The sequence below is a fragment of the Azospirillum cavernae genome, assembly GCF_003590795.1.
Classification (GTDB): Bacteria; Pseudomonadota; Alphaproteobacteria; order Azospirillales; family Azospirillaceae; genus Azospirillum; species Azospirillum cavernae.
In genome coordinates, this window is record NZ_QYUL01000005.1 from 485,001 (window position 1) to 579,288 (window position 94,288).

Annotated in this window: 86 protein-coding genes (1 of these 86 running past the window's edge); 31 read left to right on the top strand and 55 right to left on the bottom strand. The window is 66.3% G+C overall.

Going from position 1 to position 94,288, the window contains the following annotated elements:
• From zwf to D3877_RS27470, 6 genes are all read right to left on the bottom strand, one after another.
• Positions 1-77, bottom strand: the 5' end (the start) of a protein-coding gene (zwf, locus tag D3877_RS27445; protein ID WP_119833953.1) for a glucose-6-phosphate dehydrogenase. It extends 1,435 nt beyond the left edge of the window; 77 of the gene's 1,512 nt are visible here — the first part of the coding sequence; its start codon is at positions 75-77; its stop codon lies off the left edge, out of view.
• Positions 78-85: 8 nt separating this feature from the next.
• The gene (locus D3877_RS27450; protein ID WP_119833954.1) at positions 86-1,087 is read right to left on the bottom strand and encodes a PfkB family carbohydrate kinase; all 1,002 of its coding nucleotides are present in this window, start codon (positions 1,085-1,087) and stop codon (positions 86-88) included.
• Positions 1,088-1,205: 118 nt separating this feature from the next.
• On the bottom strand, positions 1,206-2,141 hold the full coding sequence (locus tag D3877_RS27455; protein ID WP_199721014.1) for an ABC transporter substrate-binding protein: 936 nt from the start codon (positions 2,139-2,141) through the stop codon (positions 1,206-1,208).
• Positions 2,142-2,282: 141 nt separating this feature from the next.
• A complete protein-coding gene (locus D3877_RS27460; RefSeq protein ID WP_119833955.1) occupies positions 2,283-3,317 on the bottom strand; it encodes an ABC transporter permease subunit in 1,035 nt (344 codons plus the stop codon).
• A gap of 126 nt (positions 3,318-3,443) precedes the next feature.
• On the bottom strand, positions 3,444-4,997 hold the full coding sequence (locus D3877_RS27465; RefSeq protein WP_238475124.1) for a sugar ABC transporter ATP-binding protein: 1,554 nt from the start codon (positions 4,995-4,997) through the stop codon (positions 3,444-3,446).
• 44 nt (positions 4,998-5,041) lie between these two features.
• On the bottom strand, positions 5,042-6,298 hold the full coding sequence (locus tag D3877_RS27470) for an ROK family transcriptional regulator (protein WP_199721015.1): 1,257 nt from the start codon (positions 6,296-6,298) through the stop codon (positions 5,042-5,044).
• Between the two features lie 261 nt (positions 6,299-6,559).
• Between D3877_RS27470 and D3877_RS27475 the strand changes: the two genes are divergently transcribed.
• Together D3877_RS27475 and D3877_RS27480 are read left to right on the top strand one after the other, a co-directional pair.
• Positions 6,560-6,991 carry an RbsD/FucU family protein gene (locus D3877_RS27475; RefSeq protein WP_119833956.1) on the top strand — a complete coding sequence of 144 codons (432 nt, stop codon included), beginning with the start codon at positions 6,560-6,562 and terminating at the stop codon, positions 6,989-6,991.
• Positions 6,992-7,158: 167 nt separating this feature from the next.
• On the top strand, positions 7,159-9,201 hold the full coding sequence (locus tag D3877_RS27480; RefSeq protein WP_119833957.1) for a hypothetical protein: 2,043 nt from the start codon (positions 7,159-7,161) through the stop codon (positions 9,199-9,201).
• A 60-nt stretch (positions 9,202-9,261) separates the two neighbouring features.
• On the opposite strand, the gene edd is transcribed toward D3877_RS27480, so the two are convergent.
• Positions 9,262-11,112, bottom strand: coding sequence for a phosphogluconate dehydratase (gene edd / locus D3877_RS27485; protein WP_119833958.1), 1,851 nt, complete (start codon positions 11,110-11,112; stop codon positions 9,262-9,264).
• 146 nt (positions 11,113-11,258) lie between these two features.
• Here edd and D3877_RS27490 point away from each other — a divergent pair, with 146 nt between their 5' ends.
• Positions 11,259-12,224, top strand: coding sequence for an SIS domain-containing protein (locus tag D3877_RS27490; protein ID WP_238475125.1), 966 nt, complete (start codon positions 11,259-11,261; stop codon positions 12,222-12,224).
• 81 nt (positions 12,225-12,305) lie between these two features.
• Positions 12,306-12,959, top strand: coding sequence for a response regulator (locus tag D3877_RS27495; RefSeq protein WP_119833960.1), 654 nt, complete (start codon positions 12,306-12,308; stop codon positions 12,957-12,959).
• On the opposite strand, the gene D3877_RS27500 is transcribed toward D3877_RS27495, so the two are convergent.
• Positions 12,956-13,816, bottom strand: a complete 861-nt coding sequence (locus D3877_RS27500) for a DMT family transporter (protein ID WP_119833961.1) — start codon at positions 13,814-13,816, stop codon at positions 12,956-12,958. The genes D3877_RS27495 and D3877_RS27500 overlap by 4 nt on opposite strands.
• Positions 13,817-13,953: 137 nt before the next feature.
• Between D3877_RS27500 and D3877_RS27505 the strand changes: the two genes are divergently transcribed.
• Positions 13,954-15,420 (top strand): aminotransferase-like domain-containing protein, encoded by a 1,467-nt coding sequence (locus D3877_RS27505; RefSeq protein ID WP_119834075.1) that lies wholly within the window; start codon positions 13,954-13,956, stop codon positions 15,418-15,420.
• Here D3877_RS27505 and D3877_RS27510 read toward each other — a convergent pair.
• Entirely contained in the window at positions 15,378-16,601 is a 1,224-nt protein-coding gene (locus D3877_RS27510) for a hypothetical protein (protein ID WP_119833962.1), read from the bottom strand. The two genes, D3877_RS27505 and D3877_RS27510, sit on opposite strands and share 43 nt — an antisense overlap.
• 315 nt (positions 16,602-16,916) lie before the next feature.
• Between D3877_RS27510 and D3877_RS27515 the strand changes: the two genes are divergently transcribed.
• The 10 genes from D3877_RS27515 (at position 16,917) to D3877_RS27560 (ending at position 25,306) form a co-directional block, all read left to right on the top strand.
• Positions 16,917-17,393, top strand: coding sequence for an SUF system Fe-S cluster assembly regulator (locus D3877_RS27515; protein ID WP_119833963.1), 477 nt, complete (start codon positions 16,917-16,919; stop codon positions 17,391-17,393).
• A 17-nt stretch (positions 17,394-17,410) separates the two neighbouring features.
• On the top strand, positions 17,411-18,895 hold the full coding sequence (gene sufB / locus D3877_RS27520) for a Fe-S cluster assembly protein SufB (RefSeq protein WP_119833964.1): 1,485 nt from the start codon (positions 17,411-17,413) through the stop codon (positions 18,893-18,895).
• An 81-nt stretch (positions 18,896-18,976) separates the two neighbouring features.
• On the top strand, positions 18,977-19,729 hold the full coding sequence (sufC, locus tag D3877_RS27525) for a Fe-S cluster assembly ATPase SufC (RefSeq protein ID WP_119833965.1): 753 nt from the start codon (positions 18,977-18,979) through the stop codon (positions 19,727-19,729).
• Positions 19,729-21,060, top strand: coding sequence for a Fe-S cluster assembly protein SufD (gene sufD / locus D3877_RS27530; RefSeq protein WP_119833966.1), 1,332 nt, complete (start codon positions 19,729-19,731; stop codon positions 21,058-21,060). Before sufC ends, sufD begins: the two co-directional genes overlap by 1 nt.
• Positions 21,060-22,328, top strand: coding sequence for a cysteine desulfurase (locus D3877_RS27535; RefSeq protein ID WP_119833967.1), 1,269 nt, complete (start codon positions 21,060-21,062; stop codon positions 22,326-22,328). Before sufD ends, D3877_RS27535 begins: the two co-directional genes overlap by 1 nt.
• Positions 22,325-22,798: a Fe-S cluster assembly sulfur transfer protein SufU gene (gene sufU / locus D3877_RS27540; protein WP_119833968.1), complete on the top strand. Its 474-nt coding sequence runs from the start codon at positions 22,325-22,327 to the stop codon at positions 22,796-22,798. The genes D3877_RS27535 and sufU overlap by 4 nt, the downstream gene beginning before the upstream one ends.
• Before the next feature lie 20 nt (positions 22,799-22,818).
• The gene (locus tag D3877_RS27545; RefSeq protein ID WP_119833969.1) at positions 22,819-23,199 is read left to right on the top strand and encodes an iron-sulfur cluster assembly protein; all 381 of its coding nucleotides are present in this window, start codon (positions 22,819-22,821) and stop codon (positions 23,197-23,199) included.
• A gap of 25 nt (positions 23,200-23,224) precedes the next feature.
• Positions 23,225-23,569 carry a HesB/IscA family protein gene (locus tag D3877_RS27550; RefSeq protein WP_119833970.1) on the top strand — a complete coding sequence of 115 codons (345 nt, stop codon included), beginning with the start codon at positions 23,225-23,227 and terminating at the stop codon, positions 23,567-23,569.
• A gap of 358 nt (positions 23,570-23,927) precedes the next feature.
• On the top strand, positions 23,928-24,278 hold the full coding sequence (locus tag D3877_RS27555) for a NifB/NifX family molybdenum-iron cluster-binding protein (protein WP_119833971.1): 351 nt from the start codon (positions 23,928-23,930) through the stop codon (positions 24,276-24,278).
• A gap of 26 nt (positions 24,279-24,304) precedes the next feature.
• Positions 24,305-25,306, top strand: coding sequence for an SLAC1 anion channel family protein (locus tag D3877_RS27560; RefSeq protein ID WP_238475126.1), 1,002 nt, complete (start codon positions 24,305-24,307; stop codon positions 25,304-25,306).
• A 54-nt stretch (positions 25,307-25,360) separates the two neighbouring features.
• On the opposite strand, the gene D3877_RS27565 is transcribed toward D3877_RS27560, so the two are convergent.
• Positions 25,361-26,524 carry an aminotransferase gene (locus D3877_RS27565; protein WP_119833973.1) on the bottom strand — a complete coding sequence of 388 codons (1,164 nt, stop codon included), beginning with the start codon at positions 26,522-26,524 and terminating at the stop codon, positions 25,361-25,363.
• Positions 26,525-26,603: 79 nt separating this feature from the next.
• Entirely contained in the window at positions 26,604-26,915 is a 312-nt protein-coding gene (locus D3877_RS27570; protein ID WP_238475127.1) for a hypothetical protein, read from the bottom strand.
• Positions 26,916-27,133: 218 nt separating this feature from the next.
• Between D3877_RS27570 and D3877_RS27575 the strand changes: the two genes are divergently transcribed.
• From D3877_RS27575 to D3877_RS27585, 3 genes are read left to right on the top strand one after another with little or no spacing between them, the layout of a single operon-like run.
• A complete protein-coding gene (locus D3877_RS27575) occupies positions 27,134-28,237 on the top strand; it encodes a hypothetical protein (protein ID WP_119833974.1) in 1,104 nt (367 codons plus the stop codon).
• Positions 28,238-28,241: 4 nt separating this feature from the next.
• Positions 28,242-29,555: a hypothetical protein gene (locus tag D3877_RS27580; RefSeq protein WP_119833975.1), complete on the top strand. Its 1,314-nt coding sequence runs from the start codon at positions 28,242-28,244 to the stop codon at positions 29,553-29,555.
• Positions 29,556-29,568: 13 nt separating this feature from the next.
• Positions 29,569-29,940 carry a hypothetical protein gene (locus tag D3877_RS27585; RefSeq protein ID WP_119833976.1) on the top strand — a complete coding sequence of 124 codons (372 nt, stop codon included), beginning with the start codon at positions 29,569-29,571 and terminating at the stop codon, positions 29,938-29,940.
• A 31-nt stretch (positions 29,941-29,971) separates the two neighbouring features.
• Here D3877_RS27585 and D3877_RS27590 read toward each other — a convergent pair whose 3' ends face one another.
• The 4 genes from D3877_RS27590 to D3877_RS27605 all read right to left on the bottom strand — a co-directional run bounded on the left by D3877_RS27590 (position 29,972) and on the right by D3877_RS27605 (position 33,571).
• Complete coding sequence (locus D3877_RS27590) at positions 29,972-30,850, bottom strand: LysR substrate-binding domain-containing protein (RefSeq protein ID WP_119833977.1); 879 nt, start codon at positions 30,848-30,850, stop codon at positions 29,972-29,974.
• Between the two features lie 22 nt (positions 30,851-30,872).
• Complete coding sequence (locus D3877_RS27595; RefSeq protein WP_119833978.1) at positions 30,873-31,886, bottom strand: sodium-dependent bicarbonate transport family permease; 1,014 nt, start codon at positions 31,884-31,886, stop codon at positions 30,873-30,875.
• Between the two features lie 137 nt (positions 31,887-32,023).
• A complete protein-coding gene (locus D3877_RS27600; RefSeq protein WP_119833979.1) occupies positions 32,024-32,929 on the bottom strand; it encodes a DMT family transporter in 906 nt (301 codons plus the stop codon).
• A gap of 153 nt (positions 32,930-33,082) precedes the next feature.
• Positions 33,083-33,571 carry an Lrp/AsnC family transcriptional regulator gene (locus tag D3877_RS27605; RefSeq protein ID WP_119833980.1) on the bottom strand — a complete coding sequence of 163 codons (489 nt, stop codon included), beginning with the start codon at positions 33,569-33,571 and terminating at the stop codon, positions 33,083-33,085.
• A gap of 134 nt (positions 33,572-33,705) precedes the next feature.
• Between D3877_RS27605 and D3877_RS27610 the strand changes: the two genes are divergently transcribed.
• Complete coding sequence (locus D3877_RS27610; protein ID WP_119833981.1) at positions 33,706-34,746, top strand: zinc-dependent alcohol dehydrogenase family protein; 1,041 nt, start codon at positions 33,706-33,708, stop codon at positions 34,744-34,746.
• A 91-nt stretch (positions 34,747-34,837) separates the two neighbouring features.
• Here D3877_RS27610 and D3877_RS27615 read toward each other — a convergent pair whose 3' ends face one another.
• From D3877_RS27615 to D3877_RS27625, 3 genes are all read right to left on the bottom strand, one after another.
• A complete protein-coding gene (locus tag D3877_RS27615) occupies positions 34,838-36,040 on the bottom strand; it encodes a CaiB/BaiF CoA transferase family protein (protein WP_119833982.1) in 1,203 nt (400 codons plus the stop codon).
• Positions 36,041-36,109: 69 nt separating this feature from the next.
• Entirely contained in the window at positions 36,110-37,396 is a 1,287-nt protein-coding gene (gene gabT, locus D3877_RS27620; RefSeq protein WP_119833983.1) for a 4-aminobutyrate--2-oxoglutarate transaminase, read from the bottom strand.
• Positions 37,397-37,422: 26 nt separating this feature from the next.
• A complete protein-coding gene (locus D3877_RS27625) occupies positions 37,423-38,883 on the bottom strand; it encodes an NAD-dependent succinate-semialdehyde dehydrogenase (RefSeq protein ID WP_199721017.1) in 1,461 nt (486 codons plus the stop codon).
• A gap of 191 nt (positions 38,884-39,074) precedes the next feature.
• Here D3877_RS27625 and D3877_RS27630 point away from each other — a divergent pair, with 191 nt between their 5' ends.
• Positions 39,075-39,641 (top strand): cupin domain-containing protein, encoded by a 567-nt coding sequence (locus tag D3877_RS27630; protein WP_119833984.1) that lies wholly within the window; start codon positions 39,075-39,077, stop codon positions 39,639-39,641.
• A 65-nt stretch (positions 39,642-39,706) separates the two neighbouring features.
• Here the strand turns inward: D3877_RS27630 and D3877_RS27635 are convergent, their stop codons facing one another.
• The 6 genes from D3877_RS27635 to D3877_RS27660 form a co-directional block, all read right to left on the bottom strand.
• Positions 39,707-40,537: an ABC transporter permease gene (locus D3877_RS27635; protein WP_199721019.1), complete on the bottom strand. Its 831-nt coding sequence runs from the start codon at positions 40,535-40,537 to the stop codon at positions 39,707-39,709.
• Positions 40,534-41,784 carry an ABC transporter permease gene (locus D3877_RS27640; protein ID WP_119833985.1) on the bottom strand — a complete coding sequence of 417 codons (1,251 nt, stop codon included), beginning with the start codon at positions 41,782-41,784 and terminating at the stop codon, positions 40,534-40,536. Before D3877_RS27640 ends, D3877_RS27635 begins: the two co-directional genes overlap by 4 nt.
• A gap of 243 nt (positions 41,785-42,027) precedes the next feature.
• Positions 42,028-43,074 (bottom strand): ABC transporter substrate-binding protein, encoded by a 1,047-nt coding sequence (locus D3877_RS27645; protein ID WP_119833986.1) that lies wholly within the window; start codon positions 43,072-43,074, stop codon positions 42,028-42,030.
• Positions 43,075-43,138: 64 nt separating this feature from the next.
• Positions 43,139-44,233 carry an ABC transporter ATP-binding protein gene (locus D3877_RS27650; protein WP_238475140.1) on the bottom strand — a complete coding sequence of 365 codons (1,095 nt, stop codon included), beginning with the start codon at positions 44,231-44,233 and terminating at the stop codon, positions 43,139-43,141.
• A 310-nt stretch (positions 44,234-44,543) separates the two neighbouring features.
• Positions 44,544-45,635 carry a TRAP transporter substrate-binding protein gene (locus D3877_RS27655; protein WP_119833987.1) on the bottom strand — a complete coding sequence of 364 codons (1,092 nt, stop codon included), beginning with the start codon at positions 45,633-45,635 and terminating at the stop codon, positions 44,544-44,546.
• Positions 45,636-46,019: 384 nt separating this feature from the next.
• Complete coding sequence (locus tag D3877_RS27660) at positions 46,020-46,949, bottom strand: LysR substrate-binding domain-containing protein (RefSeq protein ID WP_338014636.1); 930 nt, start codon at positions 46,947-46,949, stop codon at positions 46,020-46,022.
• 109 nt (positions 46,950-47,058) lie between these two features.
• Here D3877_RS27660 and D3877_RS27665 point away from each other — a divergent pair, with 109 nt between their 5' ends.
• Positions 47,059-48,501 (top strand): catalase, encoded by a 1,443-nt coding sequence (locus tag D3877_RS27665; protein ID WP_119833989.1) that lies wholly within the window; start codon positions 47,059-47,061, stop codon positions 48,499-48,501.
• Positions 48,502-48,553: 52 nt separating this feature from the next.
• Here the strand turns inward: D3877_RS27665 and D3877_RS27670 are convergent, their stop codons facing one another.
• From D3877_RS27670 to D3877_RS27690, 5 genes are all read right to left on the bottom strand, one after another.
• Positions 48,554-49,252: a pirin family protein gene (locus D3877_RS27670; RefSeq protein ID WP_119833990.1), complete on the bottom strand. Its 699-nt coding sequence runs from the start codon at positions 49,250-49,252 to the stop codon at positions 48,554-48,556.
• A gap of 121 nt (positions 49,253-49,373) precedes the next feature.
• The gene (locus D3877_RS27675; RefSeq protein WP_119833991.1) at positions 49,374-50,144 is read right to left on the bottom strand and encodes an amino acid ABC transporter ATP-binding protein; all 771 of its coding nucleotides are present in this window, start codon (positions 50,142-50,144) and stop codon (positions 49,374-49,376) included.
• A complete protein-coding gene (locus D3877_RS27680; RefSeq protein ID WP_119833992.1) occupies positions 50,131-50,781 on the bottom strand; it encodes an amino acid ABC transporter permease in 651 nt (216 codons plus the stop codon). Before D3877_RS27680 ends, D3877_RS27675 begins: the two co-directional genes overlap by 14 nt.
• On the bottom strand, positions 50,774-51,445 hold the full coding sequence (locus D3877_RS27685) for an amino acid ABC transporter permease (RefSeq protein ID WP_119833993.1): 672 nt from the start codon (positions 51,443-51,445) through the stop codon (positions 50,774-50,776). Before D3877_RS27685 ends, D3877_RS27680 begins: the two co-directional genes overlap by 8 nt.
• A gap of 33 nt (positions 51,446-51,478) precedes the next feature.
• Positions 51,479-52,210, bottom strand: coding sequence for a transporter substrate-binding domain-containing protein (locus D3877_RS27690; RefSeq protein WP_338014637.1), 732 nt, complete (start codon positions 52,208-52,210; stop codon positions 51,479-51,481).
• 238 nt (positions 52,211-52,448) lie between these two features.
• Here D3877_RS27690 and D3877_RS27695 point away from each other — a divergent pair, with 238 nt between their 5' ends.
• On the top strand, positions 52,449-53,321 hold the full coding sequence (locus tag D3877_RS27695; RefSeq protein WP_119833995.1) for a MurR/RpiR family transcriptional regulator: 873 nt from the start codon (positions 52,449-52,451) through the stop codon (positions 53,319-53,321).
• Positions 53,322-53,536: 215 nt separating this feature from the next.
• Here D3877_RS27695 and D3877_RS27700 read toward each other — a convergent pair whose 3' ends face one another.
• The 4 genes from D3877_RS27700 to D3877_RS27715 form a co-directional block, all read right to left on the bottom strand.
• Positions 53,537-55,744, bottom strand: a complete 2,208-nt coding sequence (locus D3877_RS27700) for a tetratricopeptide repeat protein (RefSeq protein WP_119833996.1) — start codon at positions 55,742-55,744, stop codon at positions 53,537-53,539.
• Positions 55,744-58,143, bottom strand: a complete 2,400-nt coding sequence (locus D3877_RS27705; RefSeq protein ID WP_119833997.1) for an O-linked N-acetylglucosamine transferase, SPINDLY family protein — start codon at positions 58,141-58,143, stop codon at positions 55,744-55,746. Before D3877_RS27705 ends, D3877_RS27700 begins: the two co-directional genes overlap by 1 nt.
• A gap of 112 nt (positions 58,144-58,255) precedes the next feature.
• On the bottom strand, positions 58,256-60,313 hold the full coding sequence (locus D3877_RS27710) for a sensor domain-containing protein (RefSeq protein ID WP_119833998.1): 2,058 nt from the start codon (positions 60,311-60,313) through the stop codon (positions 58,256-58,258).
• Positions 60,314-60,716: 403 nt separating this feature from the next.
• Entirely contained in the window at positions 60,717-60,896 is a 180-nt protein-coding gene (locus D3877_RS27715) for a zinc-finger domain-containing protein (protein WP_238475128.1), read from the bottom strand.
• 176 nt (positions 60,897-61,072) lie between these two features.
• Between D3877_RS27715 and D3877_RS27720 the strand changes: the two genes are divergently transcribed.
• Together D3877_RS27720 and D3877_RS27725 are read left to right on the top strand one after the other, a co-directional pair.
• Complete coding sequence (locus D3877_RS27720) at positions 61,073-62,080, top strand: ABC transporter ATP-binding protein (RefSeq protein ID WP_119834000.1); 1,008 nt, start codon at positions 61,073-61,075, stop codon at positions 62,078-62,080.
• Positions 62,058-63,095, top strand: a complete 1,038-nt coding sequence (locus tag D3877_RS27725) for an alpha/beta hydrolase (protein WP_238475129.1) — start codon at positions 62,058-62,060, stop codon at positions 63,093-63,095. The genes D3877_RS27720 and D3877_RS27725 overlap by 23 nt, the downstream gene beginning before the upstream one ends.
• 13 nt (positions 63,096-63,108) lie before the next feature.
• Here D3877_RS27725 and D3877_RS27730 read toward each other — a convergent pair whose 3' ends face one another.
• The 4 genes from D3877_RS27730 to D3877_RS27745 form a co-directional block, all read right to left on the bottom strand.
• A complete protein-coding gene (locus tag D3877_RS27730) occupies positions 63,109-63,570 on the bottom strand; it encodes a hypothetical protein (RefSeq protein WP_238475130.1) in 462 nt (153 codons plus the stop codon).
• A 43-nt stretch (positions 63,571-63,613) separates the two neighbouring features.
• A complete protein-coding gene (locus D3877_RS27735; protein WP_238475131.1) occupies positions 63,614-65,647 on the bottom strand; it encodes a protein kinase family protein in 2,034 nt (677 codons plus the stop codon).
• 172 nt (positions 65,648-65,819) lie between these two features.
• Entirely contained in the window at positions 65,820-67,112 is a 1,293-nt protein-coding gene (locus D3877_RS27740; protein ID WP_119834002.1) for an adenylosuccinate synthase, read from the bottom strand.
• A 68-nt stretch (positions 67,113-67,180) separates the two neighbouring features.
• Positions 67,181-68,323 (bottom strand): ATP phosphoribosyltransferase regulatory subunit, encoded by a 1,143-nt coding sequence (locus tag D3877_RS27745; RefSeq protein WP_119834003.1) that lies wholly within the window; start codon positions 68,321-68,323, stop codon positions 67,181-67,183.
• A 236-nt stretch (positions 68,324-68,559) separates the two neighbouring features.
• Here D3877_RS27745 and D3877_RS27750 point away from each other — a divergent pair, with 236 nt between their 5' ends.
• Together D3877_RS27750 and D3877_RS27755 are read left to right on the top strand one after the other, a co-directional pair.
• A complete protein-coding gene (locus tag D3877_RS27750; RefSeq protein ID WP_119834004.1) occupies positions 68,560-70,278 on the top strand; it encodes a hypothetical protein in 1,719 nt (572 codons plus the stop codon).
• Positions 70,279-70,389: 111 nt separating this feature from the next.
• A complete protein-coding gene (locus D3877_RS27755; protein ID WP_119834005.1) occupies positions 70,390-70,908 on the top strand; it encodes an HPP family protein in 519 nt (172 codons plus the stop codon).
• Between the two features lie 42 nt (positions 70,909-70,950).
• On the opposite strand, the gene D3877_RS27760 is transcribed toward D3877_RS27755, so the two are convergent.
• From D3877_RS27760 to puuE, 5 genes are all read right to left on the bottom strand, one after another.
• The gene (locus D3877_RS27760) at positions 70,951-72,114 is read right to left on the bottom strand and encodes a phosphoserine transaminase (RefSeq protein ID WP_119834006.1); all 1,164 of its coding nucleotides are present in this window, start codon (positions 72,112-72,114) and stop codon (positions 70,951-70,953) included.
• A 109-nt stretch (positions 72,115-72,223) separates the two neighbouring features.
• Complete coding sequence (locus D3877_RS27765) at positions 72,224-72,688, bottom strand: hypothetical protein (protein ID WP_238475132.1); 465 nt, start codon at positions 72,686-72,688, stop codon at positions 72,224-72,226.
• 115 nt (positions 72,689-72,803) lie between these two features.
• Positions 72,804-73,139: a hypothetical protein gene (locus D3877_RS27770; protein WP_199721021.1), complete on the bottom strand. Its 336-nt coding sequence runs from the start codon at positions 73,137-73,139 to the stop codon at positions 72,804-72,806.
• A 105-nt stretch (positions 73,140-73,244) separates the two neighbouring features.
• A complete protein-coding gene (gene uraD / locus D3877_RS27775) occupies positions 73,245-73,757 on the bottom strand; it encodes a 2-oxo-4-hydroxy-4-carboxy-5-ureidoimidazoline decarboxylase (protein ID WP_119834007.1) in 513 nt (170 codons plus the stop codon).
• A 27-nt stretch (positions 73,758-73,784) separates the two neighbouring features.
• The gene (gene puuE / locus D3877_RS27780; RefSeq protein ID WP_119834008.1) at positions 73,785-74,696 is read right to left on the bottom strand and encodes an allantoinase PuuE; all 912 of its coding nucleotides are present in this window, start codon (positions 74,694-74,696) and stop codon (positions 73,785-73,787) included.
• 195 nt (positions 74,697-74,891) lie between these two features.
• Between puuE and uraH the strand changes: the two genes are divergently transcribed.
• Positions 74,892-75,239, top strand: a complete 348-nt coding sequence (uraH, locus tag D3877_RS27785; protein ID WP_119834009.1) for a hydroxyisourate hydrolase — start codon at positions 74,892-74,894, stop codon at positions 75,237-75,239.
• Between the two features lie 91 nt (positions 75,240-75,330).
• A complete protein-coding gene (locus D3877_RS27790; RefSeq protein WP_119834010.1) occupies positions 75,331-76,251 on the top strand; it encodes a LysR family transcriptional regulator in 921 nt (306 codons plus the stop codon).
• Here D3877_RS27790 and D3877_RS27795 read toward each other — a convergent pair whose 3' ends face one another.
• A complete protein-coding gene (locus D3877_RS27795; RefSeq protein ID WP_119834011.1) occupies positions 76,252-77,082 on the bottom strand; it encodes an IclR family transcriptional regulator in 831 nt (276 codons plus the stop codon).
• A 177-nt stretch (positions 77,083-77,259) separates the two neighbouring features.
• Between D3877_RS27795 and D3877_RS27800 the strand changes: the two genes are divergently transcribed.
• A complete protein-coding gene (locus tag D3877_RS27800; protein WP_238475133.1) occupies positions 77,260-78,036 on the top strand; it encodes an IclR family transcriptional regulator in 777 nt (258 codons plus the stop codon).
• Between the two features lie 24 nt (positions 78,037-78,060).
• Here D3877_RS27800 and D3877_RS27805 read toward each other — a convergent pair whose 3' ends face one another.
• Both D3877_RS27805 and D3877_RS27810 read right to left on the bottom strand, forming a co-directional pair.
• The gene (locus tag D3877_RS27805) at positions 78,061-79,479 is read right to left on the bottom strand and encodes a hypothetical protein (RefSeq protein ID WP_119834013.1); all 1,419 of its coding nucleotides are present in this window, start codon (positions 79,477-79,479) and stop codon (positions 78,061-78,063) included.
• Positions 79,476-80,582 carry a cysteine peptidase family C39 domain-containing protein gene (locus tag D3877_RS27810; RefSeq protein WP_119834014.1) on the bottom strand — a complete coding sequence of 369 codons (1,107 nt, stop codon included), beginning with the start codon at positions 80,580-80,582 and terminating at the stop codon, positions 79,476-79,478. Before D3877_RS27810 ends, D3877_RS27805 begins: the two co-directional genes overlap by 4 nt.
• 350 nt (positions 80,583-80,932) lie before the next feature.
• Here D3877_RS27810 and D3877_RS27815 point away from each other — a divergent pair, with 350 nt between their 5' ends.
• Positions 80,933-81,337, top strand: a complete 405-nt coding sequence (locus D3877_RS27815) for a 6,7-dimethyl-8-ribityllumazine synthase (protein ID WP_119834015.1) — start codon at positions 80,933-80,935, stop codon at positions 81,335-81,337.
• Here the strand turns inward: D3877_RS27815 and D3877_RS27820 are convergent.
• A complete protein-coding gene (locus D3877_RS27820; RefSeq protein WP_119834016.1) occupies positions 81,334-82,557 on the bottom strand; it encodes a benzoate/H(+) symporter BenE family transporter in 1,224 nt (407 codons plus the stop codon). The genes D3877_RS27815 and D3877_RS27820 overlap by 4 nt on opposite strands.
• 114 nt (positions 82,558-82,671) lie before the next feature.
• Here D3877_RS27820 and D3877_RS27825 point away from each other — a divergent pair, with 114 nt between their 5' ends.
• Positions 82,672-83,373, top strand: a complete 702-nt coding sequence (locus D3877_RS27825) for a GntR family transcriptional regulator (protein ID WP_119834017.1) — start codon at positions 82,672-82,674, stop codon at positions 83,371-83,373.
• A gap of 13 nt (positions 83,374-83,386) precedes the next feature.
• Here D3877_RS27825 and D3877_RS27830 read toward each other — a convergent pair whose 3' ends face one another.
• The 9 genes from D3877_RS27830 to D3877_RS27870 form a co-directional block, all read right to left on the bottom strand.
• Complete coding sequence (locus D3877_RS27830) at positions 83,387-83,623, bottom strand: formate dehydrogenase subunit delta (protein ID WP_119834018.1); 237 nt, start codon at positions 83,621-83,623, stop codon at positions 83,387-83,389.
• A gap of 35 nt (positions 83,624-83,658) precedes the next feature.
• Positions 83,659-84,432 (bottom strand): formate dehydrogenase accessory sulfurtransferase FdhD, encoded by a 774-nt coding sequence (gene fdhD, locus D3877_RS27835; protein WP_238475134.1) that lies wholly within the window; start codon positions 84,430-84,432, stop codon positions 83,659-83,661.
• A 17-nt stretch (positions 84,433-84,449) separates the two neighbouring features.
• Positions 84,450-87,299 (bottom strand): formate dehydrogenase subunit alpha, encoded by a 2,850-nt coding sequence (fdhF, locus tag D3877_RS27840; RefSeq protein ID WP_119834083.1) that lies wholly within the window; start codon positions 87,297-87,299, stop codon positions 84,450-84,452.
• Positions 87,300-87,307: 8 nt separating this feature from the next.
• Positions 87,308-88,897, bottom strand: a complete 1,590-nt coding sequence (locus D3877_RS27845) for a formate dehydrogenase beta subunit (protein ID WP_119834020.1) — start codon at positions 88,895-88,897, stop codon at positions 87,308-87,310.
• Positions 88,894-89,391, bottom strand: a complete 498-nt coding sequence (locus D3877_RS27850) for a formate dehydrogenase subunit gamma (protein ID WP_119834021.1) — start codon at positions 89,389-89,391, stop codon at positions 88,894-88,896. The genes D3877_RS27845 and D3877_RS27850 overlap by 4 nt, the downstream gene beginning before the upstream one ends.
• Positions 89,392-89,486: 95 nt before the next feature.
• Positions 89,487-90,437 carry a LysR family transcriptional regulator gene (locus D3877_RS27855; RefSeq protein WP_119834022.1) on the bottom strand — a complete coding sequence of 317 codons (951 nt, stop codon included), beginning with the start codon at positions 90,435-90,437 and terminating at the stop codon, positions 89,487-89,489.
• A gap of 85 nt (positions 90,438-90,522) precedes the next feature.
• Positions 90,523-92,322 carry a pyruvate, phosphate dikinase gene (locus tag D3877_RS27860; protein WP_119834023.1) on the bottom strand — a complete coding sequence of 600 codons (1,800 nt, stop codon included), beginning with the start codon at positions 92,320-92,322 and terminating at the stop codon, positions 90,523-90,525.
• Positions 92,323-92,584: 262 nt separating this feature from the next.
• Entirely contained in the window at positions 92,585-93,202 is a 618-nt protein-coding gene (locus tag D3877_RS27865) for a thiamine phosphate synthase (protein ID WP_119834024.1), read from the bottom strand.
• Positions 93,203-93,235: 33 nt separating this feature from the next.
• The gene (locus D3877_RS27870) at positions 93,236-94,135 is read right to left on the bottom strand and encodes a LysR family transcriptional regulator (protein ID WP_119834025.1); all 900 of its coding nucleotides are present in this window, start codon (positions 94,133-94,135) and stop codon (positions 93,236-93,238) included.
• Positions 94,136-94,288: the final 153 nt, after the last annotated feature.

Consider the following 94,288-nt stretch of genomic DNA (forward strand, 5'->3'; position numbering starts at 1 on the left):
AGATCGCCGGTGCCGCCAAACACCGTGTAGTCGAAGGCGGGCAACGGCGGCGCGGCGACAATGCGGGGATGCGACATCGGTCTTCTCAGCTTTCGGTGTTTTCGGTTGCGGCGGGTTGGGCGGCCAGCAGGCTCAGCACGGCGTCGCGGGTCGGCATGGCCGGAATGGCCCCACGCTGGGTGGTGGCCAACGCCCCCGCCCCATTGGCGAAGCGGCAGAGATCGGCCAACGGCGCGTCCGGCCTAGTCAGCAAGCCCGACAGGAACCCGGCGACGAAGGCGTCCCCCGCCCCGGTGGTGTCCACCGGGCGCACGGAAAAGCCTGAAACGCGCACATGATCGGTTCTGGTCAAGCAGGTGCAGCCTTTCGCCCCGTGCGTCACCACCAACGCCTGTGCGGCATCGTGCCACAGCGTCCGCCCAGCAACAACGGCGTCGGTGGATCCGGTCAGAAATTCAAGCTCTTCGTCGCTCAGTTTGATGACAGTCGCGCGCGCGATTCCCTCGCGGATCGCGGCGCGGGCGGCGTCGGCGCTGGGCCACAGGTCAAGCCGCAGGTTGGCGTCGAACGACACCATGCGGCCTTGCGCCCGCGCGGCGTCCACCGCCGCCCAGGTCGCCGCGCGCGGCCCGTCGCCAATCAGCGCCAGAGAGCCGAAATGCAGCAAATCCGCCGCGCCGATGGCGGCCAGATCGAGATCCGCCGGAACCAGATTGCCCCACGGCTCGCCGTAAAACAGAAACTCGCGGTCGCCATCCTCGGCCAGGGAGACGAAGGCCAGCGGCGTGCGGTTCGCCGGATCCTGGCGGACCAGCGCGGCGTCAACCCCGGCGTCGATCAGCGATTGAATGAGGAAGCGGCCAAAACCGTCCGCGCCGACCTTGGCGATCATGGCGCTGGGAACCCCCAGCCGCGCCAGACCAACGGCCACATTGGCCGGAGCGCCGCCCGGCGCCTTCTGGAAGGCCGGGGCCGTGGCCAGATCGGTGCCGGTCACGGTGGGCACGAAATCGATCAACACCTCGCCCATGCAGATCGCGCGGATCTGGCGAGCCGTCACCGTCTCCGGCAGCGTGGCGATGGACATGGCGATGCGGTCCTTGCAAAGAGGGTGTCGGAGAAAAAATTGCCTCCGCTCCGCCGTTGCCGACGGCGCGGAGGCAGTTCAGGAGAGAGAACGAACAGACGGCGCTACGCAGACAAACTTACTTCGACGTCCAGCCCTTGTACTGGCCGACGTTGTCGCGGGTGATGAGATCGGACGGGATCAGGGTGACGGGCTGGGCCGGGGCCTTGCCCTGCATCAACTGATAGCCGACATCGACGGCCTTCTGAGCCATGGCGAAGGGATCCTGAGCCGAGGAGGCCTCGACCAGATTGCCCGGCTGCTTCAACGCCCCTTCGATGTCGGGCGCGCCGTCCACCGAGGTGATGATGATGCCCGTCCGCTTGAGCTGCTTGGCGGCGAGGTCGGCGCCGATGGCCTGCGGGTCGTTGATGGTGAACACGGCGTCGACCTTGTCGAAGGCGGTCAGGTAGCCGATCATGACCTCAAGACCGCCTTCGCGCGACCCCTTGGCGTTCTGGTTGTCCGACAGGATCTTGATCCCGGCGCTCTTGCCCAGAACCGCCTTGCAGCCGTTGACGCGGTCAACCACCGCCGACACCGGCGGGCCGTTCATGATGATGACGTTGCCCTTGCCGCCCAGCTTGTCGGAAATGTACTTGCACGCCTTCTCGCCCGCTTCCACGTTGTTGGTGGTGACGGTGGCGGCGGCGCCCTTGGCGGCCACGTCCACGGCCACGGCGATGATGCCGGCGGCCTTCAGGCGGGCCATCGCCGGGGCGATCGCCTCGGGATCGGCGGCGTTGACCAGAACCATGTCGACGCCCGAGGCGATGAAATTGTCGATCTGGGTCGATTGCTTGTTCAGGTCGTAATCGGCGGACACCGCCGTGACCTTCACGTTCGCGCCGCCCAATTCCTTGGCCTTGGCCTCGGCGCCCTTGACGATCTGCACGAAGAACGGGTTGCCGAGGTTGCCGACGGTGACGCCGATGGACTTCAGATCCTTGGCCATGGTCGGGGCGGCGGTGGCGAGCAGGGCGGCGGTGGCCAGCAGCAGGGATTTCTTCAACACGAGAGATTCCTCCAGTTATTGAGCGCTTGGACGCGCGTTTTGACAGTGGTGTGCGGAAGCGTTCGGGCGTCTGACCCACCCCGCAGACCGGACGCCTTAGGCGGTCATGCGGGTGTTCGGTGACGGGGGAGCGCCGTTCTTTTAAGTCCGGGCGCTGCCCTTGTTGCGGTAGCGGTCCAGCGCCACGGCGCCGACGATGACCAGCCCCTTGATGATGAGCTGCCAGATTTCGGTGACGTTCATCAGGATCAGGCCGTTCGACAGGACCGCGATGATGAGCGCGCCGATCAGCGTGCCGAAGATGGTGCCGATGCCGCCGACGAAGCTGGTGCCGCCCAGGATGACCGCCGCGATGGCGTCCAACTCATAGCCGGTGCCAAGCTGGGCGCCGTTGGCCGAATAGGTGCGGGCCGCCGACATCACCCCGCCCAGCGCCGCCAGGACGCCCGAGGCGCAATAGGCGAACATCAGCACCGCCCAGACCTTGATGCCCGACAGACGGGCCGCGTCCGGATTGCCGCCGACGCCGTAGATGCGCACGCCCAGAACCGTCCGGCGCAGGATGAACCAGCTCAGCGCGATCACCGCCAAGGCGATCACCACCAACCAGGGAACCCCGAACAGATACTCGTTGCCGATCCAGGCGAAGGGCAGGTCGGCGTTGAACACCGTGGTGTCGCCGCCCAGCAACCGGGCCAGACCGCGCACCGCCGTCATCGCCCCCAGCGTGACGATGAAGGGCGGCAGTCGGAAGAAGGCGATCAGGCTGCCGTTCAGCGCGCCCAGAATCAGGCCGCTCAGCAGGGCCAGCGGGATCGCCGCCCAAGCGAGGCCCGTGGTGGACAAGGCCACCGCCGTGACCGCCGACACCGCCAAAACCGCGCCCACCGCCAGATCAATGCCGCCGGTCAGGATGACGAAGGTCATGCCCGCGCCCAGCACGATGTTGATGGAGGCCTGTTGCGCCACAATGGCGATGTTGCGGGCGGTCAGAAACTTTCCGGTCGCCAGATCAAAGGCGACGCAGATCAAAATCAGGACCGGCAGCATGCCGACCACTTGCACGATGGCGCGGATTTTCTGGCGCCGGGCGGCGGCGGCGGCCTGGGCCGCGTCGTCGTTGGCGGCGTCCGCCGTCTTCAATTCGGTAGTTTTGATGGCCGACTTGGCGATCATGGTGGTGCCCTCCTTCCAGCGCCGGCTTGTTGATGACCGCCGGCCTTCCGTCAGCCCTGTGGGCTGCGGTGTTCGTCGCAATGCGATGGTGTCTCGACGCCCGCCGGGCTTTCCCGGCGGCGTGGGTCAGAGCGTGACGCCGGTGGCCAGCGCCATGAGGTTTTCCTGGTTGATGGCCGTGCCGCTGTCGCCGCCGACCTCGCCCATGATGTGGCCCTCGCGCATCACCAGGATGCGGTCGCAGATGCCGATCAGTTCGGGCAATTCGCTGGAGATCACCAGAACGCCGACGCCGTTGCGGGCGAGCTGATCGATGGTCCGGTAAATCTCGGCCTTGGCCCCGATGTCGATGCCGCGCGTCGGCTCGTCCAGGATCAACACGCGGGGGCCGACCTCCAGCCAACGCGACAGCAGCACCTTTTGCTGGTTGCCGCCCGACAGCGAGCCGACGTTGGTCGTCGGGCGGTCCACCCGGATGCCCAGCCCCTTGATGGCGTCCAGGGCGCGCTGCTTGCCCCGGCTGCGGTCGAGAACGCCCGCGCCACGGGCGTCGCCGCCACACACGTAGAAATTGATGTTGTCCTGCACCGACATGTCGAGGAACAGGCCCTGCGCCTTGCGATCCTCGGTGAGATAGGCGAGACCGGCGGCGAGGGCGCCCGCCGGGGTGGGCCGCGTCAAGGCCACCCCGTCGATGCGCACCGCGCCGCCGATCAACGGGTCGGCGCCGTAAATCAGACGCGCCAACTCCGTGCGACCGGAGCCGACCAGACCGGCCAATCCCAAAACCTCGCCCGACCGCAGCGTCAGGCTGGCGGGATGGACGCGGCGGCCGCCGTCGGTCACACCCTCGACCTCCAGCACCGGACGGCCCGGCGCCCGGCTGGTCTGGTGGTCATGCTTGTAAAAACCGGCCAGATCGCGGCCAACCATCATGCGGACCAGCCGTTCGGCGCTGATCTCGTGCTTTTCCAGCGTGCCGACGTAAGACCCGTCGCGCAGCACCGCCACCCGGTCGGACAGGGCGTAAATCTCGTCCATCCGATGGCTGATGTAGATGATCGCCAGCCCTTCGCCGCGCAATTGGCGCATCAGGGCGAACAGACGGTCGGTTTCCCGCGCCGACAGGGTCGTCGTCGGCTCGTCCATCACCAGAAGCTTGGATTTGGTGTGCAGGGCGCGGGCGATCTCCACCATCTGCCGTTCGGCGATGGAGAGGTCGCGCACCAGCGTCGACGGGCCGAAGGTGGCCCCCAGCCGCTGCAAGACGCCCCGGCAATCCTCGCGCATTCCGGCCCGGTCGATCACCCCATGGCGGGAGCGTTCGCGGCCAAAGAAGATGTTTTCCGCCACCGTCAGGTTGGGCAGCAGCGACAGCTCTTGATAGATGATGGCGATGCCGTGGTCGCGGGCGACCTGCGGATCCGTGACCCGCACCGGCACGCCGTCAATCAGGATTTCACCGCCAGGATCGGCCTGATAGGCCCCCGACAGCACCTTCATCAGGGTGCTTTTCCCCGCCCCATTCTCCCCCATCAGCGCCAGGATTTCACCCGACCGCGCGTCAAGACGGACGTCGCGCAGCGCCTTGGCGCCGGGAAACGTCTTGGAGATTCCGCGCATTTCGAGGATCGGCGGGCGCACGTCCATCGTTGGCGCGCGCAAGGCGGTCGCACCCATGATTCTCTCCCGATGACTGTCGTGGTGACGGGTTCGACGCCGGTCTATTGGTTGACCAGAATCTCCCGGCTTGGGCTGTAGTTGAGATGAAGGGGCAGGATCGCCGCCCCCAACGCCGCCGCTTGCCGCCCGACCTGGCCGAGCCGCAGCGGCGGGGGTCGTCGGGCTTCCGGCACGGCGTCGTCCAGGCATTTGTTCAAACGCGCTTCCAGATCGCGCCGGACCTCCATCGGAAGATCGGCGTCGATGACGATGGCCTCGACGTCCAGCAGGCAGGCCGCCGACAGCAGAGGCATCACCAGAGCGTCGGCGGCGTCGTCCAGCCATTCCCCGACCAGAGCCGGGTGCAGCGGAATGGCGCGCTCCAGCTCGCTGCGCATCGTGATGTCCACGCCGTTGCCGCGCAGATGGCGGATCAGCGAGTTGATGGAGGCGCGGGTCAGCAGAATGTCGCAACTGTGCGTCGGGCGCGGCGCGGTGGACAGGCGCGACGGACCGACCGGCATCAAGCCGATGTCGCCCGCGTTGCCGGTCACGCCGCGATAGTAATCGCCGTTCATCACCAGACCGCCGCCAATGGCCGAGCCGATGAAGAGATAGACGAAGGTCTGAAGCTCCCGACCGCAGCCACGAAACATTTCGGCGACGGCGGCGGCGGTGCCGTCATTCTCGCGGAACACCGGCAGGCCGGTCGCCTCGCCCAATTGGGCGGCGATGTCCACGTCGTTCCACACCTTGTAATCCTCGACCCGGATGTCGAGTTCACGCCGCCAGCTTCCCATGTTGTACGGGGTGGCGACGCCGATTCCGGCCATCCGCCCCTGCCCGTCCATCGGCAGCGCGGCGCGCATCGCCTTGATGTCGTTCAGCGCCAGCGCCAGCGATTCTTCGGGCATCGGGAAATCGCGCTCGTGATGGCGGCGCTCCACGACATGGCCGCGAAAATCGACCAGCAGCGTGTCCACCGACCGGCGTCCGACCTTCACCCCGATGGAGTAGGCCCCCTCCGGGTTCAGCGACAGCAGGGTGGCGGGCTGCCCACGGGCGCCGGACCGTTTGCCTTCGCTGCGGATCAAGCCCCGCTCTTCCAATTCCTTGACGATCACGCCGGCGGTGTTGCTGGTCAGGTTGACCGACCGGGAGAGATCGGCCTTCGACGCCTGCCCCAGACGGCGCAAAGCGTTGAGGATCACACGCTCGTTGAACAGGCGCAGATTGACGGAGTTGCTGCCCTGGCCGTTGCCGGTCCCAGTGCTGAGCACGCTTCCCGCCGCGCTGTTCGTGTAAGAGACGTAGGACACCCCGGCACCCTCCCTGATCGTTCATCCGTGATGCGGCCACTGTAGCGGACCTTGCGGCCCCTGTGACCGGGTGAACGTCTTGACGACAATCTCCCACACGAACCATCGCCGGTCAATAAGTAATTCACGGTGATTTAATTTTCTGGAACTGAGCGGAGGCGCGCGCTAACGTCGCACTCATTGCTGAACACCCCGGTCAATCGACTCAAAGGTTGCTGACGCAGGGGGTGGCGAACAACTTGTGCCTAGGGAGATGACACCATGTTGAAAGGGATCAACCCCTTGCTTGGCCCGGATCTGCTGAAAATTCTGCGCGCCATGGGCCATGGCGACGAAATCGCCGTGGTGGACGCCAATTACCCGGCGGACACCGACGCCAAGCGGTTGGTGCGGCTGGAGGGAATCGACGCCCCGGCCATCGTGGACGCCATCCTGTCCGTCATGCCGCTGGATGATTTCGTCGAGCACAGCGCCTTCCGCCCCGGCATCAAGGACCAGCCGGACCGGGTTGAGCCGGTGATGACCGAACTGGCCGCCATGGTCGCCCGGCACGAGCCGTCCGTCGCGCTGATTCCCTTGCAGGGCGACGCCTTTTACGCCCGCGTCAAAACGGCCTACGCCCTGGTCGCCTCGGGCGAGCGTCGGCTTTACGGCAACATCGTGCTGCGCAAGGGGGTGGTTCGCCCGGATTGAGGCGCGCCCAACGTCGCCAACCGCCCATCACGCGAGGGAAATCAGGCGCAGAAGTTTTTTGCGCCTATTTCTTGCGGACCTCGATTTCATTGGTAGCATATCGCCATCATCATTCAATTTGATGATCGGCCGTCCCACGCAGCCGCAATGTCTGGAACAGGGGATCCATGATGGTGGTTGACGGCGGACGCGACGCGTTTCTCGATTCGAAAACCTACCAGGACGAACAGGACTCCATCCGACGGCATCGCGTCGAGTCCGACGCGGGGGCTGAAACGGAACGCCCCCTGGTCGGGTTGGCCCTGTCGGGCGGCGGCATCCGCTCCGCCTCCTTCTGTCTCGGGGTCATCAAGGCGTTGCAGCGCAACGGGCGGATTGGCGCGTTTGATTATCTCTCCACCGTGTCGGGCGGCGGCTACGCCGGGTCGGCGCTGACCTGGCTCATCAATCTGGGCAAGCTGGACCAGTTCGATGATTACCTCGCCCGTCTGCGCTCCCACGGCCACTACCTCGACCCCGGGCGGCGTCTGACCGCCACGGCGATGACGGCGGTGGTTCTGCGCACCGTGCTCGTCAATCTGCTGGTCTATGGCGGCCTCATCACCGTCGGGCTGTATGTCCTGGAACAGCTTGCCAATTGTCTGCCCGGCGGCGTCGGGTTGACCGGCGCGCTGTGGGGGGCGGTCGCCATAGCCGTTTTCTTCGCGCTCGCCGCCCTGATCTACGCCTTGGCCACCGGCGTCACCGCCGACGTCGTCGCCAAACGCCGCTACCTCTGGCGGCTGAGTTGGCAGCGCTGGGGCGGGTTGGCGCTGGGCGGCGCGGTCGGCTTGATCGTCATCGGCCTGCTGCCCTATTTGCGCGCCGCCGTGGACGTCCTGCTGGCCGACTACATCCGTCAGGATTTCGCCGGGGCCGGGTTGGGCGGCGTTTCGGTCGCCGTCAGTTGGCTGGTGTCGGTCGCCGCCAAACTCAGCGGTTCGACGAAAAGCGACACCCGCCCCTCGACCAACACGCCGACGTCGCCCCTGGTCGGCGCGCTGGCCCCCGTCGCCGCCGCGCTGGCCGTGGTCGGGGTTCTGCTCGTCGCCTATGATTTCTCGTTCAAGCTGCCGCTGTGGGGGGCCTTGCTGCTGCTCGCCGTCGCGCTGCTGACCGGCTGGGTCGCCGATCTCAACATGATGTCGCTGCACCGCATGTACCGCGACCGGCTGATGGAAGCCTTCCTGCCCAACGCCGACGCCGTCGCGACCCAGGAATGGACCGCCGCGACCGAGGCGAACGGCGCGCCGTTGACCGGCTTTGACCAACGCCCCTTCCACCTGCTCAACACCAACGTCATCCTGATCGACTCACCCAACACGCAGGTGCGCGGGCGCGGCGGCGACAATTACGTGCTGACGCCGATCCATTCCGGTTCGTCCTCCACCGGCTGGTTTCCCACCAGCGACATCATGGGCCGGGGCAGCCGCGACGGGCTGACGCTGGCCACCGCCGTGGCGATTTCCGGGGCGGCGGTCAACGCCCATGTCGGGCCGGGGGCGCAGCCCAGCATCCTGCGCAACGGCGCGGTGTCGTTCCTGCTGTCGCTGTTCGGCCTGCAACTGGGTTACTGGGTCAGCAACCCGGAAAAGCCCATGTCGAACGGCAATTATCTGGTTCCCGGCTTCCGGTCGCTGACCGGCGGCGGCTTCCACCGTTCGGCCTGGTTTCACATGCTGAGCGACGGCGGGCATTTCGACAACACCGGCCTGTATGAGTTGATTCGCCGACGGGTCCGCACCATCGTCGCCGTCGATGGCGCCGCCGACCCAACCTACCGATTCGCCGATTTGACGGCCCTGATCGAAAAGGCGCGGGCGGATTTCGCCACCGACATCAGCTTTCCGGGCGGGCCGGGCGGCAATCTGGCCGATCTGCGGCCTGAACGGCCATCGGTCAATTTCCCCGGCGTGAGCGTCGCGGAACGCGGCTGGATCGAGGGGCTGATCGCCTATCCCGACGGGTCCAAAGGGCGGCTTGTCTACATCAAGCTGACCATGGTGGACGCCCTGCCCGCCGATGTTTACGGCTACGCGGCGGGGAACCCGCCCTTCCCGAACCAAAGCACCGCCGACCAGTTCTTTGACGAGTTCCAGTTGGAAAGCTACGTCACGCTGGGCGACGCGATCGCCCAAACCATCAACTGGCCGGATTTCCCCACGTCTTGAACCAAAGACCGTGAGCCAACGAAAAAGGGCGGCTCCAACCGGAACCGCCCTTTTGCCTTTTCAACGGCCCAGCAAGCCGAACACCGACGCCCCGGACTCCGCGCCGCTCACCGCGTTGCGGAACAGGCCGAACAGCTCGCGGCCACAGCCATGCCCGGCGTCCTCGCTGGCGGGCGGCGGCGCGCCCCGGCTGTCCCACTCCGCCGCGTCGACCAGCGCGTCGAGCGTCCCGGCCTCGGCGTCCAAGCGCAGAACATCGCCGTCGCGCACCCGGCCCAGCGGGCCGCCGCCCTTGACTTCCGGCGTCACATGGATGGCCGCCGGAACCTTGCCCGACGCGCCCGACATGCGCCCGTCCGTCACCAACGCGACCTTGAACCCCTTGTCCTGAAGCACGCCCAAGGGCGGGGTCAGCTTGTGGAGTTCCGGCATCCCGTTGGCCCCCGGCCCCTGATAACGGACCACCACGATCACGTCGCGGTCCAACTCCCCGGCGCGGAAGGCCGCCTGCACGCCCTCCTGGCTGTCGAAGACTCGGGCCGGAGCCTCGACCACGCGGTGTTCGGCCTTGACCGCCGACACCTTGATGACGCCGCGCCCAAGATTGCCGGTCAGCACCCGCAAACCGCCCTCCGCCGCAAAGGGGGCGGCGACGGTGGCGACCACGCTCGGGTCGCCGCTCTGCTCGGTGGGCTGGGCGCGCCAGGACAGCGCGCCGCCGTCGCTCACCTCCGGCATGGCGCGATAGGCCTCCAGGCCGCCATCGCCCCACACCGTCGCCACGTCGGCGTGCAGCAGCCCGGCGTCGAGCAGTTGCCCGATGACAAAGGGCATGCCGCCCGCCGCGTGGAAGCGGTTCACGTCCGCCGAGCCGTTCGGATAGACCCGCGCCAGCAGTGGGACCGCCGCCGACAGGTCGGAGAAATCCTCCCAATTCAACTGAATCCCCGCCGCCGCCGCGATGGCGGGGATGTGCAGGGTGTGGTTGGTCGAGCCGCCGGTGGCCAGCAGACCGACGATGCCGTTGACCATCGCGCGCTCGTCAACGATCCGCCCAATCGGCGCGCCGCCGCCGGGCTGGGTCATCGCCACGATCCGGCGAGCGGCCTCCTCGGTCAACGCCTCGCGCAGCGGGGTGTTGGGGTTGACGAAGCTGGCGCCGGGCAGATGCAGGCCCATGATCTCCATCAGCATCTGGTTGGTGTTGGCGGTGCCGTAAAAGGTGCAGGTGCCGGGCGCGTGATAGGATTGCGATTCCGCTTCCAACAGCTCCTCGCGCCCGACCTTGCCCTGGGCGTAGAGCTGGCGAGCCTTGGCCTTGTCGGCGTTGGACAGGCCGGACGGCATCGGCCCGGCGGGCACGAAGATCGTCGGCAGATGGCCGAAGGACAGCGCGCCGATCATCAGGCCGGGCACGATCTTGTCGCAAATCCCCAAACACAGCGCGCCGTCGAAAGTGGCGTGCGACAGGGCGACGCCGGTGGCCAGCGCGATCACGTCGCGGCTGAACAGCGACAGCTCCATCCCCTCATAGCCCTGCGTCACACCGTCGCACATGGCCGGAACGCCGCCCGCCACCTGAGCGACGCCGCCCGCTTGGCGCACCACCTCCTTGATGACCGCCGGATAGCGTTCATAGGGTTGGTGGGCGGACAGCATGTCGTTGAAGGCGGTGACGATGCCGATGGACGGCTTGACGCCGCCGCGCAGCCCCTCCTTGTCGGTGGCCGAGCAGGCGGCGAAGGCGTGGGCCAGATTGGCGCAGCCCAGCTTTTCGCGGCGCGGCGTGGCGCTCGCCGCCTCCAGACGGGCCAGATAGGCGCTGCGGCTGTCGCGGCTGCGCGCGGCGATCCGGTCGGTGACGCGGGCGACGATGGAATTCAGGGTGGCGGAATTCAGGGGCTTGCTCATGCTGACGACTCAACCGCTGGAGGCGCCGCTGGAGGGGCGCGATGGTTCACAGGGCCAACCATACGCCCAGTCCACGCCTCTGTTAAGAAAAAAAATTTCATGAACTGGCGTGTTTTGCCGGATTTTCCGATGAGTCCTCGCCTTTGATGAAAATCATCGCCATACTGCTGGTCCATCCACCCATAGCCCGCTCGCCTCGCACCGTCGGCCCCATGCCCCACCCGATCAACATTCTGGAAGACATCCGCCGTCTGCGGCCCACGCTGAAACGCTCCGAGGCGCAGGTGGCCGATCTGGTGCTGGACAACCCGCGCGCGGTGCTGGAGTTGAACGTCACCTCGCTGGCCCACCGCGCCGAGGTCAGCGAGGCGACCGTCGTCCGCTTTTGCCGCAGCGTCGGCTGCGGCGGCTTCCCCGATTTCAAGCTGCGGCTGGCCGAATGCCAGGCGCGCGGCGGCACCCCTTATGTCAGCCAGGACGTGGCGCCGGACGACAGCGTCAGCGCGCTGGCGCGAAAAATTTTTTCATCGAGCGCCGCCGCCCTGACCGCCGCCGCCAACGCGCTGGACGACGCGGCGCTGGGCGACGCCATCGCCCGGCTGGCCGACGCCCCGCGCATCCTGTGCGTCGGGATCGGCGCGTCGGGGGCGCTGGCGCAGGACGCCGCCCACAAGCTGTTGCGCTTTGGCGCGAACGCCCAACCCTGCTCCGATCCGGTGCTGGCCCGCATGCTGCTGCTGAATCTGGGAACGGACGGCCTGCTGCTGGCCCTGTCCAACAGCGGGCGCAGCGGCGCCGTCAATGATCTGGCCGCCGCCGCCCGCGCGCAGGGCCTCGCTGTGGTCGCCATCACCGCGCCCGACTCGCCGTTGTCCCGATTGGCGACGGTCACAATCGCCAGCCTGCCGGTGGAAGACACCGAAATGTACACGCCGATGGCCTCCCGGCTGGTGCATCTGACCCTGATCGACGTGCTGTCCACCGGGGTGGCCCTGCGGTTGGGCGACCCGGCCCGCCAGCATCTGGCCAAGGTCAAGGCCACCATCAACGCCAGCCGCAGCCCGCTGAGCGGCGCATGGCCCGACCGCCCAGCCGATTCACGCTCCGATTGACGCATGCGTCGCACTGGACGCGCCTGCCGGTCCGTGCGACAAATCCGCTGACACAACAGTCCGCACACCGCAGCGGTTGCCATGACCCGGATTTTGATCGCCGACGACCACCCGATGGTGCGTGACGCCCTGCGCAACGCCGTCCTCTATTCCTGCCAAGCCAGCAGCGTGCTGGAGGCGGACAGCCTGGACGCGGTGATCGCCGCGTTGCAGGGCGGCGGCGAGGATTTCGACCTTGTGCTGTTGGACGTCAATATGCCGGGCATGAACGGCTTGAACGGGCTGCGCATTCTGCGCCAGCGCTTCCCCGCCACCCCCGTCGTCATGGTGTCGGCGCATGAGGAACGGCGGATGGTGCGCGAGGCCATCGACAGCGGCGCGGCGGGCTTCATCCCCAAATCCACCCCGCGCGACGCCATCGCCGCCGCCCTGCGCCATGTGCTGAACGGCGAAATCTACCTGCCGCCGCAAAGCGAGGAGGGGCTGGCCGAGGAGGTCGCCGAAGACGCCGAAACCGCCGACATCGCCCGGCGCATCGCCACCCTGACAGCGCAACAATTGCGGGTCTTGGAATTGCTGGGCACCGGCAAGCTGAACAAGGAAATCGCCTTCGACCTCAGCATCACCGAAACCACGGTGAAGGCGCATGTCTCGGCGATCCTGCAAAAGCTGAAGGTCTACAGCCGCACCCAAGCGGTGGTCATCGCCAACCGCGTGCTGGCCGAGAAACGCTAAGCAAAGCGTTTGGCTCCAGCGACGCACAGCACGACCACCCCCGTCGCGGCGACCATCGTCCAGGCGACGGGTTCGCCCAGCAGAAACCCGGCCAGCGCCAGCCCAAAAAAGGGTTGCAGCAATTGCAACTGGCCGACCCCGGCGATGCCGCCCAGCGCCAGCCCGCGATACCAGAAGACAAAACCAATCAGCATGCTGAAGACGGAGACATAGGCCAACCCGGCCCAAGCCGCGCCGTCCACCCCGCTCCACACGTCGGGCAAGGTCGCCAGCGCGAGCGCCGCCATGACCGGAAACGCCAGCACCAGCGCCCAGGAAATGACCTGCCAGCCGCCCAGCCGCCGCGACAGGGTCGCGCCTTCGGCGTAGCCAAGCCCGCACAGCACAATCGCCAAAACCATCAACAGATCGCCCTCCAACGACCCGCCGCCCGCTTGAAGCAGGGCGAATCCGGCGACGCAGAGGCTTCCCAACCCTGAAAACAACCAAAACACCGGCTTTGGCCGCTCGCCTCCGCGCAAAACGGCAAAAATGGCGGTGGACAGCGGCAACAGCCCGATGAAAACCACCGAATGGGCCGACGTCACGCGTTGAAGCGCCAGCGCGGTCAGCAGCGGGAAACCGACGACGACGCCAAGCGCCACCACCGCCAGCGACGCCAGATCGCCGCGCCCCGGACGGCTTTGCCGCAGCGCCCGCAGCAGGGCGGCCCCCAACAGAGCGGCGATCACCGCCCGCGCCGAGGTCAGGAACAACGGCTCGAAACCGCCGACCGCAAGCCGGGTGGCAGGCAGCGATCCGCTGAAAATGACCACCCCGCACAAGCCGCTCCACCACCCATCCGTCCGCGCCCGCATCCCATCATCCTTGGTTGGATTCATCCGATGCGGGGAACGCTAGCGCGAACGGCGCTGGCGCAGACAGAGACAGTCCCATACAATTTCACAAAACTGTACGGTCTACTGAATCAATACGGATGGCGGAGAGCCAAGCGATGGAACAGCGGGCAAAAACACGCACGGGCGAGGTGATGGACGCGATCCGCCGGAAAATCGCCGGTCGCGCGCTGTCCCCAGGCGAAAAGCTGCCCTCGATCCGCCGCTTCGCCGACATCATGGGGGTGTCGCCCTCGACCGTGGTGGAGGCCTATGACCGGCTGGCGGCGGACGGGGTGATCCGCGCCCGCCCCGGCTCCGGCTTTTACGTGTCGGGCGGCGCGCCGCCGCTCGCGGTGGCGGCGGTCGAACCCCGGCTGGATCGGGCGATTGATCCCTTTTGGGTGTCCCGGCAATCGCTCGACGCTGGGGCCGGAATGCTCAAGCCCGGCTGCGGCTGGCTGCCCGCCGATTGGATGCCGCAAGCGGCGATCCGGCGCGCGCTGCGCCACCTCGCCCGCGCCGATGATTCTGTGTTGGCGGATTACGGCGGCGCGCGCGGCTCCTTCGCCCTGCGTCGGCTGCTGGCCCGCCAATTCGCTGACGAAGGGCTGGCGGTCGGCCCCGATCAGATCCTGCTGACCTTGTCGGGAACCCAGGCCATCGACCTGATTTGCCGCTTCCTGCTGCGCCCCGGCGACACGGCGCTCGTCGATGATCCGGGCTATTTCAACTTTCAGGCCCTGTTGCGCGCCCATCAGGTCCGCATCGTCGGCGTGCCCTACACGCCGACCGGGCCGGATCCCGCGCTGTTCGCGCAGGCGCTGGAACAGCACCGCCCCCGCCTCTACATCACCAACTCCGCGCTGCACAACCCAACCGGGGCGACCCTGTCGCCGCAGACCGCCCACACGCTGCTCAACGCCGCTGCGGCCCATGACCTCGTCGTCGTCGAGGACGACATCTTCGCGGGATTCGAGCCGACCCCGTCACCGCGATTGGCCGCCTTGGACGGTTTGACGCGGGTCATTCGGATCGGCAGCTTTTCCAAAACCCTGTCGGCGTCGATCCGCTGCGGCTACATCGCCGCAAGGCCGGATTGGCTGGAGGCTCTGGTCGATCTGCAAGTCGCCACGAATTTCGGCGGCCCAAGCCCGGTCGCCACCGAAATCATCGTCGCGGCCTTGAGCGACGGCAGTTACCGCAAGCATCTGGACGGCCTGCACCGCCGATTGGCGCGGGCGCGGCGCGAAGCTGCGGGCAAGCTGGACATGCTTGGCGTGCGCCCCTGGCTGACGCCGCGCGGCGGCCCGCATCTGTGGTGCCGATTGCCCGATGGCCGCGACGCGGCGGCGGTGGCGCGGGCGGCGCTGCGCGACTCGCTCATCCTAGCGCCCGGCAACGTCTTCAGCGTCTCCCAATCGGCGGACGGCTTCATGCGCTTCAACGTCGCGCAAATGGAGAACCCACGCGTTTACGAGGCGCTGGGCCGCATCCTGGCCGCTCCGCCCGTCGCCGAGGGCGCAGGCGAGGACGCGGGCGATCACGCCAGCAGATTGACCGCGCCCGCTCCCGCGTCGGCTTGAGGGGCCGCCTGCGCGGCGACGGCGCTGGACAACGCGTCGCTGACGCCGCCGGTGGCGGCGGCCTCTTGACCGTTCGCCTTGTCGGCGCCGCCCAGCAGGGATGCGATGGTGATGTTGGAACCGAAGGCCGCTTGGCGCAAATTGTTGACCTCCTTTTGCGCCGCGTCGATCATTCTCTCATCGACCTTGAACTCTTCCCGCTTTTCCTTCCGACGCTTCTCGGATTCCTCCTGCTCGTTGGCGATTTTGGCGTCGCTCAACGCGCGCTTGGCGACCCTCAGCACCTTTTCGACCCGCTGCCCGAACGCGTCGGCCTCCTTGTAGCGGGACATCTTCAGGTCATTGTCGGTCATCAGGCTCTGCATCGCCGCGTGCGCGCTGTCCCGCCGATTGCTGGGGATCAAGCCGTCGCCGTCGCGCAAGCCGGACAACGCGCCGTCAACCAAGCGCGCCAGATCCGGCGGCAGGTCATCATCCTTCCCGTCCGACGAACCCGACGAGTCGGTTTTCCCCTCGCCCGCCCCGCTCAACGCCGCCGCGTCGGCGGGCGCATCGGTCGGCGGCGCGTCCAGGCTCGGGGCCGCCAACAGGGCAACCTCCGGCGCGGCCATCGCCTCTTGCGCCGGGGCCGCTTCGTCGCCAGCGCCCGCCGTCGCCGTCACTTGCAGCGAGAAGGACAGTGCCGTGTGCTGAACGGTCAGCGTGGTGACGGTGGTGGTGCGGGTAATCTCCGTCGTCCCGATGGCGCCCGCGCCGCCGGGCAGCCCCATTTCCGCCGCCGCCGCGACGCCGCCGGCATACTCCTTCGCCGCCCGTCCGGCCTCGCGCGCCAGCAAGGCCGCCTCGCGCGCCAATTGCGCCAGCTTGGTGGCGTCACCCTGGGCGAACCGCATCATCCGCTTCAGGTCTTCGATCTTGCGCTCGACCTGTTCCAACTTCTGTTCGGCGGAAGCCTTGGGGCTGCCGATCCGCCGCGCCTCCTCCAGCGCCGCCTGGGCGGTGGCGTGGTCGCTCTGCTGCTTGGCCGACAGTTTGTAGGGTTGCGCCGCCTTCGACGCCTTTTCAGCCAATTGGCCCAGCGCGTCCTTGGCCCCAAGCTCTTTTTCCCAGGGCTTTTTGGCCTGCTGCATGCGGAACATGCCGCTTTGCGCATCCGACAGAACGCTGAAAACACCGCTCATGCCCGCCGCCCTCCGGTTGGATCAACACCAAACCTAAACGGGAAAGTTTAAAAGAATCTCAAAGTCTCTGCACGTCTGCGTGCAAAACAGCGGCGCACCGTCCGCAGGCTGCGGCGGATCGTCGCGCCCGACCATCGCCGGGGCTGCTCGGTTGCATGGCAGCGTTGTATAACCAAGCGGAGCAGAGGGGGATTCCCGCCCGCAGTTTTTCTTGACAAGCCCCCCTGGAAACCGCCTAATCAGGACCAATTTAGTCCTGTATTCCGAAGCCCGCACGCCGCGTGCGGGCGGATCGGCAACCGGGGTTCCGCGTCCATGATCCGGCTGAGCAAGCTGACCGATTACGCCATCGTCGTGTTGAGCGAGATGGCGCGCCATGTCGGCGCGGTCCACACCGTCACCCTGTTGGCGGAACGCACCGGCGTGCCCGCCCCCACGGTGGCCAAGCTGATGAAGGCGCTGACCCCCGCCGGGCTGACCACGTCGCAACGGGGCGCCGCCGGTGGTTATGCGCTGAGCCGCCCCGCGAACGCAATCTCGATCGCCGAGATCATCACCGCGCTCGACGGCCCCATCGCGCTGACCGCCTGTGTGGACGGCGCCGACAGCCAATGCGGCGTTGAACGGCTCTGCCCGATGCGCGGCGGTTGGGAAAAGGTCAACAACGCCATCCGTGGCGCGCTGGAACAGGTGACGCTGGCCGACATGATGACGCCGGTTCTGTTTCCGCTTCCCGCCACCCCGTCCGTTGCGGCCCCCGCCCCGCAACCGGCGCTCCAACCGATTTCTTGAGAAGGACGAGGCACGCCATGGCCGCCCAACCGGAAACCATCGATCAAGTCCGCGCCGTCACCGAGCAGAAATACAAGTACGGCTTCACGACCGACATCGAATCCGACGTTGCGCCCAAGGGGCTGAACGAGGACATCGTTCGCTTCATCTCCGCCAAGAAGAACGAGCCGGAGTGGCTTTTGGAATGGCGTCTGCGCGCCTTCCGCGTCTGGCAGACGATGGAGGAGCCGCAATGGGCCGCCGTGAGCTTCCCGCCGATTGACTACCAGGACGCGCATTACTACGCCGCGCCCAAGCAAAAGGTCGGGCCGAAGTCGCTGGACGAGGTCGATCCCGAATTGCTGGCGACCTACGCCAAGCTCGGCATTCCGCTGCGCGAGCAGGAAATCCTGGCGGGCGTCGAAGGGTCGGAGGGCAAAAGCCCGTCCATCGCGGTGGACGCGGTGTTCGACAGCGTGTCGGTCGCCACCACCTTCAAGGCCAAGCTGGAAGAGATGGGCATCATCTTCTGCGCCATTTCCGAAGCGGTGCAAAAGCACCCGGATCTGGTTAAGAAGTATCTGGGATCCGTCGTTCCCTACACCGACAATTTTTACGCGACGCTGAATTGCGCGGTCTTCACCGACGGCAGCTTCGTCTACATCCCCAAGGGCGTCCGCTGCCCGATGGAGCTGTCGACCTATTTCCGCATCAATCAGGCCAACACCGGCCAGTTTGAACGCACGCTCATCATCGCCGACGCGGGATCCTACGTCAGCTATCTGGAAGGCTGCACGGCGCCCCAGCGCGACGAAAACCAGCTCCACGCCGCCGTGGTCGAGCTGGTGGCGATGGACGACGCGACGATCAAATACTCCACCGTGCAGAACTGGTATCCCGGCAACGCCGAGGGCGTCGGCGGCATCTACAATTTCGTGACCAAGCGCGGCGCCTGCCGGGGCAAGAACTCCAAGATCTCCTGGACGCAGGTGGAAACTGGATCGGCGATCACCTGGAAATACCCGAGCTGCATCCTGCAAGGCGACAATTCGGTGGGCGAATTCTACTCGGTCGCCATCACCAACAACCGCCAGCAGGCCGACACCGGCACCAAGATGATCCACATCGGCAAGAACACCCGCTCGACCATCGTGTCGAAGGGGATTTCGGCGGGCAAGGCGCAGCAGACCTATCGCGGGCTGGTCAAGATCCTGCCCAAGGCCGAGGGCGCGCGCAACCACACCCAGTGCGACAGCCTGCTGATCGGCGACGCCTGCGGCGCGCACACCGTTCCCTACATCGAAAGCCGCAACCGCTCCGCCCGCATCGAGCATGAGGCGACGACGGCCAAAATCAGCGACGACCAGCTTTTCTACTGCCGCCAGCGCGGCATTTCCGAAGAGGACGCGGTGTCCCTGATCGTCAACGGCTTCTGCAAGGAGGTCCTGAAGGAACTCCCCATGGAATTCGCGGTCGAGGCGCAAAAGCTGGTCGGCATCAGCCTGGAAGGCAGCGTCGGGTAAACGGGGGCGTCCCCCAAAAAGGCCAAAGCGGTCGCATCTGGGCAAGCGTGGCGACGGCGTGAGAAAAGGACAGAGCGCATCATGATCGAAATCAAGAATCTGCACGCCAAGGTCGATGGCAAGGACATCCTGAAGGGCGTCGATCTGACGATCCGCCCCGGCGAGGTTCACGCCATCATGGGGCCAAACGGCGCCGGCAAAAGCACCCTGTCCTATGTGCTGGCCGGGCGCGAGGGGTATGAGGTGACGGACGGCTCCGTGACCTATTACGGCAAGGATCTGCTGGCGCTGGAGCCGGAAGAGCGCGCCGCCGAGGGCGTGTTCCTGGCCTTCCAATACCCGGTTGAAATCCCCGGCGTCGCCAACACGACCTTTCTCAAGACGGCGATCAACGCCATGCGCAAGCATCGCGGCGAGAAGGAACTCGACGCCATGCAGTTCCTGAAGATCCTGCGCGAGAAGACCAAGGCGCTCGGCATGTCGGACGACATGCTGAAGCGCGCGGTCAATGTCGGCTTTTCCGGCGGCGAGAAGAAGCGGAACGAGACGCTGCAAATGGCCATCCTCGAACCGAAATTCGCCATTCTCGACGAGACCGACAGCGGCCTGGACATCGACGCCCTGAAGATCGTGGCGGAGGGCGTCAACGCCCTGCGCTCGCCGGAGCGTTCGATGCTGGTCATCACCCATTACCAGCGCCTGCTCGACTACATCGTTCCCGATTTCGTCCATGTGCTGGCGGCGGGGCGGATCGTGAAGTCCGGCGGCAAGGAACTGGCGTTGGAGCTGGAAAAGAACGGCTACCGCGATTTCGGCGTGGACGAGGCGGCGTGATGACGACGACCGGCTACTCAACGCGCGGGGCCGATCCGACGACCGCCCCCGCCTTCCTCGCCCCGCTCGACGGACAGTCCACCGCTGTTTTGCCTGTGGTGGCGGAGCTGCGCGCCCAGGGCCGCGCCCGCTTCGCGGCGGTCGGCCTGCCGACCATCAAGAACGAGGCGTGGCGTTACACCAACCTGCGCGATCTGGCCAAGCTGGCGGTGACGACGGCGAGCGGCGACGCCCCGATTGACCGCCTGCCAACCGTGCGCGCCGACGGGCAAAACGGCCCGCGTCTGGTCTTCGTCGATGGCCGTTTCCGCGCCGACCTCTCGACGGCCGACGGGCTGCCCGACGGCGTGCTGCTGACCGACTTCGCCAGCGCCTGCCAAAACCACAGCGGCCTGATCGCCGAACATTTGGGACGGCTGGCCAGCGCCGAGGATCGTCCGCTGGTCGCCCTGAACAGCGCCGACCTGACGGACGGCGTCGTGCTGCGCGTCGCCACCGGCGTGAGCGTGGACGCGCCCATCGAGTTGGTCTTCGTCTCGGTCGGGCGCGACGGCGCGACCACCGCCAGCCACCCGCGCGCGCTGATCGTGCTGGAGGCCGGGGCGCGCGCCGTTCTGGTCGAGCATCACGTCAGCCAGGGCGACAACGCGACGCTGAGCAACCACGTCGCCGAAATCACCGTGGGCGAGGGCGCGACGCTCCACCACTGCAAAGCCCAGCGGGAAAACGCCGCCAGCTTCCACCTGTCCCACATCGCGGCCAGCGTCGCGGCGGGCGGTTGCTACGACAATTTCATCCTGACCATCGGCGCGCGCCTGTCGCGCAACGAGGTGGTCAGCGCCTTGAACGGCGGCGACGCCCGGACCCATGTCAGCGGCGGCTATATGGTGCGCGGCAACCAGCACGCCGACATCTCGACCATCATCGACCACGCCCAGCCCAACGGCACGAGCCGCGAGGTCTACAAGGGCGTGATCGACGACAGCGCGCGCGCCGCCTTCCAGGGCAAGATCATCGTCCGCCCCCACGCCCAGAAGACCGACGGCCACCAGTTGAACCGCGCGCTGCTGCTGTCCGACAGCGCCGAGATCGACGCCAAGCCGGAGTTGGAGATCCACGCCGACGACGTCAAATGCAGCCATGGCTGCACGGCGGGCGAGCTGGACGACGCGGCGCTGTTTTATCTGCGCGCGCGCGGCATCGACAAGGAGACGGCGCGCGGTCTGCTGATCGGCGCCTTCCTGTCCGATGTTCTGGACGAAATCGCCGAAGCCCCCATCCGCGAAGCCTTCCAGGGCTTCGTCGCCGGTTGGTTGGAGGAACAACGCTGATGCCCGACGCCGACGCCATCCTGTCCCCAGCTTTCGACGTTCTGCGCGTCCGCGAGGATTTCCCGATCCTCGCCCGCAGCGTCCACGCCAGGAAGGGAAAGCCCGGAAAGCCGCTGGTCTATCTCGACAGCGGCGCCTCGGCCCAGAAACCGCGCCAGGTCATCCAGGCGATGACCCGCTTTCTGGAAGAGGATTATTCCAACATCCATCGCGGCGTGCATTTCCTGTCGCAGACCGCCACCGACCAGTTCGAGGCGGTGCGGGCCAAGGTGGCGCGCTTCATCAACGCCCCCAGCGAGCGCTGCGTCGTCTTCACCCGCAGTTCGACCGAGGCGATCAACCTTGTGGCGGCCAGCTATGGACGGACCTTCCTGAACGAAGGCGACGAGGTGATCCTGTCGATCATGGAGCATCACGCCAACATCGTTCCGTGGCAGTTGCTCCAGGCCGAAAAGAAGATCGTCATCAAGGTGGTACCCTGCGACGACGACGGGGTTCTCGACCTCGACGCCTACAAGGATCTGCTGTCCGACCGCACGAAGCTGGTGGCGATCACCCATTGCTCCAACGTGCTGGGCACCGTCACCCCCGCCAAGACCATCGCGGCGCTGGCCCACGAACGCGGCGTGCCGGTGCTGTTCGACGGCAGCCAGGCCGTGGTTCACGGCCCGGTGGACGTGCAGGAGATCGACGCCGATTTCTACGTCTTCACCGCCCACAAGCTCTACGCCCCCACCGGGCTTGGCGTGCTCTACGGCAAATACGACATTCTGAAGCGGATGCCGCCCTACCAGGGCGGCGGCGACATGATCGAATCCGTCAGCTTCGCAGGCACGACCTTCAAGGCCCCGCCCGCCCGCTTCGAGGCGGGAACCCCGCCGATCACGGAAGTGATCGGGCTGGGCGCCGCCATCGACTACATCGAATCGCTGGGCCGCGACGCCATCGCCGCGCACGAACACGACCTGTTGCAATACGCCACCCAGCAGCTTTCCCAGGTCGCCGGTTTGCGCATCATCGGCACCGCGCCGGGCAAGGGGCCGATCATCTCCTTCGCGCTGGACGGCGTGCACCCGCACGACGTCGGCACCATCGTCGATCAGTATGGCGTGGCGGTGCGGGTTGGCCGCCATTGCGCCGAGCCGCTGGCCGAACGGTTCGAGGTGGGGCCGACCGTCCGCGCCTCCTTCGGTTTGTACAACACCCGGTCGGAGGCCGACGCGCTCGTCGAATCCCTTCTCGCGGTCAAGGAGTTCTTCGGAGCATGATGGACGATCTGCGCGAGCTGTATCAGGAAGTGATCCTGGATCACGGCAAACACCCCCGCAACTTCCGCCATCCCGACGAGTCCAACCGTCAGGCCAAGGGCGAAAACCCGATGTGCGGCGACCGTTTCATGGTCTATCTGACCGTGAAGGACGGGGTGGTCGAGGATGTGGCCTTTCAGGGGCGCGGCTGCGCCATCTCCACCGCCAGCGCGTCGATGATGACGGAGCTGGTGCGCGGCAAGACGGCGGAGGAGGCCGAAACCCTGTTCCAGACCTTCCACGATTTGTGCACCAAGGACGACGAAGACCACGCCGACCATGGGCCGGTGGACGACGAGACCATGGAAAAGCTGATGGTCATGTCCGGCGTCCGGCAATTCCCGGTGCGGGTGAAATGCGCCACGCTTGCGTGGCACGCCATGAACGCGGCCCTGCATGGTCAGGATGCCGCCTCCAGCGACAGCTTTTGACGAGAGAAGGGGTGACTGACATGCCCGAAGACGCCCTGCCCCGCCAGATCGAAACCTCCGGCGAGGCCCCGCTCGACACCCGTGGCGACGACCCGCGCGAAGCCCTGATGGACAGCGTCGTGGCGGCGATCAAGACCTGCTACGACCCGGAAATCCCGGTGGACATCTGGGAACTCGGCCTGATCTACCGCGTGGACATGGATGGGGACCGCAATGTCGAGATTGACATGACCCTCACCAGCCCCATGTGTCCGGTGGCGGGCGAATTGCCCGAGCAGGTCCGCCAGACGGTCAAAAGCGTCGAGGACGTGAACGAGGTCAAAATCGAACTGGTCTGGGAACCGCCCTGGCACCAGGGGATGATGTCCGAAGTCGCCCGCCTGCAATTGGATATGTTCTGAGCGTTTTTTGAGGGAGACCACCGCCATGGCCCGTCCGCTTCCCAAGGCGATCACCATCACCGACAGCGCCGCCGAGCGCGTGAAGGCGCTGATGTCCAAGGCGACCGGGGACGTCGTCGGCCTGCGCATCGGCGTGAAGGCGCGCGGCTGCTCCGGCCTCAGCTACGACGTGCAATACGCCAAGGAAAAGATGAAGTTCGACGAGGTGGTGGAGGACAAGGGCGTCACCGTCATGATCGACCCCGCCGCCGTCATGTTCCTGATCGGCAGCGAGATGGATTACGTGGACGACAAGTTCCAGACAGGCTTCGTCTTCAAGAACCCCAACGAAAAAGGCCGCTGCGGCTGCGGGGAAAGCTTCCACGTTTGAAATCACGGGGCGGAAATATGGCGTGCCGTGATTTCCGCCCATCCCTACACATCAGCGTTTCAATCCAACAAAAAAACTGCGCGACATCGTTCCACCAACACAGCATCAATTCAATACGTTCAATCGAACATTGATTATTGTGATATCATAAGTTACTAAAGGTTGCAGAAAAATACTCCGTCGCCCATAGAAAATAAAATCACACCCGAGCAGGCCGAGCGACGATCTGCGTGAACCCGTGTTCAGCGAAACGGGGAAAAATTATCCCAATGCTCCCTCTCCCTTGCGAATTCGCAATGACAACCATTGCGCTGGCGGCAAAGCATTGGCGAAAGCCACCCAGCACCTGAGTCCAGAGATGAGATTCGCCGTCGCGAGCCAAAATTACCGCACCGTAACCCCGCATGCTGGCAGGACCCGCCGCTTCCTGCTGTTCGACGCCGTCTCCGGCAGCCAGCCGGTGGAATGCGGTCGGCTCGATCATCCACCGGAGATGACGCTCCACGCCTTCACCGGCGGTCCCCACCCGCTGGATATGATCGACGTCGTCATCGCCGGCAGTGCCGGGACGGGAGTCGTCGCGCGCCTGCGTGAGCGCGGCGTAATAGCCTTGTCCACAACCGAAACCGATCCCAGCATAGCGGTGTCGGCCTTGCTCGACGGCACGCTTCCCCCCGGCGGCGGTCATGACGGTTGCGCCTGCGGATGACGCATCCCCCAGCACAGGAGTCCACCATGAGCGACACTGGCATGACGGCCGCAGCGTCCCACACCGCAGCCCCGCCGACCGCCCGTCTGCGCGACTTCCCGGTTTCCTTCTTCTCCACCGTAATGGGGCTGAGCGGCCTCACCCTCGCCGCCCAACGGCTGGAAGCCATGCGGACGCTGCCGTCCGGCACGGGCGCCCTGCTGTTCGCGGCAACCATCGGCGTCTTCGCGATCCTGGCCACAGCCTATCTCGCCAAGGCCATCCGGCACCCGGACGCGGTTCTGGCGGAATGGCGCCATCCCATCCGCATCTGCTTCTTCCCCACCATCACCATCAGCGCCATCCTGCTGGGAACGGCCGCGCTGCCGGTGGATGCCGAACTGTCCTTCCTGCTGTGGGCGGCGGGCGCGGCGGGGCATCTCGTGCTGACGGTCATGGTCATCACCGCCTGGATCGAGCATTCCCGTTTCGAGGTGGTCCACATGAACCCGGCCTGGTTCATTCCGGTGGTCGGCAACATCCTGGCGCCGTTGGCCGGACTGCGCCACGCGCCGGCAGAACTGTCCTGGTTCTATTTCTCCATCGGGATGGTCTTCTGGTTGCCGCTGTTGACGATCATTCTCTACCGGCTGTTCTTCCACAGCCCGCTGCCTGGACGGCTGGCGCCGACGCTGTTCATCCTGCTGGCGCCGCCGTCGGTCGGCTTCGTCTCCTATGTCGGCCTCAGCGGCGGGATCGACACCTTCGCCCGGATGCTCTACTTCTCGGCGGCCTTCTTCTTCCTGCTGATGCTGCCGCAGATTCGCAACTTCGCACGATTGAGCTTCACCCTGTCGTGGTGGGCCTATTCCTTCCCGCTTGCCGCCTTCACTGTCGCCACACTGGTGATGGGCGAGCGGTCGGGCATCCGCCTCTACGGCTGGGCCGGCATGCTTCTGTTCGGTCTGACGGCGCTCCTGGTCGGGGGTCTCGCTTTGCGAACACTGCAAGGCGTGCTGCGTCGCGAGTTGTGCCGACCCGAGCACTGAATTCGCCCCCAAACGCCGCGCCTTCGATGACACGTCGCTTGGGAACGCTCTGATTCAAACCGCGCCGAAGCGCCGCGACAGCCGTTCAATCGCCGCGTCCAGCACCTCGTTTTTCTTTGAGAAGCAGAAACGCACGCAGCTTTTCGGCGCGTCTTCGACAAAGAAGGCGCTCACCGGAATCGCCGTCACCCCCGCTTCCGCCGTCAACCAACGGCAAAAGGCTTGATCGTCGCCGTCAAAGCCGAAGCGGCCGATGTCGGCCACCACGAAATAGGTCCCCGCCGACGGTTGCACCTCGAAACCCACAGCCGACAGCCCCGTTGCAAGCCGGTCCCGCTTGGCCTGAAGCCCGCCCGCCAATTCGGCGAAATAGCCGTCGTCCTTGTTCAGCCCGAAGGCCACCGCCGTTTGCAGGTTGGGCGGGGTGGTGAAGGTCAGGAATTGGTGCGCCTTGGCCACCGGCTGCAACAGATGCGGGGCCGCCGTGACGTAGCCGACCTTCCAGCCGGTCAAGGAAAAGGTCTTGCCCGCCGAACCGATCTTCAGGCAACGGTCGCGCATCCCCGGCAGCGTCATCAGCGGGATGTGGCGGCGGCCATCGAACACCAAATGCTCGTAAACCTCGTCGCACACCGCCAGCGTGTCGAAACGCTGGACGAATTCGGCGATCAGTTCCAACTCGGGCCGGGAAAACACCTTGGCCGCCGGATTCAGCGGATCGTTGATGAGGACGAGCTTGGTGCGCGGCGAAAAGGCCGCTTCCAGATCGGCCCGGGTGAAGCTCCAATCCGGGGCCTTCAGCGAGACGAAACGCGGCACGCCGCCCGCCAGCCGGACGATGGGCAAATAGCTGTCATACATCGGCTGGAACAGCACGACCTCGTCGCCCGGATTGATGAGGCCGAGCAGGCAGGCGGTCAACGCCTCCGTCGCGCCGGACGTCACCATCGTCTCCGTCTTCCAATCGACGTCCAGATCGTAAAAGCGCTTGGCGTGGCTGGCCAGCGCCTGCCGCAGATCGGGGGTTCCCATCATCGACGGGTATTGGTTCCACCCCGTCAACAGGGCCGTCGCCGCCGCGTCCAGCACGTCGGCCGGGCCGCGTTCATCGGGGAATCCCTGGCCGAGATTGATCGCGCCATGCTCCTCCGACAAGCGGGACATGACCTCGAAAATCGTGGTGCCATAGCTCGACAGGATTGCGTTGCCCGACTTCACCGATGCCTCCAAACCTCAAACGGGCGGTCAGGATGGCGGCAGCGGCGGGGGAATGTCCAGACTCCTGTCCGCCGATCTCTTATGCCGCGCTGTCGTCTTGTCGCGTGCGGCGCAGATGCCGCCGCGTCCGCAGCTTCACCCGCAGCCGTTCAATCGGACCAAGCACGCGCGGGTAGCGGCGTTTCATCCGCACGAAAAATTTCCGGGCGTCCGCCGAATTGCGCAGAACCAGGACGCCGCCCACAAGCATCACCGGCAGGCCGCCCGGCCCCGGCAACGGCGCGATGACCAATCCGACCAAAATGATCGTGCAACCCAGGCCGATCATCACCCCTTGCCGCAGCCGCGCCATGGGCGGGGCCGAAGCGGCGGGCGGCGTGTCGCGCGTCACAATCTTGATGCCTCTTTCCAGAAAACCAGCCCCCGGCATATGGGGAGGGTTGAGCGATGGAAAAGGGACAATTTGGTGACGGTCGCCCGACATCGTGACCTTGGGGACCAACCCAAGGAGCCGATTTCGGTTGGCATGTATATTGGATTTAACGCAAAATTCAGGTTAGCGGCGGCGTAATCGCTCCACACTCTCTCGCAGGCACGGTCGGAACTCTTATGCGTTCTCTCACCAATTTCGCGCCGTCCACCTTCGAGGATCGCGGCGCCGCCGTGGCCTTCACCACGCCCGTCCTGGCCCAGACGCGCGTCCGCAAGGACAGCCGGGATCAGTTGGAAGTGTTGATCCCCAACCTGTCGGAAGGGCGCGGCATTTACGTGGTGCCGTGGAAGTCGCTGCCGCTGGCCTTTCCGATGACGGTCCACGACCGGATGCTGCACGACCTGATCGCCAAAAGCGAAGGCTGCTCCCCCGACGACATCCGCAAGGCCGTTCTGGAAGCCGCCCGCTGCGGATTGGCCGGTCCCCACGCGGTTGAGGCCGCCGAGGCCGCGCTGGGCGATGACGAGGAGCAACGCCTCCTCATCAATTATCAATTGATCGTCGAAGCCCTGAAATCCGCCGGTCTGGAATCCACCGACATCCTGCGCGCGGGCCTCGCCTCGGCGCAGGGGCAGAAGCTGACGCGCGATCTGATGTCGAAGGCCGCCCACAAGCTGGGCATGGAGCCGACTGAACTTTTCAGCCGCATCGCCGAATTGGCTGGGTATCTGGAATCCATCGGCCTGTCCAGCTCGCCCAAACCCGCCCGCCTGCGCCGTCTGATGCGCGATCTCAACGGCTTTCGCGACAGCATGACCGAGTGGGCCACCGGCAACGTGTCCGAAGCCGCGCCCATCGGCGGCTTTTGCGCCGAGGTCGCCGAGCACACCGTCAACCACGCCCGCAACGTGATGACCCAGCTCGACCAGTCGGTCGCCTCGTTTGAAACGCTGTTGCGGCAATGGGACACCAAACGGCTGCTGGTGCGCAAGGCGGCCACCCGGCTGTCCTGGCTGCTCGACGGCTGGGAGTTTCTGATCGTTCTCTGGTCCGACGCCGTCACCCGCAGCCGCCACGAACAGGACATGGCGGTGCACGACATCTTCCGCGTCATCCCCCTGCTGCCCAAGGACGAGGCGCGCGCGGATCAAGTTCTGGCGGCGGAAAAGCTGTTGCAAAGCAACCGCCGTTCGGTGCGCGCCTATGTGGATTGGCGCAGCGGTCAGCTCGACGTCGATCTGGTGATGCGGATTGAAACGATCAAGGGAAGGGCGGCCTAGCATCATGGACATCAAGGACCTGATCGCGCTGGGCGACAAGCTGCTCTACATCGACGAACCAAAGTTCCGGCAGATCGTCGAGTTGCTGGAACAGATGGGCGACCACCCCGACATCCAGCAGACCATCGCGGTCATCCGCCCCCGTATGGTGGAATTGCGCGTCCACCGTCGCCCCACCATGAAGCGCCTGTTCTGCGACCCCTTCGAGGATCTGTTCGAGACCTTCGGCAAGAATGATCCCCTGCCGCTCAGCGTGATCGAGCGAGCGCTGATGAACAGCCTGTGGCCCGTGGTGGAAGCCCAGATCGGACGCCCGAAGCTGAAGGCCTATCACGGGGCGTTGCAGGACGGCCCGCAACGCGACAATCTGGCCGAAGCCTTTTGGGTGGAGGCGGCCAGCGTGGTCGCCGCTCTTGCCAGCAACACAGAAGCCGGGCGTTTCGACGACGCCCTGGATCTGCGCCTAAACCCGGATCGCGTGCGGGCGATCGCCGACATCGCCATGATTATGTCCATCGCGGCGGAAATCCGTGACCTGAAAGCGGTGCTGTCGCCCAAGCCGGTTTCCAAGCTGCACAAAGATCATCTGGACGGGATCCGCGACCTGGGCCGTCGGGTCGCCCGCGCCCGCCCCGACGCGCTGAAGATCTTCATTCTGTTGGCCGCGTCCCGTTTGAGCAACCCGTCGGCGCTGTTGGGTGGCCTGCACGACATGGATTTCGGCCAGAAACCCACCGAACGGGCCAAACTGTTCATGGAACTGACCGACACCGTGGTTGGCCAGATCGAGGACCGCTCCCGCTCCTTGAAGGCGACGCCGGACGCGCAGGCGGACCGGCTGGCCGTCGCCGATCTGGCGGTGGATCTGATCGCCAGCCTGGACGCCACCCGCAACGCCATGGAGTTGAGCCGGAACAAGGCGTTCGACCAGCGCCTGAAAGAGGTGCGCGGTTCCATTCACGAGATGGTCCGAAGCCAGATTCTCGACAACGCAGACGGCGGCATCGTCGGCGCGCTGACCGCCATGAACGGCGGCGTCAACGACCGGGCGCAGATCCTCCAGGCGGAAAATCAGGCGCGCGCGCTCCGCAAATGTGCGAGCATCGCCGACTCGCTTGGATTGCGCGGCGAATTGAAGACCGTGACGCAAAAGGCCACAACCTCCCTCACCGAACAGGCCCGAAAATCGCTGGGCGGCGGGGCGACGGCGGGCGGATCGCGGACGGGATACACCGCAATCCGCATGATCGAACTGCTGTCCGGCCCCGCCGAGGCGAACAAGCTGATGGACGACATCCTCAACGGCGGACGACGCTGACGGAGACCAGGGTATGAGCACGGGGTACACGGGTTGGGAATTGCCCGACGATGAACGCGCCCGCCTTCTGGCGCAATTTCCCCAACAGTATGAGATTCTGATCGCCCATCATGTGACGCTGGACGTTGGCGTGCCGTTCGGCCATCCGCTGCCCTACCCGGTGGCCGCCGAGGTGATCGCCACCGTCGATGACGAATCCGGTCTGCAGGCCCTGATCGTCGCGCTCAACGGCTCGACGGACCGGCCCGACGGATCGACCTTCCACATCACCTGGTCGCTGGCGCCGGGGCGTCATCCGGTCGAATCCAACACCGTCATCCGTGAATTCGGCTGGCGTCCGGTGGAGCCGATGGCGATCCATCTGATTCCACGCTTCTTCACCTGAACAACCACGCGGCGCCACACAAGCGCGCGCATCAGGTCGAGGGGGTCTTTTCCAGCGACCGGATGATGTGCTCCGCCAGCAACTCGACCGCCTTGGGCATGCTGTCGGACAAGCGGTGCAGCGCCACCTCCAAATCGTCGAGGTCCGGCAATCGGTGATCGGCGCCGACGATGTGAAAACCCGCCTCCAGCATGTCTTTGGGCAGAATCGTCACGCCCAGCCCGGCGCTGACGGCGGCCTTGATGCCGGTCAGGCTGTGGCTGGTGTAGACGATCCGCCAAGCCCGCCCGCAAGCGTCGAGCGCCTCGATCGCCCGCTTGCGGTAAATGTCCGGCGCAGGGGCCAACACCAGCGGCACCGGCGCGCCGGGACCAAGCAACAGGCGGTCGGACGCCACCCAGACCAGCGGCTCGCGCCACACCTTCGTGCCGCCGGTCGGGCCTTGCGGTTCCCGCTTGCACAAAACCAGATCGAACTCGCCCCGCGAAAAGCCGCCCAGCAGGTTGAGCGTGAAATCGCATTGAACCTCAAGCGCCACCTGGGGATGCGCTCGGGAGAAGCGCCACAGCACGTCGGGCAGATGCGCGGTGGCGAAATCCTCCGGCGTTCCCAAACGCACCACCCCGCCAACCTCCGGCTCCATCAGCATGGCGCAGGCCTCGTTGGCCATGCCCAGCAGACGGCGCGCGTAGGTCAGAAGGATTTCGCCGTCGGGCGTCAGCTCCAGGCTCCGCCCGTCGCGCTGGAACAGGCGCTTGCCCAACCCGTCCTCCAACCGCTTGATCTGCAAGCTGATGGTCGATTGCGTGCGTCCCAGCCGTTCGGCGGCGCGGGTGAAGCCGCCGCCCTCGACGATGGTGACAAAGCTCCGCAGCAGGTCGAGATCAAAGGGTGGCAAGGGTGTCGGCATCGCGTGTTTTCTGCCCGCTCCGTTAAGTGAACATCGCCCGCGTCACCGCGATGTAAAGTGGGATGCCGACAAGGATGTTGAAGGGGAAGGTGATTCCCAGCGACAGCGGCAGCGACAGGCCCGGATTGGCGGTGGGCAGGGCGTGGCTCAGCGCCGCCGGAACGGCGATGTAGGACGCGCTGGCGCACAAGGTGACGAACAGCGCGGCGTCGCCAAAGCCAAGACCAAGCGCGCTGGCCACCGCAAGGCCGACGCCCGCGCCGAGCAGCGGCATGCCGACGCCAAAGGCGATCAGCCCCAGCTTCAGCGTCATCGCCTCGCGCAGCCGGGTGGCGGCCAAGCAGCCCATTTCCAGCAGGAACAGGCTGAGCGCCCCGTCCCACGGCGCGACGAACAGACCGTTCAGCGCGGCGAAACCCGTCTTCCCAATCACCAGACCAATCAGCAGCGAGCCTATCAGCAGCAGAACCGAGCTGTTGAAGGCCGCCTCCCGGATCGCCGCCTTGATGGACACCTCCTTGCCGTCCTGGCCGAGCGACAGGGACAGGGTTCCGCCAGCGCCGCCCGCCGCGACGCCGACGGTCGCCGCCGCTCCGGTCGCCCCGGCCAGCAGCAGGCCCGTGACGATGGCCGGTCCCTCCATGATCGCCAGCGCGGCGACCATATGGCCGCCAAACAGAATGCCCTGGCTTTCCAGCAGCTTGGTCATAGTGATGAAGGTCACGAGGCTGACGGAGCCGTAATGCGCGGCGATGGCCGCCGCGTTCACCGCATCCAGGCCCACCGTCATCCGCAAGGCCGCGAAGGCCAGAACCGGCATGGTCAGGCTGACCAGCCCGGCGGTCAGCAGCAGCGGCAACACCGTCGCCGCGTCGACGCCCGTCAAGGCGACGCCCCCCTTCAGCCCGATGGCGACCAGAAGATACGCGGCCAAACCCTTGGCGAAACCATCGGGGAAGGGCGTGCGGGCGCCAGCCATCGCGATGAGCGCGCCAAGGGCAAAAAACAAAATGGGCGCGGACAGCAAGACGTCCATATCGATCCTCCTTCGCCATGATCGGTGGGCGGGCGGACTGCCCAACGGGGGCGACGATAACGGCGCCGCATCATGAGGAGAAATTGATATGTTTGAAGCTGCCCATTGAGAAATTCAATGGAGCGAAACGCTGCGCCTCAGATGTGGTCCGACGACGCCCCAGCCGCCGCGCCCTGCTTCAACCGTTGTTCGCGGTGGAAGATGAAAAGGCCGCTGCCGATGATGAGCGTGCCGCCCACCGCCATGCGCAGGCTTGGTTGCGTTCCCCAGACCGCCAAATCCAGCAAAACCGCCCACAGGATCGACACATACTGAAACGGCACCACCACCGCCGCCGGGCTGAGTTGCAGGGAACGGTTGATGAGGGAGTGACCACCCAACGCCGTCACGCCCAACAACCCCAGCAACAGAAAATCCGCCCATCCCGGCGTGGACCAGGAAAAGGGCAAGGCGACGCCACCCATCACCAAGCCACCCAAGGTCTGGTAGCTGACCAGCGACAGGTTGCCCGCCTCGCGCAGCAGGCGGGTGAAAATCAGGCCGGAGGAAAAGATCGTCGCCCCCAGCAGGGCCACCATCGACGGCAACAAATCGAACTGTCCGGTTGGGTTCAGCACGATCACCACGCCGACGAAGCCGACCAGCACCGCCGCCCAGCGCCGCCAGCCCACCGATTCCTTGAGGAACACGACCGACAGGGCGGTGACGATCAGCGGGGCCGACATGTAGATCGTCATCACGTCGGCCAGCGGCAGATAGCCGACCGCCCAATAGAAGCAAGCGATGTCCACGGTGACAAGGAAGACCCGAACCAGATGCACCGGCAGCCGTTTCACCGCGAAAACCGCGCCAAACCCCTCCCGCGCGATCAGCGGCAGCAGGATCGCCATGCCGAACAGGCTGCGCACCGCCAGCAGCATCGCCACCGGATATTCGGCGACCAGCCATTTGCCAAGGGCGTCGTTCAGCGTGAACAGGGTCATGCCGCCCAGCATCATCAGGATGCCAAAGCGGCTGTCGGCGGCGGGGGTCACGGCGGTCATGGCTCTCGATCAATCGGTCGGGGAGGGAAGCCTCCCGCCCAAAGTTTGGGCAGGGAGGAGCCGGAACGCACCTTAGCGGTTCAGACCACGCCCTTGTCCCGCAAAGCGGCGATGTCTGCCGCGCTCAAGCCCAACGCCTCGGTCAACAGGGCGTCAGAGCGATGCGTGGTAGGGGTCCGCCAGAACGGGCAAGCGGTTCGTCGCCTTCATCTCCCGCAGGGACAGATTGGAACGGATGCTGGCGACGCCCGGCAGCTTTCTCAACACCGTGTCGACGAAGCGGCTGTAATCATCCAGATCCCGGGCGACGACGATCAACAGGAAATCCGCCTCCCCGGTCGTGTTGTGGCAGCTCAACACGGAAGGGCAGGCCTGGATGATTCTCTCGAACGCCGCCGTCACATCCTCGCCATGCTGCGTGCAGACGATCTGCACGAACGCCATCACGCCGAAACCCAGAATTCTGCGGTCGAGAACCGCCTGATACCCTTTGATCGCCCCGCAGTCTTCCAGACGTTTCTGACGCCGCCAGCACGTCGCCTCGCTGAGCGAGAGTTGTTCGGCAAGCTTGGCGTTGGACAGTCGGCCATCCTGTTGAAGCCGGTCCAGAATCGCGGCGTCCATTTTATCAAGCGCGTCCATGCCGATGGATTCCTTCAGGGAGACATCAAAATAAGGAAGAACCCTTCATATCCGTGGAATAGCCGATCTTCAAATGAAAGCCAATTTCAGGGCGCTCCCGGTACAATGTTGGAACATTCCAAAAGGAGAACCCCATGAAAGCGGTGGTCTACGAAGCCTTTTCCACGCCGCCCCGGATCATGACCGTGCCCGACCCAACGCCGGAAGCGCACGGCGTCGTCGTCAAGGTGATGGCGACGGGGGTTTGCCGAAGCGATTGGCATGGTTGGGTTGGGCATGACGCCGACATCCAGCTTCCCCATGTTCCCGGTCATGAATTGGCCGGGATCGTCGAGGCGGTCGGCAAGAACGTGACGAAATGGAAAATCGGGGATCGGGTGACGGTCCCCTTCGTCGGCGGCTGCGGCGCCTGTCCCGAATGCCATTCCGGCAATCATCAGGTGTGCGACCGGCAATTCCAGCCCGGCTTCACCCATTGGGGATCCTTCGCCCAATATGTCGCCCTGCATCAGGCGGACATCAATCTGGTGCGGCTGCCGGACACGTTGGATTTCGCCACCGCCGCCAGTCTGGGATGCCGTTTCGTGACGTCCTTCCGCGCCGTCGTCGATCAGGGCAAGACATCCGCCGGTCAGTGGGTCGCCGTTCACGGCTGCGGCGGCGTCGGTCTGTCCGCTGTCATGATCGCCAACGCGGTCGGCGCCAACGTCGTCGCCATCGACATTTCGGACGAGAAGCTCGCCTTGGCCCGCGCGTTGGGCGCGGTCGCCACCGTGAACGCAGCCCAGACGCCGCAGGTCGCCGAGGCCGTCATCGAGATCACGCGGGGCGGCGCCCATGTCTCCCTCGACGCGCTGGGCCACCCCGCCACCTGCTTCAACTCAATCAGCAATCTGCGCAAGCGGGGCAAGCATGTGCAGGTCGGTTTGATGCTGGGCGACAACAGCACGCCCGCCATCCCGATGAGCCGCGTCATCGCGCAGGAGTTGGAAATCCTCGGCAGTCACGGAATGCAGGCCCATCGCTACGACGCGATGATGGAGATGATGCGGTCGGGAAAGCTGGCGCCCGAAAAGCTGATCGGCAAGACGATCACCCTGGAACAGTCGATCGACGCCTTGATGACCATGGACAAGTTTGAGGTCGCGGGCGTGACCGTGGTCACGGAGTTCTGAAACGGCGCTGGAGAGGTCCGCCTCGTGGCTGCGCCTCTCCAGCGGATTTTTGCCCGCGCGCCAACAAACACAGAAACCGCCAAACGGGCGGTCAGATCACGCCCTTCTCCCGCAACGCCGCGATGTCGGCCTCGCTGAGGCCCAACGCCTCGGTCAACACCGCGTCGGTGTGCTGGCCCAGGGTCGGCGGGGCGGCGTCATGGACCAGCGGGGTTTCCGAATAGCGGATCGGGCTGGCCACCGTCGGCACCGTCCCCAGCACCGGATGCGGCAAATCCTGGCGGATGTTGCGCGCCTGGACATGCGGATCGGCGAACACCGCCTCCAGATCGTTGATCGGGCCGCAAGGCACGCCAACCGCCTCCAGCGCGCTCAGCCAATCCTGGCTGTCGCGGGTCCGCAGCAGCTCTTCCAACTGCGGCACGAGTTCCTTGCGGTTGGCGACGCGGGCCGGGTTGGTGGCGTAACGCGAGTCCGCCGACAGATCCGGGCGACCGGCGACCTGACAGAATTTGGCGAACTGGCCGTCGTTGCCAACCGCCAGAATGATGAAGCCGTCGCGGGTGGCGAAGGCCTGATAGGGAACGATGTTGGGGTGGGCGTTGCCCAACCGCTGCGGCGCCGTGCCGCCGACCAGACAATTCATCGCCTGATTGGCCAGCACCGCGACCTGAACGTCGAGCAGGGCCAGATCGACCCATTGCCCCTGTCCGGTGCGGTCCCGGTGCGCCAAGCCGCCCATCACGCCGATGGTGGCGTACAGGCCGGTGAAGATGTCCGTCACCGCGACGCCGACCTTGACCGGCCCGGCCCCCGGCTCGCCATCGGGCAGGCCGGTGACGCTCATCAAACCGCCCATGCCCTGGATCATGAAATCATAACCGGCGCGGTTGCGGTACGGCCCGGTCTGGCCAAAGCCGGTGATCGAGCAATAGACGAGGCGCGGGTTGATCGCCTTCAGGCTGTCGTAATCCAGCCCGTATTTGACCAGCCCGCCAACCTTGAAGTTTTCAATGACGACGTCGGCCTGCGCCGCCAGCTTGCGGACCAGTTCCTGACCTTCCGGGCGCTCGAAATCAATGGTGATCGAGCGTTTGCCCCGGTTGGTGGAGAGAAAATAGGCGGATTGATCGCCCGCCCAGGGCGGCCCCCAGGCGCGGGTGTCGTCGCCAGCCCCGGGCCGTTCGACCTTGATCACGTCGGCGCCGAGATCCGCCAGCGTCTGCGCCGCCCAAGGGCCAGCCAGCACGCGCGACAGCTCCAGCACCCGGATGTGTGACAAAGGTCCGGCCAATTTTCTCTCCTCCCGTTTCTTTCTTGCCCCCTTTCCCGTTTTGGGAAAGGGGGGATTGGCGACCGCCTGTTACGCGGCCACCAGTTCTTCCAGAGAACGCTCGATGATGTCCAGACCTTCGTCGAGCACGGCGTCCGACACGGTCAGCGGCACCAGCACGCGGATGACGTTGCCATAGGTGCCGCAGGACAGCAGGATCAGGCCCTTTTCCGCCGCCTTGGCGACCAGCGCCTTGGTCAGGTCGGCGGCGGGTTCCTTGGTCTCGCGGTTCGTCACCAGCTCCATGGCGACCATGGCGCCCAGGTTGCGGACGTCGCCGACGACCGGCAGCGTGTTGCGCTGGCCCATGGCGCGGAAGCGGTCGGCGATGCGCTCGCCGATCACTTGAGCGCGCTCGCACAGCTTCTCTTCGTCGATCACGTCGATGACCGCCAGCGCGGCGGTGGTCGCCATCGGACTGCCCGCGTAGGTGCCGCCGAGACCGCCCGGAATCGGCGCGTCCATCATCGCCGCCTTGCCGGTCAGCGCCGACAACGGGAAGCCGCCCGCCAGGCTCTTGGCCATGGTGATGAGGTCGGGTTCGATCCCGGCATGTTCGACCGCGAACATCTTGCCGGTGCGGGCGAAGCCGGTCTGGATCTCGTCCACGATCATGACGATGCCGTGCTTGTCGCACAGCGCGCGGATGGCCTGGAGGAATTCCGGCGAGGCGATGTTGAAGCCGCCCTCGCCCTGCACCGGCTCGACGATGATGGCGGCGACGCGGGCCGGATCAACGTCGGACTTGAACAGGGTGTCCAGCGCCTTCAGGCTTTCGGCGACCGAGATGTCGCGGTAGGCGTTGGGGAACGGCACATGGTAGATGTCCGCCGGGAACGGGCCGAAGCCGACCTTGTAGGGCACGACCTTGCCGGTCAGCGCCATGCCGAGCAGCGTGCGGCCATGGAAACCGCCGGAAAAGGCGATGACCGCCGGGCGGCCGGTGAAGGCGCGCGCCACCTTGACGGCGTTTTCCACCGCTTCGGCGCCGGTGGTGAAAAAGGCGGTCTTCTTCGGCGTGTCGCCGGGAACCAGCGCGTTCAGCTTTTCCGCCAGCTCGACGAAGCTGTCATAGGGCGTGACCATCATGCAGGTGTGGGTGAAACGGTCGAGCTGAGCCTTGACCGCCTCCATCACCTTCGGGTGGCGGTGGCCCGTGTTCAACACGGCGATGCCCGCGCCAAAATCAATGTAGCGCTTGCCCTCAACGTCCCACATTTCCGAATTTTCGGCGCGGTCGATGTAGACCGGCAGGCCAGCGGAAATACCACGGGAGACGGCGGCGTCGCGCCGCTTAACCAACGACTGATTGCTCATGAGTCTGTTCCTTGATCCTGAAAGCGTCAGGCGCCGAGGCCGACGCAGAGATATTTGGTTTCCATGAAGTCATCGAGGCCGTACTTGGAGCCTTCGCGGCCAATGCCGGACTCCTTGACGCCGCCGAACGGGGCGAGTTCGGTCGAAATGATGCCTTCGTTGATGCCGACCATGCCGTATTCCAGCTTTTCGGCGACGCGCCAGACGCGCCCGATGTCGCGGCTGTAGAAATAGGCGGCAAGGCCGAATTCGGTGTCGTTGGCCATCTGAATGGCCTCCTCTTCCGTCTCGAAGCGGAAGAGCGGGGCGACCGGGCCGAAGATCTCCTCACGCGCCACGCGCATGGCGCTGGTGACGCCGGTGAGGATGGTCGGCTCGAAGAAGGTGCCGCCCAGTTCGTGGCGCTTGCCGCCCAGCGCGATCTTGGCGCCCTTCTCCAGCGCGTCGCCCATCAGCTCTTCCACCTTGGCGATGGCGTCGGCGTTGATGAGCGGCCCCTGGCTGACGCCGGGTTCCGCGCCGTCGCCGACTTTGAGCTGCTTGACCGCCTCGGCCAGCTTGGCGGTGAATGCCTCATAGACGCCCGACTGGACCAACAGACGGTTGGCGCAGACGCAGGTCTGACCGGCGTTGCGGTATTTCGACGCCATCGCGCCCTTCACCGCCTCGTCCAGATCGGCGTCGTCGAAGACGATGAAGGGGGCGTTGCCGCCCAGCTCCAGCGACACCTTCTTGACCGTGCTGGCGGCCTGCCGCATCAGCAGCTTGCCGATTTCGGTCGAGCCGGTGAAGCTGACCTTGCGGACGATGGAGCTGCTGGTCAGCTCGCCGCCAATCGCCGCCGGGTTCGACCCCATGACGATGTTGAAGACGCCAGCGGGAATGCCCGCGCGCGTGGCCAGTTCAGCCAGCGCCAGCGCCGACAAGGGCGTGTCTTCGGCGGGCTTGACCACCACGGTGCAACCCGCCGCCAAAGCGGGGGCGCATTTGCGGGTGATCATGGCGTTGGGGAAGTTCCACGGCGTGATCGCCGCGACGACGCCAATCGGCTCCTTCAGAACCAGGATGCGCTTGTTGCCCGCGAAGGTCGGGATGACGTCGCCATAGGCGCGCTTGCCCTCTTCGGCGAACCATTCGATGAAGGACGCGCCGTAGAGCACCTCGCCGCGCGATTCCGTCAGCGGCTTGCCCTGTTCGGCGGTCATCAGTTGGGCCAGATCCTCTTGGTTGGCGAGGATCAAATCGTGCCAGCGGCGCAGGATGGCCGCGCGCTCCTTGGCGGTCTTGGCGCGCCAGCCCGGCAGGGCGGCGTTGGCGGCGTCAATGGCCTCGCGCGTTTCCGCAGCGCCCATGTCGGCGACGTTGGCTATCACCGCGCCGGTGGCCGGGTTGGTCACGGCGAAGCTTTTGCCGGAGTCGGCGGCGCGCCACGCGCCGTTCACATAGCCCTTGGTCTGAAGAAGGCTCTGGTCGTTCAGCGACAGCATGTTCGATCCGCCCTGGATTGGAAGTTTGGCGACGGTCCGGCGCGCCCCCGATGGACGCTTACCGTTGGGACCACGAAGGAAAGCCTAGCATGTTTAATAAATTAAACAACCCCTGTTTAGCTGTTCATATTTTGATGACGGGGTTGCGGGAATCGGGTATTGCGTAAGGTTGAGGAACCAGGAGTCGGGTGATGGATTTCGATGTCGGCACACGGTTGAAGCAGATTCGCGAGCAACACGGCCTGTCGCAACGGGCGCTGGCGCAGAAGGCCGGCGTGACCAACGGCACCATCTCGCTGATCGAACAGAACCGCAGCAGCCCGTCCGTGTCGTCCCTGCGCAAGGTGTTGCAGGGCATCCCTATGTCCCTGGCCGAATTCTTCTCCTCCGACGATTTGCCGCCGCCCGAACAGATCTTCTTCAAGAACACCGAACTGGTCGAACTGGCCGAAGAGCTGAAGGGCACTGTCGGTCAGGTCTCGTTCCGGCAGGTTGGCGATCTGCGGGGCCGCAACCTCCAGATCCTGCACGAGCGCTACGCGCCGGGCGCCGACACCGGCCGAACCATGCTCCAGCACGAATCGGAGGAGGGCGGCATCGTCGTGAAGGGCAAGATCGAACTGACGGTCGGCGACCGCAAACAGATCCTGGCCCCCGGCGACGCCTACCTCTTCGACAGCCGCATCCCCCACCGCTTCCGCAACGTCGGCGACGAGGATTGCGAACTCATCAGCGCCTGCACCCCACCCTATTTGTAAGCGCCTTGCCCCCTCCCTAACCCTCCCCCGCTAAAGGCGGGAGAGGGAATAAGAAGTCCGACCGCTTACGGGGCGTTGCCCTTCAGCCGTTCGTTCCGGCGGCGCAGCAGTTCAATCATCGTCAGCAGACCAATCGAGATCACCGTCAGCACCACCGCCACGGCGGTGATGGTCGGGCTGATGTTCTCGCGGATGCCGCTGAACATTTCGCGCGGCAGGGTGCGCTGCTCCGGCCCGGCGAGGAACAGAACCGTCACCACCTCGTCAAAGCTGGTGGCGAAGGCGAACAGCGCGCCCGACGCCAAGCCCGGCAGGATCAAGGGCAGGATCACCCGGCGGAAGGTCATGATCGGCGGCGCGCCCAGCGAGGCGGCGGCGCGCGCCAGCGTCATGTCGAAGCCCTGCAAGGTCGCCGACACGGTGATGACGACGAAGGGCGTCGCCAGCGCCGTGTGCGCCAAAATCAGCCCCAGATAATTGCCGGTCAGCCCCAGCGGCGCGAAGAAGAAATAGACGCCGACCGCCGTGATGACGACCGGAACCACCATCGGCGACAGCACCAGGGCCAGCACCAGCGGCTTCCATTTGCTCTTCCACTGCGCCAACCCCAGAGAGGCCAGCGTCCCCAGCACCATCGACAGGATGGCCGAGGCGACGCCGATGATGGCGCTGTTCTTCAAGGACAGCATCCAGCGCGGCGAGTTGAGGAAATCCTCGTACCAGCGCAACGAGAAGCCGGGCAGCGGGTAGGTCAGATACGCGCCGGAACTGAAGGACAGCGGCACGATGGCCAGGATCGGCGCCATCAGGAAGACGAAGATCACCGACGACAGGACCACCGTCGCCAACCAAGCGTAGCGCTGGCTGGCGGTTTGCGTGGAATGATTCGCGCTCAATTCTTGAGACCTCCCGTCGTCTGGCGCCCCAGCGCCAACTTGCCATAGACCAGCGCCAGCACCAGCGTGGACAGCAGCAACACCGCCCCCAACGCCGAGGCCAAGCCCCAATTGACGGTTTCCGTGGTGTAAAAGGCGATGAAGGCCGAAATCATCTGGTCGCCCGCTCCGCCGACCAGCGCCGGAGTGATGTAATAGCCGATGGCCAGAATGAAGACCAACAGACAGCCCGCGCCAATGCCGGGAATGGTCTGCGGCAGGTAAATCCGCAGAAAGGCCGTGGCCGGAGGCGCGCCGAGCGAGGCCGCCGCCCGCATGTAGGCCGGGGAAATCGACCGCATGACGCTGTACAGCGGCAGGATCATGAAGGGCAGCAGCACATGGGTCATCGCCATGTAGACGCCGAAGCGGTTGTAGATCAGGCGCAGCGGCTCGTCGATCACGCCCAACCATTGCAGGGAGCCGTTGACGATGCCCTCGCCCTGCAAGATCACGATCCAGGCGCAGGTGCGCACCAGAAGCGAGGTCCAGAAGGGCAGCAGCACGAAAATCATCAGCATGTTCGACTGCGCCGTCGGCAGATTCGCCAGCAGATAGGCGACCGGAAAGCCCAGCAGCAAACACAGCGCGGTGACGCCGAAACCGATGGTGAAGGTGCGCGCGAAGACGTCGCGGTAGATCGCTTGATCTTCGGGCGTGGCGACGATGGCGCCGTTGACGTCGCGCGTCAGATCGACCGCGCCCAGCAGGTAATAGGCGGTCACGGGACCGCTGGCGCTTTTGATCGCCGCCCAGGTGGCCCGCTCGCCCCAGGCCGGGTTCAGCCCGATCAGGGTCGCCTTGGCCGTGCCGGGTTCCGGCGCGGTCTTCAGGTTGCGCGCGGTCGAGGTCAAAACGGTGCGGGATCCGTTGACGACGTAGTTCAACCGCTTGGCCGCCACGGCGACCGTCCCGGCGGCGCGCGCCGCCTGAAGATCGCCCGCCAGCGCCGCGAAGGCGGTTTCGCTCGGCAAATCCTGGCCGTTCCAGTCGGACAGGGCGGCGACGGTGTGGGGCAGCACCTGCGGCACCTCCCAATCATCGACCGACCGCCAGATCATCCCGGCGATGGGAATGACGAAGGTGAACAGCAGAAACAGAAAAAGCGGAAGCACCAGACCCAGCGCGCGAAGCTGCCGGGCGCGTTCGGCCCGCCTCAATCGACGCTTCAACGGCATCTCGGCGCCAACAACGATTGCGGCTGTCATCGGTGATGTCCTGTCGGATGGTCCCGTCACGCCCGCGAAAACGGGGATCCCACGCGACGCTCCACCAGGGAGGCCGCGCGACGATGGATCATGATCCCCGCTTTCGTGGGCGTGACGATGGTCTTGGAAACGCGGGCGTCGTCACCGACGGATCACCCTTTTGTGGGTTGGCGTCGGCGGGGCGCAACCACGCAACCCCCGCCGACGCCGAAACCCGACCGCCGAAGCGGTCGTCTCAGGACCTTACTTGGCCGCCCACTTGTTGAAGCGCTCGGTCAGACGGTCGATGTTCTCCAGCCAGAAGTTGACGTCGATTTCGGCGGCGTTCTTCAGGTTGGCCGGGGCCGTCGGCAGATCGGCCAGCAGGGCCGGGGCCAGCTTGGCCGGGGCGCCCTTGTTCGACGTGCCGTAGGCGATGCCTTCGGACAGCTTGGCCTGGTTCTCGGCCTTGCCGACGAAGTTCAGGAACTTGTGCGCGACCTCGACGTTCGGGCTGCCCTTCAGGATGACCCAGCTGTCGATGGTGAACAGCGCGCCGTTCCACACCATGCCGAAGTTCTTCTTTTCCTTCTTGTTGGCGGCGTCGATGCGGCCGTTGTAGACCGACGTCATCACCACTTCGCCCGACGCGAGGAGCTGCGGCGGCTGCGCGCCCGCCTTCCACCAGACCAGATCGCCCTTGATGGTGTCGAGCTTCTTGAAGGCGCGGTCGATGCCCGCCTCGGTCGCCAGCACCTTGTAAACATCCGCCGGGGCGACGCCGTCGGCGATCAGGGCGATTTCCAAGGTGGTCTTGGCGCCCTGGCGCAGCGCGCGCTTGCCCGGATATTTCTTGGTGTCGAAGAAGTCGGCCCAGCCCTTCGGCGCGTCCTTCAGCTTGTCCTTGTCGTAGCCAAGCACGAAGTCATAGACGATGGCGCCGACGCCGCAGGCGTTGACGGTGGCGGGCAGATAGGCTTCCTCGCCGCCGATTTTGGAATAGTTGATCTTCTCGAACAGGCCCTCGTCGCAGCCCAGCGCCAGCTCGTCGCTTTCGACCTGGACCACGTCCCAGGTGGACGCGCCGCCCTGGACCTTGGCGCGCAGAACGCCGACGCCGCCATCCCACGATTCATCGTTCATCGCCGCGCCGGACGCCTTGAACGGCTCGAAATAGACCTTCTTCTGAACGTCCTGATACGCTCCGCCCCACGACACGACGGTCAGGTCACGGGCGCTGGCGACCGACGCCAGAGCGGTGACGGCGGTAAAAGTCGCGGCGAAACCAAGAGCCAGCTTAAACTTCGACATGATCCCCGTCCTATGTCTTGTGGTTGTTGTTCGTCGATTGAGACCGACCGGAAAGCTCCCGCTTTCAGACCGGATCCAGCGCCCGACAATCTTCGGGGCGGAAGGCGATGGTCACGGCTTGTCCCTCCGACAGCCCGGAATAGGCGCCGGCGGGCAGCTTGACCATGAATTCATTGTTGCCGGGGGCAGCCAGCACCGCCAGCGTGTGGTCCCCCACATAAATCAAATCTTTCAACGTGGCTGGCAGCCGGTTGAACCCAACGTCGCCGTCGTCGCTGGTCAGCAACGACACCCGTTCCGGGCGCACCGACAAGGAGGTGCGCGCGCCGACGCCGCCGACATTCACCGCCGTCGCCACCACCGATCCACCGGCGGCCAACGCCACCCGGCAGAAACCCTGTTCGATATTTTCGACGGTTCCGGCCAACACGTTGCTTTCGCCGATGAAGTTGGCGACGAAGCTGTTGACGGGCCGCTCATAAAGCGCGTCCGGGCTGTCGATCTGTTGCACGATGCCGTCGTTGAACACGGCGATGCGGTCCGACATGGTCAGCGCTTCGCCCTGGTCATGCGTGACGTAAACGACGGTGATGCCCATCGTTTCGTGCAGACGCTTGATTTCCAACTGCATGTGTTCGCGCAGACGCTTGTCGAGCGCGCCCAGCGGTTCGTCCATCAGCACCAGCGCCGGTTTGAACACCAGGGCGCGGGCCAACGCGACGCGCTGCTGCTGGCCGCCCGACAATTGGCCGGGATGGCGCGAGGCGACATTCTCCAGCTTGATCATCTGCAAGGCCGCTGTGACCCGCTCCTTCACCTCGGCCTTGGACACGCCGCGCACCGTCAAGGGAAACGCGACGTTTTCCTCGATGGTCAGGTGGGGGAACAGCGCGTAATTCTGGAACACCATGCCGATGTCGCGCTTGTGCGGCGGCGTGTTCTTGATCGACCGATCACCGAGGAAAATCTCGCCATGGGTCGGAACCTCGAACCCGGCCAGCATCATCAGGGTGGTCGTTTTCCCCGAACCGGACGGCCCAAGCAGCGTCAGGAACTCGCCCTTGCGGATGTCGAGATCCAGGCTTTTTACGACCAAATGTTCGCCGTCGTAGGTTTTTTGCACCCCGACGAACCGCACCAACGCCTGCGTCGTCGCCATCATCCCGCCGTCCATCATCCTCTCCCGTCAGAGGTGACAAAAACCCGTCGGGCTAGCCCCGGTTCCTGTCCGTCTTTGTGGTCCCGACGGTAGCTGCGTTTAAGAAAATAGACAAGAGGAATGCTTATGTCGTGATCATTTCAACAGTGTGCCGTATTATTGTGCAGTTGCGAAGGCGTTGCCCACACTCCGAACAGCAGTTTGCGCCATCCGCAGGCGATTGAGAAGGCGAATGATGGGGGGCACGGATGACACACCGCCGCACTCCCCCACGACTCGCGCAGGCGACTCAGGGCTTAGCGGCCCACAGTCATCGACGTTGGGCCGACTGGCTGTAGACGAAGCTGTCAAAGCCGTTCTCGGCGACGCGGAACCACAGCCGTTCTTCCTCCAGGAAGGGCTTCCACGCCTCATACACTTTCTTGAAGCGCGGGTTGGTGGTGGCGATCTGGTCGTACAGATCGTAGGCCGCCTTTTCGCAGGCCTGCATCATCTCGCGCGGGAACATGCGCAACACGGCGCCGCCGCCGACCAGCCGCTTCAGGGCCGAAGCGTTGAGCGTGTCGTATTTGGCCAGCATCCAGGTGTTGGCCTCCCAACAGGCCATTTCCAGGACCGTACGGTAGGAGGCCGGAAGCTGGTCCCACGCCTGCATGTTGAACAGCAGCGGAATCTGCGCCGAGCCTTCCCACCAGCCGGGGTAATAATAGTTCTTCGCGACCTTGTGGAAGCCAAGCTTCTCGTCGTCATAGGGGCCGACGAACTCGGCGGCGTCGATGGTGCCGCGTTCCAGCGCCGGATAGATGTCGCCGCCGCCAAGCTGCTGCGGCACCAGCCCCAACGGGGTCAGCACCTGACCGGCCAGCCCGCCGATGCGCATCTTCAGGCCTTTGAGATCGTCCGTCGATTTGATTTCCTTGCGGAACCAGCCGCCCATCTGCGCGCCGGTGTTGCCCGCCGGGATGTTCAGGATGTTGTACTCCTTGAACTGCTCCCGCATCAGCTCCAGCCCGCCGCCGTGCATCATCCACGCCATGTGCTGGCGGGTGTTCAGGCCGAACGGCATCGCCGTGTCAAAGGCGAAGGTCGGATCCTTGCCGACGTAGAAATAGGCGGCGGACTGGCCGCATTCGACAGTGCCGTTCTGCACCGCGTCCAACACCTGAAGCGCCGGGACGATTTCGCCCGCCGCGAAGGTGCGGATCTGGAATTTGTTGTCCGTGGCGGCGGCCACCCGCTTGGCGATGAACTCAACCGCGCCATAGATGGTGTCCAGGCTTTTGGGATAGCTGGAGGCGAGGCGCCATTTGATCTCGGGCTGGCTCTGCGCGATGGCGGGAGCGGCAACCGTGCCAGCGGCAAGGCCGACGCCAGCGGTGGTGAGGAACGCGCGCCGTTTCATGATGGTGTGTCTTCCCGGTGCAGTCTGGTTGATCCCGCATCATAACGCGGACCATCGCCAGCGCGACCACCACACACATCCGTTTTCGGAATGTCAGCCCCTCAAACGAAAAATCCAGCCGCTTGGGCTGGATTTTCTGCGACGCAGCATTATCTTTGTTTTTAGCGCCTTGTATCAGGCGTTTCCTCCCCAAACTCGGGCCGCAGGCGTATAGCTAGCGGCCTTTTGCTTTTTGCGCAATACGCTGAACGTCAGTGCGGCGAACTTTTTTCATGGGCGCGAGCGAACCGCTGGCGTCGCCGGTGCGCAAGCGTCGAAATCTTCAACCTTCCATTGTTGCGCGCGCCTTGACGCGTGTGGGATTCCAGCGTCGGAAAAGATCGCTTAAGCGGCCTGCCCCGCCCCAACCGGCGAACAGCCAGCGGAGGCGGGGAGCGCCGCGCGAAACAGCCCGGCCAGATCGCGCAAGCCCCGTCCACGCGGGTCGCTGGCCCGCCACGCCAAGCCAACCACCCGTCCGGGCCGGTCGGCGGCGAAGGCGCGATAGCCGACCAGCCCGCCGACCGTGGCCGCGTCGCCCGTCGCCAACAGCGGCATCAGCGTGCAGCCGTTCCCCACCGCCACCATATGGCGCAGCGTCTCCAACCCGGTGGCGTGCCGTCCAGCCCGCGCGGTGACGCCGCAGACCGCCAGCGCCTGATCGCGCAAACAATGCCCCTCCTCCAACAACAGCAACTCGCCGGGATCGACGTCGGACAGAGTCAGAACCGACGTTTGTCCCAGCCGATGGCCGACCGGATGGGCCAGCACGAACGGCTCGAAGAACAGCGGCTCGGCGGCGATTCCCTCCACCTCGACCGGCAGGGCCAGCAGAACGGCGTCGATCCGCCCATCCCGCAACTCCTCCAACAGGCCGTCGGTGCGCCCTTCCGACAGGACCAGCGTCAGATCGGGGTGATGCGCCCGCAGGATCGGCAGCAGATGGGGGAACAGATACGGCCCCAGGGTTTGAATGGCGGCCAGACGGAAGCTTCCCGCCAAGCCGCCATCCTGCCCCTCGGCCAGCGCCAGCAGGCGTTGCGCCTCGGCCAACACGACGCGGGCCTGCCGAATGATCGGTTCCCCCGCCGGGGTGGTCAGCACGCGGCGGCTGGTCCGCTCGAACAGGGCGAGGCCGAGGCCGTCCTCCAGCTTGCGGATTTGCGCGCTCAAGGATGGCTGGCTGACGCCGCAGCGCTCCGCCGCCTTGCCGAAATGGCGCAGGTCGGCGACCGCCACCACATATTCCAGATCACGCAGGGACAGACCGGCCATATTCATAGCCAACACCTATCAGATCATTATGAATGATGTCTTGGATATATCAACGCTGGGGGCGGATAACCAGAGCCACGCACAGGCCACCCACCGCGAGGAAGCAATTATGAGCGTCTTGACCACCAGCTTCGGCCAGCCCGTCGCCGACAACCAGAATTCCTTGAGCGCCGGGCCGCGCGGGCCGCTGCTGTTGCAGGATTTCCACCTGATTGAAAAGCTGGCCCATTTCAACCGTGAACGCATCCCCGAACGGGTGGTCCACGCCAAGGGGGCGGGCGCCTACGGCGTCTTCCGCGTCACCCGCGACGTGACCGGCTGGACCAAGGCCGCCTTCCTGGCGGCGGTCGGCAAGGAAACGCCGGTGTTCCTGCGCTTTTCCACCGTCGGCGGCGAAAAGGGATCGGCGGACGCCGACCGCGACCCGCGCGGCTTCGCGGTGAAGCTCTACACCGAAGAGGGCAATTACGATCTGGTCGGCAACAACACCCCGGTGTTCTTCCTGCGCGATCCCCTGAAGTTCCCCGACTTCATCCACACGCAAAAGCGCAACCCGGCGACCAATCTGAAGGATCCGACGGCGATGTGGGATTTCTTCTCGCTGTCGCCGGAGACCATGCACCAGTTGACCATCCTGTTCAGCGACCGGGGCACGCCGCGCGGCTACCGCCACATGGATGGCTTTTCCAGCCACACCTTTTCCTGGATCAACGCGGCGGGCGAACGCTTCTGGGTCAAGTATCACTTCAAGACCCGCCAGGGGATCCAGAACCTCACCGCCGATCAAGCCACCGCGATGGCGGGCGTCGATCCCGACCACGCCACCCGCGATCTCTACGCCGCCATCCAAGACGGCGATTTCCCCGCCTGGACCGTCTCCATCCAGATCATGCCGGAGGCTGAGGCCGACGCCTACGCCATCAACCCGTTCGATCTGACCAAGGTGTGGCCGCACGCGGATTACCCGCTGGTCGAATTCGGCGAATTGATCCTGAACCGCAACCCGGAGAATTTCTTCGCGGAGACCGAACAATCGGCCTTCAGCCCGGCCAGCGTGGTTCCCGGCATCTCCTTCAGCCCCGACAAGATGCTGCAAGGCCGCCTGTTCGCCTACGCCGACGCCCACCGCTACCGGCTGGGCGGCAATTACGCCCATCTGCCGGTCAACCGCCCGCAGGGCTGCCCGGTTCACAACCACCAGCGCGACGGGGCGATGCGCTTTGACGGCAACGGCGGCGGCGCGCCGAATTATGAACCGAACAGCTTCGGCGGCCCGACGCAAAGCGCCGCCGCGTCCGAACCGCCCTTGCGGATCAGCGGCGACGCCGACCGCTACAACCATCGGGACGGCAACGACGATTACGCCCAGGCGGGCGCCCTGTTCCGCCTGATCGGGGAGGAGGCGCAAGCGCGGTTGATGGACAACATCGCCGGATCGCTGAGCAAGGCCCCCCGTTTCATCCAGGAACGCCAGTTGGCGCATTTCCACGCCGCCGACCCGCGTTACGGGGCCGGGATCGCCGCCCGGTTGGGAATGACCCTGGCCGCGTGACGAAAAGGGGCGGGCCGTTCATCCGGCCCGCCCCTTTTCGTCTCCTCAACCGTCACGCCAGATCAAAGACCAGCACCTCGGCGACGTCGGCCTTGTCGAGCGTGACGGCGGCCTCGTCGCTCAACGCCGCGCCGTCGCCTTCCTTCAGCAGCGCGCCGTTGACGTGAACCTGACCGCGCGCCACCTGCACCCAGGCGTGACGCCCCGGACGCAACGGCAGGCTGGCGCTTTCTTCGCCGTCCAGCAGGGTGGCGTACAGATCCACATCCTGGTGAATGGTGACGCTGCCCTCCCGCCCGTCGCGGGAGCCGACCAGCCGCAGTTGTCCGCGCTTTTCCGCGTCGGAATAGGCCGACTGCTCGTAGCTGGGGGCCAGACCATGGATTTCCGGCAAAATCCAGATTTGCAGGAAATGCACCGGATCGGCCTGCGAGGCGTTGTATTCGCTGTGGCGGATGCCGCGCCCGGCGCTCATGCGCTGGACCTCGCCGGGCCGGATGATCGAGCCGGTTCCGATGGAATCCTTGTGCTCCAACGCGCCCTTCAGCACGTACGAGACAATCTCCATGTTGGCGTGGCCGTGGGTGGGGAAACCGGCGCCGGGGATCACCCGATCCTCGTTGATGACCCGCAGGGCGCGAAAGCCCATCTGGTCCGGGTCGTGGTAATGGCCAAAGGAAAAGCTGTGCTGGCTGTTCAGCCAACCCATGTTCGCCGCGCCGCGTTCATCCCGATGACGGATCGTAAGCATGACCGAAACCCTCCTGTGCCGCTTGGGCTTGCCTCGTTGATCCAATCATGCGGCCAAAAGGGGTTCGGGAACAATCCAACGCGTCAGAACATGATTGTCGCTATTTAGGGAACAACCTTCCTCACCGCGCCTCGACCATGCCGACGAACTGGGCCAATTCGGCGGTTTTGGGATGGTCGAACAATTCGGCGGGCGGCCCCTGTTCAATGATGCGTCCCCCATGCATGAAGACCAGGGAATCGCAGACTTCGCGGGCGAAACGCATCTCGTGCGTCACCAGCAGCAGCGTCATTCCCTCTTCCGCCAGCTTCCGGACGACGGACAGCACCTCGCTGACCAGTTCGGGGTCGAGCGCCGAGGTGATCTCGTCGCACAGCAGCACCTTCGGGGCCATCGCCAGCGAGCGGGCGATGGCGACGCGCTGTTGCTGGCCGCCCGACAAATGCGACGGGTAGGCGTCGAACTTGTGGCCCAGCCCGACCTTGGCCAACGCCTGTTCCGCCGCCGCGCGGCAGGACGCCTTGTCCTGCTTCTTCACCACCTTCAGGGCCAGCATGACGTTTTCGCCAGCGCTCAAATGGGGGAACAGGTTGAATTGCTGGAACACCATGCCGACCTTCAGGCGCAGCGCCCGCAAGTCGATCTGGCTGGGATCGACGCATTCGCCGTCCACCTCGATGACGCCGTCGTCGATGCGCTCCAACCCGTTGATGCTGCGCAACAACGTGCTTTTGCCTGAGCCGCTGCGCCCGATCATGGCGACGACCTGGCCCTCCTGCACCGCCATGTCCACCCCCTTCAGCACCTCCACCGGGCCGAAGGATTTGCGGATGTTGGTCAGCTTGACCAGGGGACGGGGGGACGGCGGAACGGATCCATCAGCGAGCGACATTGAGCTTCCTTTCCAGCGCCTTGGCCGAGAGCGACAAAGGGTAGCAGAGTGCGAAATACAGCAACCCGACGAGGCCATAGACCAGGAAGGGTTGAAAGGTGGCGTTGGTTATCATCGTTCCAGCCTTGGTGATCTCGACAAAACCGATGATCGAGGTCACGGCGGTTCCCTTCACCACCTGAACCGAGAAGCCGACGGTGGGCGGGACGGCGATGCGCAGCGCCTGCGGCAGCACGACGTAACGCATCTGTTCGCCATAGCTCAGCGCCAGACTGGCCGAGGCCTCCCACTGGCCTTTCGGCACGGCGTCGACGCAACCGCGCCAGATTTCCGCGAGATAGGCGCTGGTGAACAAGGTCAGCGACACCGCCGCCGCCGTCCAGGGCGAGGTTTCGACGCCGACCAGCGGCAGAACGAAAAAGACGATGAAGAGCTGCATCAGCAGGGGCGTGCCCTGGAACAGCTCGATGTAGATTTTCATGGCGCCTTGCAGCGGGCGCAGCGGGGCGACGCGCGCCAGCAGCACCAGAAGCCCGGCGACGCCGCCGCAGACGAAGGCGATCGCCGACAGCAGCACGGTCCAGCGCGCCGCCAGCAGCAGGTTGGACAGAATGTCCCAGAAGGTGAAGTTAAGCACGGGCGGCCCTCGCGAACAGCCGGTCCCCCAGCCGGGCCAAGAGCCACCGCAGCCCGACCGCCAGCGCCAGATACAGCGCGGTCGCCACGAAATAGACCTCGAACGGGCGGAAGTTGCGGGATTGGATAAAGTTGGCGGCGAAGCTCAGCTCCTCCACCGCGATCTGCGAACAGACCGACGATCCCAGCATGACGATGATGATCTGGCTGGTCAGAGCGGGCCAAATCTTGCCCATCGCCGGGCCAAGGATGATGTAGCGGAAAATCTGCGGCCCGCTCATCCCCAGGCTGGCCCCCGCCTCGACCTGGCCCTTGGGCGTCGCGTCGATGCCCGCCCGGATGATCTCGGTGGCGTAGGCGCCAAGGTTGATGACCATCGCCAACAGCGCCGCCTGCCATTCCGGCAGACGGACGCCCAAGGACGGCAAACCGAAGAAGATGAAGAAAAGCTGGACGAGGAAGGGCGTGTTGCGGATCAGTTCGACATAGGCCCCAACCGCGACGCGCAGCGGCGCGTTGGCCGAGGACCGCGCCGCCGCCCCGCCAATACCAATCCCCACCCCCAGCACGGCGCCGACCAGGGTCAAACCGACCGTGGTCGCCACGCCGTGAACCAGCACGGGCGCATAGTCCAACAAGGACGCAAAATCAAACCGATAGGCCATGGGATCGCCCGCGCTGGAAGTGGAGAGAGCCGGTTACAGATCCTTGGGCAGGGGCGTCCCCAGCCACTTCTTGGCGATGGCGCTCAGCGAGCCGTCGGCCTTCGCCTTGGTCAGGATAGCGTTGACCTTCTCCAGAAGCGGGCCTTCATCCTTGTTCAGACCGACGAAGCAGGGCGAATTCTTGATGAGGAATTTCAGGATCGGCAGGCGCGGCGGGTTGCGCTCGAAAATAGCGGCGGCGACGACGTTGCCGGTGGCGACCAACTCCACTTGACCGGAGAGGAAGGCGGAAATCGTGCCGTTGTTGTCTTCGTAGCGGCGCACCGTGACCTTGTCGGTGACGATCTTCGACAGTTCGATGTCCTCGACCGAACCACGGGTGACGCCGACCGTCTTGCCGTTCAGATCCTCGACCTTCTCCACCGCGCTGGCCTCAGGCCCGAACACGCCGTTGTAGAAGGGGGCGTAGGCGACCGAGAAATCGATGACCTTTTCGCGCTCGGCGTTCTTGCCAAGGCTGGAGATCACCAGATCGACCTTGCCGGTGGTCAGATAGGGGATGCGGTTGGAACTGCTGACGGGAACCAACTCGACCTTGGCGCCCAATTCCTTGGCGATCAGACCGGCGGCGTCGATGTCATAACCGATCGGCTTCAGATCGGTGCCGACCGACCCGAAGGGCGGGAAATCCTGCGGCACGGCGACGCGCAAAACCTTTTCCTTGGTGATCCGCTCCAGCGCGTCGGCCTGCGCCGCGCCGGTCATGCCACCCACGAGAACAGCCGTGGCAAAGCCGACAGCACCGAGTATCGTTGCAAACCGCATGGTGTTTGATCTCCAACCAAAAGGACGTTCCCATGCATTTCAAACGCCGTGCCAGCCGGACGACGGCCGCGCGCACCGATCCCAAAGGGCTGAAAATGATACAATTATCCCATTTGTACTGAAATTCGTTACGCTCGTAACTCACATCCCCGACGATGATTGCTTAAGAAACGCGCAGATGACCGACCAAAAAACCGGCACATTGCCCGAACAGGCGCTGACCACCCGAATCCACGACCGCTACACCGCCTTGAGCCGCAGCGAACGGCAATTGGCCGACGTGATTCTGGCCTGCCCTGGCGAGTTGTCCGGCTATTCGGCGACTGAACTGGCGCGCAGCGCCGGCGTGTCGAAAATGACGGTGTCCCGTCTGGTCCGCCGCCTGGGCTTCGCCAATTTTGAAGAGGCGCGCCTTGCCTCCCGGCGCGGCACCGAATGGGGATCGCCGCTCTATCTGCTCGATCAACCGACCACGCCCAGCGCCGACGCCCCCCCGTCGGTGGACGCCCATTTTCAGCGCAGCGTCGAGGCCATCGCCGCCACCGCGCGCCAGATCGACCCGGACGCCCTAAGACAAGCCGCCGCCCTGCTGCACACGGCCCGGCGCGTCTGGGTGTGCGGCGCCCGCAACAGCGCCTTTCTCGCCGGATACGCCCGTTGGCAATTCATCCAGGTCCGGCCCGAGGTTCACCACATGGTCGCCGCCGGGGAAACGCTGGCCGAGACCTTCGCCGATCTTGACCAGCAAGACGTCCTGCTGCTGGTCGGCATCCGCCGCCGCACCCCGGCGATCATCGAATTGTTGCGGGCGGCGCAGGCGCGCGGCGTTCCCACCATTCTGCTCGCCGACAGCCATTCTCCTCTGGAAGGACCACCCCCGCCCCTGACCTTCCGTTGTGAAACCCGCAGTTTGGCCCCGCTCGACAACCATGTCGCGGTGATGGCGGTGATACACGCCCTGGCGGCTGAACTGATTCGGCTTTCCGGCAACGCCGGGCGCGACCGCATCAAGAGCATTGAAAAACTTCACGAAACTTTGGGAGAATTTTAGGAACAATTTTTACGCGATATTTTAAAGTTACTCTTTCTCGCAATTTTGTTCGATTTTGGGAATTATAACCATTGCTGGCGCAATGTCGGATCTGGCTCACTTTATGAAAAAGAACCGATGATTTTCTAATGAATATCTATGCGTGCAAACATTTGTTTGCGCATGGGTGTTTAAACCTATTGCGCTGATTCGTCTTGCCTTGCGCCAACACGCCATCACCCAGCCGCGCCCGACATCCGTCGCCACAGCGCGTGATAGGCCCCTTCGACATCCTTGGTGAATTGCACCGGATCCGACAGGGGCGACGCCCGCATCCGGGCGCGCAGGCCGCCCCGCAGCGCGCGCAGCCGCTCCACATCCCCAGCCAACGCCACCGCCGTCTCGACATAGTCCGCGAGCGAGCGCGTCACCAAATCCTCCAAAGACACCGCGCGCAGCAGCGACGCGCCATAGCGGTCCAGCACCCGGTCCCCCGCCAGGGTGACAACCGGCACCCCCATCCACAGGGCTTGCGCCGTCGTGGTGACGCCGCCATAGGGGAAGCTGTCGAGATGGATGTCGATGCCGTTGAACGCGGCCATATGCTCGTCCACGCTGGCGGTCGGCCCGCGAACCTCAAGCTGCGGCCCCAGCGCCCGGCTCAACGCCCGTTGGTCGCTGACAGTGACGTCCAGCGCCTTGACGATCAGGCGAGCCGTGGGAAGGCGGCGCAAAATCAACGCCCATGCCTCCAGGGTGGCCGCCGACAGCTTGCTCAGCGCGTTGAAACTGCCGAAGGTGACGCGCCCCGTTTTGGCGACGGGCGGCTCCAGCGCCGGGGCGGGCGTCGGAGCGAGAGGCGAGTAATGGTAGCCGATGGGCAACCGCATGACCTGTTCGGAAAAATCCGCGTCCCGCCCGACCGGAACCGTGGTTCCGTCCACCAGCACCGCATCCATCGCCGACAAGCCGGTGGTCGTCATCACCGGAAAATGGATCTGAAGCGGGGCCGGGCGCCGCGCCACGGTCAACAGCCGCGCGCTGTGTGAGGAAAAACCAGCGCCATCCACCAGAATGTCGATGGCGTCGGCGCGAATCACATCGGCCAACGCCGCGTTGTCCAACCCCGGCGCCCGGCGGAACAGCCCCGCCGCCGCCGCGTAACGCGCCAACAGCTCGTTGTCGTCATCGCGGCCCAGGGAATAGACCACAATGGTGAAATCGGCGCTGTGATGCTCGACCAGCGGCAAACAGGTGAAGTCGTGCGTCAGGAAATTTTCGCACAGATAGCCAACACGCAGCGGACGCCCCGCCGAAGACCGGGCGACGGGCGGCGGCGCCGCGCGCGTCAACGGCTCGGCATGGCGGTCCGCCCAACGCCGCGCCGCCGCCGTGATGACAACCGCCGGAGCGTTGGTCAGGTTGAGGGACAGAATCGCCGAGGCCTCATGCCCCGGATCGCCGCTCAACCCTGCGGCGCGGGCGTACCATTCCGCCGCCTCCCCCGGCTCCCGCGCCCGCTCCAACGCGCGCGCCGCGCCCAGACACAGATCCACATTCGTCGGGTCGAGCGTCCAGCGCCACATCAGCGCGCGCATCCCCCGTTCGCGCTCCCGACAATCCAGCCAGGCCCGCGCCGCGCTGTCGAGCGCCGCCGGATGCGCCGGATCCAGCATGACCGCGTTGGCGAACGCCCGCGCCGCCTTCTCATAGGCGCTCACCGCGTGCCACGACACGCCAATGAACAAACACAGGTCGCGCGCCCGGTCTGCCCCAGCGGCCAGGGCCTGTCCCGCGATCAACCGCCACGCCTCGCCAAACAGCGCCAACGCCTCCGCATGGCCGCCGCCACATTGCCAGGACCGCCCACGGGCAAACAGGATGTCCGCCAAATTGTCGCGCAGATCCGGCGTGTCGAACCCACAGCCGAGCGCGGCGCGGTAACACCCCTCCGCCGCATCGTTTTGGCCAAGCCGTTGGAACGCGACCCCCAATTGAGCCTGAACGACGCCGGAACCCGGCATCGCCGCCGCCGCAAGCGACAGCAGCCGACAGGCGGCGCGCGGGTCGCCGCCCTCAAGGCGCTGTTGCCCGGCCTGCCCAAGAATCTCCGGCATCCAAGGTTCCAGCCGATCCGCCGCGATCAGGGCGACGGCCTGACAGAGCCACACGACCTCGCCACGTCGGCCAAGCGCCATCAACAGCTTGGCGAGGTTTCCCACGCAATCGGGCCGGTCGGGGGCCAGCGCCACGGCCCGGCGCAACAGCGGTTCCGCCGCCTCCAGCCGCCCGGACTGCGCCAGCAGAAGCCCCAGCAGGTGCCACGCGTCCACCGTCGCCGGAGCGGCGTCGAGAATGCGGCGATGCAGCGTCTCCGCCTCGACGACGCGCCCCTGTTCCTGGTGATCCAACGCCGCCAACAGCGCGTCGCTTACGCTCGCCATCACGCCCCCGCTTGCGCCCGTTCATGACAGAAGCGCCGCCAAACCGTCCGATACAAGCGCTCGACCTGACGGGCGCGGCGGCGACCGTCGCACAGGGGGGACGCGGTCAGCCGGTCCCGCAGCGTCGCCCGCAGGTCCGAAAGACGGGCCGGATCGCTCGCCAGCGCCTCGGCGATCGTCACATACTCGTCCTCGCAGGACGCAACCAGACCGTCCAAGCGCAAGGCGCGCAGCATCGACGCCGACCAGCGGCTGACCATGGTGTCGCCCGGCAGGGTGATGACCGGAACGCCCATGACCAACGCCTCGAAGGTCGTCGTCGAACCGCAGAAGGGAAACGGATCCAGCGCGATGTCGATGCCGCTGTATCGGGCGAGGTGGGTGGCGGGCCGCTCCGCCTCCGCCGGGTCGGCCCACAACCGGGATGGATCGACCCCGCCCGCACTCAACGCCGCGCGGATGCGGCCGACGCAAAGGTCGGAGCGGTAGGAATCCAGATATTTCAGCACCAGCCGCGCTTGCGGGATCCGCGCCATCAGCCTGGCCCACAGCCGCAACGTCTCGTCCGAAATTTTGGCCGGGTTGTTGAAGCAGCCAAAGCGGATCACCCCATCGGCCAGCATCGGCAACGGGCCGGGCGGCGGCGCGGCGGCTGGAATCGCCGCCACGTAAAAGCTGGGCAGGCGCAAGGGCCGTTCGGTGAAACGCTCCGCCCCATGGCGTGGCGTCATCGTCCGGTCGGTGATGAGATAATCGATGGCCGACAGGCCGCTGGTCGCCGCGTCGTGAAGGCTGATCTGCACCGGAGCCGGCCGCAGGTGGCAGATGTGGGGGCGGTTGTTGTCGAAGCGGATCCCCAACGGAACCAGAATGTCCACGCCGTCCGCCCGCATCCGCGCGGCGACCGTCGAATCGTCCTGCCCGGTGATGTCGCGCCAGCCATCGGACAGGACGCGAAACCGCTCCGTCGTCGCGTCGGGTTCCAGAACATGGGCGTAGACGATGACCTCGAACCCGTCCCGGTCGCGATTCTCAAACAACGGCAGCAGGTTGCGCCCGATGGGCTGGAACGCCCGCAGGTCGGAGGTCAGATAGCCGATCCGCAAGCGGCGATCTGGGTCCAGGCGGTTGGCGAAGGGAAGCGGCGGCACGGCCAGCGGTGGAAAGGCGGCCTCCAGACGGCGGTGCAGCGCAAAGCGGCGTTCCGCGTCGACCCCGGGCACATAGAGGATCGACAGCATGGCCGCGCGGTGCCAATTGGCCCGATCCGCGCCAAACCGCAAGGCGCGCTCCAGCCACGCCGAACCAAGGCGGGCGAAGCCAAGCCCGGTCACCAGCGCGCCCAGACTGTGCAGGGGATCGCCCAGATCCGGGGCCAGCGCCACCACCCGCCGCAGCAGCGCCAAGGCGCCGTCGCGATCCGACTGTTCGATGAGCGCTTGGGCAAGATTGTAGAGGATGACCGGGTCATCCGGCGCCCGCCGCGCCAGCGCCGTCAAGCGCTGTTCCGCCGCCGCCACCTCTTTGCGGGCAAGCAGCAGGACGGCCAGGGTCAAGCCGCTGTCGCGGTCGCCCGGTTCCAGGGCTTCCGCCCACAGCAAGGCGCGCTCCGCCACGCCGCTTTGCCCTTGGCGCCGGGCGATGTCCCCCAACCGGCGGTAGGGCGACGGGTCATCCGGGCGCAGCGCCGCTTGACGTTGGAACAGCGCGGCGGCCTCGGCCAGACACCCTGAATCGACGCGAATTTGCCCCAAGGCGCCCCACACCAGGGCGAATTGCGGATCCCGGTCCAGCGCTTGGCGAAAATGGTCCGCCGCCTGCGCCGCGCGGCCCTGCCGTTGCCGGACCAACGCCAGATTGGCCTGCACAAGCGCCGAGGTCGGATCGCGCTCCGCCGCCCGCTCCAGCAGCGCCACCGCTTGGTCCTCCAAGCCATCAACACGGCTGAGCGCCAGCGCCAGCCCAGTCAACGCCTCCAGACTGACCGCCGCTGAATTGGACAGGACCAGACAGGCCAATTCCCGCGCCTCGGCCGCCGCCCCTTGCGCGGCGCGCAGCGCGCCAAGTCGGGACGCGGCCTCAACATTGCCGGGTTGCAGGGTCAGACTGTGGGCGTCATGCCGCCCGGCGCCGTCCTTGTCCGCGTCGGCCCGCAGAATGTTCGCCATATTTCCGTGAAAATCTGGCCGCGCCGGGGCCAGCGCCACCGCCCGCGCGATCCGCCGCCGCGCCCCGGCGACATCCCCGGTCATGCCGCACAGCACGCCCAGCAGATGGTGCGCGTCGGCCTGCTCAGGATCCGCGTCAAGAATGCGCTGGTACAGGAGTCTCGCTTCGCCAACCCGCCCCGCCTGATGCAGATCCAGGGCCATCACAAGCGCTTCGCCGATGCTCGCCATCAAACAATCCGTGAGTGGCCCCGGCGACGCGCAAGGGAACGACACCCGGCATATCAATGGAAACAGCGAAGCCCGTCAACGCCCAGACACGCCAACGCCCGGCCCGGCGCCGTTACGCGGCCACCGTCCGGTTGCTCATGAAGGCCGCGAACATCTCCGCCGGCAAGGGGCGGCTGATGAGATAACCCTGAATGCAGGTGCAGCGCTGTTCCCGCAAGATCGCCGCCTGTTCCCAGGTCTCCACCCCTTCGGCGATGGTGTCGAAGCCCAGGCTTTCGGCAAGATTCACAATGGTTCCGACAATCGCCGGATCGGTGGACGACTTGACGATGTCGCGGACGAAGCTGCGGTCAATCTTCAGCGTGTCGATGGGGAAGCGCTTGAGATAGGCGAGCGACGAATAGCCGGTGCCGAAATCATCAATGGACAAGCGGACGCCGATGTCCTTCAGGCCATTCAGGATCGTCACCGCCTTTTCGATGTCGCCAATCATCGCCCCTTCGGTCAGCTCCAACTCCAGCCGGTCCGGCTGAATGCCCGACGCCTCGACGACGCTGCGGACGAAGCCGACCAGCCGCGCGTCCTGGAACTGGCGCGGCGACAGGTTGACCGACACCGAGGGAATCGGAATGCCCTGCTTGGTCCACAGCGCCAGTTGGCGACAGGCTTCCATGAAGGTCCAGGCGCCGATCTCCCAGATCAGGCCGGTGTCCTCGGCCAGCGGAATGAACTCCGCCGGGCTGACCATGCCGCGCACCGGGTGGAGCCAGCGGATCAGCGCCTCCGCCCCGATCACCCGGTCGGTCGCCAGATCGATCTTGGGTTGGTAATGCAGCTCGAACTCTTCGCCGCCGCTGGCCCGGCGCAGATCACTTTCCAGCCCCAGCGAGAAGCCCGACCGTTCGCGCATCCCGCCATCGTAGAACACGAACTTGTGCTCCGGGTTGCGCTTGGCGTGATACATGGCCAGATCGGCGTTGCGCAGAAGCTGGTCCGCCGTTTCACCGTCGTCGGGGTAGAAGGCCAGCCCGATGGACGCGCCGCAGAAAAGCTCTTGATTGTGGACGCCGAACGGCTCGTCCATCGAGTAAAGGACCTTCTCGACCAGCCGGGCGCCGGCCGAACGGTCGGCGGCGTCGGGGGCGACGATCAGGAACTCGTCGCCGCCCAGGCGGCCAACCGTGTCGGTCATCCGCGTGCAGTTGCGCAGCCGCCGCGCCACCAGCTTCAACAAATCATCCCCGGCGTGATGGCCGAGCGTGTCGTTGACCTGTTTGAAGCGGTTGAGGTCGAGGAAGGCGACCGCCACCTTGCTGTGGTTGCGCTGGGCGCGCGCAATCGCCTCTTCCAGCCGTTCGCAGACCAGCCAGCGGTTGGGCAGGTCGGTCAGCCGGTCGAAGCTGGCCTGATAGCGGATCTGGTGCTCTTGGGACTTGCGCTGGCTGATGTCGGCGATGGTGAGCACGTAATGCTCCAGCACGCCGCTGGGCGCGCGCACCGACGTCACCGACAGGGCGGCGGCGAAGGCGTCGCCGGAATGGCGGAAGCTGGTCACTTCGCCCTGCCAGCGCCCGGCCTGCCGCGCGGTGGTCCAGATGGAATCGATGAAGGTCCGCTCGTGCGAGCCGGGGGCGAACAGGACCAGCGGGCGGCGCAGCAACTCCTCGCGCTGAAAGCCGGTGGTGATCTCATAGGCCGGGTTGATGGCCTGGACCGTCAATTCCGGATCAACAATCAGGATGCCGTCGGCGACGCTGTCGAACACGGTGGCGAGCAGCCGGATTTTCTCCTCATGCTGCTTGCGCTCGGTGATGTCCTGAACGGTGCCTTCGTAAAAGCGGATGCGCCCGGCGGCGTCGCGCACGCAGCGCGCGCTTTCGGCGATCCAGATGATCGTGCCGTCGCGGCGGAAAACCCGGGCCTCAAAGGAATGGACCGTGTCCTTGCGGGCCATCAGATCGGCGAAGGCTTCGCGCTTGCCGGGGTCCACATAAAGCTGACCGGCGATGTCGGTCAGGTTGGCGATCAAATCATCGGGGGAGCTGTAACCGTAAATCTCAGCCAGGGCCGAGTTGACGCGCAAATAGCGACCGTCCGTCGTCGTTTGATAAATGCCCTCCACGGCATTTTCGAAGATGCTGCGGTACTGCTCTTCCGTCTCATGACTCATTGTGCGCGCCTCTTCCGACGCCAAGCCTGAACCGCCTGGAAACAACATCTCGCCACTCAAACATACGATTGTGAACAGTCCAACTTTTACCGCACCGCAGAAAAGTAGATGCCGACCCGCCGAAACCCGTCAAGCCCGATCTCAGGGACTGTCGCACACCACGCGTCAAAATATAACAGGAATGTAACCTAATGGGCATAGTCCCATTAGGGAATTGATTTTATTGGAATTAAAAATCGATCCCCAAAAAAGCGCCGGAAGGGACAGGATGGGCAAAACCGTTCAGCCGGTCATTTTCATCCTGTCTTCCGATGCCCGCGCGACATGTTCCTGCACAAGGCCGTCACAGGCCCTGACCGCAGCCAGACTTTAGCCTTGGCTCCTTGGGCCGAGTCGCGTTCAATCAGTGGCCGTGGCTCAGCTTGACGCCGTCCTTCAGAACATAAGCGCGCGAGCAATAGGGGCACTCGACGCGGCCTTCATGGTCCAGGGTCAGATACACCAGCGGATGGCCAAGCGCCCCTCCCCCGCCGTCGCACCCAACGGTCGCGGTTTCCACGGTAATCGTCTCGGTCGGCTGCATGGCGATCATCCTCTGTTTTGACAGGCGCGCGCGATCACGCCATCGTGGGAGCGCCCGTTGCGACGAGCCTCGAACACGGAACTGCCCGCGCGGGCCGGATGATACCCATCGCGCGGCGCGGATCAACGGGATTGACTCGGTTTCCTGCAACTCCACCAGAATGGTCTTGAAGACACATGGTCGCGCACCCCTCCCTATCGGGCGTCCCCGCCCCGGTCGATCTTCCGGCGAACGCGGTTGAACTTCGCGGTCTGACCAAGATTTACCAGCCGACCGGCAAAGCTGGCCCCAAGCACGCGCTGAAGGGGATCGACCTCGCCATTCCGCGCGGCTCTCTGTTCGGATTGCTGGGTCCCAACGGGGCCGGAAAATCCACCATGATCAACATTCTGGCCGGGTTGGTGAACAAGACCGGCGGAACCGCCCGGATTTGGGGGCATGAGGTGGAGGACGACCCACGCCGCGCCCGCGCGTCCATCGGCGTGGTTCCCCAAGAGCTGAACATGGATCCCTTCTTCACCCCGCGCGAAATGCTGGAGCTGCAAGCCGGGCTGTATGGCGTGCCCACGCGTGAGCGGCGGACGGACGAGCTGCTCGACGCCGTCGGGCTGGCCGACAAGGCCGACGCCCACGCCCGTTCGCTGTCGGGCGGCATGAAACGCCGCCTGATGGTCGCCAAGGCGATGGTCCACACCCCGCCAGTTCTGATTCTGGACGAGCCGACCGCCGGGGTGGACGTGGAGCTGCGCCGCCAGCTTTGGGACTATGTCCGCACGCTGAACCGGGCCGGAACCACGGTTCTGCTGACCACGCATTATCTTCAGGAGGCCGAAGAGCTGTGCGACACCATCGCCATCATCAACCATGGCGAGATGGTGGCCTGCGAACCAACCTCCACCCTGCTGCGCCGGATCGACAACAAGGCGCTGTGTCTGACGCTGGACCGCGATCTGACCGCCGCCCCGGCGGCCCTGAGCGGCTTCACCGTGGAGCTGCCGACGCCCCGGCGTCTGGTCATCCGTTATCAGCCCAGTCGGCAACGGGCCGACGCCATTCTCAACGCCCTCGTCGCCTCGGGGCTGGGCATCGTGGACGTCTCAACCGAGGAATCCAATCTGGAGGACATCTTCCTGCAATTGACGGGTGGCGCGCATGGCGGCCATGGAACGACCCACGCCGCGTAACCGGCTGGCGGCGCTGGCCCAAGCGTCGACTGTTGGAGCCGCTCTGCTGCTGGGCGGCGGCCTGCTCAGCGGCTGCGCGGGCCGTCAGCAACCGATGGGGCCGGCGGTGGTCGCCCCCAGCCTGGACGAGCACGCTCTGACCGCCGCCGATGGCTACGCGCTGCCGATCCGCTCGTGGTTGCCGGAGATCGTCCCGCCGCGCGCGGTGATCCTGGCGCTTCACGGCTTCAACGACTATTCCAACGCCTTTGACGGCGCCGGGCGGCGTTGGGCGGCGCAGGGAATCGCCACCTACGCCTATGACCAACGCGGCTTCGGGGCCAGCGCCGACACCGGCGTTTGGCCGGGAACCTCGACTCTGGTCGCCGATCTGAAAACAGCGGTGGCGCAACTCCTCCGCCGTCACCCGGATCGCCCGCTGTTCCTGCTGGGGGAGAGCATGGGCGGGGCGGTGGCCTTGACGGCGCTGACCGACGAGACCACCCCTCTGGCGGTCGATGGCGCCATCCTGGTCGCCCCCGCCGTCTGGGGCCGGGACAGCATGGGGTTCGTTCCCCGCGCGGCGCTGTGGCTTAGCAACGCGGTGGTTCCCGGCATGGTGGTTCACCCGCCCCGCGATCTGGGCATTGAGCCGTCGGACAATCTGCCGATGCTGCGCGCGTTGGGACGCGACCCGCTGGTCATCAAGGGCGCGCGAATCGATGCGCTGGCCGGGTTGACCGATCTGATGGATAAGGCGCTGGCCGCCTGCCGACGTCTGGACGCGCCCGCGCTGGTTCTCTATGGCGCGCATGAGCAGGTGTTGCCGCCCCGCCCGGTGGAGCGCGCGTTGGCCGCCTTCGAGGCCAGCGGACGGCACGTCGTGGCCGTTTATCCCGACGGCTACCACATGCTTTTGCGGGATCGTCAGGGCAACGTGGTGATCGACGACGTCGCCGGTTGGATCGGCGATCCCAAGAAATCGCTGCTGAGCGGGGCGGAGCGCCACCCGCGCAAACTGTTGGCGGCACAGTGAGTCGCCAACAGTTTTAAGCCCCCTCCGGCTCCTCGCCAGGTTCAAAGCCGCCGGACTCGTCGAAATAGTCGCCCGCCACGTCTGGCCCCCATTCCTGAACCAGCGCGACCTTTTTCTGCTTCAGGACCTCAACGCGCTTTTCCGCCCGGGACACCTCCATGCCAGCCACAACCGGGGGAATGCCGTAATACAGCCCCCAGCCAACCGCCGCCGCGCCATACATGGTCAACCACGACAACGGATCGCCCAACAGTTTTGCGACCGCGCCAATGCTGTGCTGGTGCTTCCACAGATCGATGGCGAAGGGCATGCAGCCACAAAAATTCACCCCGCCCACCGTGATCGGCGCCGATTTTTCCGGGTCGCGGTCAACGATGTAGGCGACGATGGTCGGGATCATCCCCACCCCGAACAGGATGGAGGTCGGCAGCACGATCAACCCCGCCGGAATGACCAGCAGGAGCAACGTCAGCATCCCGCCTTTTTTCTTCCGCTTCCGCGCCATAGCGTCGCCCCCGTCAGAATGCGAAAAGCAGGATGATGCCGGCAACCAGAACCGTCGACAGCAAGCTGGACACAATCGCGGCCACTTGCCGCCCGGATGTTTCAACGATGCTGTTGCGGTCGCCGATGGTGTGACGGACCTTCTCCATTTCCGCGTCGGCCTCGCGATACTCGATCTGCGCCGCCTCGAACTCCAAACGATCACGGCGCAGCGATTCAGGATCGTCCACCACCTTCAACAGCTCCGTCAACCGCCCGTTGTGGGCGGCGGCGTCCGCCTGCTTGCGCACCAGCTCTTGCGTTTTCCGATTGTGAAAGCGTCGGAACACCGGGTCCAGCAACGCCTGAACCCAGGTCGCCAGATGAGTCAGCCCATCGACGCCGGTGCGCGCCTGCACGTCGGACAGAATGGTCAGCATGGCGATGACGCGGCGTGTCGGCTCGATTCCACTGCCAAGCTGGGTGTAAAGCAGATCGTCCGACCGCTTGTGCCGAGCCGACAGAAAAGCGGCGATCTGCCGGTCAATGGGATCCTTGTGCCGCTCGCCGCCCGCCCCCAACCAGTCGAGCGCGCGCAGCAGTTCCGACGGGTTGGTTGGCAACTGCTTGACCACCAGACCGCTCATGCAGGGCATCGTCGGGTTCATCTCGTACAGCACGCGCTCGATGCCCAAGCCGTAGGCCGACCGCTCCATGAAGCCGCGCAGTTGGTCATACATCTGGACCAAGGGCACGAATTCCGGCTTGAAGTCGCTTTGCACATTCACCCAGAACATCGGCAACTGATTGCCGATCACTTCGGCGACGGCCTGCGGCGATTCGTTGCGAAGGAAGGCTTCGGCCAGCATGGTGGCCACCCCGTCGGGCATCATCGCCCGCCCGCGATAGCGGATCGGCGCCGCCGGGTCCAAGGCCATGCAGACGCGGGCGACCAGCCGGTCGCCCTGGCTGCCGCCCTTGCCGCTGGAGGCCGTTTGAATGGCGTTGCCAACCGCCTCCGCCCGCACGTCGTCGCCCAAGGAACGGCGCAGCCATTTGTCCAGCTCACCACTTTCGATGACCGTCGCCGCCGCCGGAACATGGCGGGCGAAGCCGCGCGCCAGCGTCCGGCAATGCCAATATTCCTGGCCCTGAAACTCCATGGGCCGCGCGGCGCGCCGGGAAATCTGCGGCTGCTTCGGGCTGAGCCGTCGCCCAGCCACCCACAAATCCAGATCGTTCAGCGTCCAGCGCTGTTTGGGATCGTCCACCAACAGCCCACGCACCACCTCGTTGATCGCCAACGGCAAACGGTGTTGCTGGACCAGGGCCGGGTAAGAGCCGCGCTCGATCTTCGCCTGGACAATCGCCTCGTCGTCCAACCCGGCGACCGGGTTGCGCCCCAGCGCCAGGATCAGCAGCGTCACGCCCAGCGAATACATGTCATCCGCCGCCGTGCCGGTTCCGCGCCCGGCGGGGGCGGACATGCCGCGTTCGACGGTTTCCAACAGCACAGACTGGCCGTAACCGGGTTGCGCCGACACGCACTCCCCCAGCATCAACCCGCCCGAGGCGAGATCGCGGAAATACAGGTTGGTGGGGCGGATCGCGCCGTGCACGACGCCCCGGCCCGACATTTCCTTCAGCGCCGACACCAGCGGATGAACGATCTGCCGGGTGATCTGCTCGTCCGGCATCGGGTCGATGACGTCAGTCAGCGCGTTCATCAGACGCCGCCCACCCGGTCGCTCGAACACCAAACAATAGCGGCGTCCGCGATCTTGCGGCCAATCCACCAGCCCCCAATCCAACAGCCGCATGTGCGTGCCGTTGTCGAGGCTGGCCACGGTGGAACAGACGTCCATCCGAGGCAGGATCGAGGCGTGACAGATGGTGGCGAAGGGTTCGATGCGCTTTTCACGCAACGATTTGGCGGTGTAGGCGTTGCCGCCAACCCCATTCAGCGCCGGGATCGGCGCGCTGGGCTGGATTTCATAGCGTTCCGCCAGCTTGACAGCGTCGGCGTTGGCCATCGCACCCATGGCGGCGGTCTGAGCGTCGGACGGCATGAGCGGCGTATCCCCGAGACAAGCGAACCTGCGCAAGCCCTAGGTGGCGCGAAAAGGGCAAACAAACTCTTAACGCGCACGCGAACGAAACGGCAAGCTGTTGATGACAAACATTCCGCATAGCCCGTTCGGCCCGCCATCCCCTGGACGGAGGGCCGAACGATGCCGTCGATCAATCCGAGAACGGATCGGTCATCAGGATGGTGTCGTCGCGTTCCGGGCTGGTCGACAACAGGGCGACCGGGGCCTGGATCAGCTCTTCAATGTGGCGGACATACTTGACCGCCTGGGCGGGCAGCTCCGCCCACGACCGCGCGCCGCGCGTGGTGTCCTTCCAGCCTTCGAACGTCTCATAGATCGGTTCGACGCGGGCCTGGGCGCCGGCGTTGGCCGGGAAATAATCCAGCTCCTTGCCGTCCAGACGATATCCGACGCAGACCTTGATCTCGTCAAAGCCGTCCAACACGTCCAGCTTGGTCAGCGCGATGCCGTCGATGCCGCCGGTCTTGATGGCTTGGCGGACCATGACGGCGTCGAACCAGCCGCAACGGCGCTTGCGCCCGGTGACGACGCCGAACTCCTTGCCCTTCTGACCGATCAGTTCGCCGATCTCGTCCTTCAGCTCGGTCGGGAAGGGACCGGAGCCGACGCGGGTGGTGTAGGCCTTGCTGATGCCCAGCACATAGCCGACCGCGCGCGGCCCCACGCCGCTGCCCGCCGCCGCGTTGCCCGCCACGGTGTTGGACGAGGTGACGTAGGGGTAGGTGCCATGGTCGATGTCGAGCATCGAGCCTTGCGCGCCTTCAAACAGGATGCGCTTGCCCGCGCGACGCAGTTCGTCGAGCTGCTTCCACACCACGGCGGCGTAGGGCAGAACCTGCGGGGCGATCTCGCGCAGCGGCTCCAGCAGGTCGGCCGGGGTCATTTCCGGCGCGCCCAGGCTGCGCAGCAGCGCGTTGTGGTGGGCCAGCAGGGCGTCCACCTTTTCGACCAGCACCGCTTCGTCGGTCAGATCGCACAGGCGGATGGCGCGGCGGGCGACCTTGTCCTCATAGGCCGGGCCGATGCCGCGCCCGGTGGTGCCGATCTTCGACGCGCCCTTGGATTCTTCGCGGGCGCGGTCGATGGCGCCATGCACCGGCAGGATCAGCGGCACGTTTTCGGCGACGATCAGGTTGCCGGGGTTGACGTCAACGCCCTTTTCCTTGATCGCGTTGACTTCGCGGATGAAGGCCCAGGGGTCGAAGACGACGCCGTTGCCGATGACCGACAGCTTGTTCTGGCGAACGACGCCCGACGGCAGCAGGCTGAGCTTGTACTCAACCCCGTTGATGACCAGCGTATGGCCCGCGTTGTGACCGCCCTGGAAGCGCACCACGACATCGGCCCGGCTCGAGAGCCAGTCGACGATCTTGCCCTTGCCCTCGTCGCCCCACTGGGCGCCGACCACCGCCACGTTGGCCATCTCATGTCTCCGCAAACAAAATGATCCGCACACCCCCTCGCCCCGGAGGGGGGAGGGAAAGAAAAGCGCTACTCAACCGGATGGACGACGCCATCCGCCAGACGATGGCCGCACAGAAGCCGCTTGGCCTCCGCCGCCGCGTCCGCCACCGGGGCCAGCCCGGCCACCGTCACCCAGCCATCGGCCCGCAGCTTGCCCGACGCGGCCCACGGCGTGCCATGCGGCACATAAACGCGCGCGGGCGCGGGCACGACCGGAATCGCTGGAAGGATGTAATCCATGTAGAGGGTGAAGCCGGTGGCGCGCTCTTTGTTCGCGCCTGCATGATAGCGCCCGCCCTGCCCGACTTCCCCGACGTCGCGGGAAAACAGGGTGAAGCTGAGGCCGGTCTGATAGCCGAAGCCGCGATGCTCGACCAGATCGATGGTGACGGTCAGATCCGGCAGGGCCGCCCGCATGACCGCCAGCGCGGCGGTCAGACGACGACGGTCCAACTCCGCCTCTTCCGGCAACTCCACCGCCGTCAGCGCCCGCATGGCGCGATCCGCCGGGCCGGAGGCGCTCATCAGCGTTTCCAACAGCGTCGCCGCCGGGCCGCCGACCTCGGCCACCCCGGCGACGTCCTTACGGTCCAGCGCCGCGCGCAACTGGCGGACTTCATCGTCCGGGCGGCCAAGCCCGGCGCAGATGCGCTCCACCATCTTCGGAACGCACAGATCCACCGACAAATGCGGCACGCCGATGGCGGTCAGGGCCTGGACGGCCAACAGGATCACCTCGGCGTCGGCCTCCGGCTCCACCGCGCCGATCAGCTCGACGCCGACCTGGGTGAACTGACGTTCCGGGCGAAGCTGGGTGCCGTTCACCCGCAGCACCGGCCCAGCGTAGCACAGGCGCAGCGGGCGCGCCTCGTTCAGCAGGCGGGTGGTGGCGATGCGGACGATCTGCGGGGTGATGTCGGCCCGCACGGCCATCATGCGTTGGGAATGCGGGTCCATCACGCGGAAGGTCTGCTTGGCCATCGCCGCGCCGGCGCCGGACAGCAAATTCTCCTCGAACTCCACCAAAGGCGGATCGACGCGGCGATAGCCGTGCGCCGCGAACTCCGCCAACAGGCGTTCGACGGCGACCGCTTCATGCGCCGCTTCGGACGGCAGCACATCGTGCAATCCGGCGGGCAGCAGGGCGGAGTTCAGAGCGTCGGCGGGCATGGCCAGAATCGTCTCGTCAGGGAATGGCAAATGTCGGGCATACGGGGCGGGCTAATACCCGACACCGGCCCGTCATGCAAATGGAAAAGCCCCGCAAGCCGTCGTCATCTCCCCTGCGTCGGCGCCGGGTCCGGTTGTCTTCGCAAGCAATCGACAAAAGAACGACAGAAAATACCGTTGAATTTGCCAGAAAAATATCCGAATCCTGAATCGTTCAGACAGCGACACTTTGGGTGATGCGGCGCATGGCCCTGGCGAGCAGCAGCTACGAAGTCCAGATTTACCAGGCCGATCACTGGGTTCTCGACTCCTGTTTCGAGAGCGAGGCCGACGCGCGCGCCTACGGCAAGCGCATCCTGTCCGGCGGCAAGATCGAAGGAATCCGGGTGGTCCGCGATTGGGCCAGACCCGACGGACGCCACGTCGAAACGGAAATCCATCAGGAATTCCGCAGCGTTTCCAACAGCATCGTCATTTCCCCCATCGACGAGGCCCCACCGCTCTGCCACAGCGCCGAGGCGTGTTTCGGCGTCGAGGGGCGGATGGTGATGAACCGGCTGCTGCGCAATTACGTCGAGCGAATCGTCGTCACCCCCACCGAACTCCTCCACAACCACACCGAGTTGAAACGGCTCCTCGACAAGGACAACTTGGTTCCCACCGCCGTGGGCCGCGTCGCCGTTCTTCAGGCCGAACAGGCCGGTCTGGACAGCCGGTCGCGGCGGGATGAGTTGTACGGCTTCCTCAACAGCGTGACCGAGCGCGCCCGCGTCGCCGCCGCGCGCAAGGATTTGCCGAATCTGGAACGCGTCGGTTTCCGCCCGGCCTTCGAGTCCCTGGCCGCGAAAGAAGATCCAGAATCCTGCGACTTCCTGGCCCGCGCGCTGCTGTCGCGCGATCTGGTGCAGATGCGCAACTGGCTGGCCAAACTCGATTTTCTCGGCGAACTGGTGCGGCAGGACGGCGGGTTGACCGACCGCCCCCTGACGCTGATCGACGGGGTGATCGCCGACGTGCTGGGCGCGCCGTCGGTGGCGCAAGAGCTGCTCGGCCTGCAAGGCAGCTTGGCCGAAGCGCTGTGCAACCTGATCGACCTGTCGCGCGGGCGCCTGGACGTCAGCCGCCGGGCTGAGGATGACCGGGCGGTCCATCTCAACGAGCTTCTGGCCTTTCACGATCTCGACGAGACCCGCCACGTCATGATCGATCTGGTCCGCCGCCAACTGAAGAGCAACCAACCGCTCTACCGCGCGGACCCGGGGCAGGAGCGCGAGGCGTTCCAACGGGTCTTGCGGCGAGTCACCACCCCCGACGGGCTGATCGGCGGCGGCGGCATGGCCGAGGCGCTGGTCCTGCGCTATCTGCGCTTTCTGGAGGGCGGCGGGGCGGCGGGCCGACGGCGGGCGATGGAGGAGGTCTGCGGCCTCCACGCGGACGCCAAGGAGGGGCTGCGCTTCGTCATGGCCCTGTCCCAGTCGGATCTGGGCCGCCAGCACGCCGACGACGTCGCCCGGCTGCTGAACGGCTTTACCGGCGATCCGCGCGGCTTTGGCCGCTTCGTGGACCGCAGCCAACCGATCAAGATCAATCTGGAGCTGTTCACAAAACTTTACACCCAGGTCCGCGACTCAGCCGCGCCCGAACCGTTGAAGGCCACTGTGGCCGAGAACATCGACACTCTGCTGGTGGCCTACATCCATGATTGCAAGCTGGTCGAACGCATCGACAACCCGTCCGACCCGCTGCGCCACCGCGCCAACCGGCTGATGCAACTGTGCGCCCCCGGCACGCTGCAAAGCCGCAAGGCTCTGGCCGTCGTGCGCGAGCGGGTCGTCTCACACCTGCGCCAGCCGCAGTTCGAGCAGAAATATGTCGCGGATCTGACCGATCCCACGCTGCAACAAACCGCCCTGCGGGAGTTTTATCGGCTGTTGGGACAGGCCGGGCTGACCTGATCCGCCTCATGCGATGGTCACGCGACAGGCAGACCATTGCTGAAAATTTCGGCGTCTTGACGTTTTTTTAGCCGAAGTCTACCATCCGCGCCGCATTTGCGGAGGGTGGCTATGAAACGGCTGGGCGCTTTCTTCGGAAAAATGAAGGGCGCCGAACAGGCCCCGACCCGCCCCCACTTTCACGACATTGCGTGGTCCTGGGTGGGGGGAAGCGCCGGGATCGGGGCGATCAGCCTTCTTTCGATCATCAGCAAACTGCCGATGCTGCTCGCCCCCTTCGGCGCGACCTGCGTGCTGATTTTCGCGGCTACGGACAGCCATCTGGCGCAGCCCCGCAGCGTCATCGGCGGCTATCTGGTGTCGGCGCTGGTCGGCGTGATCGCCCTGTCGTTGCTGGGCAGTTCGCCTTGGGTGGTCGCTCTGTCGGTCGGCACGGCCATCGCGGCGATGCAGTTGACCCGCACCCTGCACGCGCCCGCCGGGGCGATGCCGCTGCTGGCGCTGGCGCCTGGAACCGACGCGCTGACGCTGCTGCCGACCGCGCTGGCCGGAGCCTTCACGCTGATCGGCATCGGCCTGCTGGTCAACAACCTGCGCCGCGACCGCGCCTATCCGCGCTATTGGGTGTGAGGCCCGCCAGCGGTCTGTTCAAACCGCTGGCGGGACACGCGCTCACTTCGCCCCGATCACCTCGGCCTTGACCGTGGCGAACGCCCAGTCCAGCCAGGGCAGGACCGCTTCCATGTCCTCGTTCTCCACCGTGGCGCCGCCCCACAGACGCAGGCCCGGCGGGGCGTCGCGGTAGGATCCGGCGTCAAACGCGGCCTCTTCCTTTTCCAGAAGCGCCGACAGCTTTTTGGCGAAGGCGGCCTGCGCCTCGTCGGACAGCGCCCGGACCTCGGGATCGGTGAAGCGCAGGCAGATCGAGGTGCAGGAGCGCGTCGCCTCGTCCTCGGCCAGGAACCCGGCCCACGCGCTGTCCTTCACCCATTCGGCGACCAGACGGAGATTTTGCTCCGACCGGCGGATCAATTGCGACAGACCGCCGACCGACAAGGCCCAGCGCAGACCGTCGATGGCGTCCTCGACGCACAGCATCGACGGGGTGTTGATGGTGTCGCCCTCAAAAATGCCTTCGATCAGCTTGCCGTTCTTGGTCATGCGGAAGATCTTGGGCAGGGGCCAATCGGGCTGGTAGCTCTCCAGCCGTTCAACCGCGCGCGGGCTGAGCACCAGCATGCCGTGCGCCGCCTCGCCGCCCAGAACCTTTTGCCAGGACCAGGTGGCGACGTCGATCTTGCTCCAGGGCATCTCCATCGCGAAGGCCGACGACGTCGCGTCGCAGATCGACAGCCCTTCGCGGTCCGCCGGGATCCAGTCGCCGTTGGGCACCCGCACGCCGGCGGTGGTGCCGTTCCACGGGAACACGACGTCGCAGGAGAAATCGACCTTGGACAGGTCGGGCAGCGCGCCATAGTCGGCGATCATCGTCCGCACGTCGGGCAGTTTGAGCTGCTTGACGACGTCCGTCACCCATTCCTTGCCGAAGCTTTCCCACGCCAGCATGTCGACGCCGCGCGCGCCCAGCATCGACCACAGCGCCATTTCGACGGCGCCGGTGTCCGACGCCGGAACGATGCCGATGCGGTAATCGCCGGGAATCGCCAGAATGGCGCGGGTGAGGTCGATGACCTCCTTCAGCTTGGCTTTGCCCGGCTTCGAGCGGTGCGAGCGACCGAGCAGCGCGCCTTCCAGCGCTTCAAGCGACCAGCCCGGACGCTTGGCGCAGGGGCCGGACGAAAAGAGCGGGGTGGAGGGGCGGCGGCTCGGCTTCATGGTGGACTTCCTACCCGGACAAGGGGGTGTGCAGAGGATCGGACCTTAAAAGCAGCGGCCCGACCCGTCAACCAACCCCGCGCCGCCCGTTGGAGCGTCAGCCATTCGCTCAGCGCGTGCGGGCGACCCGCCCGTCGCGGTAGGTCCAGGCGGCGGTTTCCGTCGCCGCTGGCACCGGCATCGACACCGTCAATACGCCGCCTTCGGTGGAAACCTCCGCCGCGTCGCTGCACGACCCGAAGGGCAGCGAGACGCGCGGCTTGGGCGCCGACAGCTCCAGAACGCGGAAGCGGGCCGGACAATCCTTGGCCCCGCTCTCGGCCTTCAGCAGCAGCATCCAGCGGCCATCGATGGTGTAGGCGTTGACGAACGTCACCAGCGTGCTTTCCCGGTCCTCAAACACCGTCGCGTCGTTGACCACCACCCGCGTGACCTTCGGCCCGACGTCGATCAGCTTGAACACCTCTTCACCCAGAGCCGCCGTCAAACGCGGCTCCTCCGCCGCCTGCGCCATTCCGGCGGCCAGAACCACGCCCACCGCCAGCGCCGCCGCGCTCACCACACCATGCCGCACAATGCCTCTCCCTCGCTGCCCGCCCAAACCGGGCGACACCCGAACGGGGGACACCTTAATGCGGCAAGCGGCCCGCCGGAAGCGATCCGTTGCGCCGGAACGACCGATCAACGGATCAACGGATCGGAATGTTGGCGCTGAAGCCAAAGCCCAGAGTCGGCGGCGGGTAATAGGCGGGCGGGGCATAGACGACCGGCGGGGGCGCGTAGATCACGCGCGGCGGCGGGGGCGGAACATAAATCACGCGCGGCTCTCGCGGCTCTTCCCAATGGCGGTGATGGCGCCGCCATTCATGGTCCGGGCCGCGCCACTCGCGCTCGCCCCGATAGCCATTGCCGCGCCAATCATCGCCGTGAGCCGACGCGACGCCCGCCGTCAATCCGGCGAAAGCGCCGCCGATCACCAGACCGCCCGCGACGGTCCACAAGATTTTCAACAAACGGCCAGACATCACGGCGTCCTCCTGCTGCGGGGGCACGACATCCCCGATGATCAGGCAAACAGCCGCCACGCCGCGATCATTCCACGCCAATGCCGAAAAAAGCGCGGCGCTTCTTTATGTCACAATCAGGTCGGCCAAGCGGAATTCGGCGATCTTGTAAATCTCCTCCAACGCCTGGGCGAATTCGGCCTCCGGCGCGTTTTGGACGCGGGCGCGCATCCCTTCCAGGATTTTCTGCGGGGTGCTGAAACGCACCGCCATGATGAAGGGAAAGCCGAAGCGCGCGCGGTAGGCGCGGTTCAGCGCCCGTTGCTCCTCGATCTCCGCCTCGGTCAGGTCGTTCAGCCCGGCGCGCGCCTGTTCGGACTGGGAAAAAGCGGCGAGGCTGGCGGGCCGCGTCGCCTTGTCGGCCAGATCGGGGTGCGCCAGGATCAAGGCGCGCTGCCGCTCCGACCCCGCCGCGCGGACGACGTCGCGCATCGCCGCGTGCAGTTGCGCGACGTCGGCGAAGGGACGGCCCTCCCAAACGGCGGCGGCGACCCAGGGGCTGTCCTCGAACACCGCGCCCAAAACGGCGACGAAGGCGTCGCGGTCAAGGGCGGCGAGATCGGCAAGGCGGTGCGGCATGGCGGTGACTTTCCCGGCAATGGCCGATCAGGCGCGGTAGGGGTGTTGGGCGATCCAGTGGCGGGCGATGTCCAGGCGGGTGGCGACCCACACCCGATCATGGCTGCGCACGTAATCCAGGAAGCGGCCAAGCGCGGCGGCGCGGCCCGGACGCCCGACCAACCGGCAATGCAACCCGACCGACAGCATTTTCGGCGCGCTCTCCCCCTCGGCGTACAGCGTGTCGAAGCTGTCCTTCAGGTAGGAAAAGAACTGGTCGCCGCTGTTGAAGCCCTGGTTGGTGGCGAACCGCATGTCGTTGGCGTCGAGCGTGTAGGGCACGATCAATTGCGGGCGGCCATGGCGGTCGTCCCAATAGGGCAGATCGTCGGCGTAGGAATCGGCGTTGTAGACGAAGCCACCCTCTTCGGCGACCAGACGCCAGGTGTTCGGGCTGCTCCGCCCCAGATACCAGCCGAGCGGGCGGCTGCCGGTGACGCGGGTGTGGACCTCGATGGCGCGCGCCATGTGCTCGCGCTCCACCTCGATGGGCAGATGCTGGCAGTCGATCCAGCGCCAGCCATGGGTGGCGATCTCCCACCCGGCGGCCTGCATGGCGGCGACCGCCTCCGGGTTGCGCTCCAGCGCCATGGCAACGCCATAGACGGTGACGGGCAGGCCGCGTTCGCTGAACATCCGGTGCAGCCGCCAGAAGCCGGCGCGCGAGCCGTATTCGTAGATCGACTCCATGTTCATGTGGCGCGCGCCGGGAATTGGCTGCGCCCCGACGATCTCCGACAGAAAGGCTTCGGACGCGGCGTCGCCGTGCAGCACGCAGTTTTCCCCGCCCTCCTCGTAATTGACGACGAATTGCACGGCGATCCTGGCGGCGCCCGGCCATTGGGCGTGCGGCGGGGTCGCGCCATAACCGATCATGTCGCGGGGGTAGGGCTGGGTCATCGCGCGCGTCCTTCGTGAAGAGGCCAAGGGAAGGGAGCTTGGACCCGATCACGCTAATCCACCGGGACCGGCGGCGGCAATCCGTCCCGTGACCGGAGACAGTTTCAAATTTCCCGCCCTCGCCAAGCCGCCGCCGGGCGCGTTAGGCTGCCATGATCGCCGTCATCCGACACGCTCACCCGAAGGGGCCACGCCATGGGACGTTTGACCACGCATGTTCTCGACATCGCTTCCGGCCGTCCGGCGGCGGGAATGGGCGTGCGCCTGACCGATCTGGACAGCGGCGCGACGCTGGGCGAGTTCGTCACCAACGCCGACGGCCGCCTCGACGCCCCCGCCTTGCAGGGCGACGCCCTCAAGGCCGGGCGGTACGAGCTGCTGTTCCGGGTCGGCGACTATTTCCGCGCCACGGGGACCAGCGGCGACGGCCTGCCCTTTCTGGACGAGGTGCCGTTGCGCTTCGGCGTCGCCGACGCCAGCCAGCATTACCATGTTCCCCTGCTGGTCTCGCCCTGGGCCTATTCGACCTACCGGGGAAGCTGACGGTCTTGTCGGATCTGGCGCCGCACGCGCGCCGGATGCTAGCCTTCGCGCTGGCGGCAAGCGCCCGATCCGACAGGGGAATTCCGCAACCATGGCGTTGCTTGAGAACATGCGCATCTTCGTGCGCGTCGTCGAGCTGGGGAGCCTGTCCGCCGCCGGGCGCAATCTGCGCATGTCGCCCGCCATGGTCAGCCACCGCATCCAACAGTTGGAGGCGCATCTCGGTGTCCGGCTGCTGAACCGCACCACCCGGCAATTGCAGGCGACCGAAACCGGCCTGGATTATTACCAAAGCTGCCTGGAGGTGTTGGAGGCGGTGGAGCGCGCCCACAGCGGCATCGCCGCTGGGTCGGGCGTGCCGTCGGGCAGCATCCGCGTGACCGCGCCGCTGGGCTTTGGCCGCCGGGTTCTGGCCCCGCTGGTCCCGGATTTCTGCGCCGCCCACCCGCTGGTCGAGCTGCGGTTGCGGTTGTCCGACCATCTGTTGGATCTGCTGCGTGAGGCGGTGGACGTCGCCGTGCGGATGGCGGTGTTGAAGGATTCGAGCTTCGTCGTGCGCAAGATCGCCGACGTGCGCCGGGTTCTGGTGGCCTCCCCCGCCTATCTGTCGGCCCATGGCCGCCCGGCCAAGCCCAGCGACCTGTCGGCGCACAATTGCCTGTTGCTGCGCTTTCCCGGCACCCAACAATATCAATGGACGCTGCTGGACGGCGGGGAGCCGGTGAAGGCCCCGGTGTCGGGCCGCTTCGACGCCGACGACGGCGACGTGTTGACCGGCTGGGCGCTGGACGGGCGGGGCGTCGCCCTGAAGCCGCTGTGGGAGGTGGCCGACCACATCCGCAGCGGCGCGCTGGTGCCGCTGCTGCCAGACCACCCGCCCGAACCGATCACGCTGGCCGTGCTCTACCCGCACCGCGCCCTGGTTCCGGCCAAGGTCCGCGCCTTCGCCGACCACATGATTCCGCACATCCGCGCGTCGCTCACCAGCCTGTCGCCCGACGCGCTGATATGACTACATGCCGCGCGACCGGACCAGCAGGACGCGCGCCTCTTCCGCCGCGCGCAGCAGGCGGGGCAGGAATTGGGTTTCCATCTCCGGGCAGGTGACGCGGGCGGCCTGGGCGCTGACGTTGACCGAGGCCACCACCCCGCCCGAGGCCGTGCGGATCGGCACGGCGATGGAGCGCAACCCCAACTCCAGCTCTTGATCGACCAGGGAAAAGCCGCGCTCGCGCACCCGCTCCAACTCGCGCTTCAGGGCGTCGGTTGCGGTGATGGTGCGTTCGGTGAAGGGCTTCAGCGGCACGCGGGCGAGATAGGCGTTCAAGTCCGCTTCCGGCATCGCCGCCAGCAGAACCCGCCCCATCGAGGTGCAATAGGCGGGCAGACGGCTGCCGACGTTCAGGCCAACCGACATGATGCGCTTGGTCGCCGCGCGGGCGATGTAGACCACATCATCCTCGTCCAGCACGGCGGCGGAGCAGGATTCCTGCACTGCGCCGCTGACCTGCTCGATCAACGGATCCAGGATCGTCGCCAGCGGGGCCGACGACAGGAAGGAATAGCCCAGCGCCAAAATCTTCGGCTTCAGGAAGAAGGTCCGCCCGTCCGACCCGGCGTAGCCCAACTGCATCAAGGTCAACAGGCAGCGCCGCGCCGCCGCGCGCGGCAATCCGGTGATTTTGGCGATGTCGGCGATGGTCAGGTTCGGTTCGCGTTCGGTGAAGGCGCGGATCACCGACAGACCGCGCGCCAGCGAGGTCATGAAATTGGGATCGGCGGCGTCCTCGCCCGCGTCGGCGGCGCGCGGCGCCCCATCCCCCGGATGCGCGGTGTCCACCATGCTGTGACGCTCCCCCCCAACGATTCGCTTTGCCCGCCCCGTATAATGGTGCGATTATCGCGCAAATGCCAGAGAAAACGCACAAATCTTGCGCTTCCCTCGCGCGCCACCTATTATGGACCCTTGGTTCATTCTGTGCAATCCTGCCCATCGACCAGGACCGGAATGGAACACGCGATGAGCGAACGGCGATCCGGCGGCGCCAAACCCGTCAACGCGCTGGTGCGCGGCTTGCGGGTTTTGGCGGTCGCCAACGAGATTCAGGCCCCGACCGTGGCGGAGATGGTTCGCCGCTCCCGCTTGCCGAAGGCCACGGTCATCCGGCTGCTGCAAACCCTGGTTCACGAAGGCTACCTCGACGATCTGGGCGAGGCGGAGGGCTATCAGGTGACGGCCAAGGTGCGGAATCTGTCGCGCGCCCTGCTGGACCGCACGCCCATCGCCCAACAGGTCCAACCTTTGCTGGACGAATTGGCCGGGCGGGTCAAATGGCCGTCGGAGTTCTTCGTCGCCGAAGGGCGTTCCGTGGTGATCGAGGTGTCGAACCGCAGCGCCGCGCCGATCAAGCTGAACCTGTTCGAGCATCGGCGCTTCCCCATGGTCGCCTCGGCCACCGGGCTGGCCTATCTGTCGGCTCTGCCGGAGGGCGAAGCCCAGCGCATCGTTCAGGATTCGCTGGCCGACGGCACGCTGGCCCGCCCGGTGGAGGATTGTTTGGCGCAGATCGCCGCCGCCCGGCGCGACGGCTACGCCCTGTGGGAATACCCCGCTTTGTCGCCGGGTTTGCGCATGGCGTCGATCCCGGTGCTGTCCAACGGGCGGGTCATCGGCGGGCTGTCGCTGGTGCATTTCCGCGATCTTGTCCCCGGCACCCTGTTGGAAACGCTGTTCCTGCCCGACCTGCGCCGGGTCGCGGCGCGGATTGGCGAGGCGTTGGCCGACAGCCGGGCCTGAGAACCGCCGCGCCGAAGAGGGACGTCATCCCTCGTCCGGCGACTCGCCGATGGCGCTCAAAATCGCGAGCCGCAGGGGATCCGCCTTGGCCGGACCGGCCACCAGTTCCAGAAGCCGCAGCGCGTAGAACAAATTCAGTTCCGCCGACTCGGCGGCGTCCGCGTCGCCCGCCATCTGCGGGTAATCCTTCAGCAGCGCCTGCGCCCGCACGGACACACCCTGCCCCATCCGCTTCAAGGTGTCGCTCACCGCCTGCCGCAAACCCAACGTGTCGGCCAGACCTTCGCAGCGGCGCAGCGCGCGGGCGTGATCCTCGGCGGCGGCCTGCGCCGCCTCGTCGACCACCGGCGCCGCGCCGGGCTTGGGAACCGGAATGGCCGACAGGATCCCGTCCGACGCGGTGTCGAGCACCGCCCCCGTCACCATCGCGCCGACCGCCGTCTTCACCGCCTCCAGCCGCTCCCGATAAATCGGTTCGTTGAGCAGATCCATGACGGCGTTGGTGGTGGCCACGCTGGCGACCAGCCGCTCGGCCAGCGCCATCGCCGCTTCCGGCGACGCGACCGCCGTGGACGGCGTCCCGGCTTTGGGTTCCAGGCGCGCCGTGCGCTCTTCCAGATTGCTGACCACCAGCCCGCTGAGCTGGGCGAAGATCACCGGCTGGTCGCGCCGCGCCTTGCCCAAATCCAGATCGTTCAGCACCCGCAAAAGATCGGCGGGGGCGGCGAGCCGGGCGGCGGCCACCAGCAACAGGGAATAGACGGCGGCGACGTTCTGCCGGGCCACGGCCTGGGCCGCCTGCTCGATGACGGCGACGTGACGATCCTCCAACTCCGGCAACGGCTTGGGCGACAGGTCGCTTTTCAGAGCCTCGATGGACAACCCGATGTCGAGGAAGACGGCGGCGTCGATCACTTGGCGCCGCAAATCCTCGTCGCCATGCAGCCGCCGCCACAGCACATGGCGGGAGCCGTCGCTCTCCATCACGCTCCGCAAGGTCTGCGCCGCCAGCGGCCACAGGCGACGACCGATGTTCAGCATCCCGTTGTGGTCGCCCGGCGCGACGCCCTGCACCTGCCGGTCAAGCTGGTCGAGGGCGTGGCGGTCGGCGCAATCCTCGATGATCCCCCACATCGGGTCGATCGCCCGGCGTTCGATCCGCCCGAGCGGCACGTCGGCCCCGCCAAAGCTTTCCAGCACATCCTCGAACGGCATGCACAGCACCCGTTTCAGCGTAGGGCGCCGTTCGGGCCGCATCTGGACCAGACGCGGGCGGATGCTGGCGAAGGTCTGCTGGACGTCGGGGTGGTCGCGCACCCGCTCCAACAGCTGGACGACCTCCAGAAACTTGTCGTCGGGAATCGCCAACAGCCGATGCTCCAGCGTCGGCAAAAGATCAGGAGGCGCGATGTCGGACGGCGCCGCATCCGGCGGCGCGGTCATGGGGCGCGGGCCTTGACCAGTTCGATCCGGCGGATGGAGTCCATGTCCATCTCCCCGGTTCGCCAATCCTCCAACATGCGGACGGAACGGCGATGGACGGATTTGATCCGCTTGGCCGCGCCCAGCATGTCCTCACGGCTTTCCTTCTTCGGCAGCAACGGGATGACGCGGAACAGATCGTTGATGGTCGCCGCCTGCTGGTGGCGATCTTCCGTCTGCGCGACGTCCCAGGCGGCGGTGACGTGCGACCAGCCATCCAACAACCACGCCATGCGTTGTGCGTGGCTGCGGATGACGACGAACTCCGTCTCCCAAGCGCGCATCAGCGGCCCGATGGCGTCAACCCGGCGCTGAAAGTCGGTCAGCAGTTTTTCGCCAATGCCGATGGTGTGCTGGGCGACGTCGGCGCAAAAGGCGGCGACCGGCGCCGCGTCGCTGGGAACCTCGTTCGACCAGCTCGTCATGCTCTGGCGGAAGGCTTTCAGCTCCTGCATGCCGCGCAGCAGGCGGCCCGGCTTGGGCGATTGCGTCAGACCGACGGGGGCGACCGCCGCCGCGATCTCCGCCAAGCGGGCGTACAGAAGATTGGCCTCCAGCTTCAGACTGTCCGCCGCCCGCGCCATCAATTGGCGGGTCAACCGCTGCCCCTCCTCGGTGCCGATGCCCGCCTTCAGCATCTCCGGCGATTCCAGCCCCACGGCCTTCAAGATGGCCAGCAGAAGCAGGTAATGGGTCAGCGTGCCTTGCTCCTCATCCTCTTCCAAGGCGCGGCGCGCGGCCTGCGCCGCCTGGGGACCGGCCAGCCCGCGCCGCGCCGCCTTCAGCGTCGCCCGGCGGATTTCCTGCGGCGAACAGGCTTCCTCCTTCACGATCAAATCATGCAGATAGCGGTCGTGCATCGTCATCGACACCATCTCCGGCACCGATTTCCAAGCGACGACGTAGGTGCCCATGCCTTCGGACAGGCTGGGGATCAGAACCTCCAGCTTGGAGCGTTCGCCCCGGCGCACCCGCGTTTGCGACAGAAGAGGCGTGGTGAAGGCGACGGCGGCCCCCCGCTCCTCAAAGGTCGATGGCGCGTATTCAATCGCACCCTTCAGCATGGCCCGCGTCCCAACTCTTCGCTGCGTCTCATCCCAACGCGCGCATCCCTTGCCGAATGGCCGATCACACGCTTGCCGGAAGACATATTATTAGACGCCTGTAAGGAAAGCGCCGGAATAAAATTGTTTTGAAATGTGTCATGGCGAGACAGCATGCCGCAGGCCCATCCGCTTGGCCGATGAACTTTCATCTTGCTTCAGCGGAGAACATTGGCTTTCCCCTTCAACCGCCAGACGCCGAAACGCCCCCGTCGGCGGCGGCGAGGCGCCCGAAACACTCTTGCGCTTTGCCCGGCGGGGCGACACTTTGACCGCGACGCAAACCAGCACAGCGACAGGAGTGGCGCAGGGTGAACAGCATTGGCATCGTGCTTGGACGGTTCCACACCAAGGAAGTCGAAGAGATGCTGGACGAGGCGCGCGCCGTCGCCGCCCGTCGGCAGCTTCGCATCGCAGCCGAGGTCTGGGTTCCCGGCTCCATGGAAAAGCCGTTGGCGATCAAGCGCCTGCTGCGCCGTGACGACATCGTCGGCGCGGTGGCGCTGGGCATCATCGAACGGGGCGAGACCGAGCATGGCAACGTGATGGGCCACGCCGTGATTTCCAGCCTCATCAACCTTCAGCTTGAATTCATGAAGCCGGTCGGCGTCGGCATTCTGGGGCCGGGGATCAACCCGTCGCAGATCCCGCCGCGCACCCGCCCCTACGCCGCCGCAGCGGTGGAGGCCGTGGCCGATCTGTTGGCCAGCGCCTAAACGGCTTTAGAACCGGCGGGGCGCCAATGATGCAGCGCGTGCATCGCCCCGCCGAACAGCAGCCCCCAAAAGGCTGAACCGACGCCCCAAAAGGACAGGCCCGACGCCGTGACCAGCAGCGTCATCAGCGCCGGAACCCGCTCCTCCTCGACCTGCACCGCGCCCAGCAGCGCCCCGCCGAAGGCCCCGATCAGCGCCAGACCGGCCACCGCCTCGATCAAAATCGGGGGGGAGCGCAGCACCAGCGTGGCCGTCACCGCCGCCAGACCGGCCAACAGGATGTAGCCGATTCCGCCGACCACCGCCGCTTGCCAGCGCCGTTCGGGCTGCGGGTCGGCGTCGGGACCGGCGCACAGCGCCGCCGTGATCGCCGCCAGATTGATCGTCGGCGCGCCGAACGGCGCGGTCAGGGCCGACAAGGCCCCCGTCACCAGAAACACCGGCGGCACGCGCGGGGTGTAGCCGAAGGTCGCCAGCACCGTCAGACCGGGGATGTTCTGCGAGGCCATCGTCACTACGAACAGCGGCAGGGCGACGCCGACCAGCGCCTCCCAGGTGAAGACCGGCGTCACCAGCGACAGGCTGGGCAAGGCGAAGCCGCTGAACGCCCCCCCAGTGTCCGGCGGGTTGAGCGCCATCGCCGCCAGCGCCACCGCGACGGCGGCGGGAACCGCGTAAAGCCGGGCGAAGCGGCCAACCACCGCCCAGGTGACGAGCACCAACAACCCCAACCCCGGCGCCTGCGCCATCGCGGCGAAGGGGGCCAGACACAGCTTGAGCAGGATCCCCGCCAGCATGGCGTTGGCCAAAGGCTTGGGGATCGCCGCGATCCACCGCCCCAACGGGGTCCACAGCCCCGTCACCATGACCAGGACCGCCACCGTCAGAAAGGCCCCGACCGCCGCCGGAAAGCCGCCCGCCACCGGGCCGGTCGCCGCCAACAGCGCCATGCCCGGCGTGGTCCAGGCGATGCTGATCGGTTTGCGCTGCCAACTCGCCAACAGGATGGCGGCCAGCCCCATCGACACGCCCAGCGCCGCCAGCCCCGACGCGATTTGCGCGGTGTCGGCCCCGACCCCGGCCAGCCCCTGAATCACCACGGCCACCGAGCTGGCGTAACCAACCAGCGCCACCAGAAAGCCGGTGGCCACCGCCGAGAGCGACAGGCCGGAGGAGCGGGGCGGCCGGGTCTGTTGGGGGGAAAGCGTGGATGACGGCATGACCCGTTCCTTATCCGACAGGGCGCCGGGAGAGGCGCGTGGACATTCGAGGCTTAAACCGATATATTGGATCCAATATCCACGCAAGCCTCTTTCCGCGAGAGCGCCCCACGCATGACGCAGCCGCCCGCCGACCTGTCCAGCCTGATCGCCCGCAACCGCCCGCGCTATCGCACGGCGACGGAGTTCGTCGAAGCTGCGCTGCGCGAGGCCATTCTCAGCGGCGTTCTGCCGGGCGGCCTGCCCCTGCGGCAGGAGGAGTTGGCGACCGCCTTCGGCGTCAGCCGGATGCCGGTGCGCGAGGCGTTGCGCCAGTTGGAGGCCCGCGCCCTGGTGGAGTTCCACCCGCATCGCGGCGCGGTGGTGGTGGAGATTTCCGCCGAGGATTCCGCCGACATCGGGGCCATCCGCGCCGCCCTGGAACCGGCGGCGCTGCGCCTGTCCCTGCCCCATCTGACCGCGACCGATCTGGATTTGGCCGAGGAGTTGATCGCCGAAATGGACGCGGAGGCCGATCCGGGGCGGATGGGGGAGCTGAACCGCCGCTTTCACATGACGCTCTACGCGCGGGCCGGACAGCCCCGGCTGCTGGCCCTGACCGAACAGCATTTGGCCGCCGCCGACCGCTATTTGCGCTTTCAATTCGCCGCGCTGGGCTATCACCCGCGCTCGCAGGACGAGCATGGCGCGTTGCTCGCCGCCTGCCGACGGGGCGACGCCGACGCCGCCTGCGCCCTGGTGGTCCAGCACGTCGCGCTGGCTAGCGAGCAACTGACCGCCTTCCTGAAGGACCGGCCCGCCACGCCCAGCGCTTGAGAGGCGGCAGACGTCAGCGCGGCGCCCGCAGCACGCCAATGGCGCCCTGCGCCACCGCGTGCAGATCGGCCCCGCCCGCGTCGGCGTGGGCGAACAGGGCGGCGCGCATCCGGGGATCCCAGAATTTGCGGATGTGAGCCGCCGTTTCCGCCACCGCTTCGTCCAGCGGGAAGCTGCTGAAATGGGTGGCGATCTGGTTGGCCATGCGCACCAGATCCCGGCTGCGGGTCGTCGCGTTGGCGTCGGTCATCGGCGGCCTCTCGTTCAAGCTCACAAAAACAATCCTCAACGAAACAGAACGACGCCGTCGTCGCGCGACAGCGCCCCCAGCGTCACGCCCGCGCCGCGCGCCAGATCCAGCGCCAGCGCGGTCGGCGCGGAGATGGTCGCCAACAGGGAGATGCTGACCGCCGCCGCCTTTTGCACCAGCTCGAAGCTGCATCGGCTGGTCATGACGACGAAGCCCGAGGCCGGATCCCGGCCTGACCGCGCCAGCGCGCCGATCAGCTTGTCCAGCGCGTTGTGCCGCCCGACATCCTCGCGCGCCACCTGAATGTCGCCCGCCGGATCGCACCACGCCGCCGCGTGAACGGAATGGTTGATCCGGTTCATCGGCTGATGATCCGGCAGGGCGCGGAAGGCGGCGGCGATGGCCGACGGCTCCACCGACAGGCGCGCGCTCACCCGCTTTGGCTCGCGCACGGCGTTGGCGAGGCTGTCCACCCCGCACAGGCCGCAACCGCTGCGCCCCTCCATCGACCGACGACGCAGCGCGCCGCGCAGAAGGCGCAGCGGATCGACGGTCATGCTGACGACCAGACCCAACGGGGTGTCGCGCAGGGCGATCCGCTCAAGATCGGCGGCGCTTGGGATGATCTCTTCGCTCAGGCTGAAGCCAACCGCGAAATCCTCCAGATCCGCCGGGGTCGCCATCATCACCGCGTGCGAACGCCCGTTGTATTCCAGGGCGACCGCCGTTTCTTCCGCGATCTGCCACGTCACCGGCGCCGCCGCGCCCACGGATGGAACGGCGAGGCCAAGGACGGGGATGGAGCGCACGCGCGACACCGCCCGCGCTATTCCGCCGCCGAGACGGCGGCGGTGGAGACGCGTTTGCGTTCCCCCTCCTGCCGGTCGCGTTCCACCTGCCAGTCGGACGGCTGGTTGCTGCGGGTGATCTGCACCGCCGTCACCTTGTATTCCGGGCAGTTGGTCGCCCAGTCGGAGTTCTCCGTGGTGACGACGTTGGCCCCCGTCACCGGATGGTGGAAGGTGGTGTAGACCGCGCCCGGCGGCATCCGGTCGGACAGTTGCGCCCGCAGCGTCGTCGCACCCATGCGGCTGGCCAGCGACACCAGATCGCCGTCCTTCAGGCCGCGCTGTTCGGCGTCGTGCGGGTTGATCTCCAGAATGTCTTCCGGGTGCCACGCCACGTTGGCCGTGCGCCGGGTTTGAGCGCCGACGTTGTACTGGCTGAGAATGCGACCCGTCGTCAGGATCAGCGGGTACATCCGGGTCGTGCGCTCGTCGGTCGGGATGTATTCGGTAATCATAAAACGGCCCTGGCCGCGCACGAAACGGTCGGCGTGCATGATCGGCGTGCCGGTGTGGTCGGCGTCGGTGCAGGGCCATTGCACGCTGCCCAGCCGGTCGAGCTTGTCGAAGCTGACGCCCCGGAAGGTCGGGGTCAGCCGGGCGATCTCGTCCATGATCCGCGCCGGATGGTCGTAGCTCATGGGGTAGCCCATGGCGGTCGCCAACGCGCAGGCCACCCGCCATTCGTCCCAGCCGACTTGCGAGGGCATGGCCGGGCGCACCCGGTTGATCCGCCGTTCGGCGTTGGTGAAGGTGCCGTCTTTTTCCAGGAAGGAGGTTCCGGGGAAGAAGACATGGGCGAAGGCCGCCGTTTCGTTCAGGAACAGATCCTGGACGATGAGGATCTCCAGCGATTCCAGCGCCGCGCTGACATGGCGGGTGTTGGGGTCGGATTGGGCGATGTCCTCGCCCTGGACGAACATGCCCTTGAAGCTGCCGTCGATGGCGGCGTCGAACATGTTGGGAATGCGCAGGCCCGGTTCGCCGTCCAGCGCCGCGCCCCAGACCTCCTCGAACAGCGCCCGGACGCCGTCGTCGGAGACGTGGCGGTAGCCGGAAAACTCGTGCGGGAACGACCCCATGTCGCAGGAGCCTTGCACGTTGTTCTGGCCGCGCAGCGGATTCACCCCGACGCCGTCGCGCCCGATGTTGCCAGTGGCCATCGCCAGATTGGCCATCGCCATCACCGTGGTCGATCCCTGGCTGTGCTCCGTCACCCCCAGCCCGTAATAGATCGCCGCGTTGCCGCCGGTGGCGTAGAGTCGGGCGGCGGCGCGAATCTCGCCCGCCGGAACGCCTGTGCGTTCCGCCACCGCGTCGGGCGCGTTGCGCGCCTCGGCGACGAAGGCGGCCCAGCGGTCAAAGGCGGCGACGTCGCACCGCTCCTCGACGAAGGCGCGGTTGACCAGCCCCTCGGTGACGATGACGTGGGCCATCGCGTTCAGCACGGCGACGTTGGTTCCCGGCTGAAGTTGCAGATGGTGGCGCGCCTGGACATGCGGGCTGCGCACCAGATCAATCCGGCGCGGGTCGATGACGATCAGCTCGGCCCCGGCGCGCAGCCGCTTTTTCAGGCGGGAGGCGAAAACCGGATGGCCGTCGGTCGGGTTCGCGCCGATGACCAGCACGACGTCGGCCTCCGCCACGCTCTTGAAATCCTGGGTTCCCGCCGACGTGCCGAAGGTCTGCGACAAGCCGTAGCCGGTCGGCGAGTGGCAGACGCGGGCGCAGGTGTCGACGTTGTTGTTGCCGAAGGCCGCCCGGATCATCTTCTGGACGACGTAAATCTCCTCGTTCGTGCAGCGGGACGAGGTGATGCCGCCGATGGATCCCCGGCCATGCTTGGCCTGAACCGCCTTCAAACGCTCGGCGGCGTGGGCGACCGCCGCCTCCCAAGACACTTCGCGCCAGGGATCGGTGATCCGTTCGCGGATCATCGGCTTCATCACCCGGTCCTTGTGAGTGGCGTAGCCCCAGGCGAAGCGGCCCTTGACGCAGCTGTGCCCCTCGTTGGCCCCGCCATCCTTGTGCGGCGTCATCCGCACCACGGTGGTTCCCTTCATCTCCGCCTTGAAGGAACAGCCGACGCCGCAATAGGCGCAGGTGGTCAGGACGCTGTGTTCGGGCTGGCCATGCTCGATCACCGATTTTTCGGTCAGGGTCGCGGTGGGGCAGGCTTGCACGCAGGCCCCGCAGGACACGCACTCGCTGCCCATGAAGCTTTCCCCCGCCCCCGGTGACACCGCCGAGGCGAAGCCGCGCCCGTCGATGGTCAGGGCGAAGGTTCCCTGGGTTTCCTGGCAGGCCCGGACGCAGCGCGAACAGACGATGCATTTGGCTGGGTCGAAGCTGAAATAGGGGTTGCTCTCGTCCTTGGCCGCCGTCGTGTGACTTTCGCCGTCGAAACCATACCTTACATTGCGCAGCCCAACCGCGCCCGCCATGTCCTGCAACTCGCAATCGCCGTTCGCCGCGCAGGTCAGGCAATCCAGCGGATGGTCGGAGATGTACAGCTCCATCACCCCGCGCCGCAGCTTGGCCAGACGCGGGGTTTGGGTGGCGACCTTCATGCCGGGCGCGACCGGCGTGGTGCAGGACGCGGGCGTGCCGCGCCGCCCCTCGATCTCCACCAGGCACAGGCGGCAGGATCCGAACGGCTCCAGGCTGTCGGTGGCGCACAGCTTGGGCACCGTGATCCCCGCCTCCATCGCCGCCCGCATCACCGACGTGCCGTCCGGCACGGTGACGCGGCGTCCGTCGATCTCCAGCGTCACCAACTCGCCCGCCGTCCGGGCCGGGGTGCCGAAATCCGTCTCGTGACGATGTGTCATGGCCTGGGTCATGGCGCGTCTCCTGCGCGGATGCCGGTTGCGGACGGCGAAGCCGTGGTGGGGCGGAAATCCTCGCCGAAATGCTTGATGGCGCTGCGCACCGGAAAGGGCGTCATCCCGCCCATGGCGCAGAGCGAGCCGTCGAGCATCACCTCGCACAGATCATCCAGCAGGGCGAGGTTGTCGTCCACGTCCTGCCCGGCGATGATCTTGTCGATCACCTCGACGCCTCGGGTCGAGCCGATGCGGCAGGGCGTGCATTTCCCACAGGATTCGATGGCGCAAAATTCCATGGCGAAACGGGCTTGGCGCGCCATGTTCACCGTGTCGTCGAACACGACGATGCCGCCATGGCCCAGCATCGCCCCTTGCGCGGCGAAGGCCTCGTAATCCTTGCGCAGATCGAATTGCGCGGGCGGCAGATAGGCGCCGAGCGGGCCGCCGACCTGGACCGCGCGGATGGGCCGTCCGCTGATGGTTCCGCCGCCATACTCGTACAGCAGTTCGTGCAGGGTGACGCCGAACGCCTTTTCGACGATGCCGCCCTGGCGGATGTTGCCCGCCAACTGGAAGGGCAGCGTGCCGCGCGACCGGCCCACGCCGAAATCACGGTAATAGTCCGCGCCGCGATCCAGGATGATCGGCACGGCGCAGAGCGACAGCACGTTGTTGACCACGGTCGGTTTGCCGAACAGCCCCTGCAAGGCCGGAAGCGGCGGCTTGGCGCGGACCATGCCGCGCTTGCCCTCCAGGCTTTCCAGCATCGCGGTTTCCTCGCCGCAGATGTAGGCCCCGGCGCCGACCCGCGCCTCCAGGTGAAAAATCCGGTCGGTGCCGTGGATGTTCTCGCCCAACCAGCCTTCGTCATAGGCCAACCGAATGGCGTGGCGCAGCGTTTCCGTGGCGTGCGGGTATTCGGAGCGCATGTAGACGTAACCCGCCGTCGCCCCGACCGCCAACGCGGCGATGGTCATGCCTTCGATCAGGCAAAAGGGATCGCCCTCGATCATCATGCGGTCGGCGAAGGTGCCGCTGTCGCCCTCGTCGGCGTTGCAGCAGACGAATTTCTCGTCGGCCTCGGCGTTCAGCACCGTGTTCCATTTGACGCCGGTCGGAAAGCCGGCGCCGCCGCGCCCGCGCAAGCCCGATTCCGTCACCGTCGCGACGATCTCCGCCGGGGTCATCGCCAGCGCGTTTTCCAGGCCGCGAAAGCCGCCATGGGCGCGGTAATCCTCGACCGACAGCGGGTCGATGACGCCACAACGGGCGAAGGTCAGCCGCTCCTGCTTCTTGAAAAAGGGGATCTCCTCGGTCAAACCCTGCCCCAGCGGGTGCGGCCCGCCGGTGAGGAACCCGGCGTCGAACAGCGACGGCACGTCGGCGGGCGTCACCGCCCCATAGGCGACCCGGCCCGCGTCGGTCGCCACCTCGACCAGCGGCTCCAGCCACAGCATCCCGCGCGAGCCGTTGCGGACGACGCGCAGCGGCAGCCCCCGGCGGCTGGCCTCGGCCCGGATGGCGGCGGCGACCGCGTCGGCCCCGACCGACAGGGCGGCGGCGTCGCGCGGCACGTAAATGCTGGTCAGACGATGGCTCATCGCGCGTCCTCCGCCTGATCCTGCGCCCGCAGATCCGCCGTCAGCGCGTCGAAACGCTCCGGCCCGACGCGGCCATGCAAAACCCCGTCGATCATCACGGCGGGGGACAGGGCGCAATTGCCCAAACAGAAGACCGGCTCCAGGGAGAAGGCGCCATCCGCCGTCGTTCCGTGCGCATCGACCGTCAAGCTCCGCCGCGCGTGGTCGAGCAGCGCGTCCGCCCCCATCGCCTGACAGGCTTCCGCCCGGCACATCTTCACGACATGGCGACCCGGACGGGTCCGGCGGAAATCATGATAAAAGCTGACCACGCCATGAACGTCGGCCCGCGACAGGTTCAGCGCCCCGGCCAGCAGGGGAATGGCCGCGTCGTCGATGCAGCCGAACGTCTCTTGCAACGCGTGCAGGATCGGCAACAGCGCGCCGCGCTGGCGCGCGTGCTCGGCGACGATGGACATGGCGCGCTCGGCGCTCCACGGCGGACAGACGCTCACGTCGGATTCTCCCTGCGGTCACGGGATGGGAGCATGCCGGATTGCGGAGCCTCCCAGCAAATTGGATTTGCTGATTGCGTGATAGGGTTTGGCTATCACGACAGCGCCAGCCGCCAGGGCGTCAAGGCGGCGGCGGTGGCGATGGCCACGCGCTGGCCGATGTCGTCGTCGGCCAGCGCGACCGCCAGCGCCTTGGCCAGTTGCGGCGGCGGGTCGCGGTCGGCGTAGGCCAACCCGACGACGTAGCTCAAATCCGGTTCGACCAGCGGCAGGGCCACCAGATCCGGGCGCGGCGGAACGCAGGTCAGAAGCTGGCCCGGCACCACGCTGGCGCAATGGCCGCCGCGCACGATGGTGTAGAGCGTGACGATGGAGTTGGTTTCCAACACCGGCTCCACCACCCGCCCTGTCATGCGGAAGGCGGTTTCGGCGATCCGCCGGTTCTGCATGTCGGGCGACAACAGGCACAGCCGCAACCCCGCCGCCGCTTCCCAGGACATGGCCCCTTGCGCGAGGGTCGCCTCGTCCAGATGCGCGCGTTGGGCCAACAGGTAATAGCGTTCGGAATAGAGCGGCAGGGTGCGGACGTTGTTCAGCGGCTCGTTGTCGAGATAGGTGACGGCGGCGTCGAGCGTGAATTCGTCCAGCCCGCGCTGAATCTCCCGCGAACTCAGCGAGGTGACGCTCGCCCGGATGTGGGGGAACCGCGCGGCGAAGGGGGGCAAAAGCTGCGGGATGACCGGCAGCGCCGTCGGGATCGCCCCAAGCCGCAGATGCCCGGACACCCCCTGCGCCAGCGCCTGCAACTCGTGATGCAGATTGTCCCGTTCGGCGACGATGCGGCGGGCGTAATCCAGCACCTTCAGCCCTTCCGGCGTGAAGCCGCCGAATTTCTGCCCACGCTCGACGATGGGAACGTTCAGGTCGGCCTCAAGCTGGCGGATGGCGTTGGACAGGGTCGGTTGGGCGACGTGGCAACGCTCCGCCGCGCGTCCAAAGTGACGCTCCTGCGCCAAGGCCAGAAGATAGACGAATTTTCGGAACATCACGCCGCTCGGCAAGGAAGACGACGCCATCCTGCCGCACAGCGGGGGAGCGTCGTCAACCCGGAAGCGCGATCCTTCCGCCCAATCAGGCGCGGATGCGGGCCTGATCGTCGGCGCGGCGGCTTTCCTCCTGGCCCCACTCCAGCAACCGGGCGACCGCGCCGTCGGCGGGAGGGAGCAGGAAGGGCGCCGCGCCCAGCAGAACCGCGCCGCTGCCGCCGTCGATGGTCAGCAAATCGCCGCTGCGGATGGTGATGTCCCCGACGGTCATCCGGCCCTGCTCCGGCTCGATGCGCAAGGCGCGGGCGCCCGCCACGCAGGGACGGCCCAGGCCGCGCGCCACCGTGGCGGCGTGGCTGGTGAAGCCGCCGCGCGCGGTGACGATCCCGACCGACGCCTGCATCCCGCGAATGTCGTCCGGCAGGGTTTCCGGTCGGCACAGAATGACCGGAACGCCGGTTTGCGCCAAGCGCACCGCCTCGTCGCCGGTGAAGACCACGCGGCCCGTCACCGCCCCCGGCGAGGCCGCCAGACCGTTGGCGATGGCGGTCGCCGCCACCTCTGGCGCCAGAACCGGGCGCAGCAGCTCGTCCAGCGCCTGCGGATCGACGCGCTCCACCGCCGAGCGGCGGGTGATGATCCCCTCCAGGGCCAAATCCACGACGATGCGCACGGCGGCGGCGTTGGACCGCTTGCCCGCGCGGGTTTGCAGGATGAACAGCCGCCCGGATTCCACCGTGAACTCAATGTCCTGCATGTCGCCGAAGGCGCGCTCCAACCGGGCCGACACCGCTTGCAACGCGGCGAACACGGCGGGCAGATGGGTTTCCATCGAGCGGCCCGGCAAAATGGTCCCGCTCGCGTCGCGGCGGGCCATCAGCGGATCGGGGTCGCGGATTCCCGACACCACGTCTTCGCCCTGGGCGTTGGCGAGAAACTCGCCGCACAGCCCCGGCTCGCCGGTCGAGGGATCGCGGGTGAACAGCACGCCAGAGCCGGAATCCTCGCCCCGGTTGCCAAAGGCCATCGCCTGCACCGTCACCGCCGTTCCCCAACTGTCGGGGATGCCGTGCAGGCTGCGGTAAGCCACGGCACGCGGATTCATCCAAGAGCGGAACACCGCCGCGACCGCCGCCCGCAACTGCTCCGCCGGATCCTGTGGGAAAGGCTGGCCGCAATGATCGAGCACCGCCTGTTGATAGAGCGGCAGCAGGAGCCGCCAGTCATCCGCCGTCAGATCGGCGTCGCGGACCAGACCGCGCGCGTCCTTGTGATCGTCCAACAACTGGTCGAACACCCGGCCCGGCACGCCCAGCACCACCGGCGCGTAGGTTTGGATCAGGCGGCGGTAACAATCATAGGCGAAGCGGGCGTCGCCGTGGCGCGCCGCCAGCGCGTCCACCGTGCGGTCGTTCAGCCCCAGATTCAGCACCGTGTCCATCATACCCGGCATCGACGCCTGCGCGCCCGAACGAACCGCCAACAACAGCGGCGCGTCCAACCCACCAAAACGCGCGCCCGCGCGGGTTTCCAGCACGCGCAACGCCTCGGCCAAACGCGCCTCGAAGGCTGGAAGGACGCGTTGCGCGTCGCCCTGCGCCGCCTGCATCCGCCGACCAACCTCGGTCGTGATGGTGAAGCCGGGGGGAACCGGCACGCCCAACCGGGCCATGGCGACCAGACCGGCCCCCTTGCCGCCCAACCGTTCCGGGCCGATGGACGCGCCCGACGGCGGCAACGGCGCGCCGACGCCAAACTCGACGATCCAGGAGGAGGCGTCCACAACCGGCTCCAGCGCGACAACGGAGGCTACGCGGTGATCCGTCGCTCGCGACGTTTCGCCGACCACACCCTCGATCATCCCCACACCCACGGCCGATTCCATGCGAACCCTCCAACGAGCAGCCTTTCGGGATGTCCCGAAAGCCCCAACTTTCAGCATGCGCCTTTGTCACCGCACTGCACAACGATACTATCGTGTAATTTTCAAGCTGTTGGAAGCGGGTAAAACTTGCCTGTTCTTACGTTTTGTTGATTTTTCCGAAGGGTGTGGCCGTTGTGCCGAACCCGATCCGGGCAAGAATCCGCGCGGCGGGGCGTCGCCATCCCCTTGGCGCGCCTGGAAAATCCAGCGTTTTCGCGTGAAATCAACCCAGCAAAGCCGCGCTCAGCAAGGCGGCGACCGCCGGGGGATCGCGCATCGCCAGCCCCATCACCGCCGCCCCCGCCGCCCCCACTTTTCGGCATTGGACCAGCGCTGCGGCGCTTTCCACGCCCCCCAGCGCGACGATGGGAAGCCGCGACTCGGAGACGACCGACGCCAACCCATCTTCCCCAATCAGCGGACCATAGCCGGGCTTGCTGGCCGAGGCGAAGATCGGCGACAGCGTGGCGTAATCGGCGCCCAGCGCCGCCGCCCGCGCCACACCCGCCGCGTCATGGGCCGACGCGCCGATCAGCGCGTCCGGCCCCAGCAACGCCCGCGCCCGCGCCACGTCGCCGCCATCGGGCAGATGCGCGCCCGCCGCCCCGACCGCCAGGGCCAGCGCCGGATCGCCGTGCAGCGTCACCACCGCCGACCAGGGCCGCGCGCGCGCCACCAACAGACGGGCCAGCGCCGCCCGTTCCCCCTCCTCCATGTCCTTGTCCCGAAGCGACAGCCAGCGCGCGCCCCGCGCGAACAGGGCGTCGGCCAGATCGGGCAGCGGCAGAGCCGCTTGGCGACGGTCGGTGATGATGAGCAACGGCGGTTCGGGAAGCGGCATGGCGACAAGCCCTTGCAAGCGCGCGGCGCGGCGTCAACCGCGCAGCGCGTCAAGTTTTTTCAGATGATCGACGGCGTGATCGACGAAAGCGCGCACCCGCCCCGGCATCAGGCGGGCGGTCGGCACCACCACATGCACCGGCAGGGGCGGCGGTTCGGCGTCCGGCAGCAAACGGACCAGCGCGCCGCTCGCCAGATCGTCGGCGGCCTGATAGGACAGCGGGCGGGTGATCCCCTGCCCGTCCCGCGCGGCGAGCAAGGCCGATTCGACGTGGCTGACGATCAGGCGCGGCGTCAACCGCACCACCCGCTCCCGCCCATCCAGCGTGAAGCGCCATTCCGGCGGCCCCCGGCGGGGGGCGTTGAAGATGATGGCGTGCCGACTCAAATCCTCGGGCGTGTCCGGCGCGCCATGGGCGGCCAGATAATCCGGGCTGGCGACCAGCATCCGCGTGACCTGCCCGACCCGCCGGGCGACCAGCGCGGAATCGCCAAGCGGGCCGATGCGAATGGCGACGTCCAACTCCTCGTCGATCAGATCGAGATTGCCGTCGGACAGCGCCAATTCGACCCGGATGTCGGGATAGGCCCGCATGAAGCCGATGACCAGCGGCGTGACATGCTTACGCCCGAACATCACCGGGGCCGTCACCCGCAGGCGACCGCGCAAGGGCTGTTCGGCGCCCGCCACGATCAACGCCTCGTCATAGTCGGCCAGCAGACGCCGCGCCTGCTCGGCCAACCGCCGCCCGGCCTCGGTCGGGGCCAGATTGCGGGTGGTGCGTTCGATCAGGCGCACGCCCAACCGTTCCTCCAGCCCGCCCAAGCCGCGCGTGACCGCCGCCGCCGAGCGACCCAGCCGCTTGGCCGCCCCCGCCAGACTGCCGACGTCGAGGATGGCGACGAACAGCGCAAGCTCGTCCAGCCGGTCCATCCATTCTTCCTATTCTGGCAAGAGTTCCTTGTGATGAGAGCGCATTCCCCCCTTGGCGCGCAAGTGGTTCCCTGTGGCGACGCTTGGTCCCACCCACGGAGATCCCGATGTCCACCCCTGACCTGACCCTCTACGGCACGCCCCGTTGCCCAA

Bases quoted from the DNA above. Each gene is read 5' to 3' on its own strand.
- D3877_RS27870 (WP_119834025.1), bottom strand. From the start codon at position 94,135: ATGGACCGGCTGGACGAGCTTGCGCTGTTCGTCGCCATCCTCGACGTC.
- uraD (WP_119834007.1), bottom strand. From the start codon at position 73,757: ATGCCGCACCGCCTTGCCGATCTCGCCGCCCTTGACCGCGACGCCTTC.
- D3877_RS27495 (WP_119833960.1), top strand. From the start codon at position 12,306: ATGACCCGGATTTTGATCGCCGACGACCACCCGATGGTGCGTGACGCC.
- D3877_RS27465 (WP_238475124.1), bottom strand. From the start codon at position 4,997: ATGGGTGCGACCGCCTTGCGCGCGCCAACGATGGACGTGCGCCCGCCG.
- D3877_RS27725 (WP_238475129.1), top strand. From the start codon at position 62,058: ATGGAACGACCCACGCCGCGTAACCGGCTGGCGGCGCTGGCCCAAGCG.
- D3877_RS27720 (WP_119834000.1), top strand. From the start codon at position 61,073: ATGGTCGCGCACCCCTCCCTATCGGGCGTCCCCGCCCCGGTCGATCTT.
- D3877_RS27695 (WP_119833995.1), top strand. From the start codon at position 52,449: ATGACCGACCAAAAAACCGGCACATTGCCCGAACAGGCGCTGACCACC.
- D3877_RS27555 (WP_119833971.1), top strand. From the start codon at position 23,928: ATGAGATTCGCCGTCGCGAGCCAAAATTACCGCACCGTAACCCCGCAT.
- D3877_RS27500 (WP_119833961.1), bottom strand. From the start codon at position 13,816: ATGCGGGCGCGGACGGATGGGTGGTGGAGCGGCTTGTGCGGGGTGGTC.
- D3877_RS27550 (WP_119833970.1), top strand. From the start codon at position 23,225: ATGGCCCGTCCGCTTCCCAAGGCGATCACCATCACCGACAGCGCCGCC.
- D3877_RS27855 (WP_119834022.1), bottom strand. From the start codon at position 90,437: ATGTTCCGAAAATTCGTCTATCTTCTGGCCTTGGCGCAGGAGCGTCAC.
- D3877_RS27820 (WP_119834016.1), bottom strand. From the start codon at position 82,557: ATGCCGTCATCCACGCTTTCCCCCCAACAGACCCGGCCGCCCCGCTCC.
- D3877_RS27475 (WP_119833956.1), top strand. From the start codon at position 6,560: ATGTTGAAAGGGATCAACCCCTTGCTTGGCCCGGATCTGCTGAAAATT.
- D3877_RS27810 (WP_119834014.1), bottom strand. From the start codon at position 80,582: ATGCTGAAGGGTGCGATTGAATACGCGCCATCGACCTTTGAGGAGCGG.
- D3877_RS27860 (WP_119834023.1), bottom strand. From the start codon at position 92,322: ATGGAATCGGCCGTGGGTGTGGGGATGATCGAGGGTGTGGTCGGCGAA.
- D3877_RS27505 (WP_119834075.1), top strand. From the start codon at position 13,954: ATGGAACAGCGGGCAAAAACACGCACGGGCGAGGTGATGGACGCGATC.
- D3877_RS27590 (WP_119833977.1), bottom strand. From the start codon at position 30,850: ATGCCGACACCCTTGCCACCCTTTGATCTCGACCTGCTGCGGAGCTTT.
- sufD (WP_119833966.1), top strand. From the start codon at position 19,729: ATGACGACGACCGGCTACTCAACGCGCGGGGCCGATCCGACGACCGCC.
- D3877_RS27510 (WP_119833962.1), bottom strand. From the start codon at position 16,601: ATGAGCGGTGTTTTCAGCGTTCTGTCGGATGCGCAAAGCGGCATGTTC.
- D3877_RS27585 (WP_119833976.1), top strand. From the start codon at position 29,569: ATGAGCACGGGGTACACGGGTTGGGAATTGCCCGACGATGAACGCGCC.
- edd (WP_119833958.1), bottom strand. From the start codon at position 11,112: ATGAGCAAGCCCCTGAATTCCGCCACCCTGAATTCCATCGTCGCCCGC.
- D3877_RS27690 (WP_338014637.1), bottom strand. From the start codon at position 52,210: ATGACCGGCGCGGCGCAGGCCGACGCGCTGGAGCGGATCACCAAGGAA.
- D3877_RS27595 (WP_119833978.1), bottom strand. From the start codon at position 31,886: ATGGACGTCTTGCTGTCCGCGCCCATTTTGTTTTTTGCCCTTGGCGCG.
- sufC (WP_119833965.1), top strand. From the start codon at position 18,977: ATGATCGAAATCAAGAATCTGCACGCCAAGGTCGATGGCAAGGACATC.
- D3877_RS27800 (WP_238475133.1), top strand. From the start codon at position 77,260: ATGAGCGAACGGCGATCCGGCGGCGCCAAACCCGTCAACGCGCTGGTG.
- D3877_RS27575 (WP_119833974.1), top strand. From the start codon at position 27,134: ATGCGTTCTCTCACCAATTTCGCGCCGTCCACCTTCGAGGATCGCGGC.
- D3877_RS27730 (WP_238475130.1), bottom strand. From the start codon at position 63,570: ATGCTGACGTTGCTCCTGCTGGTCATTCCGGCGGGGTTGATCGTGCTG.
- D3877_RS27805 (WP_119834013.1), bottom strand. From the start codon at position 79,479: ATGACCGCGCCGCCGGATGCGGCGCCGTCCGACATCGCGCCTCCTGAT.
- D3877_RS27650 (WP_238475140.1), bottom strand. From the start codon at position 44,233: ATGGCGACGACGCAGGCGTTGGTGCGGTTCGTCGGGGTGCAAAAAACC.
- gabT (WP_119833983.1), bottom strand. From the start codon at position 37,396: ATGAGCAATCAGTCGTTGGTTAAGCGGCGCGACGCCGCCGTCTCCCGT.
- D3877_RS27740 (WP_119834002.1), bottom strand. From the start codon at position 67,112: ATGGCCAACGTGGCGGTGGTCGGCGCCCAGTGGGGCGACGAGGGCAAG.
- sufB (WP_119833964.1), top strand. From the start codon at position 17,411: ATGGCCGCCCAACCGGAAACCATCGATCAAGTCCGCGCCGTCACCGAG.
- D3877_RS27735 (WP_238475131.1), bottom strand. From the start codon at position 65,647: ATGCCGTCCGACGCTCAGACCGCCGCCATGGGTGCGATGGCCAACGCC.
- D3877_RS27630 (WP_119833984.1), top strand. From the start codon at position 39,075: ATGGATTTCGATGTCGGCACACGGTTGAAGCAGATTCGCGAGCAACAC.
- D3877_RS27830 (WP_119834018.1), bottom strand. From the start codon at position 83,623: ATGACCGACGCCAACGCGACGACCCGCAGCCGGGATCTGGTGCGCATG.
- D3877_RS27640 (WP_119833985.1), bottom strand. From the start codon at position 41,784: ATGACAGCCGCAATCGTTGTTGGCGCCGAGATGCCGTTGAAGCGTCGA.
- D3877_RS27705 (WP_119833997.1), bottom strand. From the start codon at position 58,143: ATGGCGAGCATCGGCGAAGCGCTTGTGATGGCCCTGGATCTGCATCAG.
- D3877_RS27625 (WP_199721017.1), bottom strand. From the start codon at position 38,883: ATGCTGTCGCTGAACGACCAGAGCCTTCTTCAGACCAAGGGCTATGTG.
- D3877_RS27865 (WP_119834024.1), bottom strand. From the start codon at position 93,202: ATGCCGCTTCCCGAACCGCCGTTGCTCATCATCACCGACCGTCGCCAA.
- sufU (WP_119833968.1), top strand. From the start codon at position 22,325: ATGATGGACGATCTGCGCGAGCTGTATCAGGAAGTGATCCTGGATCAC.
- D3877_RS27545 (WP_119833969.1), top strand. From the start codon at position 22,819: ATGCCCGAAGACGCCCTGCCCCGCCAGATCGAAACCTCCGGCGAGGCC.
- D3877_RS27700 (WP_119833996.1), bottom strand. From the start codon at position 55,744: ATGGCGAGCGTAAGCGACGCGCTGTTGGCGGCGTTGGATCACCAGGAA.
- D3877_RS27580 (WP_119833975.1), top strand. From the start codon at position 28,242: ATGGACATCAAGGACCTGATCGCGCTGGGCGACAAGCTGCTCTACATC.
- D3877_RS27845 (WP_119834020.1), bottom strand. From the start codon at position 88,897: ATGAGCCATCGTCTGACCAGCATTTACGTGCCGCGCGACGCCGCCGCC.
- D3877_RS27450 (WP_119833954.1), bottom strand. From the start codon at position 1,087: ATGTCCATCGCCACGCTGCCGGAGACGGTGACGGCTCGCCAGATCCGC.
- D3877_RS27770 (WP_199721021.1), bottom strand. From the start codon at position 73,139: ATGTCTGGCCGTTTGTTGAAAATCTTGTGGACCGTCGCGGGCGGTCTG.
- D3877_RS27535 (WP_119833967.1), top strand. From the start codon at position 21,060: ATGCCCGACGCCGACGCCATCCTGTCCCCAGCTTTCGACGTTCTGCGC.
- uraH (WP_119834009.1), top strand. From the start codon at position 74,892: ATGGGACGTTTGACCACGCATGTTCTCGACATCGCTTCCGGCCGTCCG.
- D3877_RS27685 (WP_119833993.1), bottom strand. From the start codon at position 51,445: ATGGCCTATCGGTTTGATTTTGCGTCCTTGTTGGACTATGCGCCCGTG.
- D3877_RS27715 (WP_238475128.1), bottom strand. From the start codon at position 60,896: ATGCAGCCGACCGAGACGATTACCGTGGAAACCGCGACCGTTGGGTGC.
- D3877_RS27670 (WP_119833990.1), bottom strand. From the start codon at position 49,252: ATGCTTACGATCCGTCATCGGGATGAACGCGGCGCGGCGAACATGGGT.
- D3877_RS27610 (WP_119833981.1), top strand. From the start codon at position 33,706: ATGAAAGCGGTGGTCTACGAAGCCTTTTCCACGCCGCCCCGGATCATG.
- D3877_RS27645 (WP_119833986.1), bottom strand. From the start codon at position 43,074: ATGTCGAAGTTTAAGCTGGCTCTTGGTTTCGCCGCGACTTTTACCGCC.
- D3877_RS27755 (WP_119834005.1), top strand. From the start codon at position 70,390: ATGAAACGGCTGGGCGCTTTCTTCGGAAAAATGAAGGGCGCCGAACAG.
- D3877_RS27605 (WP_119833980.1), bottom strand. From the start codon at position 33,571: ATGGACGCGCTTGATAAAATGGACGCCGCGATTCTGGACCGGCTTCAA.
- D3877_RS27560 (WP_238475126.1), top strand. From the start codon at position 24,305: ATGAGCGACACTGGCATGACGGCCGCAGCGTCCCACACCGCAGCCCCG.
- puuE (WP_119834008.1), bottom strand. From the start codon at position 74,696: ATGACCCAGCCCTACCCCCGCGACATGATCGGTTATGGCGCGACCCCG.
- D3877_RS27760 (WP_119834006.1), bottom strand. From the start codon at position 72,114: ATGAAGCCGAGCCGCCGCCCCTCCACCCCGCTCTTTTCGTCCGGCCCC.
- D3877_RS27660 (WP_338014636.1), bottom strand. From the start codon at position 46,949: ATGGCCGGTCTGTCCCTGCGTGATCTGGAATATGTGGTGGCGGTCGCC.
- D3877_RS27825 (WP_119834017.1), top strand. From the start codon at position 82,672: ATGACGCAGCCGCCCGCCGACCTGTCCAGCCTGATCGCCCGCAACCGC.
- D3877_RS27745 (WP_119834003.1), bottom strand. From the start codon at position 68,323: ATGCCCGCCGACGCTCTGAACTCCGCCCTGCTGCCCGCCGGATTGCAC.
- D3877_RS27790 (WP_119834010.1), top strand. From the start codon at position 75,331: ATGGCGTTGCTTGAGAACATGCGCATCTTCGTGCGCGTCGTCGAGCTG.
- fdhF (WP_119834083.1), bottom strand. From the start codon at position 87,299: ATGACACATCGTCACGAGACGGATTTCGGCACCCCGGCCCGGACGGCG.
- D3877_RS27710 (WP_119833998.1), bottom strand. From the start codon at position 60,313: ATGAGTCATGAGACGGAAGAGCAGTACCGCAGCATCTTCGAAAATGCC.
- D3877_RS27665 (WP_119833989.1), top strand. From the start codon at position 47,059: ATGAGCGTCTTGACCACCAGCTTCGGCCAGCCCGTCGCCGACAACCAG.
- D3877_RS27600 (WP_119833979.1), bottom strand. From the start codon at position 32,929: ATGACCGCCGTGACCCCCGCCGCCGACAGCCGCTTTGGCATCCTGATG.
- D3877_RS27795 (WP_119834011.1), bottom strand. From the start codon at position 77,082: ATGGTGGACACCGCGCATCCGGGGGATGGGGCGCCGCGCGCCGCCGAC.
- D3877_RS27515 (WP_119833963.1), top strand. From the start codon at position 16,917: ATGATCCGGCTGAGCAAGCTGACCGATTACGCCATCGTCGTGTTGAGC.
- D3877_RS27460 (WP_119833955.1), bottom strand. From the start codon at position 3,317: ATGATCGCCAAGTCGGCCATCAAAACTACCGAATTGAAGACGGCGGAC.
- D3877_RS27490 (WP_238475125.1), top strand. From the start codon at position 11,259: ATGAAAATCATCGCCATACTGCTGGTCCATCCACCCATAGCCCGCTCG.
- D3877_RS27480 (WP_119833957.1), top strand. From the start codon at position 7,159: ATGATGGTGGTTGACGGCGGACGCGACGCGTTTCTCGATTCGAAAACC.
- D3877_RS27750 (WP_119834004.1), top strand. From the start codon at position 68,560: ATGCGGCGCATGGCCCTGGCGAGCAGCAGCTACGAAGTCCAGATTTAC.
- D3877_RS27655 (WP_119833987.1), bottom strand. From the start codon at position 45,635: ATGAAACGGCGCGCGTTCCTCACCACCGCTGGCGTCGGCCTTGCCGCT.
- D3877_RS27675 (WP_119833991.1), bottom strand. From the start codon at position 50,144: ATGTCGCTCGCTGATGGATCCGTTCCGCCGTCCCCCCGTCCCCTGGTC.